Below are 88,766 nucleotides of genomic sequence, written 5' to 3'. Positions count from 1 at the left end.
GGTGGCGCCGGCGAGGAGGCCGCGGACGAAGAACCTCTGGAGGGAGAAGAACACGATGAGCGGCACGATGATCGAGATGAACGCGCCGGCCGTGAGCAGGATGGGTGACGTCGCGGCAGGCGGCGGGATGCGCGGAGGGGCGCGCGGCGGGAGGATCTCGAGCAGCGATCCGGACAGCCAGCGGGAGATCAACGCGGCGGCTCCGAAGGTCGACGACCTGCTCCGGCGCATCGCGGGACTCTTCCGCGACCACCGCCCCAAGCTCACGCTCACCGTGATCCTCGTGCTCGTCGGCGCCGCCCTCACGGTGGTGCCCCCGCTCCTCACTCAGCTGGCCTTCGACCGTGGGCTCTTCCCGCCAGGCGGACGCCCGAACCTCCCGGTGCTGCTCGAGCTGGTCGGCGTCATGGTGCTGGTCTGGGCGTTCTCGGCGATCCTCGGCGTCTGGCAGACCTACCTCACCGCGACCGTCGGCAACACGGTCATGGGGGAGCTGCGCATCCGCCTCTTCCGCCACCTGCAGGCGATGGAGCTCGGCTTCTTCACCCGCACCCGCACCGGCGTCATCCAGTCGCGCCTCGCCAACGACGTGGGCGGCGTGGCCAACGTGCTCACGAACACCGTCTCGAGCGTCCTCGGCAACACCGTCACCGTGATCGCGGCCGTCGTCGCGATGCTCCTGCTCTCGTGGCAGATGACGATCGTCGCCCTCGTCCTCACTCCGGTGCTCGTCGTGGCCCAGCGCCGCGTCGGCCAGGTGAGGGCGCGCATCGCGACGAAGACGCAGGAGTCGCTGTCCGAGATGACCGCGATCACCCAGGAGACCCTGAGCGTATCGGGCATCCTCCTGGCCAAGAGCTTCGGCCGCCAGGAGTCGGAGGTGACGCGCTACGCCGACGAGAACGGCCGGCAGATCGAGCTCCAGGTGCGGCAGCAGATGTCCGGCCAGTGGTTCTTCGCGATGGTGCAGATCTTCCTCTCCGTCATCCCCGTGATCGTGTACCTCGTGGCCGCCTGGCTGATCCTCGGCGGCACCACCGTCACCGCCGGGACCGTCGTGGCCTTCACCACCGTGCAGGCGCGCCTGATGTGGCCGCTCCTGGGCCTGATGCGCGTCGCGCTCGACCTGCAGACGGCCGGAGCGCTGTTCGCCCGCATCTTCGAGTACCTGGACCTGCGCCCGGCGATCACGGACCGCGCCGATGCACGCGAGGTCTCGGGCGAGCTCGGCCGGGTCGAGCTCGACGACGTCGTGTTCCGCTACCCCGACCAGGCGGAGGACGCGCGCCCGACGCTCGACCACGTCTCGGTCGCGATCGAGCCGGGCCAGTTCGTCGCCTTCGTCGGTCCCTCCGGCGCGGGCAAGACCACCATCTCGTACCTCGTCCCGCGCCTCTACGACGTGGCCGGGGGAGCGGTGCGCTTCGCCGGCACCGACGTGCGCGAGCTGCGGCAGGAGTCGCTCGTCTCGCACATCGGCATCGTCAGCCAGGAGACCTACCTCTTCCACGCGACGATCGGCGACAACCTCCGCTACGCCCGCCCGGACGCGACGCAGGAGGAGCTGGAGGCGGCCGCCCGCGCCGCGAACATCCACGCGACGATCACGTCGTTCCCCGACGGCTACGACACACTGGTCGGCGAGCGCGGCTACCGGCTCTCCGGAGGCGAGAAGCAGCGGCTCGCGATCGCGCGCGTCCTGCTGAAGGACCCGGCGGTCCTCATCCTCGACGAGGCGACCAGCGCCCTCGACACCGTCTCGGAGCGGATCGTCCAGACCGCGCTCGACGACGCCGCCCGCGGCCGCACCACCATCGCGATCGCCCACCGGCTCTCGACCATCGTGTCGGCCGACGTCATCCACGTCGTCGAGGGCGGCCGGATCGTCGAATCGGGCACCCACCGCGAATTGCTCGGCCTCGGCGGCCTCTACGCCTCGCTCTACGCACAGCAGACGGAGTCGGCCCTCCAGGGCTGAGCCGCGGATCGGCGGCCGGACTCCGCGGGGCTACTCGCAGCCGACGCCGTCTGAGTCGCCGGGCCCCGTGCACGACGTCGGCGGAGAGCACGTGCCCCTCCCGGTGGGGGAGGCGCACCAGTCTCAGCCGCTGTCGTGCGCGCCGGAGGCGGTCACTCCGCCGGGCGGTCCTCGAGCATCTGCTCCATCAGCGAGATCTCGGCCTCCTGGGCCTTCACGACGGAGGAGGCGAAGTCGGTGGCGACCGTCACGCGGCTCCGGGCGAGCAGCGCCTCGGCCATGTCGATCGCGCCGCGGTGGTGGGCGATCATCAGCTCGAGGAACATCCGGTCGAAGTCGCGGCCCGACGCGCTGCTGAGGGCGGTGATCTGGTCCGGTGTCGCGAGACCGGGCATGCTCGCCGGCACGACTCCGTCCTCGGTCCCCATCCCCATCGACGAGTGCTCGTCGGCGGCTCCGGCCAGGGTCGGCCGGCCCATCCAGGTCATCGAGGGCTCCGGAGCAGCCTGCGGCAGGCCCCACGAGTTCAGCCAGCCGAAGAGCTGCCCGGCCTGCTGCTGCTGGGTGAGCAGGATGTCCTTCGAGACGGTGAGGACCTCGTCGTCGGCGCTGCGCTCGCGGGCGATCATCGCCAGCTCGGCGCCCTGCAGGTGGTGCACCTGCATGTCGCGCGCGAAGCCCGCTTCGGCGCTGGCGCTCGAGGGCGTCGCCGCGGAGGCGAACGGGGCGAGCGCGCCGAAGAGGTAGCCGCCGGCCGCCCCGAGGAGGAGCGCGACCACGGCGACCGCGGCGACGAGGATCCGGCCCCTACTGCTTGCCGGGCGCATCGATCCCTCCGGTGCAAGGGGCGCCGGGCTCCGGAGCGCTCGAGGACTGCCAGAAGCGCTCGACGAAGGCGTCGATGCGGGGGTCCTCGGGCGAGTCGATCGCGACCTGGGCGTCCCAGGCGCTCAGCACGATGGGCGACTCGAGGCCCTCGTAGGGCGAGACGACGGAGTAGGTGTCGGGCATCGCGGCGATCAGCGCGTCGACCTCGCTCTGCGGGAGCTCGGGGTCGTAGGTGGCCCAGACGGCGCCGTGCTCGAGGTCGTGCACCGCGTTCTCGTTCGGGACGGGCTCGTCGTAGACGCCGCAGTTCATCCACACGGCGTTGTGCGGGCCGCCCGCCGGCGGGGTCTGCGGGTAGTCGACGGCGCCGGCGACGTGGGTGGCGTCGTTGTCGAAGGTCTGCAGGCCGTCGATCTCGCGCGCCTCGACGATCTGCTGGTTCCCGAAGACGGTGACCGCGACGATCCCGCCGACAGCGAGGACGGCCAGGGCCGACAGCGACCAGATCCAGATGCGGGAGCCGCGCTTGCGGCGGTCCTGCTCGCGCTTGTAGGCCTCGAGCTTCTCCTGTCGGGCGCGGTTCTTGGCGGACATCGTGTCTTTGGGCACGGCGGCGTCTCTCGTTCTGAGGGCGGAAGGCGCCTGGGGCGGGCGCAGGCGCCTGAGAGGCGCTCTCAGAGGATAACGAGCGAGGCTTCGGATCGGATCAATGCGCGGTCAGGAGGGATCTCGGTACTCCCGAGGAGCGGGCTGCTCGATCAGCAGGATGCGCCGCCGCTCCCCGCTCAAGGAGCGAAGGTGAGCCAGAGCAGCAGGCCGTTCAGGACGATGAGGAAGACGGCGGCCAGGGCGGCGGCGAGGGTGGTGAACCAGCGGTTCGTCTGGTCGCCCATCAGGCGGCGGTCGCGGGTCAGGATCACGAGCGGCACGAGCGCGAAGGGGATGCCGAACGACAGGACCACCTGGCTGAGCACCAGCGCGCGCGTCGGGTCGAAGCCGATCGCGAGCACCAGGAGCGCCGGGATCAGCGTGACCAGACGACGGGCGACGAGCGGCACCCGCACCTGGAGCAGACCGTGCATGATCTCGGCCCCCGCGTACGCGCCGACCGAGGTCGAGGCGAGGCCGGAGGCGAGCAGGCCGACGGCGAACAGGGTCGCGACCACCGGTCCGAGCGCCGCCCCGATGGCCGCGTGGGCGCCCTCGAGGCTGTCGGTCCCGGCGACTCCCGCGAGGGAGTGCGCGGCGAGGAGCAGGATCGCGAGGTTCACGGTGCCGGCGATGGCGAGCGCGATCGTCACGTCGATCCGGGTGGCGACCAGGATCCTCCGGCGCGCGCCGACGCCCTCGACGTGGCCGAAGCGGTCGCGGGCGAGCGCGGAGTGGGCGTAGATCGCGTGGGGCATGACGGTCGCGCCGAGGATCGAGGCGGCGAGCAGCACCGACTCCGAGCCCTCGAAGCGCGGCACGAGACCGGCGACGGTCGCGCCCGCGTCCGGCGGATCGACGACCACGCCGACCGTGAAGCCGACGGCGATCAGCACCATCAGCGCCGTGATCACCCGCTCGAACGGCTGCGCCCCGCCCCGCGTCTGCACGAGCAGCAGCACCAGCGAGACCGCGCCGGTGACCACGCCGCCGGCCAGCAGCGGCAGTCCGAAGAGCAGGTTCAGCGCGATCGCGCCGCCGATCACCTCGGCCAGGTCGGTCGCCATCGCGACCGTCTCGGCCTGCAGCCAGTAGGCCCGGCGGCCCCAGCGGCCGCGCAGGCGGTCGCCGAGCAGCTCGGGGAGGCTGCGGCCGGTCATCAGGCCGAGCTTCGCCGAGAGGTACTGGATGAGCCAGGCCATCAGGTTGCCGAGCACCACCACCCAGACCAGGAGGTAGCCGAACCGGGCGCCGGCCGTCATGTTGCTGGCGACGTTGCCCGGGTCGAGGTAGGCGACTCCGGCGACCAGCGCCGGGCCGAGCAGGCGGAGGAGGTGGATGTCGGCCGGACGCCGCGGCGGTGCGGCGATCGGTGAGGTCATTCGGGGTCCGTTCCGGGTTGACCGCGGCGCTCGCGGACCCCCACGATAGGGCACCGGCGCGACCGGCGGCACTCCCCTCCCGAGACCGCTCCCTGTGCCTCCGCCCACCCCCGTCACACGCCCGCAGCCGGTTGCTACGCTGGCGGGATGAGCCTGGATCGCGCCCTTCCCGCACGCCCGGAGACCGGGATGGCCTACGCCGATTCGGTGCTCGACCTCATCGGCGACACCCCGCTGGTGAAGCTGGGTCCGGTCGCGGCGGGCGTGCAGGCGACCGTGCTGGTCAAGGTCGAGTACCTGAACCCCGGCGGCTCGTCGAAGGACCGCATCGCGACCCGCATCATCGACGCCGCCGAGCGCGACGGGCTGCTGAAGCCCGGCGGCACCATCGTGGAGCCGACCAGCGGCAACACCGGCATCGGCCTCGCCCTCGTCGCGCAGCAGCGCGGCTACCGCTGCGTGTTCGTGCTGCCGGACAAGGTGGGGGAGGACAAGCGCAACGTCCTCACCGCCTACGGGGCCGAGATCGTCGTGACGCCGACGGCCGTCGCTCCGGAGGACCCCGCCTCCTACTACTCCGTCTCGGACCGCCTCGCCCGCGAGATCCCCGGCGCCTTCAAGCCCAACCAGTACGCGAACCTCAACGGACCGCTCAGCCACTACGAGACCACGGGCCCCGAGATCTGGCGCGACACCGCCGGCCGGCTCACCCACTTCGTCGCGGGAGTCGGCACGGGCGGCACCATCAGCGGCGCCGGCCGCTACCTCAAGGAGGTGTCGGAGGGCCGCGTGCAGATCGTCGGCGCCGACCCCGAGGGTTCCGTCTACTCGGGCGGCGGCGGTCGCCCGTACCTGACCGAGGGCGTCGGCGAGGACTTCTGGCCGAGCGCGTACGACCCGAGCGTGGTCGACCGGATCATCGCCTCCAGCGACGCCGAGTCGTTCGCGATGACCCGCCGCCTCGCCCGCGAGGAGGGGCTGCTCGTCGGCGGATCGAGCGGGCTCGCCGTCTCCGTCGCGCTCAAGGCAGCCGCCGGTCTCGGGCCGGACGACGTGGTCGTCGTGCTCCTGCCGGACGGCGGGCGCGGCTACCTCGGCAAGATCTTCAACGACCGCTGGATGCGCTCCTACGGCTTCCTCGAGATGCGCGACGAGGGCACCGTCCGCGACGTGCTCCGCGCGAGGGCGGCGAGCGGGCAGGCCGACCTCCCGGCGCTCGTGCACGCGCACCCGACCGACACGATCCGCGACGCGATCGGCATCATGACCGAGTACGGCGTCTCGCAGCTCCCGGTGCTGACCGCCGAGCCGCCGGTCGTGATGGGCGAGGTCGTCGGAGCCGTCGACGAGCGCGAGCTGCTCGACCGCGTCTTCGCCGGATCCGCCTCGATGAACGACCCGCTCGGCGACTGCGTGGGCGATGCGCTCGCGCTGATCGGGCTCGGCGAGAGCATCACCGCCGCCCGCGCCGCGCTCACCGAGCACAGCGCCCTCCTCGTCACCGACGAGGGCAAGCCCGTCGCGGTGATCACCCGACAGGACCTCCTCACCTACGCCACGGCCTGACGGCCGCCGCCTCCGCACCTCCGACCCAGGGAGCCCGCACCATGCCCAAGAAGCAGCACTTCGACACCCGCGCCATCCACGCCGGCCAGGAGTTCGATCCGACCACCGGGGCGGTCGTGCCGCCCGTCTACATGACCTCCACGTTCGTCCAGGACGGCATCGGCGGTCTCCGGGGCGGCTACGAGTACGCCCGCTCGGCGAACCCGACGCGCGACTCGCTCCAGGAGCTCATCGCCTCGCTCGAGGGCGCGGACGTCGCCTACTCCTTCTCCTCCGGCCTCGCCGCCGAGGACACCCTGCTGCGCGCCGCCCTCGCGCCCGGCGACCACGTCGTCCTGGGCAACGACGCGTACGGCGGCAGCCACCGCCTGATCGACCGGGTGCACAGCGCCTGGGGCGTGCGCAACACGGCCGTCGACATGTCGAACCTCCGCGAGGTGCAGCGGGCGATCGTCCCCGGCGAGACGAAGATGCTCTGGGTCGAGACCCCGTCGAACCCGCTGATGACCATCAGCGACATCGCCGAGCTCGCCGACCTGGCCCACGCGCACGACCTGATCGTCGTCGTCGACAACACCTTCGCCTCCTCCGCCCTGCAGCAGCCGCTGGCCCTCGGTGCCGACGTGGTCGTGCACTCGACCACGAAGTACCTCGGCGGCCACTCGGACGTCGTCGGCGGCGCGCTCGCCCTGCGCTCGGGGCCGCTGGCCGAGAAGATCGCGTTCCTGCAGTTCGCGGTCGGAGCGATCTCGGGCCCGATGGACGCATGGCTCACGGTCCGCGGCATCAAGACCCTCGGGGTGCGGATGGAGCGCCACTCCGTCAACGCGCAGGCGGTCGCCGAGTTCCTCGTCGAGCACCCGGCTGTGACGGCCGTGCACTACCCGGGCCTGCCCTCGCACCCCGGCCACGAGCTGGCGAAGCGCCAGATGTCGCGGTTCGGCGGGATGCTCTCGCTCGAGCTCGCGACGCCGCGCGCCGCCCGGAAGTTCGCCGAGTCGACCGAGCTGTTCCAGCTCGCGGAGTCGCTGGGCGGCGTCGAGTCGCTGATCGGCTACCCGAGCGAGATGACGCACGCGTCGGTGAAGGGCACGCCGCTGGAGGTCTCGGAGTCGCTGGTGCGCCTCTCGGTGGGCCTCGAGGACTCGTCCGACCTGATCGCGGACCTGTCGGCGGCGCTGCCGAAGAAGTAGAGGCGGGAACGCCGCCCCGCGGGGCGGCATCTCGATGGTGCGCCCGATCCGGCCCCTGCCAGGATCGGGCGCATGACCTCCTCGCGCCGCTTCGTCGATCTCAGCCACACCGTCGCGGACGGGCTGGTGACCTACCCGGGCCTGCCCGCTCCGCGCATCCGGCCGCACCTCACCCGTGAGGCGTCCCGCGCCTCCTACGCACCCGGCACCGAGTTCGCGATGGACGTCATCGAGATGATCGGGAACACGGGCACCTACCTCGACAGCCCGTTCCACCGCTACGAAGGCGGAGCCGATCTCGCCGCTCTCCCGCTCGAGACGCTGGTCGACCTGCCGACCGTCGTGGTCGACGCGACCGGAGCCACCGAACGGGGCATCGGCTCGGACGCGGTCGCGGGACTCGACGTCCGCGGCGCCGCCGTCCTCCTCCGCACCGGCTGGGACGCGCACTTCGCCACGCCCGGGTTCGGCAGGGGCGCCCCCTTCCTCAGCGGCGAGGCGGCGGAGGCGCTCGTCGCCGCCGGCGCGGTGCTGGTCGGCATCGACTCGGTGAACATCGACGACACGGAGTCGGGCGGATCGCGGCCCGCGCACTCGGCCCTCCTCGCCGCGGGAGTGCACGTCGTCGAGCACCTCACCGGCCTCGGCGGGCTGCCGGCGACAGGGGCGCGCTTCACCGCTGTGCCGCCGAAGGTGCGGGGCTTCGGGACCTTCCCGGTGCGGGCCTTCGCGGTCGTCGACGAGCCCTGACCGGCGCAGGGCGCCCGGGCGCCTCCGGCTAACCTGGACCGATGCATCCCGCTCTCGCCGCCGTCGGCCGGCGCGTCCGGCCCCGCACGCGCCTCGCGGCGCTGGGCCGTCGTGTCCGTCCCCGCACGCGGCTGCGCTCCGCGGCCCGGGTCGTCCGCTCCGCCCCTCAGCGCCTCTCGGAGCGCCGCGCCGCCGTGATCGCCGCCCGGCCGATCGACCACCCCTCGCCCGCGCTCCGGCGCGAGCTGCTGCTGCTCGACCTGGCCAACCGCGTCTCCCGCCGCTCCGCGGTCGATCCGGCGGGCGAGGTCGTGGTGACGATGACCACGCACGGCGAGCGGCTGCAGCGGGTCCACGTGGCGCTCGAGTCCATCGCCCGCGGCGACGCCCGGCCCGCGCGCCTGGTGCTCTGGCTCGACGACCCGGCCCTGCACGCCGACCTGCCCGCGCCGCTGCGACGCCTCCGGCGCCGCGGCGTCGAGATCCGCCTGGTCGACGGCTACCGCGTGCACACGAAGTACTACCCGCACCTGCTCTCGGGCCGGGCGGGGGAGCGCGACCTCGTCACCTCCGACGACGACATCGTGTACCCGCGCACCTGGCTGAGGGGCCTGCTCGACGCCCGCTCGCGCTACCCCCGCGAGACCGTGCTCTGCTACCGCGCCCACCGGGTGGGGATCGTCGACGGCGCCGTGGCTCCGTACACGAGCTGGACGCCGGTCGCCGACACGCGCGCGTCGACCGATGTCTTCGGCACCTCCGTCTCCGGGCAGCTGCTGCCCGCCCCGCTCCTCGGCGAGATCGCCGCGCACGGGGAGGCGTTCCGCGAGATCGCCCCGGACGCCGACGACATCTGGCTGCACGTGCGCGCGGTCGACGCCGGCTACCGGATCGCGCAGATCGAGCCCCGCGCCCAGCTGTTCCCGTTCGTGCCGCGGACGCAGCAGTCCGGGCTCTACCTCGTCAACTACTGGGACGGCGGCAACGACCGCCAGGCCCGCGCGGCCTACACGCCCGAGGTGACGGCGCGGATCGCGGCGGACGCCTCCGCGAGAGGGGAGGTGCGGTGATGCGCCTGCTGTTCGTGAGCAACCTCTACCCGCCGCAGGTGCTCGGCGGATACGAGATGACCTGTGCGCGCGTCGCGGAGGCGATGGCGGTCCGCGGCCACACCGTGCGCGTGCTGACCACGCCGACCTACCTGCCGCCGGAGCCCTCGGGCGTCGAGGTGCACCGCACGCTGAGCCTGCGCACCTACTTCCCGCTGCCGCAGACGGGCGGCGAGATCGCTCAGCTGCTGCACCACGAGAGCGCCGTCTCGCGGTTCGAGAACACCCGCATCCTGCTCGAGGAGCTGCGCGACTTCGCGCCGACCCACGTGGTGGCCTTCAACCTGCTCGGGATCGGCGGCCTCGCGCTGATCGACCTGCTGCGGGCGGTGGAGGCCCCGTGGATGTGGAACCTCGGCGACCGCATCCCGAACGCCCTGGTCGACGGGCTGCCCGAGCGCGTGCTCCGCGTCTACGGCGCCCAGGCCCCCGACCACTTCGACCGCGGCGAGATCGTCGCGGTCAGCCGCTCCCTCGTCGACGCGATCGAGGCCGGCGGGCTGAGCCTGGGCGAGGTCGAGGTGATCGGGCGCGGAGTGTCCGTTCCCCCCGACACCGCGGAGCCGCGGCGCTACCGCGAGGGCGGGACCACCCGGTTCACGTTCGCCGCGTCGCTCGGCGAGCACAAGGGCGTCGGGCTGGTGCTGGAGGCGGCGGCGTCTCTCGCGGAGGAGACCCGCGACTTCCGCGTGGACCTCTACGGCGACGGAGACGTGGACGGCTGGCGCGCCCGGGCGGACGAGGCGGGCCTGGCCGGCCTGGTCGAGTTCCACGGAGCGACGCCGCACGCCGAGGTGCTCGCCGCGCACGGCCGCGCCGACGCGTTCCTCTTCCCGACCTGGGCCGGAGAGGCGTTCGGCGTCGCGCCGGTCGAGGCGGCCGCGGCGGGCGCCGTGCCGATCGTGACGGCGGCCAGCGGAGTAGCGGAGTTCCTCATCGACGGCGTCGACTGCATCAAGATCACCCGCTCCGCCCCGGCGCTCCTCGAGGCGATGCGGGACGTGGCGAGCGGGGCGGTGGACCTCGAGGCGCTCGGTCGGCGGGGCCGGGCCGCGGCGCGCGGACCGCTCTCGTTCGAGCGCTCCGTCGAGCTGATCGAGGCCTCGCTCGAGCGCCGCTCCCGGCCGGGCCTCGCCGACCGCCTCGCCGACACCACCCTCGAGGCCGACATCATGGACAAGGATCTGCGGGCGATGGACGTGCTCCACCGCCGCTTCTCCGGACGGGACCACGACGATGACCACTGACCACGACTTCCTCCAGGACCCCGGCTCGGCGCCCACCCGGCTCGGCCGCGGCGGCGTCGTGCTCCGCGACGCCGTGCACCGGCTGGTCGCCCCCTGGTTCGAGCAGGCGCGGCTGCGCACGGAGGAGCTGCGCGCCGAGACGGCGGCCCTGCGCGACGAGGTGGCCGGGCTCCGCGGCGAGCTGAGCGCGGTGCAGGGCGACGTCTCCGTGCTGCGCGACGAGTCGGCGGGCCTCCGGGCGGCGCTGGACGAGCTCAGCGCGTCGGTCGCGGCCGACCGCGCCTCGTCCGAGGCGGCGGGTGCGACGGCCGCCGAGCAGGCCGCCGACACCGCGGCGGCTCTCGACGAGCGCGTCCGCGGGGTCGAGCTCGAACTGCGGGCGGTCACCCGGCGCCTCGCGGAGGCGCTCGACCGCTGAGGCGGCGAGGCCCGGTCCTCGCGGCGATCAGGCGGGGACCGCCGTCCGCGCGAGCAGCTCGGCGATACGACCGGTGCAGCCGCCGCAGCCCGTGCCGGCGCGGGTCGCCCGCCCGACGCAGGCGACCGTCCCGTGTCCCGCCGCAGCCGCATCGGTGATCACCGCCGCCGTCACGCCGTTGCACCAGCAGACCGTGGCATCGGGGGCGAACGGATCGCCGGTCGCCGCGGCGCCCGCATCCGGGGCGTCCAGACGCAGGAGGCTCGACCGGTCCGCCGGCAGCTCCGAGCCCCGCTCGAAGAGGAGGCTGAGCTCGGCGCCGACCCGGGGCAGACCCACCGAGACGAACCCGCGCAGCACTCCTCCTGCGGTCACGAGCTTGGCGTAGCCGCCGCGGGCGGGGTCAGCCCACAGCGTCACCTCGAGGTGCTCCTCGCCCGGGCGGTGCGGGTCCCACGGCTCCGGGGCCACGTCGCCTCCTGCCACGAGGTCGACACCCTCGGCCTTCAGCATCACGACCGCCGGTCGGGCGTCGGGGACGCGCTCCTCGCCGCAGCGGCCCTCAGCCTCCGCCCGGATCCGCGCTGCGAGCCGGTCCGCCTGCTCCCATCCCGGACCGATCAGTCCGCTCGGTCCGCCGGGCACGCGGCCGTCGGGGAGGGCCGAGCCGCGGGGGGCGACGTGCGCGCAGTCGCCGATCGCGAAGACGTCCGGGTCGCTCCAGCTGCGCAGCTGCTCATCGACGAGGATCCCGGTCGAGACGGCGAGCTCCGCGCCCGCGGCCAGCTCGACCCGCGCACCGACACCGCACGAGAGCACCAGCAGATCCCCCTCGATCTGCTTGCCGTCAGCGCAGACGAGCGCCTGGAAGTGCGCACGGCCGCGGTCGTCGTGCGCGAGCAGGACGCTCTCGGACCGGGCGTGCGCCACCATCTCGACGCCGGCCGCGCGGGCGGCCGCGGCCAGCATCCGCCCCCCGCCCGTGTCGAGATTGCGGGCCATCGGGATGTCGCCGTGGAAGACGACCACCACCTGCGCGCCCTGCTCGGCGGCGGCGAGGGCGAACTCGATCCCGAGCACTCCCGCCCCGAGCACGACGAGGCGAGCGCCGGAGCGCACGGCCTCGCGGACCACCCGGGCGTCGGCCAGGTCTCGCAGCGCCACCACCCTCTCCGGGAGGGGCCGGGAGCCCGCGTCGAGCGACTCCGGATCGGCGGCGCGCACCGTCCGCTCACGTCGGGCCCGCTCCATCCCGGCGAGGGTCGGCACGTTCGCCCGGGCGCCGGTCGCCAGGACGAGGCGGTCGTAGGGGAGCCGCTCGCCGTCGTGCAGCCGCACGACGTTCCGCGCGCGGTCGATCCCCACGACGGCCGCTCCCAGGCGCAGGACGACGCCCGCCGCCTCCGCCGCCGTCCGGTCGCCGAGGTCGAGGCGCTCGCGGGTCGCCCGGCCGACGGCGTACTCCGCGAGCAGGACACGGTTGTAGGGGTCGTCGCCCTCGGCGCCGACGACCGTCAGCGCGACCAGACCGGCCCGCACGGCCGGCAGCAGCTCCTCGACGAAGCGCGAGCCGACGGGTCCGTAGCCGATCAGGACGATCCGCTCGGGAGGTGTCTCAGGCATGTGCCGTCCCTTCCGCGCGGACCCAGACCCGCGTGCGCTTGAACTCGGGCATCGACGACACCGGGTCCACGACGGCCTCGGTGAGGAGGTTCGCACACTGCTCACCCGCGTAGTGGAAGGGCAGGAACACCGTGTCGTGGCGGATGTCCGCGGTGACGCTCGCGCGGGCGCGGACCACGCCGCGCGCGTTCCCGATCGCCACAGGTGCTCCGTCGCTGACGCCGAGCCGGGAGGCGGTCGCCGGGTGGATCTCGAGTCGAGCCTCCGGGCGGGCCGCATCGAGCTCCGCGACCCGCCGGGTCTGGGTGCCCGACTGATACTGCTGGAGGTAGCGGCCGGTCACCAGGGTCAGCTCCTCGCCGCGGTCCACGACGTCAGGGACGGCGGGGATGACGGCGACCAGGCGCGCCCGGCCGTCGGGGTGCCCGAAGCGCTCAGCGAAGAGGCGCGGCGTCCCCGTGCCGCCCGCGGGGTAGGGCCAGTGGGCGGCGATCCCGGTGTCGAGCAGGGCGTGCGAGAGGCCGGAGTAGTCGGCCACGCCTCCCGCGGACGCGCGGGCCAGCTCGTCGAACACCTCCGCGGGGACGGTCGACCAGCTCGAGGGGGCGTCGAGACGGCGCGCCAGTTCGCTCATGATCCAGAGCTCGCTGCGCACTCCCGCCGGCGGGTCGATCGCCCGGCGGCGGCGGAGCACCCGGCCCTCGAGCGAGGTCATCGTGCCCTCCTCCTCCGCCCACTGCGGCACCGGGAGCACCACATCGGCCAGCGCGGCGGTCTCGGAGAGGAAGAAGTCGCAGACGACCAGCGTGTCCAGGGCCTCGAGCCCGGCGCGGACGGCGTCGGCGTCCGGAGCCGAGACGACCACGTTGGAGCCGTGCACCAGCAGGCAGTGCACGGAGCGTCCGAGCTCGGCGAGCAGGGCGGTGGCGGGCAGGCCCGGGCCGGGGATCGATTCGGGCGTCACGTCCCAGACGGCGGCGACGTGGCGCCGCGCCTCCGGATCGCGGATGGAGCGGTACCCCGGGAGCTGATCGGCCTTCTGGCCGTGCTCGCGTCCGCCCTGGCCGTTGCCCTGACCGGTGAGCGTGCCGTACCCCGACCCCTCGCGGCCCACCAGGCCGAGCACGAGAGCGAGGTTGATCGCGGCGGTCGCGGTGTCGGTGCCGTCGACGTGCTGCTCGACCCCGCGGCCGGTCAGGACGAACGACCGCCCCGCGGCGAGCCGGCGCGCGAGGGAGCGGAGGAGCGTGGTCGGCACGCCCGTGACCGCGGACGTGCGCTCCGGCCACCACGCCGAGACGCTGCGGCGCACCGCCTCGGCGCCGGTCGTGCGCGCGGCGAGGTAGGCGGTGTCGGCGAGGCCCTCGGCGAAGACCAGGTGGATCAGCCCGAGCAGGAGCGGCAGATCCGTCCCGGGAGCGGGCTGCAGATGCGTGCCGGCGCCGTCCTCCGTCAGCCGCGCGGTGGCCGAGCGGCGCGGGTCGACGACCACCAGGCCGCCCCGCGAGCGGGCACCGGCGAAGTGGGCGAGAAGCGGCGGCATCGTCGCGGCGACGTTCGAGCCCAGGAGCAGGATCGTGTCGGCGTCGTCGAGGTCGGACACCGGGAACGGCAGTCCGCGATCGACGCCGAAGGCGCGGTTGCCGGCCGCCGCGGCCGAGGACATGCAGAAGCGGCCGTTGTAGTCGATCCGGGAGGTGCCGAGAGCGATCCGAGCGAACTTCCCGAGCTGGTAGGCCTTCTCGTTGGTGAGGCCCCCGCCGCCGAAGACGGCCACCGCGTCGGCGCCGTGCCGCTCCCGGACGCCGCGCACCGCCCCGGCGACCGCGTCGAGCGCCTCCTCCCACGACGCCTCCGCGAGGACGCCGTCGGCGCCGCGCAGCAGCGGGGAGACCAGGCGCTGTCCGCTCGCCAGCAGCTCGGCGGAGGTCCAGCCCTTGGCGCAGAGCCCGCCCCGGTTCGTCGGGAACTCCCTCCCCTCGACCGCCACGGGTACGGGGCCCGCCGCGGGTGTCAGCGTCATCGCGCACTGCAGGGCGCAGTACGGGCAGTGGGAGTCGGTCGGGGCGGGGGCGCTCATCGTCAGATCCGGGTCCCCGTCTTCGCGGCGAGGCGGAGGTAGACGCCGGCCGTGATCGCGAGCATCACCGCGTAGGCGCCGACGAACCAGCCCAGCGCCGTGGTGTAGTCGCCGAACTCGGTCTTGGAGAAGCCGAGCAGCTGGGGGATCACGAAGCCGCCGTAGGCGCCGATCGCCGAGATCAGGCCGAGCGCCGCGGCGGACGTGCGCTGGGCGCCGATGCCGTCGTCGCCGCGCTGGCGGGCGCGGAGGGCGAACACCGTGGGGATCATGCGGTAGGTCGCGCCGTTGCCGATACCGGCCGCCGAGAAGAGCACGAGGAAGCAGGCGAGGAAGAGCCAGAAGCTGCCGAGCGGCAGTGTCGCGATCACGCCGAGGATCCCGGCGCCCATGGCGACGAAGGCGAGGACCGTGACAGGCGCTCCGCCGAAGCGGTCGGCCAGACGGCCGCCGGAGGGGCGGGACAGCGAGCCCACCAGGGAGCCGAGGAACGCGAGGCCGACCGTCGCCGAGCCGACGGCGAAGCCGGAGAACTCGGGGAAGGTGTCGGCGATGAGCTTCGGGAACACGCCGGCGAATCCGATGAAGGACCCGAAGGTGCCGATGTAGAGCACGGCCAGCAGCCAGAGGTGCGGCTCGCGGAGCGCGGCGAGGGAGGCGGCGACGTCGGACTTCGCGGTCGAGAGGTTGTCCATGCGCTTGGCGGCGCCGATCATCGCCACGACGATCAGGGGGACCCAGAGGAAGCCAGCGATCGGCAGGTTCAGCGTGGCCGCGGCGCCGACGGTGATCGCGATCGGCACGACGAGCTGCGCGACGGAGGCGCCCAGGTTGCCGCCCGCGGCGTTGAGCCCCAGAGCCCAGCCCTTCTGCGCGTGCGGGTAGAAGAAGGTGATGTTCGCCATCGAGCTGGCGAAGTTGCCGCCGCCGAAGCCGGCGAGCGCGGCCACCAGGAGCATGACGCCGAACGGGGTCTCCGGATTCGAGACCGCGATGCCGAGTCCGACGCTCGGGATCAGCAGGAGGCCCGCCGACACGATCGTCCAGTTGCGGCCGCCGAAGCGGGGGACCATGAACGTGTACGGGATCCGCAGGGTGGCGCCGACGAGGCTCGGCATCGAGATGAGCCAGAAGATCTGCCCGGTGTCGAAGGCGAACCCGGCCGCCGGCAGCGAGACGACGACGACCGACCAGAGCTGCCAGACGACGAAGCCGAGGAACTCGGCGAAGATCGACCACCTCAGATTGCGAGCGGCGACGGAGCGTCCCTCCGCCTCCCACTGGGCGGGGTCCTCGGGGTTCCAGCCGTCGATCCAGCGGCCCGGCCGTCGGATGATGCCGGTGGATGTGGCGGCGGTCGTGGGGACGGTGGTCGGGGGTGCAGCAGTCATCGTGGTCCTCCGGAGGGTGGGCGGCGCGCGCGAGGGCGCGCTCGGGACGGGGAGGTGGAGCGGTGGTGGTGCGGGGAGGAGGCGTCAGGCGTTGCGCCCGAACAGCTCCGAGACGATGTCGACCAGCTCGCGGGCGGGCGGATCGACGGCGGTGAGGAGGGGAGCGGAGGCGAGGTCGGCCCCCGCGGAGGCGGCCAGGCCGGCGAAGTAGCCGGGCGCGAGCAGGTAGGTGGCGACCACGACGCGCGCGCCGGGGTGGGCGGCGCGCTCGGCGGCGACCGCCTCCGCGATCCGCGGCTCGGCGGCCGAGATGAACGAGGTGCTCACCTCGCGGCCGAGCTCGGCGGCGAGGAGGCGGCCGGTGGTCCAGCAGTCCGCGACGGCACCGGCGTCGCTCGAGCCGGCAGCGGCGAGCACGACGCGGTCGCCGTCGTCGAGCCCTGCCTCGTGGAGCCGGCGGGCGAGCACGCGCGCCAGGCGGGGATCGGGTCCGAGCGCGCCCGAGACCCGCACCGGCCGCTCCGCCTCCGCCGCGGCCTCGGCCAGGTCGACGTGCACGTGGTAGCCGGCCGAGAGCAGCAGCGGCACGACCACCGCCGGCCGGCCCGGCTCGAGAGAGCCCAGGGTCGCAGGGACGTCGGGCTGCTGCACGTCGACGAAGGAGTCGAGCACGTCCAGCGCCGGGTTGGCCCGGCGGACCGCCTCGACCAGCGCGGCGACGGCACGTCTCCCGTCGTCGTCGGAGGTCCCGTGGGACGCGGCGACCACAGCGGTCCGCTGGGCGACCTCGATCGTGCCGTCGCTCTCGCGCACCTGCCAGGTGGCGAGGTGCAGCTCCGCTCGTGTGAAGCAGGCGCCGGTCTCGAGGTCGAAGACGTCCTTGTGCAGGGGCGAGGCGATCGTGGGCCGCTGCACCCCGTCGACCAGACGCGAGCCGACGATGCCGCGTGAGAGCACGGCGGCGCCGGTCGCGGGGTCGAGGTTCGAGACGGCCCGCACCCGCCCGTCGGGCAGGAGGAACAGGGCGAGCTGCACACCGCCGACCAGGGCGGCCTCGCCCCAGAGCGGCTCGAGGTCGCCGACGGCGCAGACCGGCACCCAGGTGGTGGCGGTCGCGGGGGCGAGCCGATCGAGGAGGGTCATCGCTGCGCCTTCTTCCTGCGGGTGGGCCACCGCATCCGGTCGGACGCGATGAGGCAACGGTAGGGATCGCGCGTTTCGTGCGAGCACGCCTCCGGTGTCACGGGCGTAACGAAGCCCTCACGGCCTGCGGCGCTCGCCGAGAGGCGCGCGTCACACGCTGTTACACAGGGGCAACGGCGGGGAAACGGGCCGTCCCTACGGTGGACGTCATGACTCCTGGAGCGAACCCCGCCGCCCGGCCCCGACGCGTGCTCGTCGTCGGAGCGGGACCCGCCGCGCACCGCCTGGTCGACGCGCTCGTCGCCCGGGCCGGCGACCAGGCGCTGGAGATCACCGTCCTCGGCGAGGAGGTGCACCGTCCCTACGACCGCGTCGCACTCTCGAAGCGCCTCGACGGCGAGCACGACCTGACTCTGGGCGACGGCGCTCTGTGGGAGTCGGCGCGGCTGATCACCTCCTCCCGTGTCGTCGCGATCGATCCCGACCGCCTGCGCGTCGAGCTCGCGGACGGCCGCTCCCTCGAGGGCGACGAGATCGTCCTGGCGACGGGCTCCTCCGCCACGGTCCCGCCGATCGAGGGCGCCGAGCACGGCCGCGTCTACCGCACGCTCGAGGACGTGGACGGGCTCGTCGCCGAGCTCGCCGCGTTCCGCGCCCGGCGCGGACGCCCCGCGATCGTGGTCGTGGTCGGCGGCGGTCTGCTCGGCCTCGAGGCGGCGGGAGGCGCGCACCGGCTCGGTGCGCGCACCGCCCTCGTCCACTCCGGCCGCTGGCTGATGAGCGCGCAGCTCGACGAGGGCGCCGGGCAGGCCCTCGGCCGCATCATCTCGGCGCAGGGGATCGCGCTGCACCTCGGCAACCGGCCCACCGCGATCCTCACCTCGCCGACGGGGACGGTGCTCGGCGTCGCGCTGACCGACGGCAGCAGCATCAGCGCCGATCTCGTGGTCTTCTCCATCGGGATCACGGCGCGCGACGAGCTCGCCCGAGCGGTCGGGATCGAGGTCGCACCGCGCGGAGGCGTGGTCGTCGACGAGGCCTGCCGCACCAGCAGGGCGGGAGTCTGGGCCATCGGCGAGGTCGCCGCGATCGCCGGCCGCACGGTCGGGCTCGTCGCACCCGCCAACGCGATGGCGGAGGTGGTCGCCGACCGGATCCTCGGCGGCGACGCGACCTTCCCGGGGGTCGACGACGCCACCAAGCTCAAGCTCTCGGGCGTGGAGGTCGCCAGCTTCGGCGACGCCCTCGGCACCACGGAGGGAGCGCTCGAGGTCGTCTACGCCGATCCGGCCCGCGGTCTCTACCAGAAGGTCGTCGTCTCGGACGATGCGCGCACGCTGCTCGGCGGGATGTTCGTCGGCGACGCGGGCCCCTACTCCTCCCTCCGCCCGCTGCTGGGGCGCGAGCTGCCGGCCGAGCCCGGCGCCTACCTCGCGGCGGCGGGGGCGGAGGCGCCCTCGGGCGACCTTCCGGACGACGCCCAGGTCTGCTCGTGCAACAACGTCTCGGTCGGCGAGGTCCGCCACGCGATCGGCGAGGGGTGCACCGAGCTGGGGCCGCTCAAGGCCTGCACCCGCGCGGGCACCCAGTGCGGATCGTGCGTGCCCCTGGTGAAGAAGCTGCTCGACACGGAGCTGATCCGTGCGGGCGTCGAGGTCTCCCGCGCCCTCTGCGAGCACGTGGCGCTCAGCCGCAGCGAGCTGTTCGAGTCGGTCCGCATCCTCGGGCTGCACTCGGCCGAGCAGGTGATGGAGCGCTTCGGCTCCGGGCTGGGCTGCGACGTCTGCAAGCCGGTGATCGCCTCCGTCCTCGCCACCCAGACGAACGCCTACATCCTCGACGGCGGCCAGGCGCCGCTGCAGGACACCAACGACCGCGCCCTGGCCAACATGCAGAAGGACGGCACCTACTCCGTCGTCCCGCGGATCCCCGGGGGCGAGATCACGCCGGCGAAGCTCAAGGTGATCGCCGAGGTCGCCGAGCAGTACGGCCTCTACACGAAGATCACCGGCGGGCAGCGGATCGACATGTTCGGCGCCCGCCTCGAGCAGCTGCCCGAGATCTGGCGCCTCCTCGTCGACGCCGGCTTCGAGTCGGGTCAGGCGTACGGCAAGTCGCTGCGCACGGTCAAGTCGTGCGTCGGATCGACCTGGTGCCGCTTCGGAGTCCAGGACGCGGTCGGGATGGCGGTCTTCCTCGAGGAGCGGTACCGGGGTCTCCGCTCGCCGCACAAGTTCAAGCTCGGGGTCAGCGGCTGCGCCCGCGAGTGCGCCGAGGCGCGGGGGAAGGACATCGGCGTCATCGCGAGCGACCTCGGCTGGAACCTCTACGTCGGCGGCAACGGCGGCTACCAGCCGGCGCACGCCCAGCTGCTCGCGCAGGACCTCGACGACGAGACCCTGGTGCGCTACATCGACCGCTACGTCATGTACTACGTGCGCACGGCCGAGCGGCTCCAGCGCACCGCCCGCTGGCAGGAGGAGCTCCCCGGCGGACTCGACCACGTGCGCGAGGTGGTCTGCGAGGACTCGCTCGGCATCGCCGCCGAGCTGGAGGCCGCCATGGCCACGCACGTCGACACCTACGTCGACGAGTGGGCGGCGACCCTCGCCGATCCCGACCGGCTCCGCCGCTTCCGCTCCTTCGTGAACGCCCCGGACACCGCGGATCCGCGCGTCGCGACCGTGCGCGAGCGCGGGCAGGTCCGGCCCGCCGGCCGGGACGAGAGACCGGACGGACCCGTGCTGGTCGCGGGGCCGAGGATCCCCGTCGGTCCGGCCGGGATCGGATCGGACTCGTGATGCAGCTCTCCCTCGACCTCGCCGGACGCCGCGTGCTCGTGATCGGCACCGCCTCCGGGACCCGCCGCGTGCTCGCCCGCTACCGAGCCGCCGGCGCACTCGTCGAGCGGCACGAGGCGGAGGACGCGCTCACCCCGGCGCCCCCGGCCCTGATCGTGTGGGTGGAGGGGCCGGCGCCGCTCCGAGCAGCGGCGGCCGAGCTCTGCCCCTGGATCGTCGACGAGGCCCCCGCGCCGACCCGGCCGGTCGGGCACGTCAGCATCGTCGGCGGCGGCCCCGGCGATCCGGATCTGATGACCCTCGCCGCCCGCCGCGCCCTCCGCGACGCGGACGTGGTGCTCTTCGACCGGCTCGGTCCGCACGAGGGCCTGGCCGAGTGGGCGCCCGGCGCCGAGCTGATCGACGTCGGCAAGACGCCGGGTCATCATGCGGTGCCGCAGCACGAGATCGAGCGGCTGATGATCGAGCGGGCCCTCGCGGGTCTGGACGTCGTGCGCCTCAAGGGCGGCGATCCGTTCGTGTTCGGCCGCGGGTCGGAGGAGGTGCGCGCGTGCCGGCTCGCCGGCGTCGGCTCCACGGTCGTCCCCGGAGTGACCAGCGCGATCTCGGTGCCCGCCGCCGCCGGGATCCCGGTCACCCACCGCGAGGTCAGCAGGGCCTTCACCGTGGTCTCGGGCCATGCGCCGTTCAGCGAGCAGGAGCTCGGCCATCTGGCCGGGCTGGGCGGGACGATCGTGGTGCTGATGGGCGTGAACACCCTCCCGCACCTCGTCGCCGGGCTGCAGCGCGCCGGGATGCGCGCCGACACGCCCCTCGCGATCGTCGAGCGGGGCTGGTCGCGCGACCAGCGCACGACGGTCTCGTCGGTCGGCGCAGTGCTCGGCCTGCTCGCCGAGCTGGCACCGCGCTCGCCCGCCGTGATCGTCATCGGCGAGGTGGTCCGGCAGGCCGCGTGCCATGATGCGGGGGACCCCGAGAGCATCGCCCGAGCGGTCGATGCACTGACCGCGTGAGACCCCGAGGGGGCCGAGCATGACCGGCACCGATCCCGACGCCGCCGTGGGGTTCCGACCCGACCAGCTGGACGGCTTCCGCATCGGGGTCACCTCCGACCGCCGCTCCGAGGACCTGATCGCCGCGTTCGAGCGCCGCGGTGCCGCCGTCACGCACGCCCCCACCATCCGCATGCGCGGCGTCGACACCGAGGGCGCGCTCGAGGAGGAGACCCGCGCCATCGTCGCCGCCCGTCCCGACGTGCTCCTCGCCACCACCTCCTACGGCCTGCGGCGCTGGCTCGAGGCCGCGGACGCCGCGGGGATCGAGCTGGCCGACGCGCTGTCCTCCGCGCGGATCCTCGTCCGCGGACCCAAGGCGCGCGGAGCGATCCGTGCGGCGGGTCTCGACGACCACGGGATGAGCGAGCGCGAGACGACCACCTCCCTCGTCGACCTGGCCCTGCGCGAGGGCGTCGCCGGCCGCACGATCGCGGTGCAGCTGCACGGATTCACCGACCCGGCTCAGCTGCAGCGTCTCCGCGACGCCGGCGCCCGGGTGCTCACGGCCGCGCCCTACCGCTGGAGCGTGCACGAGGACTCCGCCCGGGTGCTGCGGCTGATCGACGCGGTCTGCGGAGGGGGCATCGACGCCGTCACCTTCACCAGCGCGCCGGCGGTGGAGGCGCTCTTCACGGTCGCGGAGGCCGCGGGCCGCCTCGACGACCTCCAGGCGGCCTTCCGCGAGACGGTGGTCGCCGCCGCCGTGGGCCCCGTGACCGCAGCACCCCTGGTCGAGGCAGGGATCCTCCCGGTCGTGCCGGACCGGTTCCGGATGGGCGCGCTCATCCGCCTGACCTGCGAGCACCTCGAGCAGGCGTCGCCCCGCATCGAGACGGCCTTCGGCACTCTCGAGCTCCGAGGCCGGCACGCCGTCCTGGCCGGGACCCGGGTGGCGCTGACCCCGGTCGCGCTCGCGCTGTTCCGGACTCTCGTCGCCGCCGAGGGCGCGACCGTCGCGCGTCACGTCCTCGCGGCCTCCGCGCCGGAGGCTCTCGACGACCACGCGGTCGACGTCGCTGTCAGCCGCCTCCGTCAGGCCCTCCCCGAACCGCGGCTCGTGGCGACGGTGATCAAGCGCGGCTACCGGCTCGCGACCCCGCTCTGAGTGGCAACGCGATGCGGCTGCGGCCCTCTCCGCGCCCGTTGGCGCGGCTCCAGGCGTCCATCGCAGGAGGCCGCGACTCCGCTCGTTCGGCACACGCCGCTCACCACGAGTGGACGCGCGACGGGGGCGACGCGACCGAGGTCGCGGACGGGCGACCGCTCGAGGCCGCGCCGGGCGCGGTGCCACACTGAGCGCGTGGGCAGGCTGAGGGTCGTCGTCGCGCCCGACTCCTTCAAGGGGTCGGCGAGCGCGGTCGAGGTCGCGCGGGCGATCGCCGAGGGCTGGAGCGCTGCGCGCGCGGGGGACGAGATCGTCCTCGCGCCGATGGCCGACGGGGGAGAGGGCACGGTCGAGGCCTTCGCGCTCGCGGTCCCGGGGTCGCAGCGGCTGCCGGTCGTCGTGCCCGGCCCGGACTCCCGGCCGATCCGCGCCTGGTGGCTGCTGCTCCCCGACGGGACAGCCGTCGTCGAGCTCGCCTCCACGAGCGGCATCACGCTGCTCGACCCGCTCCGACCGCTCACCGCGCACACGCGCGGCTTCGGCCGCGCGATCGCCGCCGCCCTCGACGCGGGGGCGCACGCCCTGCTGCTGGCGATCGGCGGCAGCGCCTCGACCGACGGCGGAGTCGGAGCGCTCCGCGAGCTCGGCGCACGCTTCTCCACCGCCTCCGGCCGCGACCTCGGCGAGGGAGGCGGTGCGCTGCCCGCGCTCGCCGCCGCCGACCTCCGCGCGCTGCGTCCTCTGCCGCCCGGAGGCGCGGTCGTGCTCAGCGACGTCGCGACCCCGCTGCTCGGCGACTCCGGGGCGGCCCGCGTCTTCGGACCGCAGAAGGGGGCCGGCCCCGAGGACGTCCTCCTCCTCGAGAGCGGCCTCCGCCGTCTCGCTGCGCACCTGGACGCGGATCCCGATGCGCCGGGCTCCGGGGCGGCGGGCGGGACGGGCTTCGGGCTGCTCGCCTGGGGCGCGCGCCCGACCTCCGGCGCCGACGCCGTCGGACGGGCGATCGGGCTCCCGGCGCTCCTCGCGGGCGCGGACGTCGTCATCACGGGGGAGGGGCGCTTCGACGCGCAGTCCGCCGCCGGCAAGGTCCCGGTGCACGTCCTCGCGCTCGCCGAGGCGGCCGGGGCGCGGACGCTCCTCGTCGCCGGGGCGATCGCGGCGCCGACTCCCGGCTTCACCGCTGCGGTGTCGCTGACGGAGGCGGCGGGCTCCTCGTCCGCGGCCCTCGCGGACCCGTTCCCGCACCTGCGCGCCGTCGCCCGGGAGTGGGCCGCGCAGCTCCTCTGACCGTTCGCGGTGTCGGTGGTCGGGCGTACCGTCCGGGCATGCCCCGAGATGCGATCCGACCACCACATCTTGTGGTCGAGCCGCCGCGCGGACCCCACCGGTCGGGCATGCCGACACGCCGTGGCGCGTTGTACACAGTGAACGGGATCCTTCTGTCCACACCTGTGGATGGTTCGTGCGGATCCGCGTCCTTCCGCGGTTCCACGGGCTCCGGCCTGTGGATGAACGGGGGAGGAACCGGTGGATAACTACACGGCTGTAACTACTACGTCTAGTGGGCTGACACCGGCCCGCCCCCTATATGTAGTATTGCTGAGCAGGTCGGAGCGAGAGCCCCACCGGCACCCAGAACTCACCCGGACCACCCTCCGACCCCGCCCGCATCGCGAGCCGCCGGTCGGGGAGCGGCACCGGGACACCCCCTCCGAAAGGCGACACCCATGGCTGTGACGGTCTACACCAAGCCCTCCTGCGTCCAGTGCACCGCGACGTACCGCGCCCTCGACAGCAAGGGCATCGACTACGAGGTGTTCGACCTCTCCGTGGACGAGAAGGCCCTCGAGGCCGTCAAGGCCCTCGGCTACCTCCAGGCGCCGGTCGTCATCACGGACGACGACCACTGGTCCGGCTTCCGCCCCGACAAGATCGCGACCCTCTGAGGCGCACGGACGGCGATCCGCGACGTCGTCGGCGGGCGCCGTAGCGCCGCTGCGGCTTCCTCCTCCGCCTTGCGGCTCACCGCGCAGCCGCCTCGGAGGCGGGACCGAGAACAGCAGCTGACGGGGAGAGGGGCCGAAGGATGAGCGGGCTCGTGTACTTCTCCAGCAGCTCGGGGAACACGCACCGGTTCATCGAGAAGCTCGGACGGCCGGCGCAGCGCATCCCGCTCCACGCCCGCCGCGACGGAGCCGCCCTCGACACGCTCCACGTCCACGAGCCGTACGTGCTCGTCCTCCCCACCTACGGCGGCGGCAACGGCGGAGGAGCGGTCCCCAAGCAGGTCATCCGGTTCCTCAACGATCCGTGCAACCGCTCCCTGATCCGCGGCGTCATCGGCGCCGGCAACACGAACTTCGGCGAGGCGTACTGCCTCGCCGGCGACATCATCGCCCGCAAGTGCGAGGTGCCGCACCTCTATCGATTCGAAGTATTCGGAACACCCGACGACGTCCGCGCCGTCGACGAAGGATTGGACACGTTTTGGACGCAGCAGTGATCGACGCTCCCCGCGACGCCGCACAGATGGACTACCACTCGCTCAACGCGATGCTGAACCTCTACGGCCCGAACGGAGAGATCCAGTTCGACAAGGACCGCGAGGCCGCTCGCGAGTTCTTCCTGCAGCACGTCAACCAGAACACGGTGTTCTTCCACACGCTCAAGGAGCGCCTCGACTACCTGGTCGAGAAGGAGTACTACGAGCAGGCCGTGCTCGACCAGTACTCGTTCGAGTTCATCCAGCAGCTCAACGACCTGGCGTACTCGAAGAAGTTCCGCTTCGCGACCTTCCTCGGCGCGTTCAAGTACTACACCTCGTACACGCTCAAGACGTTCGACGGGAAGCGCTACCTCGAGCGCTTCGAGGACCGCGTCGTGATGACTGCCCTCGGCCTCGCCCAGGGCGACGAGACGCTCGCGACCGCCCTCGTCGAGGAGATCGTCGCCGGCCGCTTCCAGCCCGCGACCCCGACCTTCCTCAACACAGGCAAGGCACAGCGCGGCGAGCTCGTCTCCTGCTTCCTGCTCCGCATCGAGGACAACATGGAGTCGATCGCCCGCGGCATCAACTCCGCGCTCCAGCTCTCCAAGCGCGGCGGCGGCGTCGCCCTCTCGCTCTCGAACATCCGCGAGGCCGGCGCCCCGATCAAGCAGATCGAGAACCAGTCCTCGGGCATCATCCCCGTGATGAAGCTCCTCGAGGACAGCTTCAGCTACGCCAACCAGCTCGGCGCGCGCCAGGGCGCGGGAGCGGTGTACCTCTCGGCGCACCACCCCGACATCCTCCGCTTCCTCGACACCAAGCGCGAGAACGCCGACGAGAAGATCCGCATCAAGACGCTCTCCCTCGGCGTCGTCGTGCCCGACATCACGTTCGAGCTCGCGAAGAACAACGAGGACATGTACCTCTTCTCGCCCTACGACGTCGAGCGCGTCTACGGCATCCCCTTCGGCGACATCTCCCTCTCGGAGAAGTACCGCGAGATGGTCGACGACCCGCGCATCAAGAAGACCAAGATCTCGGCGCGCGAGTTCTTCCAGACCATCGCCGAGATCCAGTTCGAGTCGGGCTACCCCTACATCGTGTTCGAGGACACGGTGAACCAGGCGAACCCGATCAAGGGCCGCATCAACATGTCCAACCTCTGCTCCGAGATCCTCCAGGTCAACACTCCGACGACCTACAACGAGGACCTCTCCTATGCGCAGATCGGCAAGGACATCTCCTGCAACCTCGGCTCGCTGAACATCGCGCTGACGATGGACTCGCCCGACTTCGGCCGCACCATCGAGACCGCGATCCGCGGCCTCACCTCGGTGTCCGACCAGTCGCACATCACCTCGGTCCGCTCGATCGAGGACGGCAACGACAAGTCGCACGCCATCGGCCTCGGCCAGATGAACCTGCACGGCTACCTCGCCCGCGAGCGGATCCACTACGGATCCGAGGAGGGCATCGACTTCACCAACATCTACTTCTACTCGGTGCTGTTCCACGCCCTGCGCGCCTCCAACAACCTCTCCATCGAGCGCGGCACCACCTTCGAGGGCTTCGCCGACTCGACGTACGCCTCGGGCGAGTTCTTCGACACCTACACCGAGAAGGAGTGGGCGCCGGCCACCGAGCGCGTCTCCCGCCTCTTCGCCGACTCGGGCATCGCGGTCCCCACCCGGGACGACTGGCGTGCGCTCAAGGCCTCGGTCATGGAGCACGGCATCTACAACCAGAACCTGCAGGCCGTCCCGCCGACCGGCTCGATCTCGTACATCAACAACTCGACGTCCTCGATCCACCCGATCGCGTCGAAGATCGAGATCCGCAAGGAGGGCAAGCTCGGCCGCGTCTACTACCCGGCGCCGTTCATGACGAACGACAACCTGGAGTACTACCAGGACGCGTACGAGATCGGCTACGAGAAGATCATCGACACCTACGCCGCGGCCACGCAGCACGTCGACCAGGGCCTCTCGCTCACGCTCTTCTTCAAGGACACGGCGACCACCCGCGACGTCAACCGCGCCCAGATCTACGCCTGGCGCAAGGGCATCAAGACGATCTACTACATCCGCATCCGTCAGCTGGCGCTCGAGGGCACCGAGCTCGACCAGTGCGTCTCGTGCATGCTCTAGAGCACGCAGCCCCACCCCCCTCCGCACGACCCATCCGCAGCAGCGAGAAGGAATCATGACTCCCCCCGAGAAGCTCAAGCTCGTCGACTCCGTCCAGGCGATCAACTGGAACCGGATCCAGGACGACAAGGACGTCGAGGTGTGGAACCGCCTCACGAGCAACTTCTGGCTGCCCGAGAAGGTCCCGCTGTCGAACGACATCCAGTCGTGGAACACGCTCACGCACCAGGAGCAGCAGCTCACCATGCGCGTGTTCACCGGGCTCACCCTGCTCGACACCGTGCAGGGCACCGTCGGCGCCGTCTCGCTCATCCCGGACGCGATCACGCCTCACGAGGAGGCCGTCTACACGAACATCGCGTTCATGGAGTCGGTCCACGCCAAGTCGTACTCCTCGGTGTTCTCGACCCTGTCGAACACCCAGGACATCGACGAGGCCTTCCGCTGGTCGATGGAGAACCCGAACCTGCAGAAGAAGGCGTCCATCGTGATGGACTACTACCGCGGCGACGACCCGCTGAAGCGGAAGGTCGCCTCCACGCTGCTGGAGTCGTTCCTCTTCTACTCGGGCTTCTACCTGCCGATGTACTGGTCCTCGCGCGCCAAGCTCACCAACACGGCCGACCTCGTGCGCCTGATCATCCGCGACGAGGCCGTGCACGGCTACTACATCGGCTACAAGTTCCAGAAGGGGCTCGAGCGGGTCGACCAGGCCAAGCGCGACGAGATCAAGGACTACACGTTCTCGCTGCTCTACGAGCTCTACGACAACGAGGCGCAGTACACGCAGGACCTCTACGACCAGCTCGGCCTGACCGAGGACGTCAAGAAGTTCCTGCACTACAACGCCAACAAGGCGCTGATGAACCTCGGCTACGAGCCGATGTTCCCCAAGCAGGTCACCGATGTGAACCCCGCGATCCTGTCGGCCCTCTCGCCCAACGCGGACGAGAACCACGACTTCTTCTCGGGCTCCGGCTCCTCCTACGTGATCGGCAAGGCCGTGAACACCGAGGACGAGGACTGGGACTTCTAGGCGTCGACACCACGTCCCGGCCTCCACGGCGAACGGCCCCTCCCCTCGCGGGTGAGGGGTCGTTCCCCGTCTCCGGGCGGCGGGCGGGCGCCGGGTCACCGCACCCGGCAAGGCGCCGCCCTGTCGCCGAGGCTCCGTCCTGCCGGCGGCGCCTCGGGCGGCACGTCGGTGTCTCGGCGGACGGGCCGGAGCGGCTGTCGTGGGCGCCGTCAAAGGGCCAGGCGCATCAGCACCCGGGGGAAGCCGCCGAGCACCGAGGTCGTGTCCGCGGCCTTCTCGAAGCCGGCGCGCTCGAACAGCGAGCGCGTGCCGACGTACGCCATCGTCAGGTCGACCTCCGTGCCGGCGTTGTCGACCGGGTAGCCCTCGATCGCCGGTGCCCCCTGCGATCGGGCGAACTCGACGGCGCCCTCGAGCAGCGGATGCGAGATCCCGCGCCCGCGGAAGCCGGGCCGCACGCGGAGGCACCACACGCTCCATGCGTCGAGGGCGTCCACGTGCGGGATGCGCCGGTTCGTCGCGTAGCTCGTGTCGGCCCGGGGGTGCACCGCCGCCCAGCCGACCACCTGGTCGCCGTCGTACGCGAGGACGCCGGGCGGAGGATCCTCCGCGACCAGCTCCCGCACCCGGGCGCCGCGAGCGGGACCGGCGAGAGCCCGGTTCTCGACGGAGGAGCGGAGCCGGTAGCTCAGGCACCAGCACACGCTCGCGTCGGGGCGCTTCGGGCCGACCATCGTCGCCAGGTCGTCGAAGACGGTGGCCGCGCGCACCTCGATCGTCATGGCGGCAGCCTTCCACCGTCGGGATACGCGGACAAGCCGTTCAGAACTCAGGACGAACGACGAAGGACTCCCTCCCCGCCGCGGAATCGGCGTCGCGGCACCACGTTCGTCCGGCATCCTCAACGCCCTCCGCCGATTCACCACTCCACCGGATGAATCGCACCAGCGCCCCCTGTTGGACGGCGCCCAGGCGGTGCGCCTACCGTGGACGAGGTATCCAACGAAGGAGCACTCCCTGTGAAGCACGTCCCCCTCGGCACCTCCGGTGTCGACTCCCCGAACGTCGTCCTCGGCCTCATGCGCATCCCCGAGATGAGCGACGAGGCGATCCGCGGCCTCGTCGGCGCCGCCCGCGACTCCGGCATCGACTTCTTCGACCACGCCGACGTGTACGGCGGCGAGCTGCACCGCTGCGAGGAGCGCTTCGCCGAGGCGATGGCGCTCACCCCGTCGGAGCGCGAGCAGGTCGTCCTGCAGACCAAGGCGGGCATCGTCCCGGACGGCCCCTACTTCGACTTCTCGTACGAGCATCTGATCGCCTCGGTCGAGGGCTCGCTGAAGGCGCTGCGCACCGACTACGTCGACGTGCTGCTCCTGCACCGGCCCGACGCGCTCGTCGAGCCCGATGAGGTGGCCCGCGCGTTCGACGAGCTGCACGCGTCCGGCAAGGTGAAGCACTTCGGCGTCTCGAACCAGACGCCGTACCAGATCGAGCTGCTGAAGAAGTCGCTGAACCAGCCGATCGTGGCGAACCAGCTGCAGCTCTCGATCACCCATGCGCCGCTGATCGCGCAGGGCGTCGCCTCCAACATGGTCGGCGAGGACCAGTCCGTCATGCGCGACGCCGGCATCCTCGACTACTGCCGCCTGAACGACATCACCGTGCAGGCCTGGTCGCCCTTCCAGGCGGGGTTCTTCACCGGCGTCTTCCTCGACAACCCGGCCTACCCCGAGCTGAACGCCGTCATCGACCGGCTCGCAGCGACGTACGGGGTCCCAGCGATCGCCGTGGCCACCGCCTGGATCACCCGCCACCCGGCGGGCATGCAGGTCGTGCTCGGCACGACCAACGAGCAGCGCGTGCGCGATGCGGCCCTCGGCTCCGATCTGCCGCTCACGCGGCCGGAGTGGTACGAGCTGTTCCGCGCGGCGGGCTACCTCGTCCCCTAGAGCTCCCACCCCGGAGGAAATGCGCGTCGGCGCAGAGAGGCACGGACTCCCCGGAGTCCGTGCCTCTTCCCGTCCCCGCGAGACGCCGGTCGTACGCCCGTCGCGGACCGAAGCGGCATCTCGCGGGGGAGGGGCGGGAATAGGAACGGCACCCCTGCGTTGAACTTGAGCGTAACCGACTCAACTTCCTCAGGAGGACAGGTGCCCGACAACTACAGCGAGGCCGGAGCGAGCTCGTTCGACGACTTCCTCGCCCGCTACCTCGACGGTGAGCGCGCCCGCGCGGCGCGGTCGATCGACCTCAGCCGATTCCTCACCGCCCGTACCCGCGACATCCTGCAGTCCGCAGGACGCTTCGCCCTCGAGCGCGGCCAGACCGAGCTCGACGCCCTGCACGTGCTCCGCGTGCTCATCGACGACGAGACCGTCTCGCAGGCCGTGCGCCGCATCGGCGTCGACCCCGCCGCCATCGCCACCGCCGCGGAGGCGCGCCTCCCGCAGGCCGACGAGGCCCACGCCTCGCAGAACGCGGCCACCATCACCCCCAGCGCGCAGCGCGCGCTGTTCCACGCCTACCAGGTCGCCCGCTCCAGCGGTTCGACCTACATCGAGCCCGAGCACCTCTTCTTCGCGCTCGTGCTCGGCCAGGACGCCCCCGCCGGGCAGGTCCTCGCCCACGCCGGCGTCACCGCCGAGGCCCTCACCCAGGGCATGCGCGAGACCGAGGCCCCGCAGCAGCAGGAGGCGGGACAGCCCGCCTCCGACACTCCGCTGCTCGACAAGTTCGGCACCGACCTCACCGCTCTCGCCCGCCAGGGCCGGCTCGACCCGGTCATCGGGCGCGCCGACGAGATCGAGCAGACCGTCGAGATCCTCAGCCGCCGCACCAAGAACAACCCGGTGCTCGTCGGCGAGGCCGGCGTCGGCAAGACCGCGATCGTCGAGGGCCTCGCCCGCGCGATCGTGGCGGAGGAGGTCCCCGAGCAGCTGCGCGGCAAGCGCGTGATCTCGCTCGACCTCCCCGGCATGCTGGCCGGCACCCGCTACCGCGGCGACTTCGAGGAGCGCCTCACCGGCACCATGGACGAGATCGCGGCGCACTCCGGCGAGCTGATCGTCTTCATCGACGAGGTCCACACCGTGGTCGGTGCGGGCGGCGGCGGCGAGGGCGGCATGGACGCGGGCAACATCCTCAAGCCGCGTCTGGCCCGGGGCGAGCTGCACCTCGTCGGCGCCACCACGCTCAAGGAGTACCGCACCATGGAGAAGGACCCGGCACTGGAGCGGCGCTTCCAGCCGGTCCGCGTCGGCGAGCCCGGCATCGAGGACGCGGTCGCCATCCTGCACGGCCTGCGCCCCGCCTACGAGGAGCACCACCGCGTGCGCTTCACGGACGAGGCACTCCGCGCCTCCGTCGAGCTCTCGGCCCGGTACCTCACCGACCGCGTGCTGCCCGACAAGGCGATCGACCTGATCGACCAGGCCGGCGCGCGCCTCCGCCTCCGCCTCGGATCCGGCGTCGACACCGGAGCTCTGCTCGAGCGTCTGGCGACCCTGGAGGCCGACAAGAACGCGGCCGTCTCGGCCGAGCACTACGAGGAGGCGTCCCGCGTCCGCGACGAGATCAGTGCCGTGCAGGCGGATCTCGACGCGGCCACCGGCAGCGCCCCCGCGGAGGCGGTCGTCGGCGAGACCGAGATCGCGGCCGTCATCGCCCGCGCCACCGGCATCCCGGTGTCGCGGCTCACGGAGGGGGAGCGTGAGCGCCTCGCGCACCTCGAGACCGAGCTGCACCAGCGGGTCATCGGCCAGGACGACGCGGTCACCGCTGTCGCCCGGGCCGTCCGCCGCAGCCGCACAGGCCTCGGCGACTCCTCGCGCCCGGTCGGCTCGTTCCTCTTCCTCGGCCCGACCGGTGTCGGCAAGACGGAGCTGGCGCGCACCCTCGCAGGCTCCCTCTTCGCCGACGAGCAGTCGGTCATCCGCTTCGACATGAGCGAGTTCGGCGAGCGTCACACGGTCTCGCGGCTGGTCGGCGCCCCTCCCGGGTACGTCGGCTACGACGAGGCCGGTCAGCTGACCGAGCGCGTGCGCCGGAACCCGTACTCGGTGGTCCTCTTCGACGAGATCGAGAAGGCGCACCCCGACGTGTTCAACCTGCTGCTGCAGGTGCTCGACGACGGGCGTCTGACCGACGGCCAGGGGCGGACGGTCGACTTCCGCAACACGGTGATCATCATGACCTCGAACCTCGGCTCGGAGTTCCTGGCCTCGCGGTCGGGTGCGCTCGGCTTCGTCGCTCAGAGCGATGCGTCGGCCGAGGGCTTCGCCTCGGACAAGGACCTGCGGGATCGCGTCATGGGCCGTCTCCGCGAGGCGATGCGCCCCGAGTTCCTCAACCGGATCGACGAGATCGTCCTGTTCCGCCGCCTCGGCCGCGAGCAGCTGCGGGAGATCGTCGGCATCGTCCTCGACACCACGCGCTCCCGCCTCGCTCCCCGCGAGGTGACGCTCGAGGTGACGGAGGCGGCCGTCGACTGGCTCGCCGAGAACGGCTACGAGCCGCAGTACGGCGCCCGGCCCCTGCGCCGCCTCGTCCAGCGCTCCATCGACGACCGGATCGCCGACCTGTTCGTCAGCGGCGAGGTCTCCGACGGAGGCGCTGTCCGCGTCGACGCCGTCGGCGGCGAGCTGCTGGTGACCTCGGCCGCCGCCCTCCCGCTGGCCGCGTAGCCGGTCCCGCTCCGACCCCCGTCCCTCATCCTCCCGCGAGAGACCGCTCGTGGCGACGGCACCGCCCGTCGTCGCGAGCGGCGCCCGCGGAGGGGGAGGGGCGGGGGTCTCCGCGTCCCCACGGCTTGCCACAGCGGTCCGGGCGGGATAGACACGAGAGCACGAGAACCGGAGGCACGATGTCGAACCCGCGCTACTACGACCCCGTGGGCAAGGCGGTCCGGGCGCTGCTCGTGCTGAGCCTCGTCTGCTTCGCCCTGGCGGTGGGCATGTTCGCCCTCGACATCGTCATGCCCGGCACCATGACGGACGAGCGACGGCCCTGGGCCGAGGCCAGCGGGGCGCTCGCCTCGTTCGGCGTGCTGGCCCTCATCGTCTACTTCGCGACCGTCGCGATCGTCGGCGCGATCCGGGGGCGCGGGCAGTAGCCCCGGCTCCGACGCCGTCGTCCGACAGGAACGCGTCCGGCCCGCGGGATCCGAGGATCCTCGCGGGCCGGACGCGTTCTCACGAGCCGTCAGGCGCCGGTCAGGGGCACTTCTTCGCGGTGATCGTCACCTTCAGCGTGGCGTCCGGAGCGACGGGGGAGCCGCCGGCCGGCTCCTGCCCGGTGACCTGGCCGGCGTCGGGCGCCTTCGGGTCCTCGGCGCAGGCGAGCGTGATCTTCGTGAAGCCGGCGGCGCCGAAGGCGTTCTTCGCGGCCTCCAGGTCCTGGCCCGTCACGTTCGGCACGGTCTTCTGGTTGCCGGAGCTGGTGAACACGGTGATCGCGGTGCCGCGCGGGGCCGAGCCCGACGGGTCGGCGCGGGTGACCGTCCCGACCGCGGCGTCGCTCGCCTCCGTGCCGCCCTGCACGACGCCGAAGCCGGCCGCCTCGAGCTTGGCCTCGGCGTCGGCGGAGGAGAGCCCGACGACATCCGGGATGTCGACCTTCGGGACGACCTGCAGCGAGCCGTCGGCCTCCGGGAACGCCGTCCCGCCGTACGTCGCGTCGGCGGCGCGCATGACGACCGGCCAGATGCGGTGGCGCGCGGTGGCGGCGGATCCGGAGTCGAAGGAGTAGCGGCCGAGGCGCAGGTTCGCGTCACCCTTCACGTTGAACACGCCGACGGCGGTCGCGACGCGGGTGCTCGCTCCGGTCATCCAGGTGGCCTTCGCGTCGTCGGTGGTGCCGGTCTTGCCGATCAGCGGAACGCCGTCGCCGGTGCGGGAGGCCACGGCCGTCCCTCCGCCGGTGAAGGTCGCCTGCAGCGCGACGGCCGCGGTGGCGGCGACGTTGCGGTCGATCGACTGGCGGCAGTTCGCCGGGGGCACCGGCTGGTCGGCTCCGGCGGAGTCGGTGATGCGGTCGATCGCGACGGGGTCGCAGGTCGTGCCGCCGGAGGCGATGGTGGCGAAGGCGCCGGCCATCGAGAGGGGCGAGACGTAGTTCGTGCCGAGCACCGACGACGGGTTGTGCTCGAGCTCCTCGCCGCTGCCCTGCTTCACGCCCATGTCGACCGCGGTGTCGCGGATGCCGCACAGGTCGAGCTCACGGGCCATGCCGACGAAGCCGGTGTTGAGGGAGGTCTTCGTGAAGGACACCGGGGTGCCGACCTCGCCGGTTCCGCCCTCGTCGTTCTTCGCGCTCGTCTCGTTGCTCGTGTCGGTGCCGCCGGAGACGCAGGAGTCCGTGAAGGTGCCCCAGGTGGACTTGCGCGTCCCGTCGACCGACTCGTTGATGCTGTGGCCCTCCTTCAGCCACTCCACCAGGGTGAAGAGCTTGTAGGTCGAGCCCGGCTGGATCCCGGAGGATCCGCCGTTGGCCCGATCGGTGCTGTAGTTCACGGCGCTGTAGGACGGGTCGGTCGTGAGGACGTCCGGATCCTGCGAGTACTTCTTGTTCTGCGTCATCGCGAGCACGCGCCCGGATCCGACCTCGACGCTGACGGAGACGGCTCCGACGTCGAAGTTCCAGGTCTGCGGGACCTGCGCGTCGACGGCGGCGACGGCCGCGTCCTGCAGGCCGACGTCGAGCGTCGTGTAGACGTCGAGGCCGCCGCGGCGGAAGTTGGTCCAGCGGGTGTCCTCGTCGGCGCCGAAGATCTCGTTGTTCTTCAGGACGTTGGTGACGTAGTCGCAGAAGAAGCCCGCGTTGCCCGCGGTCGAGCAGCCGGTGCTGGGCTGAGTGATGCGGGGCTCGATCGGAGCGGCGACGGCGGCGTCGTGGTCCTCCTGCGAGATCTTCCCCTCCTCGAGCATCTTGCCGATGATGTAGTCGCGGCGGTCCTTGTTGCGGGCGTAGCCGTTCGCGGCGCCGTTGTCCGGGTTGTCGGGCTGGTCGATCCGCAGGACGGCCGGGTTGTTGACGATCGCGATGAGGCTCGCGGCCTGGGCGATCGAGAGGTCCGCGGCCGAGGTCGCGTAGTAGTAGTTCGCGGCGGTCTCGAGGCCGTAGGTGGTGCCTCCGAAGAACGCGATGTTGAGGTAGCCCTGGAGGATCTGGTCCTTCGTGTACTGCTTCTCGAGCCCGATGGCGAGCTTCATCTCGCGGAGCTTGCGCTCGGGGGAGGTCCGGGTGGCCTCGTCGATCGCGGCCGCGCGCTCGGCGTCGTCCGAGATGTTGCGGACGGCCTTCTCGACGAGGACGTTCTTCACGTACTGCTGGGTGATCGAGGATCCGCCCTGCACGTCGTTGCCGAGCACGTAGGTCTGCGCGACGGCGCGGAGCGTGCCGGGGAGGTCGACTCCGCCGTGGTCGTAGAAGCGGGGGTCCTCACCCGAGACGGCGGCGTCCTTGGCGGCCTGGGCGATGCGGTCGAGCGGCACCTCGACGCGGTTCTCGACGTAGAAGGAGGCGAGCAGCTGCGGGCCGTCGGAGCCGGTCGCGTAGATGTTGCTCTTCTCGGAGAGCTTGTCGACCTCGAGGTAGTCGGGCAGGCCGTCGAAGACGCCGATCGACTGGTTCGCGGCGACTCCGGCGAGCGCCACAGCCGGGGTGACGGTGGCGGTCACGAGGACTCCGGCCACGACGCTCATGCCCAGGAAGCCCACGATCGCCTTGACCACACCACCGGTGGTCCTTCTGTCGGACGCCAAACCTTCTCCTTCGCGAATCCCCCCGGATGCTGCGACGACCGCGGCCGACGCCCTGCACGCTCCGTGCGGCAGGTCAACCTCGACAGACTAACCCGAGAGCCCCCGAAGACGAAGGCCCGGCCAGAGGCCTGAAAAGACCCTGACCGCGACCCGGGGGACGGTGTTCCCTAGGCTGTCGGCATGGCGAGCCCCTCCTCCGACCCCGGACCGGCCGACGCGACGACCCCGGAGGCCGCTCCGGTCGCCCCCCCGCAGGCCGTCCCCGCACCGCCCACGGGCGCCCTCTCGTACGCTCTCGGCTTCCTCGCGTTCATCGGGATCCCGTTCCTCAGCCTGATCGTGGGCGGCATCGTCATGGCGTCCGTGTACCCCTCCGCCCGGAGGAAGGGCGGGCTCGCCGCCGAGAACGCGCGGAACGCGGCGAACTGGGGTCTGACGGTGATCCTGATCGGGGTCGTGACGCTCGGCGCGCACGTCGTGCTGCTCTTCGCCGCCTCCGACACCCCGCTCGCGAAGGGCTTCTACCCGATCGGCATCCCGATCACGCTGTTCGCCGTGCTCTGGCTGGTGCACTTCGTGCTGATCATCTGCGGACTGGTGAAGGCGAACCAGCGCGAGGTGTTCCGTCCGCGCATCGCGATCCCGTTCCTCCGCCCGCCCGCGGCCTGAGCTCAGGCGCCGACGGGCCAGAGGTAGTCGAGCCCCGGCGGCGTGCCGGGGAACAGCGGGCCGTAGTGGTCCTCGTCCTTGGCCACGAGCTTCGAGCGGTGCGAGAGGTGCAGCCGCTCGTCGCCGAACCACGGCGGGAGCGGGTAGTCGCCGGTCAGGTAGGCGGCGAGATCCTCCGGGGCGGCGGCGAGGGCCTCCTCGGTCTTCACGAGGCACGTGTCGGCGAAGCCGCGCTCCGTCCACTCCGCGCAGGTCTCGCGCTGGTAGGTCATCAGCGCCGGCCGGTAGCCCCGCCACATCCGCGTGACGGGGTGGTTCTGCCAGCCGTACCCCGGGACGGTCAGCGCCCGCATGACCTGCAGCGTCTCGACGCGCTGCTTGCCGAGCCGCTTGCCGTCGAGGGCGCGGACGCTGCGATGGAAGTCGGGGTAGGGGAGGAAGGTCTGCACGCCTCCCAGTCAACAGCGGCCCGTCTCCCTCCGGCCACCCTCCCGTCACGCCGATGTCGCCTGGCGTGCGTAGCGTCCGGGGCATGACCGGACTCCCCCTCCTCGCCACCGACGACGTGCAGCTGCGCTGGGCGCGGCCCGAGGTCCTCGACTCCGCCCGCCACCGGATGCTGCGCCTGCTCACCCTCGCCGAGCGCCTGCGCTACGAGGCGACGAGTCGGCGCGAGGTCCGGGACGGCTTCCTCCTCGGCCGGGTCCTCGTGCGCGAGCTGGCCGCCGAGACGCTCGGGATCGATCCCCTCGAGGTCGCCGTGGACGCGCGCTGCGAGCGCTGCTCCGGACCGCACGGCCGCCCGGTGCTCCGCGGCGAGCACCCGGCGCTGGAGCGGATGCGGATCAGCATCGCGCACTGCGACGGCGCGGTGGTCGCGGCGCTGGCGACCGGACGCGACATCGGGATCGACGCGGTGCGCGCCCGCAGCGTCCGCGACCGCGTGGCGTCCGGGGCGACGACGGCGGAGCAGGTGCTCGCCGATCTGCGCTCGCAGGCGGTCGCGAAGGCCGACGGGCGCGGGACGTCGAGCGACGAGCCCGTCCGCTTCCGCACCAGGGAGGGCGCGACCGAGGCCTGGATCGAGGGCTCGAGCCGCTACTTCGCCGTCTCTGAGCCGACGGTCCACTCCGCGCTCGTCGTGGCGGTCGCGGTCGCTCAGGAGTGACCGCGGGGCGCGGTCCCCGGCCGTTGCGCTGGTCCGCGCCTAGGCGAACAGCGACAGCGTGATCGTCGAGCGGTAGGAGCCGGCCTCGACGTCCGGCTCGGCCAGCAGCCGCAGCTCGGCGTCGGCGCTCCAGGTGCCGGCCCCGCCGGCGGCTCCGAGCAGCAGCGCGTCCCGCAGGCCCGCGCCGCCCTCGAGGGAGGAGGCGACCGGATCGCCCGCGATGGCGCCGGTGCCGGTGATCAGGCGCGGGGTCCAGCCGAGGTGGTCGGCTCCGATCGAGGCGCTCGGGCCGGTGAGGGCGCTCGCCGAGGCGAGGACGTACCAGTCGTTCTGCGCGCCGACGCGCGAGTCGGTGACGGTGACCGTGGGCAGCCCGCCCGTGAACCGGCGCTGGAGGGCGGTGGAGCCCGACTCGGCGAGGTCGACGGCGTCGGCGGCGACGGAGAGCGAGAGGGAGCCGGGCTGCGCGGGAGGGGTGATGTCGACGTCGACGTCCACTCCGTCGAGGTCGTGGAGCAGGGGCGGCGTGCGGGCCGGGTCCTCGCCGGTGAGGGGATCGGCGGCATCGGGCGGGGTGGCGGAGGGGGAGTCGGCGGGACGGTCCGCGGCGGGCGGGTCTGTGGGGGGCCGGTCCGCGGGGGAGGAGCCGGTCGTCGGCTGCGCGGGCTCGACGGGGCCTGCGGAGGAGGAGCTCGAGGAGCGGCGGTCGGAGGCGCCGGATCCCACACCGGGAACGGAGGGGTCCGCAGTCGGCGCCGCATCCTCCGCGGGCGAGGCGGCGGTCGGCGTCGACACCGCTTCCGGGGCGGTCATCGCCTCGGGCGCGAGTGCGGCGGAGGCGAACACCACGGAGAGCACGAGGGTCGTCGTCGGGACGAACGCGGCGAGAGCGCGGGTGGTGCGGGTCACGGACGGTCCAGTTCTGCGGGCTCTGCGATGCGCCCGCCTGTGATTACTACCAGGAGCGCGAAGTGCTCTGCACCCCCGCTTCCGGGTGGAGTGCCGCGGAGCGCGCCAGCGGGCTCGGCCATGCTCGTGCGCCCACCTCCTCGACGAGGCGGCGCTGAGCCGGATCGATCAGACGACCGATCTCCTTCTCGGGGAGCGCCTGCGGGGGAGCGGCCGTTCCTTCTCGCCCGCGGAGATCGACGTGACGGCGCTCCCGCCCAGGCCCGGCACGTCCTTCGGCATCTGGTGCCCTGAGCCGCGCACATCGAGCCCGCACTCGCCCTGCGCGTCGGATGATGCGCCGCACACGCAGAGGAGGGAGCGCCCGCGGGCACCCCCTCCTCCGTCACGGCCGGTCGACCGGCCGCCGTGCGCTCAGCAGACGCGGGCCGGGTAGGCCACCGTCTGCGCGAGGGTCTCGGAGCCCGCCGTGGCGGTCACCGTCACCTGGCTGCCCGGCATGCTCGCGAGGCGGGTGGTGAACGCGGCCGATCCGCTCGCACCCGCGGCCACCGCGGTGACCGTCTTCGAGCCGTAGGCCGAGGCCATCGCGACGTCGATCGGAGCGGTGCCGCCGTTCTTGGCGAGGACAGTCAGCACCGCCTTCCCGGCGACGCAGCGCGACGTCACGGTCACCGGCACCGTCAGCGCCGGGGCGGCCGCCTCGGGGACGACGATCTCGCCGATCTTGAGGAACGAGCCCGGCGTGGAGAAGGTCAGCTTCAGGCCGGTGGCCGAGACCGCCGCGAACGGGATCGTGGTCAGCGTGCCGTTCGCCGCCGGAGCGACGTTCTGCGCGGTGGTCGGCTTCCAGGTGCCGTCCTCGGCGCGGTAGGCCACGCTCACCGACGCCAAGGTGCCCTCGGTGTTGGTGAAGGTGAGCCCGGCGACGCGGTGCGCCTCGGTGTTCGTCAGCGTGAACTCGGCGCTGCCGGCGAAGGTTCCGTCGGTCCAGGTCGACCAGGGGGTGCTCACGTTGCCGTCGCAGGCGTTCTTCGCGGGGAGGGTCGCGTACTTCGTCTGGCTGAACGACGCCGAGACCGCGGCTCCGGGAACGCGGCAGACGTTCGTCGGCGGCGCGGTGCCCCAGATCTGCACCTCCGAGACCGACTGCCACGTGTTCGCCGCACTGGTGAGGTGCAGGCGGAGGCCCGTGGTGTCGGGCAGGGAGGACAGGTCGAGGATCGCCGTCGGGGCGGATCCGGTCGCGGCCTGGCTGAGGGTGGTGGCGACCGAGGAGGTCGTCCATGCGCCGTTCACCTGGTACTCGACCTCGATCCTCGAGGGCCAGGTGGCGGTCGCACCGTCCTTGTAGGTGCTGACCGTCACCGAGTCGAGGTTCTGCGCCGCGCCCCAGGAGAAGGAGAGGCGGCTGTCGCGCGGGTAGCCGGCCGAGGACCAGTCGTCCCAGCCCTTGCCCTTGACGTCGCCGTCGATGAGCTTGCCGGCGAGGTCCGTGCGGCTCGAGACCGCGACGGACGCTCCGGGAGCGAGGTTCGCGATGCCCGGCTCCGCCACCTCGATCGTGCGGGTGAAGCGGCGGCCGGAGGAGAATCCGGCGTCGGCGGCGAGCGTGCCCGTCACCTGCACCGTGCCGAGCTCGGCGGGGCCGGGGGCCGCCCAGGTCACGGCGACGTCGCGGGTCGAGCCGTTGCTCGCGACCGAGACCGTCGAGGGGAGCGCGGCGGCGATGTCGGCGCCGCGGCGGACCTGCTTCGGCAGACGGGCGTCCACGACCGACCAGACGCCCTCGCCGACCCCCTTGTCGTCCCAGTAGGAGAGGTTCCAGCCGGATCCCCAGCGCGCCGGGTCCTCCTGAGCCGGATTCCGCATCTCGAGGCGGCCGTTCTCACCGACCGTCATCGGGAGCCAGACGTAGGTCGAGTCCGACTTGCCCTCGTTCCAGCGGTCGCCCATGTAGACGTACTTCCCGGGAGCGAGGGTGAGGACGTTCGTCGACTGCGAGCCGAAGGTGGTCTTGCGGGAGTCGCCGATCGAGAGCAGGCCGTCGCCGCCCTCCGGGATCGCGTTGTAGGCGACGTTCTCGTCGGCGTCGCCCTTCTCGACTCCGCGGGTCCACGCGCCGAGGATCGAGTCGGCGGTGTAGTAGGTCTGCGGGTTCGGCGCCCAGCCGGTCGCCCCGGAGGCGATCGTGTAGTACTTGCCGCCGTTGGCGAAGATCGCGGGCGCCTCGAGGTGTCCGCATTCCTTGACGATCTGGAAGTCGGTGCCGCGCACCGGTGCTCCGGCCGCACCGTCGGCGAAGACGTAGGGGTACGTCCCGTCGGCCGAGTACTGGTTCGCGTCGAGGGTGTCGGTCGTGGTGGTCCGCTCGACGTTGGTGTAGTCGGCGTCCAGCTTCGCCACGTAGAGCGAGTAGTTCTCCTCGGAGGAGTAGGAGATGTACGCGGTGCCGTCCTCATCCTGGAAGACGGTCATGTCCCGTGCCTGCCCGGGCACGGCGGAGGTGGTGCAGGCCTTGTAGTCCGTGCGGTTGTAGAGGCGGTAGACGCCCTGGAGCGTGAAGGGCCCGGTCGGGCTGTCCGAGACGGCGACTCCCGCCATCGAGCGCGCGTAGGTGCTGCCGCCCGGCGTGGTCCGGCCGTCGGAGTGCCACCACATGACCCACTTGCCGGTCTTCTCGTTGAAGAGGACCTTGGGGCGCTCGAAGATGGCGGTGTTCGGCGAGGCCTGCGTCGTGTCGAGGTGGTAGTCGAGCTCCGCGATGCGGTCGGCGCGAGGGGCTCCGGAGTCGTCGACGGTGTCGTAGAGCGCGTCGAAGTAGGGGGCCTCGAGGTCGGCCGGAGCCGAGACGCTGCGCAGCGCGGTGCCCTTGTTCTCCCAGTTGTGGCCGTCGGTGGAGCGGTAGACCGCGACTCCGGGGCTGTTCCAGTAGCCCTTCGTGCGGTCCTCGCCGTACCAGTACTGGACCTGCTGACCGCCCTCCTCGACGGTGACGATCTGGCCGCCGTGCGCCTGGATGTGGCGGCCGTCGGTGTCGTACCAGTAGGGCTGGAAGTAGCCGGCCGCGGTGCTGCCCGGGTCCTGGACCGCCGGGTAGTCGGTGTAGGTCACGGGCGTCGAGGTGCGCGGCACTCCGTCGTCGGGATCCGTGGCCACGGCGGCCGAGGCCGACTGCGCTCCTGTCCCCAGGAGTGCTGCGACGAGCAGCGCGGCCACCGCCGCGGCGGCCGTTCGTGGTCGAGACGTCATGCTGTGCTCCTTTGCACCGGGGACTTCGCGCATGTTCACGCAAACATCAGGCTTCCACGAGGCTCTGATGACGTCAACATCCAGGTCGATCCGATCGCCGGATCCCGACGGCTGCGCGGGCCCGGTCCTCGCTGCTCGACCTTCCGGCGCGAACGCTCCGCCCGGTTGGAGGGCGCGCTCCGCGAACCGTCGATCATCCGATGCCGCCCGAACCGCGACCGCCCCCGGGCCGGAGGGCTCGAGGGCGATCGGACGTGCGGTGCGGCCTAGCCGCCGACCGCCTGGCGAGCGCTGTCGAGCCCGCTCGAGAAGGCGTCGGCGGAGGAGGCGTTGCCCGACTCCAGCTCGACCAGCGCCCCCGAGAGAGCGGCGCCGATCGCTCCGGTGTCGGGGCCGTTCACGAACGAGGGGAAGTCCTCGACCGAGCTCGCGATCACCTCGCCGATCCTCGAGTCGCCGAAGAACGGATCGGTGTAGGCGCGGACGCTGTCGCTCTGCAGGGCGGCGGTGGCGGCGGGGAACGTGCCGGAGGTGGCGAAGTGGTCCTCCTGGCCCTCCGCCGACATCATCGTCTGGATGTACTGCCACGCGGCCTGCGGGTGCTCGGCCCGCGCCGGGATGGCGATGACGCTGCCTCCCCAGTTGCCGCCGACTCCGGGGACCGAGGTGACGCGCCGGTTCCCCGCGGTGTCGGGGGCGTCGGTCTTGATGCCCTGGAGGATCCAGGACGGAGCGACGGTCACGGCGAACGAGCCGTTCGCCCGGCCGGGCGCCCAGCCGGAGGAGAAGGCGGCGATGCCGGCGCTGATCCCCGCGTCGTGGGCCTTCACGGCGATGTCGAAGGCGTCCTCCACCTGCAGGTTCGTGTCGTAGACGAGCTCGCCGTCGGGGGAGTAGTACTTCTCGGTGACCTGGTTGATCGTCGAGTAGAAGACGCTGGTCTCCACGTTGTCGACGAAGGGCTGACCGGTCGCGGCCGTGTACTTCTCGCCGGTCGCGAGGAAGCCGTCCCAGTCGCTCCAGAGCGCGGCGACCTCGTCCGGATCGGTGGGGAGGCCTGCCTGCTCGAACAGGTCCGCACGGTAGGCGAAGCTGAGGCCGCCCACGTCGGTCGGCACGCCCACGACGGAGCCGTCCGCCGCGGTCGCCGCGTCCGCCGCCCAGGGCAGGTAGTCCGCTCCGACGTCGTCGCCGCCCAGCGTGCGCAGGTCGAGGAAGTTGGCGCTGTTCTGGACGAAGCGCGGGAGGTCTCAGGGCTGCGAGGATCTCGCGCGCTCAAGGATGGCCGCGATCACGGCGGACTTCGCCTCGGCGTAGTCGTTCCCGTCCTCCCAGCGCCGGAGGAGGAGAGACGCCTTCGTGCTGCGGTAGAGCTCGCGGTCGGACGGGTCGGTGCGCAGCCGGTCGCGCAGGAGGAGGTACGCGTCGATCGCGGGATGACCCTCCTCGTAGATGTGGACGTGGGCGTCCCGTCCGGGCGTGCGGACGAGCCGGTGCCCGGGCTCGCGGGTGCGCAGGACGTAGCCGGCCTCGAGCAGCGGCGCGACGTGGTCCTCCTCCGCCGTGACGTCGGGCACGACGACCAGCACGTCGACGATCGGCTTCGCGGGCAGGCCCGGGACGGAGGTCGAGCCGATGTGCTCGACACGCACGCCCGGGACGGCCTCGAGGATGCGCCGCCGGTGCTCCTCGAACAGGGCGGACCACTCGGGGTCGTACTCGTGCAGGGCGAGCTCGAGCGGCTCCGGTCCACCGACGAGCTCGACGGAGACGACGTCGGGGCGGCGGGGGGAGCGGTGCGGAGTCACCGGGTCATCCTGCCAGGGTGCCGCAGGGCGGGTGCGGTTCACTGGAGCGGTGAGCACCCTCCTCGTCACCGCGCACCCCGACCGCGACTCCCTCACCGCCGCCCTCGCCCGGCGGCTGCGGTACGAGCTCGGCCCCGACGGAGTGGAGACGGCCGACCTCGACGCCGAGGGCTTCGACCCGCGGTTCGGCGCGGCCGACCGGGACCGCTACCGCGGTGTCGGCCCGGTTCCCGACGACGTCCTCCGCGAGCAGCGCCGGCTCGACGGCGTGGACCACCTCGTGCTCGTCTTCCCCGTCTACTGGTGGTCGATGCCCGCGCTGCTGAAGGGCTGGATCGACCGCGTCTTCCTCGCGGGCTGGGCCTTCGACATCGACCCCGTCCACGGCACGCAGCGCAGGCTCGGCGCTCTGACCGTCCACCTCGTCCTCGTCGCGGGGGACTCCGCCGGGGCCTACGAGCGGCACGGCTACGAGCAGGCGCTGCTGACGCAGATCCAGCACGGGATCATCGACTACTGCGGAGCCCGGCGCGGCGGGGCCGTCTTCGTCCACGAGTCCGAGCGCGAGGACGACGCGAGCCGCAGGGCGGCGGTCGAGGACGCGGTCGAGCGGACCGTGGAGGCGATCAGGGCTGATCCGCCTGCAGCGCTCCGGTGACGAGGGCCTGCACGAGGGTGTCGGCGTCGTAGTCCGGATCGTGGGCGGCGCCGATGCAGAGGTTGCCGATGCCCTTGAGGAGCATGTAGCCGCTAAGACTCGACGCCGGGATCCGGGCGGGTCGTGCCGCCTCGAGCAGGTCGCCGCAGACGGGGACGAGCCGCTCCACGAAGTAGGAGTGCAGGGCGTCGGATCCGGCGCTGTCGCCCTGGAGCGCACCGGCGAGGCCGTGCTTGGTCACCAGGAGGTCGACGAAGTGGGCGACCCAGGCCCGGAGGGCGGCCTCCGGAGTCGCGCTGTCCGCGAGCAGCCGTGGGCCCGCCTCCGCGCAGGCCTCGACCTGGTGGCGGTAGACGGCGACCACGAGCTCCGAGCGGGTCGGGAAGTGCCGGTAGATCGTCCCCACGCCGACGCCGGCCTCCGCCGCGATCTCGCGGACCGGCGCGTCCACGCCGGAGGCCACGAACACCGTCGCCGCGGCGGCGAGCAGTGCGTCGCGACTCGTCCGCGGTCGGCCGGGCGTGCGGGGCACACGGTCGCTCATCGGTTCTCCTTGCTTTTCGGAGCGGCGCTCCGTAATTTCTCCGAACGCAGCTCCACCACATTCCGGAGCAGTGCTCCGCAATGTTCCGGAGCAGCGCTCCGACGATTGTGCCAGAGCGCCGCCACCCAGGAAGGACCCTCGTGCCCACTCCGCTCCTCGACTCGTCGACCCCCGGTGAGCACCGCCCGATGCGCGCGATCCGCACGGCCGAGCGCGACCCCTCTCGATCCGTCGCGAACGGCCCGTCGTCGAGGGGCGGACGGGCCGTTCGCGACGGATGAGCGGAGCGGGTCCTGCCGTCAGCGCGGGGCGCGCAGCCCGGCGAGCGGGCCGTCGTGCAGCGGCTCCGTCTCCCAGCGGACGCGGGCGGTGCGGTCGGGAGCGAGCTCGACGTGCAGGCGGTGCGGGGTCTCGAGGAACACGACGTCGACCAGGACGCCGTCGCCCGAGGGACCGGCGCTCGCCGCGAACGGCCCGTCGACGGTCCAGGCTCCTGCGCCGGGCGTCACGGCGAAGCGCTCGTCGCCCTCGGTCAGCGCGAGCGTCCAGCCGCCCTCGTCGGCCGTCACCTCGAGGGCGTCGGGCCACGATCCGACCGGCGTGTAGCTCCCGGTCGCGGGGGAGGCGCCCTCGAGCGGGGGAAGGGCGAGCTCCGACAGCCGGTCGGCCAGCCGGGCGTCGGCCTCCGCCGTGGACCCGCGGCCGACGGCGGGGAGCAGGTGCTCCCAGGCGAGCGCGAGCAGCGTCTGCGTGTCCGAGGTCTGGCCGGTCAGCGCGATCACGAGCTCGTGCTCGGGCACGATCAGGCTGAACTGCCCGTACGCGCCGTCCGCGCGGTAGCCGTGCAGCGACCGCCAGAACTGGAAGCCGTAGCCCTGCTGCCAGTCCGGTCCGCCGTCCTCGTGGGTCGGGACGTGCGCGCGGGACGCCTCGGCGATCCATTCCGGCGAGAGGATCCGCCGGTCGCCCCAGCGCCCCTCCTGCAGGTACAGCAGTCCGAGCGCAGCTGCCGCCTCGGTGGTGGCGTGCAGCCCGCTGTAGCCGAGCTCGCGCCCCGAGTCGTCCCGATGCCAGGCGACCTCGCCGATGCCGAGCGGATCGAGCAGGCGCGGGCGCAGGTAGTCGGTCAGCGACTGCCCGCTCACGCGCTGCACGATCGCGGCGGCGGCGAAGGTGCAGGGCTGGTTGTAGGCGAAGACGCTGCCCGGCTCCTGCTCCGGCGGGAGGAGGAGGAAGCCGCGCACCAGGTCGACCGGATCCGTCTCCTCGGCGCGGTCGATCGTCTCGGCGGAGTGGCCGCTCGCCATCGCGAGGACGTGGCGGACGCGGACCGCACGCGAGCGCGGGTCGGTGATCTCGTCGTCGAGCTCGGGGAAGTACGAGAGGACGGTGGCGTCCAGGTCGACCAGGCCCTCGGCGACCGCGAGGCCGACGGCGGTCGCGGTGAAGCTCTTGCTCAGCGAGTAGAAGAGGTGCGGCCGCTCGGCCGAGTACGGCGCCCACCAGCCCTCGGCGACCACGTCGCCGCCCTGCACGACCATCAGGCCGTGCAGCTCGACGCCGGAGGCGGCCTCGACCCCTTCGACGAAGGCCAGCACTCCCTCGGCGTCGACGGAGCGGGCGGACGGGGTGCTTCTCGGCAGTGAGCGCGTCATCCTCCGATGCTACGACCGGCGCGGCGCCGCCTCCGCCCGGGGGCAGGAGGCGGCGCCGCCTAGGCGGTCGGCTCGGCGGGGAAGGGCCCGAGGCCGAGCAGGAAGCGGAGGATCGCGTCGGCCGGCACGCGCAGGGCGGGGCCGGAGCCGAGCTCCCACTCCGCGTCGGTCGGAGCGAGGGTGCGACCGCGGACGGCGGCGCGGATCGCGAGCGGCGCGCGCTGCAGGCGGTCCAGGGCCACCCCGCCGGTGATGCGGGAGGAGAGGGCGAGCGGCTCGGGGGAGAGGGCGAGCTCGACGCGGACGACCTCGACCAGCTCGGCGACCGAGCGGGGACCGGCGCCGGCGCGGCGAGCGGAGGCGAGAGCGGCCAGGGCCGGGGCGATCTCGGCGGCAGGGGGAGGGGAGGAGGCCTCGCGGGCGCCCATCCGCGTCGCGAGGCGCTGGCCGGTGCTGCTCGAGAGCCGCACGACGAGCTCTCCGAGCAGGGCGTCCCGGGAGACGGCACTGGCCGCCTCGCCTTCCGTGGTGGAGGGCGAGGCGGCCAGGACGGCGAGGCGGTCGAGCCTCTCGGCGACGAGGGGGCGCCAGTCGTTGCTGACGCCCGTCTCGTCGACCGAGGGCCCGGTGCTCAGCGGCAGGAACCGCGACCAGTCGGGCACGACCGCAGGGCCTAGCGTCCGCCCGAGCGGCGCTTGTTGTAGACGTCGAAGGCGACCGCGAGCAGGAGCACGAGGCCCTTGACCGCCTGCTGCCACTCGATGCCGATGCCCATGATCGACATTCCGTTGTTCAGGACGCCGATGATGAGGCCACCGATGATCGCGCCGCCGATGGTGCCGACGCCGCCCTGGACCGCCGCGCCGCCGATGAACGCGGCCGAGATGGCCTCGAGCTCGAAGCCGTCGCCCGCCTTCGGGCCGGCGAGGTTGAGTCGCGCGGTGAAGACGAGGCCGGCCAGCGCCGCGAGGACGCCCATGTTGACGAACAGCCAGAAGGTGACGTTGCGGGTCTTGATGCCGGACAGCTCCGCGGCGTGCAGGTTGCCGCCGATCGCGTAGACGTGGCGACCGAAGACGGAGCGGTTCATGACCACGCCGTAGATCAGGACGAGCACGGCGAGCACGATCAGGGTGACCGGGATGCCCTTGAAGGTGGCCAGCGCGAAGGAGAAGGCCGCGATCACGACGGAGACGAGGACGAGCTTGGTGACGAACCAGGCGCCCGGCTCGACGCTCTGCGCGTACTTCTGGCGGCCGCGGCGGGTGCGCACGGACTGCACGGCGAAGGCGACGATCGCGAGCGCGCCGATGACGAGCGACAGCGGGTCGAGGTCGGTCTCGCCGAACAGGTCGGTGAGGAAGCCGTTGCCCAGCGCGCGGTACTCGGTCGGGAAGGAGCCGATGTTCGCGTTGCCGAGGACGACGAGCGCCAGGCCGCGGAAGATCAGCATGCCCGCCAGGGTCACGATGAACGCCGGGATTCCGACGTAGGCGATCCAGAAGCCCTGCCACGCTCCGACCAGGGCGCCGATGAGGAGGGAGAGGATGATCGACAGCCACCACGGGAGACCCATGTTGACCGCGAAGACGCCCGAGATCGCTCCGACGAACGCCGCGACCGAGCCGACCGAGAGGTCGATGTGCCCGGCCACGATGACCATCACCATGCCGATGGCGAGGATCAGGATGTAGCCGTTCTGGACGATCAGGTTCGAGATGTTCTGGGGGCGGAGGAGGATTCCGCCGGTCATCACCTCGAACAGCAGCACCACCACGATGAGGGCGATGAAGATGCCGTTCTTGCCGAGGTCGCCCAGCACGTGGCTGAGGCGCTTCGTGAAGGCGTTCTCGGTGGGCTTCACCTGCGCACCGGCCGCGGTGGACGGTTCGTTCTGCAGATCGGTCATCGTTGCTTCTCCTGGGTCATGAGGGTGAGGACCGCCTCGGGCGTCGCCTCGGCGATGGGCAGCTCGCCCGTGATCCGGCCCTCCGACAGCGCGTAGACGCGGTCGCAGATGCCGAGCAGCTCCGGCAGCTCGGAGGAGATGACGATGATCCCCTTACCCTGCGCCGCGAGCCGGTTGATGATGGTGTAGATCTCGTACTTCGCACCCACGTCGATGCCGCGGGTGGGCTCGTCGAGGATGAGGACGTCCGGGTCGGAGTAGATCCACTTCGACAGGACGACCTTCTGCTGGTTGCCGCCGGAGAGCTTCCCGGTCTTGGCGAGCACGGTCGGCGACTTGATGTTCATGCTGCCGCGGTACTCGTTGGCGACCTCGAACTCGCGGTTGTCGTCGACGAGTCCGCCGCGGGCGACCTTGTCGAGCGACGCGAGCGAGATGTTCCGCTTGATGTCGTCGATGAGGTTGAGGCCGTAGTGCTTGCGGTCCTCGGTCGCGTAGGCGAGCCCGTGGGCGATCGCCTCCGAGACGTTGCGGATCTTGATCTCCTTGCCGGCCTTGAAGACCTGGCCGGAGATTCGGCTGCCGTAGGAGCGGCCGAAGAGGCTCATCGCGAACTCGGTGCGCCCGGCGCCCATGAGTCCGGCGATGCCGACGATCTCGCCGCGGTGCACCGACAGGTTGACCTTGTCCACCATGACGCGGGTCGGGTCCTGGGGGTGGTGGGCCGTCCAGTCGACCACGCGCAGGATCTCCTCGCCGATGTGCGGCGTGTGGTCCGGGTAGCGGTGGTCGAGGTCGCGGCCGACCATGTCCTTGATGATGCGGTCCTCGGTGACGTCGTCGTGAGCGATCGTCTCGATGGTCTTGCCGTCGCGGATGACCGTGACGGTGTCCGCGATCTTCTTGATCTCGTTCAGCTTGTGGCTGATGATGATCGACGTGATGCCCTGCTCCTTGAGGTGCAGGATCAGGTCGAGCAGGTGGTCCGAGTCCTCGTCGTTCAGGGCCGCGGTGGGCTCGTCGAGGATGAGCAGCTTGACCCGCTTGGAGAGCGCCTTCGCGATCTCGACGAGCTGCTGCTTGCCGACTCCGATCTCCATGATCTTGGTGGTCGGGTTCTCGCGCAGACCCACGCGGGCCAGCAGCGCCGCGGCCTCCTGGTTGGTCTTGTTCCAGTCGATCAGGCCGCCGAAGCCGCGCACCTCGTTGCCGAGGAAGATGTTCTCCGCGATGGAGAGGTAGGGGCTGAGGGCCAGCTCCTGGTGGATGATGACGATGCCCTTCGCCTCCGAGTCGCGGATGCTGGAGAACTGCATCACCTCGTCCTCGAAGACGATGTCGCCCTCGTAGGTGCCGTGCGGGTAGACGCCCGACAGGACCTTCATCAGCGTCGACTTGCCGGCGCCGTTCTCCCCGCAGATCGCGTGGACTTCGCCGCGCTGTGCGTTGAGCGTGACGTCCTGGAGCGCCTTCACGCCCGGGAACGTCTTGGTGATGCCGCGCATCTCGAGGATGTTCGAGGTCACGCCGCCTCCCTTCCTTCGTAGTGGGGGAGGGCGCCCAGTGGGCGCCCTCCCGGGGTGTTCCTTCTCGGGTGAGGAGAGAGGACTAGCCGTTCACTTCCGCGTCGGTGTAGTAGCCGCCGTCGACGAGGACGGACTGGATCTGGTCCTTGGTGACGATGACCGGCTCGAGCAGGAAGGACGGGACGACCTTCTTGCCGTTGTCGTAGGTGTCGGTGTCGTTGACCTCGGGCTCGGTGCCCTCGAGCACGGCCTGGGCCATCTTCACGGCCTCCTTGGCGAGCTCGCGGGTGTCCTTGTAGATGGTCGCGTACTGCTCGCCGGCGATGATCGCCTTGACGGAGTCGAGCTCGGCGTCCTGACCGGTGATGATCGGGAAGTCGGAGCCGACGGTGTAGCCGGCGTCGGTCAGAGCCGAGATGATGCCGCGGCTGAGGCCGTCGTAGGGCGAGAGGACGCCCTGGACCTTGGAGCCGTCGGAGTACGTCTTGGTGAGGATGTCCTCCATGCGGCTCTGGGCGACCTCGCCGTCCCAGCGGAGCGTGGCGACGGTGTTGAAGTCGGTCTCGCCGGACTTCACGACGAGCGTCTTGTCGTCGATGTACGGCTGGAGGGTGTCCATCGCGCCGTTGAAGAAGAACGTGGCGTTGTTGTCGTCGGGGCTGCCGGCGAACAGCTCGACGTTGAAGGGGCCGGCGGGGGCGTCGGCGGCCTTCGCGCCGGTGAGGTCGGTGAGACCGAGGCCCGCGAGCAGCGAGGTGGCCTGCTGGACGCCCACCTTGTAGTTGTCGAACGTGGCGTAGTAGTCCACGTTCTCGGAGTCGCGGATGAGGCGGTCGTAGGCGATGACGGGGATGTCGTTGGCCTTGGCCTCCTCGAGCACGCTCGTGAGGGTGGTGCCGTCGATCGAGGCGACGATCAGGGCCTTGGCGCCCTTGGTGATCATGTTCTCGAGCTGCGAGACCTGGGTGGGGATGTCGTCCTCGGCGTACTGCAGGTCGACCTGGTAGCCGGCCTCCTCGAGCTGCGACTTGACGTTGTTGCCGTCAGCGATCCAGCGCTCGGACGACTTGGTCGGCATCGCGACGCCGACGAGGCCGCCGTCGCCGGATCCCGAGCCCGAGCCGCCACCGGTTCCGGAGGAGCAGGCGGCGAGGGAGAGGATCATCGCTCCGCCGGCGATGCCGGCGATGAGAGCGCGCTTCATTGTGGTCACTGTGATTCCTTCGTCATTGAATGCAGTGGATGCAGGGCCGCCCTCGGGATCGGGGCGGAGATGTGATGCCATGTGAGCGATCACATTGCGTCATGCTAGACCCGACGGCGCCATTCGTGTCAACGCGCACGTCTCGACTCGGTAACGGGACACCGGCGGCGCGTCGTCCGCTCTCGGAGCGGTGCTGTCAAGGGTCCCCGGCCCCGGAAGGGAGCCGGAGCCGTCGGCGTTGCGTCCAGCACTGTCGAAAGGACGCACACCATGACGAAGACCTGGTTCATCACCGGCGCCTCGAAGGGCTTCGGCCGCGAGTGGGCCGAGGCGGCGCTCGAGCGCGGCGACTCGGTCGCCGGGACCGCCCGCCGGATCGAGACCCTCGACGCCCTCGTCGAGGAGTACCCGGACACGTTCCTCCCGCTGACCCTCGACGTGACCGACCGCGAGGCCGGCTTCGCCGCCGTGCAGGCCGCGGCCGACCGGTTCGGCCGACTGGACGTCGTGATCAACAACGCCGGCTACGGGCACTTCGGCATGATCGAGGAGCTCACCGAGGAGGAGGTCCGCGCGCAGCTCGAGACCAACGCCTTCGGCGCCCTCTGGGTCACCCAGGCCGCGCTGCCGATCCTCCGCGAGCAGGGCTCGGGCCACATCGTCCAGGTGTCGAGCATCGGCGGCATCAGCGCGTTCCCCTCGATCGGCGCGTACCACGCGTCGAAGTGGGCGCTCGAGGGCTTCACCCAGTCGCTGGCCGCCGAGGTCGCCGGCTTCGGGATCCACGTGACCCTCGTCGAGCCCGGCGGGTACTCGACCGACTGGTCCGGTCCCTCCGCGTCGCGCAGCGAGCCGATCGACGCGTACGACGAGGTCCGGGAGGCAGCGAGCCGACGCCCCTCCGCCGCTCAGCAGGGCGACCCGCGGGCCTCGCGCCTCGGGATCCTCGCGGTCGTGGACGCGGACGAGCCGCCGCTGCGGATCTTCTTCGGGCGCGCGCCGCTGGGCATCGCGACGGCGGACTACGAGTCGCGCCTCGAGACCTGGAAGCGCTGGAACGACGTGTCGATCGCTGCTCACGGCGAGTGATCCCGGGCGGTCGCGGCGCGAGGGCGTCGCGGCCGCCGGTCAGCGCGAGGCGGTGACGCTCGCGCTCCGGGGGACGGCCGTGGATCCGCGGACGACCAGCTGCGGAGCGATCGGCGCCGCCTTCTCCGGCCGGTCGCCCTCGATCAGGCTGAGCAGCGCGGCCACGCACCGGCGTCCGAGCTCCACGAAGTCCTGGCGGACGCTGGTCAGCGGCGGCCAGTAGAACGCCGCCTCGGGGATGTCGTCGAAGCCGATGACGCTGACGTCCTCCGGCACGCGGACCCCGCGCTCGTGGAACGCGCTCATCAGTCCGAGTGCCATCTGGTCGTTCCCCGCGAACACCGCGGTGAAGTCGAGGAAGCGCGAGAGCTCGAGGCCCACGCGGTGGCCGCGCTCGGCGCTCCAGTCGCCGAGCAGCGGCGGGCGCAGCGGGATCGAGCGGTGGTCGAGCTCGGCGAGGTAGCCGCGCATCCGCGCCTCGGCCTCGATCCAGTCCTGCGGGCCGGCGAGGTGCACGATCTCGGTGTGCCCGAGGTCGATCAGGTGCCCGGTGGCGATGCGGGCGCCGGCCATCTGGTCGACGTAGAGCGCGTCGTCGCGGTCGTCCTCGCTCGTCTGCAGCGTCACGTGCGGGATGCGCAGCGCGACTCCGGAGAGGATGTCGAAGACGCGGATCTGCGGGGCGACGACAACGAGGCCCTCGACCGCCTGGTTGAGCAGATGCCGGATCCCGGCCTGGATCGACGCGCCGTCGGTGCCGTCGACGTTGGCCGTGACGACGAGGTAGCCCGCGTCGCGCGCCGCCACCTCGATGGCCTGGATGCTGGAGGCCGGACCGTACTGCAGGCTCTGCGAGGACAGCACGCCGACGGTGCGGGTGCGGCTGGTGACCAGTGCCCGCGCGGCGAGGTTGGGGCGGTAGTCGAGCTCGGCCATGACCTCGAGCACGCGCTTCTTCGTCTCGGCGCGGAGGCTCGGGTGGTCGTTCAGGACCCGGGAGACGGTCTGGTGCGAGACGCCGGCCGCGCGGGCGACGTCGTAGATGCTCGGCGCCCGCGACGCGGGCTTGTCTTCCGGCATCGGGCACCGCGGCTCTCTGTGATCGGCGCCTCCGACGCAGGACCGGGGCACCCTCACGGGCGGCTCGCCCGTCCGCGGGCGCGTGTGAGCACACTTTACGTCCCTCGGCGCGGGGGCCTGCACACCGACGGAACCTCGACGGCTCGGACGGGGTGCCGCTCCCGGATCGGCCGGACGTTCCGACGCCGCTGGTGCGGGCGCGCCGGAACGACGCGATCCGCGCCTCCGCCCCGCGTCGTCGCAGCGGGTGGTCGCCGCGGTCGGGTCAGCCGTCGAAGACCTCGGCCGAGGCGAAGGCCGCATCGGAGCGGAGCACGGCGACGAGGTCCGCGGGACAGTCCTCGAAGGCCGTCCTCTCCGGACCGGGAGGCGTGTGCGCTCGGAAGTCGACGACGAGTCCGTAGCAGGTGTAGACCTCGCTGGGACCGCTGAACCAGCCGCCCTCATCCTCCTCTCCGGGGATCGGACCGGACGCGAGGAAGAGCGAGAAGCGGGCCTCGCCGTCCGTGACGTCCTCGTCGTAGAGCACCACTCCGCCGTCCTCGAGCACCGAGGGATCGACCGACTCGGCCTCTCCGTTCCAGCGGGGGACGTCGATTCCCGAGAGATAGGCGGACGGGTCCTCGAGAGGCGGTGGATAAGCCTCCGGATTCAGGCCGTGGAGTATGCCGATCGTCTCGTCGAGCGACCGGTAGACACTCGTGCTGAGAGGATCCTCGACCGCGGCCATCTGCCGCCACAGCCTGCCGTCGATCCCGCTGTCATGGCCGTGGTACTCCGTCGCGCACGCCGAGAGCGACGTGATCGACGCCATCACCGCCGCTGCTCTCCACGTTCTGCTGATCGACACCCGGCTCATCCTGCCCGACGCTCCTCGTCAGCGGGCGCGGAGGACCCGCGGGGCCCGGAGGAGGGCGACCGCCGAGAGGCCGAGGGCCAGGAGCTGAGCCAGAGCGACGGGCGCCGAGAGGAGGAGGACCACGGCCGGGGCGGGCACGTTCCCTCCGCCGAGGGTGGCCACGGCCGCGACCGCGAGGAAGCAGGCGTGGAGGGCCGCGCAGGCGAGGGAGACGCGCCACCACGTCGTCCAGCGGACGAGGAGCGGCGGCAGCGCGATGAGTGCCCAGAGCGCGAGCCTCGGCAGGCCGAGGGCGGAGCCGTTCAGGAGGAGGTCGAGGAGCGCGATCGCGGCGAACGGGCCGGTGAGGACCGCCGCGCCCAGCTGCAGGAGCTTCGAGGGCAGCAGAAGGCTGGGGCGCATCGGACGGCCTGTGCGGGCGTCGTGCTGATCGAGTGCGGCGCGGGCGATCTCGACGGGATCGCCGAAGGAGCGCGCGAGCTCCGACTCGTCGCCCGCGGCGTGCTCCGAGGCGTCCTCGAGCAGCTCGCGTCGCGACCGCCGCGGAAGGACCGCCAGTTCGCGGCGCAGTCGGGCGGTGTAGCCGCGGCCGGTCGTGTCCGTGGTGTGCGTCGTCATCAGTGCGTCTCCAGGAGGTCGTCGACGGTGGATCGGAACGGCGCCCAGGCCGCCCGGAACTCCTCGAGCCGCGCGCGGCCTGCGGGAGCGAGGGTGTAGTAGCGCCGCTGTCGTCCGAGGCTCGGATCGGTGAGCTCCGTCGAGACGAGTCCGCTGTCGCGCAGGCGTGAGAGCAGGGGGTAGAGGGTGCCCTCGCCGGCGAGCAGGCCCTTCTCGCTCAGGGTGAGCGCGAGGTCGCGACCGTACTTCGGCTCGCCCGAGACCGCGGCCAGGACGCAGAACTCGACGACCCCCTTCCGGAGGTTCGTGAGGATCTTCTCCGCGTCCGTCGCCATGCGGACCACTATGCCTTGCGTTGCAAGGCCTGGCAATACCTAGTGTGCGGGAAGCGCGTCCTTCGGGGCGAGACGACCGCAGGGCGATCACAGGCGCTGCCCTGCGGTCCGGGGTACTTTCCCGCGTGTGAACGACAGCGACGAGAAGTCCGGGAGAGGCTGGCGCATCGATCTCGGCGAGCCGCCGGAGAGCGTGTCCGGCGATGTCGTCGACGCTCTCGATAAGGTGTCCGCGGAATTCGCGGCATTCCGGAGCGGGACTTCCGGCGAGGGCGGAGAAAGGGCCGCGGCCCTCCGCGGAGCCGCCCGACTCGGGGCCGGAGAGCACCGGCTCGCCGTCGCCTCGGGGCTGACGCGGGAAGGCGTCCGCGCCTTTCTCGCGGGGGGATGACAAGCCGTCGGAGAGGCGGTTCCCCCGTGCCTCGACAAGCCGGCGCCGAAAAAAGAGAAAGGCCTCGAGAAGGCGCGGCATCCAGAGAGATCGGAGACGACGAATGGACGACGAGGAGTGGGCTGGCTACCTTCTCGCGATGAAGCGCCGAGCACCGACGGATCAGGACGGCGCGACCGCGGAACGCCGTGACGCGATGGTGGCGGCCGTCCTGCGGGAGCTCGACGGGGTCGATCCGTACGGACTCGAGCCGGGTCGCGAGGACGGCGCTCCCCGCGACGAGTACGCGTCTGAGGCGGCCCCGATCGCGAGCATCCTCCTGCGCCGAGGACGGATCACCGGCGAGGAGCTCGACGCCGTCTGGCGGTTCTGGTTCGGCGAGCCGCTGAGCGCCCTGCTCGGCGACGGCTTCGCCCCGCTCCTGGCGCGGCTCGACCGGCTCGCTCCTCTCTCGGCGGAGGAGTGACGGGCGTCGGGTTCCGGCGGCGGACCGGCCGCGATCCCGGCGTCCCGTATCGCTCCGCCCAGCTCCGCCCAGCTCCGCCCAGCTCCGCCTAGCTCCGCTCGCGGAAGAAGCGGATGAGCTCGCGCAGGGCCGGGAGCGTCGCGCTCTCGGCCTCGGCGTCGTCGAGGTCGTCGAAGGAGGTGCGGAGCCCGGCGGCGTCGGCGTCGGCGGCGGACTCGAACGCCATCGACCACTCCGGGAACAGCCGCTCCCGGATCGGCTCCTCGAGGAGGGTGCGCAGCTGCGCGTGGCGCTCGTCGGCGGCGATGACGGCCATCCGCTCGCGCAGGACCGCGTCCGGCCCCTCGAGCACCTGGAGGAATCGGCCGTCGCGGTGCAGGAGCATGCCGGTCAGGCCGAGGCGCTCGTTGTTCGCGCGGCACTGGGCGAGCAGCGCGGGGAGGTCGGCGTCCGTGAAGCCGGCGGAGGTGCGGCTGGAGTAGACGAGGGAGAGCATGGCGTCCGTTCCGGGTGGGGGAGGCGGGCGCCTCCGCTCCCAGTGGACCACCGACAGCGCCTCCCGCACGGCCACTTCCGCCGGCGGCGGCAGGCTGCTAGAGCTAGCCGACCGTGATCGGAGCGGCGGACGGACGGGTGCCCTGCCGCATCCAGACGAAGAACCCGACCAGGGTGAACGCGCCGTAGAAGACGTACATCAGCCCCGACGCGTAGTAGCCGGCCGAGAACAGCAGCGGCACGCCGACCAGGTCGACGGCCACCCAGATGAGCCAGAACTCGGTCCAGCCCTTCGCCATGCCGTAGGTGGCGAGGACGGAGCCGACGAAGATCCACGCGTCGCTCCAGACGGGCTCGTAGGAGCCGAGCGCGCGGAACACGGGCGTCAGCACCGCGGTGCCGCCGACCATCCCGAGCACCAGCAGGCCGCGGGTGCGCCACGACGCCCAGCGCGGTTCGATCAGGGTGGCGGAGTCGTCGGGGCGGTGGGTCCACCGGTACCAGCCGTAGACGCTGACCAGGATGAACATCACCTGCCGCCCGGCCTGGCCGAGCAGGTTGACGGGGTTGGGAGTGCCGAACAGGGCGCCCATGAAGACCGTGAACAGCAGCACGTTGCCGATGAGGCCGACGGGCCAGGCCCAGACCTTCCGCCGCATCCCGCCGAGGGCGCTGAGGAGCCCGAAGACGTTGCCGATGACCTCCCGCCAGAGGACGGTCTGCTCGCCGATGACGATCTGCGCGTCGAACAGCCAGTGCACGAGGTCCACGAGGCCTTCTTCCTGAGTCGGGATGCCGGGTGGTGCAACCCTGCCCCATCCCGGGCCATTCCCGTCGCGGGCTGATGAGGGCGCCGCGCTCGAACCACGCTGGATCCCGCTCCGGGGCGGGGAGCGCGACCGGCGCCCCGCTGTGCCGCCGCGACCGTAGGCTGGCGGGATGACGTCCCGGGTGCGACTCCTGCTGGCCTCGTCGCACCCCGGGCCGACCGTGACGGTCACCGTGCTGGCGACCGTGATCGCGGCGGCGTCCGGGCATCCGCTCGGGCAGGTCGTGCTGGTGGCGCTCGCCGTGCTGCTCGGGCAGCTCTCGATCGGGCTCGCGAACGACTGGATCGACGCCGACCGCGACCGCGCGGTGGGGCGCACCGACAAGCCGGTCGCGCAGGGGCTGATCGGCGTGGGCGCCGTCCGCGCCGCCGCACTGGGGACGGCGGCGGCCGCCGTGGTGCTCTCGCTGCTGCTCGGACCGGTCGCCGCGGTCGCGCACCTGGTGCTGGTCGCCGCGGGCTGGGCCTACGACGCGGGGCTCAAGCGCACGGTCTGGTCGGTCGCTCCCTTCGTGGTCGCCTTCGGGCTGCTGCCGGTGGTGGCGGTCGCGGCGGGCGACGGCCGGCTCCCCGCCTGGTGGGCGATCGCGACCGGCGCCGTGTTCGGCATCGCGATCCACTGCACGAACGTGCTCCCCGACCTGGTCGACGACGAGGCCACCGGGGTCCGCGGCTTCCCCCACCGCCTCGGCCTGCGGCTCTCCGGAGTCGTCGCCTTCGGGTCGCTGATGGTCGCCGCGCTGCTCGTGCTCGTCGGACAGCTCGTCGGCGACCAGCCGGTGCGCGGGACGGGCGTGGTGCTCGCGGTGATCGGGACCCTCGCGGTGGTCGTGCTCGCCGCGGCGGGCATCCGCCTGGTGCTGACCGGCCCGCCCACGCGCACCCTGTTCCGGCTGGTGATCGCGGCCTCGCTCGTGCTGGTGGTCGAGCTCGGGCTGGCGGGCGCGCGGCTGGTCGGCTGACCGGCCGCCCGCGACCTCAGGACCAGCGCATCGCGTAGACGCGGGCGAGCAGGTCCGAGGTCGGCAGGGCGAGGGCGGTGCGGAGTAACGCCTCGCGGCCGCGGTGCGCGAGCGTGCCGAGCGGGCGTCCGAGCGCCATGTTCGCCTCCGCCTGCCGCGCCGCGCGCCGGGCCGCGGTGGTGCGCCGCCGGGCGAAGCCGGGCCAGGGGCCGGCCTCGCCGCGGCGCACGGCACCGGCCAGGAGCGGGGCGAGTTCGGCGGCGTCGAGCCAGCCGAGGTTCATGCCCTGCCCGCCGATCGGACTGATCTCGTGCGCGGCGTCGCCGATGAGCACGACGCGGCCGACGCCCATCCGCTCGGCCTCGCGGCGCCGCACCTGGAATCCGCTGAGCATCGTGCAGGTGTCCGGGTCGGCGTCGGCGCCCGTCCGGTCGCGGACAGCGGCGGCCAGGGCGCGCGCGGCCTCCTGGTCGGGGGCCTCCTCGGGCCGCCAGGCGGGGGCGCCGAGGGAGCGGTCCGGGCCGCTCAGGGCGACGTACCGGCGCCGACCGCCCGGGAGCGGGAAGGACTCCACCACTCCGGCCGGGCCGACGTCGACCAGCGCGGTGCCGGTGAGACCGCCGGGCTCGGGGTCGGCGAAGTCGCCCATCACGTAGCGGTCCGGGTAGTCGCGGCCGGTGGTGCGGATCCCGAGCAGATCGCGGACGGTGCTGCGTGCGCCGTCGGCTCCCACCACGAAGGCGGCGCGGACGGAGACCGGCTCGCCGCCCGGTCCGGTGCCGGTCGCCTCGACGGTGGAGTCGCGACGGAGCAGGCCGGTCAGCGCGACGCCGGGGCGCAGCGCGTCCGGGGCCGCCGCCTCGAGGCGCTCGCGGAGGATCGCCTCGGTGCGGTGCTGGTCGAGGGTGACGACGTAGGGGTGCGTCGCGGAGGCGCGCGCGAACGAGAGCGTGCCGAGCGTGCGGCCCCGGCTGCGCGCGACGCCGTCGCGGACCCGGGTGGCCTCGGCCAGCACGGGAGCATCGGCGCCGACCGCGGCGAACGCGTCGAGCGACGGCGGATGGATGCCGATCGCCCGCGAGCCGCGCGGCACCGAGGAGCGCCGCTCCCACACCTGCACGTCCACTCCGGCCCGCGCCAGGAGCGCGCCGAGCAGGAGTCCGACCGGACCGCCGCCGACCACGAGCACGTCCGTCTCCGCTGTCACGGGTCGAGCCTAGGGAGCGGCGGCGCGGCGGGCGAGGGGGTGCGCTCGACCGCCGCGCGTGCTCAGGGTGCGAGCGGAGGCGTCAGAGCGCGTCGACGGCGGCGAGGATCTCCTCGGTCTCCGTGCGCGTCGTGTAGTCGACGTGCACGTCCGCCGTGCGGACGATCCGGTCGACGTCGACGACCAGGACGGTCGGGTACGGGACGGCCGGGGTGTCGTCGGCGTTGCTGTCCTTCACGGCGAAGCCGAGCGCGGTGTGCGCCTCCTGCGCGTCGCCGCTGGGGGCGGTGACGATGCCGAGAGCGCTCGCGAGCGTGTTGCCGGGGTCGGAGACGACGGTGAAGCCCAGGTCGCCGTTCGCGACCGCCGCGCGCGACCCGTCGGGGGTCTGCGGGCTGATCGCGACGAGGGCGACTCCGCGCGACGCGAGCTCGGGGGCGAGGGTCTCGTTGTAGTGCTTGAGCGTGATGTTGCAGTACGGGCACCAGGCTCCGCGGTAGAAGACGAGGACGGCCGGGCCCGCGCCGAGGACGTCCGCGAGGTCGACGGTGTCGCCGTCGACGGTCACGACGGAGGCGGCGGGGAGCGCGTCGCCGGCGGTGACGGCTCCGCTCGGGGCGCCGGCGGCGACGAGGTCGTCGCGCTCGCCGGAGAAGACGGCGGCGAGCTCGGGGCCGACCGTCTCGTCGAAGCCGACGGTGAACTCGTCGAGCTGGGTGCGGACGGAGGTGCTGGTCATCGGAAGTCCTTCGGTCGTGACGGTCGTGTTCCCCCGTCCGGGAGCCTAGGCATGCGGGGGACCGGGCGCCGGGCGCCCGTCACGCGGCGTCACACGACGGCCGACGCGTGTCGGCCGGCGTGCGTGGGGCCCGGCCCCGTCGCTCCGTCATTCCGGGGCGACGACCAGCTCGCCGCCGGCGGAGCGCGAGACGCACGGCATGATCCAGCGGTCCTGCTCCTCGGGGGTCAGCACCAGGTCGCGGTGCTCCGCCGTCCCGCCGACGAGGCGCAGGCGGCAGGTGCCGCAGGTGCCCGACTCGCAGGAGGAGTCGACGTCGATCCCGGAGGAGCGGAGCGCGGTGAGGAGCGAGCGGTCGGCCGGGACCTCCACGACGGCTCCGGTCGGCTCCCAGACGGCGGCGAAGGGGACGGCCCGGTCGCCGACGGCGTCGACGCCCGCGAAGTCCTCGACGTGGATCCGGCTCGGGCGCCAGTGCATCGTGAGGGCGAGGACCTCGTCGATCAGCGCGGACGGACCGCAGCAGTAGATCCGGGCGTCGTCGTCGGGCTCGGCGACGAGCGGCCAGAGGTCGAGCCGGCCGTGGATCGCACTGTGGTGCACGAGGGAGCCGTCGGCGGAGAACTCGTCGAGCCACGCGGTGTCCTCGGGGGTGCGGCTGAGGTAGACGACCTGCACGGCCGAGCCCTGCGCCCGGAGCTCGGCGGCCATGGCGCGGATCGGGGTGACGCCGATCCCGCCGGCGATCAGGAGGTAGCGGGCGGCGGGCCGGAGGGCGAAGGTGTTCGCGGGCGGCGCGGAGGAGAGGACGTCGCCGACGCGGACGTCGTCGTGGAGGCTCCGCGATCCGCCCCGACCCCCGGGCTCGCGGCGCACCGCGATCGCGTAGTGCGACGGCTCCGCGGATCCCGGCTCGACGAGGCTGTAGCTGCGGCGCTCGCCGGAGGGGGTCGTGAGCGTGAGGTGCGCGCCGGCGGAGTAGCCGGGCAGCGGGGCGCCGTCCTCGCTCCGCAGCACGAAGCGGGTGACGGCCGGGGTGAGCGCCTCGCGCTCGGCCACCACGAGCCGCAGCTCAGCCACGGAGCACCAGCTCGTCGCCCACGCCGAGCGTGCCGCCGTCGAGGACCTCCGCGTAGACGCCGAGGAGCTCGTGGCCGTAGGTCTCGTGCAGCAGGCGCGGGACGGGCAGGTCGCGCCGACCGGTGCCCGGCTCGACCTCGGTCGCGGCGCACCGCTCGGTGGCCTTCGTGATCCGCAGCCGCAGCCCGCCCGCGCTGAGCTCGCACCCGAGCTGCTCGAGCTCGCTCCACGCCGGCAGCCCCTCGAGGTGGATGTTCCCGCGGAACCGCAGCGGATCGACGCTCCGGCCGGTGCGCTCGGCGAGGTCGCGGACACTCGCCAGGTTGATCAGCGAGACGTACTCCATCTCGACATCGGAGTTGTGGGCCGTGTCGGTGTAGCGGCGCCCCGCGTCCTGGGCGATCACGGGCTCGACGCCGGGCGGCAGGTCGAGCACGCGGGCGGCGAAGGAGCGCAGTGCGGCCCGGCCGTCCTCCGCGCCGAGGTCGGCGGAGAGGACCCGGTGGCCGCGGACGTCGACGGTGAGCACTCCGCTGTCGGGGTCGAGGTGCGTGGTCAGGCCGGCGAGGCGCGCCTCGGCGACGAGCACGAAGTACTCGCGCTTGGAGATGCCGTGCCGCATGCCGGGCCGGTAGGCGCCGCCGGGGCGGGCGAGGGCGATCGTGCGGTCGAAGGGGACGCCGCGGCCGGCGGTGAGCTCGACGCGGGGGAGCGGCTGCGGGGTCAAGCCCTTCACCGGGTAGACGAAGAGGCCGTCCACGCGTGTCGTCATGCCCCCATCCTGGCGCATCGCCGGGAAGCCGGCAGGGCCGTCGCGGCGCAGCGGAGCGCGAGGAACGGACGCGGCGCCGTGCGGATCCTGCGAGGGCGGGCGGAGGGATCCGCTCCGGCGGGCCTCGTCAGTACTGGAGGGAGAGGCCGACCAGGGGCGGGACGACGAGCGCGCCCAGCTCGACGATCGCGACGCTCGCGCCGACGCCGAGCGTGACGGCCGAGAGCAGCCGGGCGCGGTCCTTCCGCGCGACGCCGATGACGCCGACGATCGCGGTCGCCGTCGCGAGCACGAGCATCGTGACCCCGAGGGCGGCGAAGAGCGCCCCGATCTGCGTGGTGTCGAAGCCGCCCTGGAACGCGAGGACCGGGATGGCCGTGGTGAGCGCGGTCCGCCCGATCTGCGCGAGGACGAGGACGATCGCGAGGACGAGGCCGACGATGCCGACGACGTCGCGGGGCCGGGGCTGGGGGGCGGGGACGGAGGCGGTCACGCCGCCGCGCCCGCCCCTTGCCCGCGCGCCGCTCCGAGCGCACGCTGGAGCCATGACCGCATGGAGCCCTCTCGAGATCGTCGGCGCCGTGGTGCTCGCCCTCGCGCTGATCGGGCTCGCCGTCGCGGCCGTGGCGGTCGGAGCGGGCGACGAGATCGCGTTCATCGGCGTGCTGGTCGCCTTCGCGGTCGCCGTCACCGGGCTCGGCCTCCACATCGCCGGCCGCGAGGCGCGGTACCGCCGCGACAACCGGTGACGCCGAAGCGCTTCCGCCGCGACGACGGCTGAGGAGGCGCGCTCCCGCCGCGACGGCCGCTGAGTGGAGAGACTCCCGCCGCGACGGCACTCGGCCGGTCAGTGCCCGAGCTCCACCAGCAGCACGCCGGCGATGATCAGGCCGATCCCGCCGAGCATCGTCCAGGTCAGCGGGTCCTGGAACAGCCAGCGGCCGAGCACCGCGGTCAGCGCGACTCCGACCGCCGCCCAGATCCCGTAGGCCACCCCGATCGGCATGCCCTGCGCGAGCGCCCCGGCCAGCAGCGTGAACGCGACGACGTAGCCGACTCCGACCACGACGTACCAGCGCTTCCGGCCGTCCGTCGCGGGCTTGAGGCTCATCGTCGCGGCGACCTCGGTGAGGATCGCGCCCGAGAGCAGCAGCCAGGCCATCAGCGCACCGCCCGGCGCGCGGCCTGCGCTCGCTGCGAGCCGATCTCGACCATCAGCACGCCCGCGATGATCAGCACCAGCCCGATCGTCATCACGCCCGTCAGCGGCTGACCGAAGAGCACGGCCGCGAGGACCGCCGTCAGCGCGACGCCGCACGCGCCCCACACGCCGTACGCGACTCCGATCGGCATGCCGGCCTTGAGCACCCGGCTGAGGAGGACGAACGCCGCCAGGTAGCCCGCCACCACGAGGGCGTACCAGCCCGGCGACTCGATGGCGGCCTGGAGGGCGAGCGACGCCGTCACCTCGGTGAGGATCGCGCCGGTGAGGAGCACCCAGCTCATCGTGTGCCGTCGGATCGGGTCATCCGGCCAGCGTAGGGCGGGCGCGGAGGCGTGCGACCGCGGAACGAGGGCTCAGCGCGCGGGGAGGGTGGGAACGATCGTTCTCCGGGCAGTGGCGCGCTCACCGCGCGAAGTGCTCGCGCACCTCCGCCTGCCAGCGCTCGCGGTCCTCCTCCGTGATGAACGCCGCGTCGAAGGAGTTGAGCGCCAGCTGCTCGAGCTGCGCGTCGTCCATCCCCAGCTCCTCGACCAGGGCGCGGTAGTTCTCATCCACGTAGCCGCCGAAGTAGGGCGGATCGTCGCTCGAGACCGTCACGACGAGTCCCTCGCGGAGCATCGCGGGCAGCGGGTGGTCGGCCATCGTGTCCACCGCGCGCAGGGCGACGTTCGACAGCGGGCACACCGTCACCGGGATGCGGCGCTCGCGGAGCATCGCGACGACCTCCGGGTCCTCCATCGCGCGGATCCCGTGGTCGATCCGCTCGACCTTCAGCAGCTCGACGGTGGCCGCGACCGTCTCGGGCCCGCCCTCCTCGCCGGCATGCGCGACCAGGCGCAGTCCCTCCGCCGCGGCGCGCGCGTAGACGTCGACGAACAGCTCCGGGCCGAAGCCCACCTCGTTCGAGTCGAGCCCGACGCCGATGACGTGCTCGCGCCAGGGGAGGATCGCCGTCAGCATCTCGTCGGCCGCGTCGGCGCCCAGGTCGCGGAGGAAGCACATGATCAGGTCCGTCGAGATCCCGTGGGTCTCCTCGCTCCGACCGAGCGCACGGGTGATCCCGCTCATCACGGTGTCGAGCGCGACGCCGTTGCCGAGGTGCGTCTGCGGGTCGAAGAAGATCTCGGCGCGGCGGACGTTCGCCTTCTGCGCCCGGTCGAGGTAGCCGGTCGCGAGCTCGAAGAAGTCCCGCTCCGTCTTCAGCACGGTGAGGTTCGAGTAGTGCAGCTCCAGGAACGACGCGAGGTCGGTGAAGGAATACCGGGCGCGGAGGGCGTCGAGGTCCTCGGTGGGCAGGGCGACCCCGTTGCGGCGCGCCATCTCGACGATGTGCTCGGGCTCGATCGTGCCCTCGAGGTGGATGTGCAGCTCGGCGCTGGGCGGGGCGGGGAAGGCGGGGCGGGGCATGCGGATCCTCCAGGGAGCGGCTGGGGCGGCGGGGTCGCTCCCGACCGTAGGCCTCCGCTGTTTCGCGCGCGTTTCCGGCGGGAGGCGCGATCCGGATCCGGAGCGGCCCCGCCCCCGGGTGCTAGAGCTCGCCCTGCCGTGAGGTGCCGGCCGGGATCGGGACGAGCCGCGTCACGACGGGCGGGTGGGCGACGAGTCCGCGGATCGCCGCGTTGAGGCGGACGACCGGCTCGCCGGCGCCGTGCGCGTCGAGCAGGTCGCCGCTCGTCCACTTCTCCAGCATGACGATGGTGCCGTCGGGCGAGTCGTGGATCGCGTAGAGCTCGCAGCCCTCCTCCTCGTGCACCTCCGCGATGGCGGTGGAGAGGGCGGCGACGAGCGCGTCGCGCTGCCCCTCGGCGGGAGTGAAGATCGCGGTGACGACGACGGGATCGGACATGGCGTGCCTTTCGGAGGGGGAGAGGATCAGCGCCGCGGGGGTGCGGCGCAGCTGGAGCGGATGACGAGGTCGGCCTGCACCTCGATGTGCTGCGGGGCATCGGGGAGGCGGCCCTGCATGCGGGCGAGGACGAGCTCGACGCTGTGACGGGCGAGCATGTCGATCGGCTGGCGGACGACGCTGAGCGGCGGGGTGACCAGCTCGCTCCACGGGTTGTCGTCGAACACGACGACCGAGAGGGCCTCCGGGATCCGGATCCCGAGCTGGAAGAGCCGGTGCACGGCGCTGCGCACCTGCGCGCCGCTGCCCGCGGTCTGAGGAGGCCGCGGCTGCCGCGGCACCTCCGGCCGTCGGAGCAGCCGCAGGCCGGTCGCGAGCTGCCAGGCCGTGACGGCGTAGACGGAGGCGCGCTCCCAGACGCCGTCGGGCAGCAGGTCGACGCCGGGCACGCGGGTGTCGACCTGCAGCATCAGCAGCGCGAGCAGGCCGGCCGCGCCGAGCACGATCCCGACCGTCTCGAGCGCCCACGGGGCGCGGCCGCGCCGGGCCGCGGCACCGGCGACGATCGAGGCCGCGTTGCCGCCGACGATCGCCATCGCGGCGCCGACCACGTGCAGGCCGCCGATCCCGTTCTGCGCACTGGCGCTGCTCCCGTGCACGAGGCCCACCACGGCGATGCCCACGGCGTGGACCACGGCGAGGGAGAGGAACAGCCCCCGCGATCCACCCCGCGCCGCCCGCACGGTCGTGACGGCGGCGGCGAGGTAGAGCGCCCCCTGCAGGAGGAATCCGGCGTTCATCACCGCGTGCAGCGGCGAGTCGATCGCGCGCCCCTGGAACACGCCCACCTCGGGCACGCCGAGATCGCTGATGTAGTTCCGTGCGTAGCTGTAGCCCGGGAACGCGGACGCGGCGACCGCCTCCGCTCCGATGTAGGCGAGCGCGCTCACCACCCACAGCACTCCGGCCCCACGAGTTCCCATGCGCCCATCATCCCCGGGCCCGGCCGCGCCGGTCGTCGGCGCCGGACGGCTCCCCGGCTAGGCTCGCCGGATGCTGCAGGTGCGGGGTGAATCCGGGCAGGCCGTGCTCCTCCTGCCGGGCGGGGGCGAGGCCGTCGACGGTTTCTTCCCCGGGCTGGTCGAGGGCCTGATCGTCGATCCGGGCTGCCGGGTGGTCCTCTACGACAGACCGGGCACAGCGGGGTCGGAGGTCGCCGGCGGACTCACCGACGCCGCAGACGCCGTCCACGCCGTGCTGGCCGGCCTCGGGACAGGTCCCGTCGTCGTGATCGGCCAGAGCCTCGGCGGTGCCGTCGCGATGCTGCTCGCTCGCGATCATCCCGAGGACGTCGCGGGACTGGTGCTCCTCGACCCGACGCCCGTCAACGACACGGCACTGGCGCGTCAGGTGGAGCGGACGGCCCGGGCGACGGCGACGCTCTCGAGACTGCCGGGGCTCGGCCGAGCGCTGTCCGCGCTGCTGCGCACGAGCGCCGCCCGGTCGGCGAGGCGCCACGCGATGAGCCCGGCCGCGCGCGCGGCCGCTCTCGCGATGGCGGACGTCGACCTGCCGGGGCTCGCCTCCGCCGCCGCCGGTCTGGAGCAGGTGGCGCGGGGCTTCGACGAGTCTCAGCTGCCCGCGGTCCCCGCGGCCGTGGTGACCGCGGACCGCAGGCCCGGGTCCTCCCTGCATCGCGTGCATCGGCGCGTCGCCGCCGCCCTGGACGCGCCGCTGCTGTCCTGGCCCGGAGCGGTGCACGAGGTGCACCTGAGCCACGAGCGCGAGGTGCTCGAGGTCGCCCGCACCATCGTGCGGGCCGTCGCCTCCGACTAGGTCCGGAGCCGCTGCGCCGCCGCTCCGGTCACAGGCTGAACCCGCCGTCGGTCGTGAGCACCTGCCCGACGACCCAGCTGCCCGCCGACGTGGCTAGCCATGCGATCAGCTCCGCGGGCAGGCGCGGGGCCACCCGGTACGAGGACGCCGCTCCGGCTCCGCTGCGCGAGGGAGGCCGACCTGGACTACTCCTCGTCCGCCCGGTAGACCTTCCGGAACGCGTCCTTGCGGGCGATCCTCCCGCCGCGGAACTCGTATATGTCGCAGCCCCGCGTGACCTGGGGTCGGCCGTCGGGGCCGGTCCCGGTGAAGGACCAGGTGGCCGCGCCGCGCGTCCCGGAGATGAGGGGAGCCCCCTCCTCGTGCCGTTCCTGTCCGGTGTCGAAGGCGAGCATGAGCGCGAATCCCTCGCGGACCTGCTCCTTCCCCGTCCAGGTGCGGCCGGGCTCGGGGCCGACGGACGCGCCGTACACGCAGTCGTCGGTCATGTGGCTCATCAGCGCTTCGAGGTCGTGGCGGGTCCAGGCGTCGCTGAACGCGGCCAGCACCTCGGGCGTCATCTCGCTCGTGCTGGTCTCGGTCGAAGAGGAGTCGTCCATGTGCGGGCCTCGGTCCTTCTGATCGGTGGACCGTCGTCGGTCGCTCTGCGACCGTGGCAGGTGAGCGGCCGCAGTGGCAACGCCCTCTAGCGGTCATGTCCGGAAGCGGACGGCCGGCGGATCAGTGGTCCGGCGACCCGCCGACCAACGGGTGAGCGCGACGGCGGGGGGCGGTGCGCTGCGGGCGGCGGGAGCGGCCGCCGAGGAGACCCGCTCCACCGGGCACTGCCGCGTCCCGATGCTGAGCCCCTTCGTGAAGGCCGTGCCGAAGTCGGACGCGGGCCGGCCCTCCTCCGCCTCCTCGGTCGCGGCTCTCGGGTCGCCGGCGGCGGCCGGATGCTAGGCGCTCGCCGCCTCCTCCGCCACCTCCTCCCCGCCGACCGGCGCCGGCGCGCAGGATGAGGAGCACCGGTCGCGGCGGGCACCGACCCCGCACCCGACCGGCACCGAGACCGCCACGAGCCCGCGCCAGCGGGAGGACAGCGAGAGCACCATGGGATTCTGGGGACCGACCGACGAGACCCGCGGCACGCGCCCGGTCGACGAGCCGCTCGGCGAGCTGGAGCTCGTGCACGCCTTCACCAGCGGGCCGATGCCCACCGGCGTCAGCGTCTCGCACACCGGGCGGATCTTCGTGAACTTCCCGAAGTGGGGAGACGAGGTCCCGGCCACGGTCGTGGAGCTGGTCGACGGAGCGGCGGTGCCCTACCCGGACGAGGCCTGGAACACGCCGGCGGGGATCGACGACGCCGGCGCCCTCGTCTCGGTGCAGAGCATCGTCGTCGATCCGGCCGACCGGCTCTGGATCCTCGACACCGGCAGCCCGATGTTCGAGCCGACGAAGAAGGGCGGCCCCAAGCTCGTCCGCGTCGACCTGGCGACCGACACCGTCGAGCAGGTGATCCTCCTCGAGCCGGACGTCGCCCTGCCGACCACCTACCTCAACGACGTGCGCTTCGATCTGCGGCGCGGCATCGCCTACATCACCGACTCGGCCGACTCCGGCCCGAACGGGATCATCGTCGTCGACCTCGAGACGGGGACCGCCTGGCGCCGCCTGCACGACCACCCGAGCACGAAGGCGCTCACTCCTCCGGAGCTCGTGCCGATGGCCGAGGGCCGCGTGCTGATGAAGCGCCCGGCAGACGGCGACCCGCAGCCGGTGACGATGGGCGCCGACGGCATCGCGATCTCGGCCGACGGCGAGCGCCTCTGGTACTGCCCGCTCGCCTCCCGCCGCTGGTTCAGCGTGGCGACGGCGGCCCTGGTCGACCGGTCGGTGCCGGACGAGGCCGTCGCGGCGACCGTCGTCGACGAGGGCGACAAGGGCGGGGGAGCGGACGGCCTCGAGACGGATGCGCTGGGCCGCTTCTACGCCACGAGCTACGAGAACAACGCGATCGTCCGCCGTCGCACCGACGGCACGATGGAGACGATCGTGCACGACGAGCGGCTGCTCTGGCCCGACACGATGTCGATCGCGACGGACGAGCACCTGTACGTCACCGCGAACCAGCTGCACCGCCAGGCCGATTACCAGGGCGGCACGGATCTGCGGACGTACCCGTACTCGCTGTTCCGGGTGCGGATCGGCGCGGGGCCGGTTCTCCTGCGCTGAAGGCCCCCGCCCGGTCTCCTGCGCCGAGATCCGCAGCGCGGATCAGCGCCAGTGGACGAGCTCCGTGCGGAGGGTCGCGCGGGCGCGGGCGAGCAGCCCGCGGACGGTCGAGGTCGAGAGGCCCAGCTCGTGCGCGATCGCGTCGTAGCTGCACTGCTCCAGCTGGCGCAGCTCCCAGCAGCGGCGCTGGGCCGGTGGCATCGCGGCGAGCACCCGGTTGGCGTCGGCGGCGAGGGACCCGCAGTGCGCAGCGTGCTCCGGGTCGTCGGCGGCGGAGGCGGGGAACTCGTCGTCCAGCTCGGCTCGCAGCCGCGAGACGCTGGAGCGGAGCCGGTCGACGCTGCGGCGGCGGGCGGTCGTGACGAGCCAGCCGGCGATGGTCTCGCCGTCGATCACGCTGTCCACGTGGGTCCACGCCGCGAGGAACGTCTCCTGCACCACGTCGTCGACGTCGGCGCTGCTGCGGAGGGTGAGGGCGGCCGTCGCGCGGAGCAGCCCGGTGTAGCGGCGGACGATGGTGGCGAACGCGCGGTCGTCGCCCTCCGCGGCGCGGATGACGAGCATCCGGTCCGAGTCGGGTTCGAGCAGCGCGAGCGGCGGCGCGGCGAGGGTCGAGGGGCGGGCCCTCGGGAGGCGTGCGGGGGTGGTGGCGGTGAGCATGCGGACTCCGGTCGACTTGATGTGTAGGCATGATTCGGAGGCGCGCTCCCGCCCGGTTTCCCGGGGCGGGACCCCAGTGGGAGGGGCAGGTCTGTCCGGTTTCCGGGGACGTCAGCGCCGCCGCGACCACCAGCGGCGGGACCGCTCCGGCTCGGCGGCCGCCCGGGCCTCGGCCTCGGCGGCGCGATCGGCGCGCCGCTGCGACCAGGCGGCGACCTCCTCGTCGACGTCCCGGAGCGGGGTGACGACGGGCGGCCCGCCCAGCAGCTGGCGGCGCGCCTCGATCACCCGCGTGTTGAAGTCGGCGAGCTCGGCGCGCACCTCCTCCTCGCGGTGCAGGCGGTCGAGGCGCTCGTCGAGCGCGCGGTCCTCGGCGCGGAGGAGGAAGGCGGCCGGACCGATCCCGGTGAGGTTCTCGCGCTCGATCTTGCGGCGGATCCACCAGTCCGGGTCGTGGGCCGTGCCCAGGTCCGGGAGCGGCTTCCCCGATCCCGGCAGGTCGTCGAAGTCGCCGCGGAGGATCGCGAGCTGGATCGCCGTCTCGACGAACGCGGCCCGCTCGAGCGGATCCTCCGGCAGGGCGGGCTGCTCCGCCTCCTCCTCGCCCGCGGCGCCGGCCCGGTAACGGGCGGCGCGCTCCCTCGCATCCGACATTTCTCCACGCTAGATCGGGCTCCTCGCCCCGGGCAACCACCCCTCCCGCCGTCTCCGTGGTCGGCGGGGCGCCGCGGGTCGACATCGGCGGACCGGCGTGCGTAGTATCGATACTCGATAACATCGACGATCGATAAGGAGTACGTCATGACGAGTGTCATCCCCAGCGGACCGGTCCGGGAGCGTCCGCGCGTGTTCCGGGTGGCGAGAGCGGTCCTGCTCATCGTCGCGGTCTTCTCCGTGCTCACCGCGCTCCTGCAGACCTGGACGGTCACCACCGGGCGCACCCTGCTGGTCTTCGGGGGAGCGGACGGCCGCCTCCCGCTCCGGAGCCTCCCGCAGCTGCTGCAGGCCCAGCCGCGCGAGGGCACCGCGCCCACGCTCGCCGACGCCGCCCTCTCCCTCCGCCTGCTCGGTGCGCTGCCGAGCCTCCTCCAGGCGGTCACGATCGTCCTCGCCACGGTCTTCCTCCTGCGGGTCCTCCGCGGCATCGCGGCCGGACGCCCGTTCGACCCCTTCGTCCTCGCGAACTGGCGCCGTCTGAGCCTCGCCCTGCTGATCGGAGGAGTGGCGCAGGGCCTCGCCGACACCGCGGCGGGCCTGTACCTCAGCTCCGGCATCGGCCTGCTCTTCGCCGCCGGCCGGGTGACCGACGAGCAGCGCGACGCCTTCCTCGGCGGCGACTACCAGGCCATCGGGACGAACCTGCCGCAGTGGCCCGTCCCCGTCCTGCTCGCCGGAGTGGTGGCCCTCGCCCTGACGGCGGCGTTCCGCGCCGGCGCGAAGCTCGAACGGGACGTCGACGGCGTTGTCTGAGCCCGCCGACGACGAGAGGCACCGGATCGACTGCCACCTCGGAGCAGTGCTGGCCGAGCGCGGCGTGACCCTCACCGCCCTCTCTGCCCGCACCGGCATCACGATGGCGAACCTCTCCATCCTCAAGAACAACCGCGCCCGCGCGATCCGCTTCACGACGCTGACGCTCATCTGCGACGCGCTCGACTGCACCCCGCAGGAGCTGTTCTCGATCCGGGCCGTCGACGAGCGGGGGTAGCGGCGGGCGGATCGGCCAGGGGATCTCTGCGGGGCCGATGGTGCGGACGCCGTCCGATCCGACCGTCGATCGAGCAGGCCTCAGTCGCGCTCCACGTCCGCCCCTCCAGGGATCGGCCGGAGCTCCCCGGAGCTCGCTCTCGTCCCGACCCATGGATGAGCCTCACCAGCGCGGTCGGCGGCCTCGGCCATCGACCGTCCACAGGGGAGCGAGCTCGTCAGCGGGACCGTCGAATACGCCTCCGGTGGATGCCGGCGGCTGCTCGCGGTCGTCCCTCCCGACGCGAATCACTCCCGAGCAGTTGTCGAGCGAGCTCGAAAGGACCCCGCAGACACGCATCGCGGGAACCCTCCGGGACCCTCGCTCCATCTCGGTGGCTTCCACTGTCGAAGGGCCCCTCCTGAAGATCCGGGCCGACTACTGGTCCCAGGAGTACATCCCCTGGGGACGTGTGCGAAGCGTCCTCGTGGGTGCTTCCGCGAACCCGTCCCGTCGCGCTGTGCGATCTCCCTGAGACGGCGGCGGTGTACCCGTCGACGAGGCCGCCGGTCATCGTCCCCGCGAGGAGCGCCCGCTTCAGACCCGCACCGACGACGAACACGTCGATCGACCCGGGGTTCCCGAACGGGGGACGGACCGTGATGCACGTCTGGTCGTGCTGAGCGGCGGTCAGCGGTCGAGGACTTGACGAATGACGAGGACTCGGTTCTCCGTCGGCTCCCGCCCGACCGGGTCGAACCCGCTCGCCGTCGTCACTGAGACCCTGCTCGAGCCGGTCGGCGTGCTCGTGCGCGCCGCGCTGCGGCCGCTTCCCGCTTGCTCAGTCCAGCGGGTAGCCCGGCAGCCCGTCGATGCTGACCGCGTTCCGCGTGGCGCGGTACTCGGCCATGCCGTCGGGGCCCTTCTTCTCGGCCTGGAGGAGGAGCAGGTCGCGCTCGCCGACCGGCTCCATCACGGGCACGCCCCAGCCGCACGCGTCGCTGATGCGGGTGAGCTCGACGGTGACGACCGCGCGGGTGCTCGGGTGCTCGGGGTGCTGCTCCGCGACCTCGGTGAATGCCTCCGAACCGGGCAGGTGCACGGAGCCGGTGCCGTGCAGGCGGACGATGCGCGGACGCGATCCGAACGACGCGAACATCAGGCACACGCGCCCGTTCTCGCGCAGGTGCGCGATCGTCTCGACTCCGCTGCCCGTGTAGTCGACCCAGCCGACGCGCCGCGGGCCCAGGATCGAGAACGAGTCGTGGCCGCGCGGCGACATGTTGACGTGCCCGTCCGCGGCGAGGGGCGCGGTGGCGACGAACCACATCGGCTGCTCGTGGATCCAGGAGGAGAGGCTCTCGTCGATCTCGTCGTAGACGTGCGCCACGGGGTCAGGCCCCGGCCGCGCGGCGGACCAGCTCGGCGACTGCGGCGCGCGTCTCGGCGTCGGCGGAGACGAGCGCGTAGGCGGTCGGCCAGATCGTGCCGTCGTCGAGCTGCGCGCCGTCCTGGAAGCCGAGGGTCGAGTAGCGCGTGCCGAACTTCGCGCCGGGCTGGAAGAAGACGATCGCCTTGCCGTCGGAGCGCGCGTAGGCGGGGAAGCCGTACCAGGTCTTCGGGAGGAGGTCGGGAGCGGTCTCGCCGACGACGTCGTGCAGCATCTGGGCGATCGGCCGCTCCTCGTCGGTCATCGCGGCGATCGCGGCCTCCGCGTCCCTGCGGTCGGCGTCGGCCTTGTCGGCGCTCTTCTGCCGCTTCGCCTCCGCCCGCAGCTCGGCCGCGCGCTGCTTCATCGCCGCGCGCTCGTCCTTCGAGAAACCGTCTTCGGAAGCCATGTCCGCCCGTCCCGTCCGTCTGCGGCTCCCGGTCCGGGAGCGTCCCCGCACATCGTGACAGCGCCGCACTCGCCGCACAACGGCGGGAGCGAGCGCGACCGCGCGCCCCGGAAGCCCAGCCTCCGCGGTTAGCGTGGGCGGATGCGCCTCCTCCTGATCCGCCACGGCCAGACCCCCTCCAACGTCGCCGGGCTCCTCGACACCCGCATCCCCGGACCCGGGCTCACCGACCTCGGCCGCACCCAGGCCGCGGCGCTGCCCGGTCGGCTCGCCGGCGAGGGGATCGGCGCGCTGCTCGTCTCGACGATGGTCCGCACCCACGAGACGGCCGCCCCTCTCGCCGCGGCGCTCGGGCTCGAGCCGATCGAGCGCGACGGCATCCGCGAGGTCGCGGCCGCGGGGCTCGAGATGCGCGGCGACGACGCGGCGGTCGAGGAGTACATGGGCACGGTCTTCCGCTGGGCCGGCGGCGAGACGTCGATCCGGCTGGCGGGCGGCGAGACGGGCGACGAGTTCGCGGCGCGCTACGACGCGGTGGTGGCGGAGGCGGAGGCGCTTGGGCACGAGGTCGTCGCGCTGGTCAGCCACGGCGCGGCCATCCGCTGCTGGGCGGGTCTGCGCTCCCTCGACCTCGATGCGCGCTTCATCGCCGACCACCTGCTCGACAACACCGGCGTCGTCGTCCTCGAGGGCTCGGGCGACGCGTGGACGCTCGTGTCCTGGCAGGGCGAGCCCGTCAGTGGAGTCGGCGCGGCGGCCCCCTCGGGCCCGGCGGGCGAGACCACCGTCTGAGCTGCGGGGCCTCCTCGCCGGTCGAGCAGCGGCGGATGGAGACCGGCCGGAACGAGCGCCGCCGGCCGCGCCATCACGGTAACGATCGCGCAACACTCCGGAAACCAGCTCCGACCAGTACATTCGCTCGCGCCGATCGGCTCATCACCACCCCTGGACCCGCCCCCGCAATTGTCCGACGTTTGCCCCTCGGCGGCTCCGCGGCTACCGTGGTCGGCGGTCCTCATGGGCCCCGATGAACCGGTCCGCGCTCGCACGGCGTCCCCCAGGACGCGCCGCGATCGTACGGTCAACGGGAGTGGAGGCGGCCCCGAGGCCGCCTCGGACGCTCTCGCCTCCACCCCCTGCCGCGCTGAGCGGCGGGATGCACGCGGAGGCTCGACGCACGGCTGTCCCACGCTCCCGACCCGGCACCACGAGATGAGCGCAGGGCGTCGTCCCTGCGCGCCGACGGAGTGTACGTGCACCAGAACCAGCAGATCATCAGCGAGCTTCGGAGCGAGGCGGGCGCCGATCCCGCGACCCCCGCTCTCGAGGCCCGCCACCTCTTCAAGGTGTTCGGCCGGAAGCCCGACGAGGTCGTCCGCCGACTGGGCGAGGGCGCCGACCGCGGCGAGCTCGCCGGACTCGGCACGGCCGCGGTGATCGACGCGTCCTTCACCGTGCGCCGCGGCGAGATCTTCGTCGTGATGGGCCTCTCCGGCTCCGGGAAGTCCACCCTGATCCGCATGCTGAACGGGCTCCAGGAGCCCTCCGCGGGCGAGGTCCTGATCGAGGGCTCCACCATCACCGGCGTCTCCGAGGCGGAGCTGCGCCGCGTGCGCCGCTCGTCGGTGTCGATGGTGTTCCAGCACTTCGCGCTCCTCCCGCACCGCACCGTGCTCGACAACGTCGCGTACCCGCTCGAGATCCAGGGCGTCCCCGCGGCCGAGCGCCGCGAGCGGGCCCTGCTCGCGGTCGAGCGCGCCGGTCTCGCCGGCTGGCACGAGAAGATGCCCGACGAGCTCTCCGGCGGCATGCGCCAGCGCGTCGGCCTCGCCCGGGCGCTCGCCGCCGACACCGACATCGTGCTGATGGACGAGGCGTTCTCGGCACTCGACCCGCTGATCCGCCGCGAGATGCAGGAGCAGCTGATCGAGCTGCAGCACGAGCTCGGCAAGACCATCGTCTTCATCACGCACGACCTCAACGAGGCCATGTTCCTCGGCGACCGCATCGCGGTGATGCGCGACGGCCGCATCGTCCAGATCGGCACCCCGGAGGAGATCCTCACCGACCCGGCGAACGACTACGTCGCCCAGTTCGTGCAGGACGTCGACCGCGCCCGTGTGCTCACCGCCTCCGCCGTGATGGAGCCCGCCCGCTCCGTGGTCACCCTGGCGGCCGGTCCTCGCGCCGCGCTGCGGAGCATGCGCGACCTGCAGACCTCGGCCGCGTTCGTGGTCGGCGGCGGACGCCGCCTGCTGGGCACGGTCCGCGACCGCGACGTGATCGAGCAGGTGCGCCGGAGCGCCGGCGACCTCTCGGCGGTCCTCACCTCCGACGTCGTCACCGTCGGTCCGGACACCGCCCTCAGCGAGGTCATCGAGCCCGCCGTCGAGTCGGCGCTGCCGGTCGCCGTGGTCGACGCCTACGGGCGTCTGCTCGGAGCGATCCCGCGGGTGACCCTGCTCGCGGCGCTCGGCAACGTGCCCGCCCGCACCGGCGAGCACCCGGTGATCGAGCCGCCCGCCACCGTCTCGACCGAGGTCGTCACCGCGACCCTGCACGCGACCGGAGGCCCCGTCGAGGACGCCGTCCTCGCGGCGGACGGAGGTGCACGATGACCGATCTCGGCTTCCGCCTCCCGCTCGGCGCCCTCGCCGAGGGTGCCGTCGACGTCCTCACGCAGACCTTCCAGCCGGTCTTCGACCTGCTGCGCACCGTCTTCGGCGCCCTCTACTCCGGCGTCGACCTCGTCCTCGCGACGCCGCCCTTCTGGGTGATCGTCGCCTTCCTCGCCGTACTGGCCTACGCCGTCCGCGGCTGGGTCTTCGCGGCCGGCACCGCCGTGGGGCTCCTGCTGATCGTGGGGGTCGACCAGTGGGAGAACGCGATGGACTCCCTCGCGCTGGTGCTCGTCGCCTCCGTGATCGCCATCGCGCTGAGCGTGCCGCTGGGCGTGCTCGCCGCGCGCAACCGCACGGCCTCCGCGGTCATCCGGCCCGTGCTCGACCTGATGCAGACGATGCCGGCCTTCGTCTACCTGATCCCCGCGCTGATCCTGTTCCGGGTCGGAGTGGTGCCGGGCATCGTCGCGACCATCGTGTTCGCCATGGCGCCGGGCGTCCGGCTCACCGAGCTGGGCATCCGCGGCGTCGACCCGGAGCTCGTCGAGGCGGGGGAGTCGTTCGGCTCCTCGAAGTGGCGGATCCTCCGCCAGATCCAGCTGCCGCTCGCGCTGCCCTCGATCCTGGCGGGCCTCAACCAGGTCATCATGCTCTCGCTCTCGATGGTCGTCATCGCGGGCATGGTCGGCGCCGGAGGGCTGGGCGGCGACGTCGTCGCGAGCCTCAACCGGATCGATGTCGCGCTCGGCTTCGAGGCGGGCGTCTCCGTCGTGATCCTCGCGGTCGTCCTCGACCGGATGACCGGCGCGCTGGGCTCGCCCTCGCCGGCGAGGGTCGCCCGGGCGAAGAACCGCCGCGCCGTCATGGCGACCCGCTCGGCCGTCGGCGTCGTCTCGATCGGCCTGGTCGCGTCCCTCGGGGCCGCGACCCTCGCCGCTCCCGCCACCGCCGCCTCCGTCGACAACGGCGACCGCACCGACGTGACCGTCGCCGTGTTCCAGGGCTGGGACGAGGGGATCGCCGTCTCCGCTCTGTGGGAGGCGGTGCTCGAGGAGCAGGGCTACGACGTGACCCTGCAGAACGCCGACGTCGCCCCCGGCTTCCAGGGCCTCTCGACCGGCGACTACGACCTCGCCCTCGACACCTGGCTGCCGCTCACCCACGCCCGGTACGTCGAGCAGTACGGCGACTCGATCGTCGACCTGGGCGCATGGAACGACGAGGCGAAGCTGACCATCGCGGTCAACGAGGACGCCCCGATCGACTCCCTCGAGGAGCTCGCCGCCGACCCGGGCGTCGTCGGGAACCGCCTGATCGGCATCGAGCCCGGCTCCGGTCTCAACAAGACGACGACCGAGGACGTCATCCCCGGCTACGGCCTGGAGGGGATGGACTACCTCACCTCGTCGACGCCGGCCATGCTCCAGGAGCTCTCGAGCGCGACCGCCGCGGGCGAGAACATCGCCGTCACGCTCTGGCGCCCGCACTGGGCCTACGACGCCTTCCCGGTCAAGGACCTCGCGGACCCGAAGGGCCTGCTCGGGCAGGCGGAGGGGATCCACTCCTTCGGCTCGGCCGCGTTCGACGCGGACTACCCGACGATGAGCCGCTGGATCCGCGACTTCCGGATGGACTCGAAGACGCTCTACTCGCTCGAGAACGCGCTGTTCAACGACGGGGCCGACGACCGCTCCGCCGCCCTCGCCGCGTGGATGGACGAGAACCGGGAGTACGTCGACACGCTGATCACCTGATCCGCCACCACGACGAAGGCCGAGAGGCCGGGCGGCCCCGGACCAGGGCTGTCCCGGCCTCTCGGCCTTCGTCGCGCAGGGGTCAGGCGGCGCTGACCCGGCGTCCCGCGGTGGCGCGGACGAGGAGGGTGACCACCAGCACCACGGCGGCGGCGACCAGCGCGGCGATCCCGGCGGGGACCGAGACGAGCTCGCCGGCGAAGCGGCCGACGGCGACCCAGGAGAGTCCCCAGACGAGCGAGAGCATCGGGGCGATGCGGCCGCGGCCGGTGACCGCGATCAGGAGTCCGACGAGCGCGGCGACGGCGAGGACGACGACCGCCCAGACCGCGGCGCCCGGACCGTCCGCGCTGCCGACTCCGGCGCCGACGAGCCCGGCGGTGACGTTCGCGGCCGTGGCCACGCACACCCAGCCGAGGTAGAGCCCGAAGGTGCCGTCCGTCACGATCGCGTCGACCACTCCGGCCGAGCGGGTGGTCCGCAGGATCACGAAGATGCGCGCGAGCACGGCGAGCAGCAGGGCGATCACGACGACGCTGAGCGTCAGGAAGCCGGCCTGGACGACCAGGATCCACGCGGCGTTCAGGAGGAGGCTCGCGGCGGCCCAGTAGCCCAGCCGGCGGTGGCGGGTGCGGGCGGTCTGCGAGGGCAGGAACTGCCAGATCGCGTAGGCGATGAGGCCGGTGTAGATGACGCTCCAGATCGCGAAGGCGGGGCCGTCGGGAGCGATGGGGGTCGAGGACGCGGTCAGGGCGCCGCCGGCCGCGTTCTGGATCTGCGTGCCGCCCGCGGCGCCCGAGCCGATGAAGGAGCCGATGAGGGCGAGCACCGCGCTCACGGCGACGACGACCTGGCGGATCCGGTCGGCGCGGTCGGGGGTTCGTGTGGCGGTCATGTCGCTCCTCCATTAGTCAGCTGGCTGAGTAATGAGAGTAGCGCGGTTCCGCTCCCCGTCCACTGGGGCTTGCGGCAAGGCCCCGACCCTGGAGAGGGCCGGGGCCGGACTCTCAGGCGCGGGCGGCCGCGTACTGCTCGCGGATCACGGGGCGGTGGTCCGGCGCGGGCTCGGCCACCGAGGTGACGGTCCACGTCGGACGCGATCCGGTCAGCGCCCAGGCGGCCTGCACGGCGGCACCGTCGGCCACGTACTCGCCGGGCGTCGGCACCTGCACGGGCACGTCGAACACCTGCGATGCAGCGAGCTGCACGGCGCGGTTCTGCGCGGCTCCGCCGATGAGGAGGATGCGCCGCGCCTCCACTCCCTGCGCGCGAACGGCGTCGAGCCCGTCGGCCAGTCCGCAGAGCATGCCCTCGATCGCCGCGCGGGCGAGGTTCGGTCGCGTGGTCGAGGCGATGGTCATCCCGTGCAGGCTCGCGGTCGCGTCCGGCAGGTTCGGCGTGCGCTCGCCCTCGAAGTAGGGGACCAGCACGAGGCCGTCGGCACCCGGCTCCGCCTCGAGCGCCAGTGCGGCGAACTCGTCGAAGTCGCTGCCGAGCAGGGTCGCGGTCGAGGCCAGCACGCGCGCGGCGTTGAGCGTCGCGACCAGCGGCAGGAAGCGCCCGCTCGCATCGGCGAAGCCGGCGACGGTCCCGGAGGCGTCGCGCACCGGGTCGTCCGTGACGGCGAAGACGGTGCCGCTCGTGCCGATGCTGACGACCACGTCGCCGGGGCCGGCGCCGAGGCCGAGCGCGGCGCCCGCGTTGTCGCCCGCGCCGGGGCCGACGACGAGTCCGCTCTCGGTGCGGCCCGCCTCCTCCGAGGGGCCGAGCACGCGGGGGAGCAGCGGGCGGTGGCCGAGGGCGCGCTCGAGCAGGTCGAGGTCGTAGCCGTCCGCTCCCCAGTACGAGGTGCCGGACGCGTCGGACCGGTCGGTCGTGAGGGCGTCGAGCTGCGGACCGCGGGCGGAGTCGGGGCCGTAGCCGAGCAGGCGCCAGGTCAGCCAGTCGTGGGGGAGCGCGACGGCGGCGACACGGGCGGCGTTCTCGGGCTCGGCGTCGCGCAGCCAGCGGAGCTTGGTGGCGGTGAAGGAGGCGACCGGCACCGATCCGGTCCGCTCCGCCCAGGCCCCGGCTCCGAGCTCCTCGACGAGCGCGGCGGCGGCGGGCGCGCTGCGGGTGTCGTTCCAGAGCAGAGCGGGGCGGATGACGGCGCCGCTCTCGTCGAGGACGACCATGCCGTGCTGCTGGCCGCCGACCGAGATCGCGGCGACGTCGTCGAGCCCGCCGGCGTCGGCGAGGGCGAGCTGCAGCGCCTCCCACCACGCGGCCGGATCGACCTCGGTGCCGTCCGGGTGGCTCGCCCGGCCGGTGCGCACCACGGCGCCGGTGTCGAGGTCGCGGACGACCACCTTGCAGCTCTGGGTCGACGAGTCGATCCCTGCGACGAGCGTCATCGCTGTCCTCTTTCGTTGGGGGGTGCGGGTTCGGGCGTCCGGTGCGGAACCGGGCCGGATGCAGGAGAACGGACGAGACCCCGTGCCGGTGCCGGGGATCTCGTCCGTCTCAGGTCGTCCCGCGGCGGACCGCGGGCTCAGAGGGTGCGGGTCAGCCGCGGGCGCCGAGCAGGTGCTCGGTGGCCAGCTGCTGCAGGCGCACGAAGCCGAAGCCCTTGCCGCCGAGGTAGGCGTCGGCGTCGAACGACTCGTACGAGGCGGTGTCCGCGAGCAGGTCGTCGTACGACTCGCCCTCGTTCAGCGTCGGGGTGGAGAGCTCGGCGACCTTCGCGGCTGCCAGCGCCTCCTGCACCTCGGGGTCGGCGCGGAAGGCCGCGGCGCGCTCCTTGAGCAGCAGGTAGGTGCGCATGTTCGCGGCGGCCGAGTCCCAGACTCCGGTCTCGTCCTCGGTGCGCGAGGGCTTGTAGTCGAAGTGGCGCGGGCCGTCGTAGGCCGGGACGCCGCCGGGGCCGCCGTTCTCGAGGAGGTCGACGAGCGAGAACGCGTTGTGCAGGTCGCCGTGGCCGAAGACCAGGTCCTGGTCGTACTTGATGCCGCGCTGGCCGTTGAGGTCGATGTGGAAGAGCTTGCCGTGGTACAGCGCCTGGGCGATGCCGGCGGTGAAGTTCAGGCCCGCCATCTGCTCGTGGCCGACCTCGGGGTTCACGCCGACGAGCTCGGGGCGCTCGAGGGAGTCGATGAACGCGATCGCGTGGCCGAGCGTCGGAAGCAGGATGTCGCCGCGGGGCTCGTTCGGCTTGGGCTCGATGGCGAAGCGGATGTCGTAGCCCTTGTCGGTGACGTAGTCGCCGAGCAGGTTGACGGCCTCGCGGTAGCGCTCGAGCGCGGCGCGGATGTCCTTGGCGGAGTCGTACTCGGCGCCCTCGCGGCCGCCCCACATGACGAACGTCTTCGCGCCCAGCTCGGCGGCGAGGTCGATGTTGCGGAGGACCTTGCGCAGCGCGAAGCGGCGGACGTCGCGGTCGTTCGAGGTGAAGCCGCCGTCCTTGAAGACCGGGGCGCTGAAGAGGTTCGTGGTGACCATCGGCACGATGAGGCCGGTGGACTCCAGCGCGCCCTTGAGGCGATCGATCTGGGTCTGGCGCTCGGCGTCGGTGGAGCCGAAGGCGAACAGGTCGTCGTCGTGGAAGGTGAGGCCGTACGCGCCGAGCTCGTCGAGCTTCTCGACCGCGTGGACGACGTCGAGCGGCTCGCGGGTCGGGCCGCCGAACGGGTCCGTCCCGTTGTAGCCGATGGTCCAGAGGCCGAACGAGAACTTGTCGGCGCGGGTGGGGGTCAGGGACATGGGATCCGAATCCTTTCCGGCGACGTCGCCGAATTGTTGTTGAGCCCAACATATCTCCTGAGGATCGAGAGGCGCAACGAGCGGAAGGCCCGGCGCGTCGCCCTCCGGCCCCATCGCGGGTGCCGCCCGCTCGTGCCGCGGAACCGCTCGCGGAGCGGGCCGGTGCCCGGGGAGGACGTCGCGAGGATCGCTTGCGCAAGCGCTTCGACTGTGCGTACAGTCGCTCCAGCACGACCGGTCGAAGCGCTTCGAAGCTCGACCGCGACCGACGACGACGTCCGGCAGGAGGAGCCATGGCGACCATCCACGACGTGGCCCGCGCTGCCGGAGTCTCGATCAGCACCGTCTCCTACGCCCTCTCCGGCAAGCGCTCGATCGCCGCCTCCACACGGCAGCGCGTCGACGACGCGGTGCGCCAGCTCGGCTACCGGCCCCACGCGGGAGCCCGGATGCTCGCCGGGGCGCGGACCCACATCCTCGCCCTCTCCGCCCCGATGCGCGGCGAGCTGCACCTGCCGACCCACATGCGCTTCGTCACCGAGGTGCTCGAGCGCGCCCGGGAGTCGGACTACGACGTCCTGCTGCTCGTCACCGACGAGGCCTCCAGCGGCATCGGGCGCGTCTCCTCCTCCTCGCTCGTCGACGGCATCGTCCTGATGGGCGTCGACGACGACGACGACCGCGCCGAGCTGATCCGCGCGGCCGGGGTCCCCGCCACCTTCATCGGCGTGCCCGCCGACTCCCACGATCTCGCCTGCGTCGACCTCGACTTCGCCGAGGCCGCCCGCCAGAGCGTCCGCCGGCTCGCCGAGCTGGGCCACCGCTCGCTCGGCCTGCTCGAGCACCCGCAGTCCTACACCGACCGCAACGCAGGCTTCGTCCGCCGCTTCGACGAGGCGTTCCGCGCCGAGGCCGCAGCGCTCGGAGTCGAGATCGCGGTCGAGCGCCCGCACATCGGCCGCCCGAGCGCATCGGCCGCGATCGACGCGATCCTCGCCGCACCCGTCCCGCCCACCGCGCTCGTGCTGCACTGCAACGAGCCCGTGGCGGAGGCGGCGATCGAGCGCGTCCTCGAGCGCGGCCTCTCCGTCCCCGGCGACCTGTCGATCCTGGCGGCCTGCGCCAGCTATGACGGCGGCGCCCTCCCGGTCCCCACCAGCAGTCTTCCCCTCCCGTTCGACGCGATGTGCCGAGCGGCCGTCGCGCGGACCCTCCAGCAGATCGACTCCGGCCGCACCGTCGGCGTCGAGCTGCTCCCGCCCTCCTACGTCGACCGCGGATCCCTCGCGGTCGCTCCGACCGGCGCTCCGGTGCCGGCGGTCCCGTCCGGCGCTCCCGCGCCAGCCTCCCTCTAGTCCTCCACCCTCTTCCTGCCCGCTCCGGCTCTGCGCACTGTCGAAACGCTTCGACACCACGCCCCCGCGAGAGAGCGCTCCCTGCACCACCTCCGCAGCACCACCGCACCGTTCGAAGGAGAACCACCGCAATGTCGCTCCGATCCCGCTCCGCCTTCCACCGCCCGACCGCCGGTCTCAGCCGGCGCAACCTCCTCGCCGGCGGAGTCGGCCTCAGCGCGATGTTCGCGCTGGCCGCCTGCTCCGGTGGCGGCTCCGACGCCGGCTCCGACGCGCTCTCGACCACGGTCGACGGCGCCGGCCGCACCCTCACGCTCTGGGACTTCGAGACGCCCGACAGCGACCGCGGCATCGCGTGGCTCGCCGCCCGCGACATCTTCACCCAGGAGACGGGGGCCGAGATCGCGTACGAGTTCAAGGCCTTCGAGCAGCTGCGCACCGGCGCCAGCCAGATCTTCAACTCCAACTCGGCACCCGACGTCGTCGAGTACAACAAGGGCAACGCGACCAGCGGACTCCTCTCGAGCCAGGGCCTGCTCACCAACCTCGACGAGGCGGTCGCGTTCTACGGCTGGGACTCGCTGATCCCCGGCGCGCTCCAGACCACCGCGAAGTACGACGAGAACGGGATCATGGGCTCCGGCTCCTGGTACGGCATCCCCAACTACGGCGAGTTCACCTTCGTCTACTACAACAAGGACGCCTTCGCCGCGAACGGCCTCGAGGTCCCCACCACCTACGAGGAGTTCACGGCCGTCCTCGACGCCTTCGTGGCCAAGGGGATCACCCCGCTGGCCGAGGCCGGCGCCGAGTACCCGTTGCAGCAGCTCTTCTACCAGCTAGCGCTGCTGAAGGCCGACCGCTCCTGGATCACCGACTACCAGACCTACACGGGCGAGGTCGACTTCGAGGACGCGGCCTGGAGCTACGCGGCCGACCAGCTGAAGACCTACGTCGACAAGGGCTACTTCTCGGCCGACGCCTCCGGGCTGAAGGCGGAGGACGCGGGCACGGCGTTCATCTCGGGCGAGTACCCGATCTTCTTCTCGGGCTCCTGGTGGTTCGGCCGCTTCAAGACCGAGATCACCGCATTCGAGTGGGACACGTTCCTCTTCCCGGGCGCCGAGTTCACGATGGGCTCCGCCGGCAACCACTGGGTGATCCCGGAGACGGCGACGAACAAGGACCTCGCCTACAAGTGGATCGACATCACGATGCGACCCGAGATCCAGAACCTCATCGGCAACAACGGAGGCATCCCGCTGGTCGTCGACGAGAGCGCCATCACGGACGAGAAGAGCAAGGCGCTGCTTGCGCAGTGGAAGACGGTCATCGACGGCGACCAGCTCTCCTTCTACCCCGACTGGCCCACCGCGACCTTCTACGACGACCTGGTCGCCGCCACGCAGGAGCTCATCAACGGCTCCTCCGACGAGTCCGCCATGCTCTCCGACCTCCAGGCCAAGTACGACGACGGAGTCGCCGACATCACGTGACGCGGAAGCGTCACGTGATGTCGGCCACGGCGGCCGGCCCCGCGCCTGCAGGCGCGGAACGGCCGTGGAAGACCTGAGGACGTGACGGCGACCCCTCGAGGGGGTCGCACGAACACCGCCGAGCCTCCACCCCCCCCGCTGGATGCCGCTCCGGTACGCGACACGCCGTCGCCTCCGTACCGGAGCGACATCCCGCGGCAGCACACCCACGACCCCGTCCGACCTAGGAGTACCCATGACGACGACAGCACCTCGTCGCGCGGAGAGCGCGCCGCCTCCCACGACGCCGCCCCGCGAGAAGCGCTCCGGCGGCTACTGGCTCTACCTGATCCCCGGGTTCGTGCTCTTCACGTTCATCGTGCTGATCCCGCTGATCTGGAACGTCTACATCAGCTTCACGTCCTGGCGCGGCATAAAGCCGCCGATCTTCATCGGCCTCGACAACTGGATCGAGCTGATGGGCGACGACCAGTTCTGGACCTCGTTCCTCAACTCGGTCTACATGATCATCGCGATGGTGATCGTCCCCACGATCCTCGGACTCCTGCTCGCGGCGATCCTCTTCGATCTCGTCGGCAAGAAGTTCGGCGGGCGCCTGGCGAGCTTCCTCCGTGCCACCTACTACCTCCCGCAGATCCTGCCGACCGTCATCGCCGCGATCGTCATCGGCTGGATCCTCCGCCCCGACAACGGCGCGCTGAACTCGATCCTCGAGGCCGTCGGGCTCGGCTCCCTCTCGCACGACTGGCTCGGCAAGCCGGACACCGCGATGCTCTCGATCATGGTCGTGATGATCTGGGTTCAGCTGGGCTACCCGGTCGTCATCTTCATGGCGGCACTGCAGCGCGTGGACCCCGAGCTCTACGAGGCGGCGGAGCTCGACGGGGCGAACTGGTTCCAGCGCTTCCGCTGGATCACGGTCTCGATCATCCGGCCCGAGATCTTCGTGGTCACCCTCACCTGCACCATCGCCGCGCTGAAGGTCTTCGGCCCGATCTACGCCCTGACCCGCGGCGGCCCCGGCGACTCCACGATCGTCCCCTCCTACTACTCGTACACCGAGTTCTTCCAGAAGCAGCAGGTGGGCTACGGCGCCACCATCGCGACCGCGCTCACGATCGTCATCGTGATCCTCGCCGTGCTGTTCATCCGCGCCCAGGAGCGCGTCGAGCGCAGCGAAGGAGCCCGCTGATGTCGGCCATCGAGACCCTGCCCCTCACCCAGGCCGGCACGCAGGACGCGGACCTCTCGTCCTCCCGTCCCGCCAAGCCCGCGAAGGGCACGACGAAGCGCACCCTCGGCGACTGGGTGATCCTCGCCGTCGCCGTGGTGATCGGGCTCGTGATCATCAGCCCGGTGCTGCTGATCCTGCTCAACTCCTTCAAGACCCCCGCGGAGTACTCGGCGAACGGCCCGCTCGCCTTCCCGACCGGCCTCTCCTTCGACGGCCTCTCGACCTTCTGGAGCCGCGTCGACTTCCCCGAGAAGCTCGGCAACTCGATCCTCATCTCGGGGTCGGTCGCGATCCTCGCCGTCGCCCTCTCGGTGCTGAACGCCTACGCGATCGGCATCGGCCGGGTCCGCGGCCGGAGCTGGATCATCGTCCTGTTCCTGCTGGCGAACATGCTCCCGCAGGAGGCCCTGCTCTACCCGCTGTACTACATGTTCAAAGCGGTCGGGATCTACGACACCCAGCTGTCGGTCATCGTCATCTTCACCGTCATCCAGTCGGCGTTCGGCACCTATCTGCTCTCGAGCGTCTACGGCACCTTCCCGAAGGAGATCCTCGAGGCCGCGGCTCTCGACGGCGCCTCGAAGTGGCAGGTCCTCACCCGGGTGATCGTCCCGATCTCGCGGCCCACCCTCTCGGTGCTGATGATCTTCTTCTTCATCTGGACCTGGAACGAGTTCCTCATCCCGCTGGTCTTCCTGGTGAGCGACGCGACGCAGACCGTCCCGATCGCGATCTCGAGCCTCCAGGGCGACAAGATCATGGACGTCACCACGACCAGCGCGAGCGCCCTCCTGGGCCTTCTCCCGACGCTGATCTTCTTCCTGATCTTCCAGCGCACCCTCACCCGCGGCATCACCGCCGGCGCGGTCAAGTAGCCCTCTCTCCCTCCGTCGGCGCCTCCCTCACGGGATCCGCCGGCGCGCCATCGAAAGGCACCCCCATGAAGTTCACCGACGGGTTCTGGCAGACGCGGGCCGGATTCACGCCCCTGTTCGCGCAGGAGGCGTACGACATCCGCACCGACGGCACCTCGCTCGAGGTGATCGCCCCGACCCGGGTCATCCAGGGCCGCGGCGACGTCCTCAACCGGCCGGCGCTCACGGTCACGGTGTCCTCGCCGGCCGAGGGGGTCGCGCGGGTGCGGATCGAGCACTGGCGCGGGACGGCCTCCCGCCCCGGCTTCGAGCTGGCCGGGGGCGACGTCGGAGCGGCGGAGGTGACGGAGTACGGCGGCGTGCTGCGCACCGGCGACCTCGAGGTCCGGATCAGGCAGGGCGCTCCGTGGTCGCTGGAGTTCTGGGACACCTCGACCGGCACGCGCCTCACCGGCTCCGGGCACAAGGCGCAGGGCTACCTGACCGGACCGGACGGAGCCGCCTACCTGCACGAGCAGCTCGACCTCGGCGTCGGCGAGCTGGTCTACGGGCTCGGCGAGCGCTTCGGCCCCTTCGTGAAGAACGGCCAGACCGTGGATGTGTGGAACGCCGACGGCGGCACCTCCTCGGAGCAGGCCTACAAGAACGTCCCGTTCTACCTCTCCAGCCGCGGCTACGGCGTGCTCGTGAACGATCCCGGCCTCGTGTCGTTCGAGATCGGCTCCGAGGCGGTCGAGCGCGTGCAGTTCTCGGTCGGCGGCGAGGCGCTGGAGTACCTGGTGATCCAGGGCCCGACGAAGAAGGACGTGCTGCGGCGCTACACCGGTCTCGCGGGCCGCCCCTCCGTCGTGCCCGCCTGGAGCTACGGGCTCTGGCTGACGACCAGCTTCACCACGAGCTACGACGAGGAGACGGTGAACTCCTTCATCGACGGCTTCGCGGAGCGGGAGCTGCCGCTGTCGGCGTTCCACTTCGACTGCTTCTGGATGCGCGAGTTCCAGTGGACCGACCTCGAGTGGGACCCGCGCACCTTCCCGGACCCGGAGGGGATCCTCGCCCGCCTGCACGAGCGCGGGCTGCATACCTGCGTCTGGATCAATCCGTACATCGCGCAGGCGTCGCCGCTGTTCGCCGAGGGGCGCGAGAAGGGCTACCTGCTCAGAACGGCCTCCGGCGACGTCTGGCAGTGGGACATGTGGGTCGCCGGCATGGCGCTGATCGACTTCACGAATCCGGAGGCGACCTCCTGGTTCCAGGAGAAGCTCCGCGTCCTCGTGCGCCAGGGCGTCGACTCCTTCAAGACCGACTTCGGCGAGCGGATCCCGTCGGAGGGCGTCGTCTGGGCCGACGGGACCGACCCCGAGGCCATGCACAACTGGTACACCCAGCTCTACAACCGAGCGGTGCACGAGGTGCTCGAGCAGGAGCTCGGCGAGGGCCGCGCGGTCCTCTTCGCCCGCAGCGCCACGGTCGGCGGGCAGGCGCTGCCGGTGCACTGGGGCGGGGACAACACCTCCTCCTACGTGTCGATGGCCGAGACCCTGCGCGGAGGCCTCTCGCTCGCGCTGGGCGGGTTCGGCTTCTGGGCGCACGACATCGGCGGCTTCGAGGGAACGCCCGATCCCGGAGTGTTCAAGCGCTGGCTCGCGTTCGGCCTGCTCTCCTCGCACTCGCGGCTGCACGGATCCTCCTCGGTGCGCGTGCCGTGGGCGTTCGACGAGGAGGCCGTGGAGGTCACCCGGCTCTTCACCCGGCTGAAGCTCTCGCTGATGCCCTACCTCTTCGCGGCGGGGGCGGAGGCGGCGAGCACCGGCGTCCCGATCATGCGGCCGATGGCGCTCGAGTTCGAGGACGACCGCAGCGCCGCCCACCTCGACACGCAGTACCTGCTCGGGCACGACCTGCTCGTCGCTCCGGTGTTCACCGAGGACGGCACGGTCGAGTTCTACCTCCCGCGCGGGACGTGGACGAGCTGGTGGACGGGCGAGCGGACCGTCTCGACGGGGGAGTGGCGACGCGAGGTCCACGGCTTCGACTCGCTGCCGCTGTACGTGCGCGAGGGCGCGGTGATCCCGGTGGGGGCCCGCCAGGACTCGGCCGAGTACGACTACCTCGACGGGCTCGAGCTGAGGGTGTTCCCGGGGCCGGACGGAGCGACGCCGGTCCGGGTCGTCGCGCACGACACGGGGGAGGAGACGGCGTTCACCGTGACGCGCTCCGGCGGCGACGTCTCGGTCGACGGCCCGGCCGGCACCTGGACCTGGGTCGAGGCCTGAGCGGCGCCCGCCTGCTGATCGAGCAGCGGGCGCAGCCCGCCCCTCGAGCACGTACAGCGGCAGCGAGTCGAAGCCGTGGACCTCGCGTCGCCACTCCCCCGTCGAGACGGTCCGCTCGCCCGTCCACCAGCTC

83 protein-coding genes and 1 pseudogene are annotated in these 88,766 nt (G+C 72.4%); 39 read left to right on the top strand and 45 right to left on the bottom strand.

Annotation, left to right across the window (positions count from 1 at the left end; translation table 11 throughout):
- Positions 1–99 (bottom strand): annotated as a pseudogene (locus tag C5C36_RS18075) (carbohydrate ABC transporter permease); the annotation flags it as partial.
- Position 100: 1 nt separating this feature from the next.
- On the opposite strand from C5C36_RS18075, the gene C5C36_RS10685 reads away from it, so the two are divergent.
- On the top strand, positions 101–1,978 hold the full coding sequence (locus C5C36_RS10685; protein WP_104247708.1) for an ABC transporter ATP-binding protein: 1,878 nt from the start codon (positions 101–103) through the stop codon (positions 1,976–1,978).
- Positions 1,979–2,130: 152 nt separating this feature from the next.
- Here C5C36_RS10685 and C5C36_RS10680 read toward each other — a convergent pair whose 3' ends face one another.
- The 3 genes from C5C36_RS10680 to C5C36_RS10670 form a co-directional block, all read right to left on the bottom strand.
- On the bottom strand, positions 2,131–2,805 hold the full coding sequence (locus tag C5C36_RS10680; protein ID WP_104224341.1) for a DUF305 domain-containing protein: 675 nt from the start codon (positions 2,803–2,805) through the stop codon (positions 2,131–2,133).
- Positions 2,786–3,415 (bottom strand): DUF3105 domain-containing protein, encoded by a 630-nt coding sequence (locus C5C36_RS10675; RefSeq protein WP_244230507.1) that lies wholly within the window; start codon positions 3,413–3,415, stop codon positions 2,786–2,788. The genes C5C36_RS10680 and C5C36_RS10675 overlap by 20 nt, the downstream gene beginning before the upstream one ends.
- A gap of 176 nt (positions 3,416–3,591) precedes the next feature.
- On the bottom strand, positions 3,592–4,836 hold the full coding sequence (locus C5C36_RS10670) for an Nramp family divalent metal transporter (protein WP_104227179.1): 1,245 nt from the start codon (positions 4,834–4,836) through the stop codon (positions 3,592–3,594).
- 189 nt (positions 4,837–5,025) lie between these two features.
- Between C5C36_RS10670 and C5C36_RS10665 the strand changes: the two genes are divergently transcribed.
- The 6 genes from C5C36_RS10665 to C5C36_RS10640 all read left to right on the top strand — a co-directional run bounded on the left by C5C36_RS10665 (position 5,026) and on the right by C5C36_RS10640 (position 11,119).
- Positions 5,026–6,402, top strand: a complete 1,377-nt coding sequence (locus C5C36_RS10665) for a cystathionine beta-synthase (RefSeq protein ID WP_104224344.1) — start codon at positions 5,026–5,028, stop codon at positions 6,400–6,402.
- Between the two features lie 41 nt (positions 6,403–6,443).
- On the top strand, positions 6,444–7,595 hold the full coding sequence (locus C5C36_RS10660; protein ID WP_104224345.1) for a cystathionine gamma-synthase: 1,152 nt from the start codon (positions 6,444–6,446) through the stop codon (positions 7,593–7,595).
- Between the two features lie 72 nt (positions 7,596–7,667).
- Entirely contained in the window at positions 7,668–8,345 is a 678-nt protein-coding gene (locus tag C5C36_RS10655; protein WP_104309722.1) for a cyclase family protein, read from the top strand.
- A 41-nt stretch (positions 8,346–8,386) separates the two neighbouring features.
- Positions 8,387–9,415 (top strand): glycosyltransferase, encoded by a 1,029-nt coding sequence (locus tag C5C36_RS10650; RefSeq protein ID WP_104309721.1) that lies wholly within the window; start codon positions 8,387–8,389, stop codon positions 9,413–9,415.
- Positions 9,415–10,701, top strand: coding sequence for a glycosyltransferase (locus tag C5C36_RS10645; RefSeq protein ID WP_104309720.1), 1,287 nt, complete (start codon positions 9,415–9,417; stop codon positions 10,699–10,701). The genes C5C36_RS10650 and C5C36_RS10645 overlap by 1 nt, the downstream gene beginning before the upstream one ends.
- Positions 10,691–11,119: a hypothetical protein gene (locus C5C36_RS10640; RefSeq protein WP_104224349.1), complete on the top strand. Its 429-nt coding sequence runs from the start codon at positions 10,691–10,693 to the stop codon at positions 11,117–11,119. The genes C5C36_RS10645 and C5C36_RS10640 overlap by 11 nt, the downstream gene beginning before the upstream one ends.
- A 27-nt stretch (positions 11,120–11,146) precedes the next feature.
- Here C5C36_RS10640 and C5C36_RS10635 read toward each other — a convergent pair whose 3' ends face one another.
- The 4 genes from C5C36_RS10635 to nirD form a co-directional block, all read right to left on the bottom strand.
- A complete protein-coding gene (locus C5C36_RS10635; protein ID WP_104224350.1) occupies positions 11,147–12,742 on the bottom strand; it encodes an NAD(P)/FAD-dependent oxidoreductase in 1,596 nt (531 codons plus the stop codon).
- Entirely contained in the window at positions 12,735–14,822 is a 2,088-nt protein-coding gene (locus C5C36_RS10630) for a molybdopterin oxidoreductase family protein (RefSeq protein WP_104224351.1), read from the bottom strand. The genes C5C36_RS10635 and C5C36_RS10630 overlap by 8 nt, the downstream gene beginning before the upstream one ends.
- Positions 14,823–14,824: 2 nt before the next feature.
- Positions 14,825–16,213, bottom strand: coding sequence for an MFS transporter (locus C5C36_RS10625; protein ID WP_104224352.1), 1,389 nt, complete (start codon positions 16,211–16,213; stop codon positions 14,825–14,827).
- An 84-nt stretch (positions 16,214–16,297) separates the two neighbouring features.
- Positions 16,298–17,356, bottom strand: coding sequence for a nitrite reductase small subunit NirD (gene nirD, locus C5C36_RS18185; RefSeq protein ID WP_104263466.1), 1,059 nt, complete (start codon positions 17,354–17,356; stop codon positions 16,298–16,300).
- A 209-nt stretch (positions 17,357–17,565) separates the two neighbouring features.
- On the opposite strand from nirD, the gene nirB reads away from it, so the two are divergent.
- From nirB to nrdF, 8 genes are all read left to right on the top strand, one after another.
- Entirely contained in the window at positions 17,566–20,157 is a 2,592-nt protein-coding gene (nirB, locus tag C5C36_RS10615) for a nitrite reductase large subunit NirB (protein ID WP_104309728.1), read from the top strand.
- Positions 20,157–21,170 (top strand): uroporphyrinogen-III C-methyltransferase, encoded by a 1,014-nt coding sequence (gene cobA / locus C5C36_RS10610; RefSeq protein WP_104309727.1) that lies wholly within the window; start codon positions 20,157–20,159, stop codon positions 21,168–21,170. The genes nirB and cobA overlap by 1 nt, the downstream gene beginning before the upstream one ends.
- A gap of 19 nt (positions 21,171–21,189) precedes the next feature.
- A complete protein-coding gene (locus tag C5C36_RS10605; protein ID WP_104238252.1) occupies positions 21,190–22,317 on the top strand; it encodes a uroporphyrinogen-III synthase in 1,128 nt (375 codons plus the stop codon).
- A gap of 204 nt (positions 22,318–22,521) precedes the next feature.
- Positions 22,522–23,604: a glycerate kinase gene (locus C5C36_RS10600; RefSeq protein WP_219812666.1), complete on the top strand. Its 1,083-nt coding sequence runs from the start codon at positions 22,522–22,524 to the stop codon at positions 23,602–23,604.
- A 440-nt stretch (positions 23,605–24,044) separates the two neighbouring features.
- Complete coding sequence (gene nrdH / locus C5C36_RS10595; protein ID WP_068255139.1) at positions 24,045–24,263, top strand: glutaredoxin-like protein NrdH; 219 nt, start codon at positions 24,045–24,047, stop codon at positions 24,261–24,263.
- A gap of 140 nt (positions 24,264–24,403) precedes the next feature.
- A complete protein-coding gene (gene nrdI, locus C5C36_RS10590; protein WP_104224357.1) occupies positions 24,404–24,820 on the top strand; it encodes a class Ib ribonucleoside-diphosphate reductase assembly flavoprotein NrdI in 417 nt (138 codons plus the stop codon).
- Between the two features lie 26 nt (positions 24,821–24,846).
- Complete coding sequence (gene nrdE / locus C5C36_RS10585) at positions 24,847–26,952, top strand: class 1b ribonucleoside-diphosphate reductase subunit alpha (RefSeq protein ID WP_104309726.1); 2,106 nt, start codon at positions 24,847–24,849, stop codon at positions 26,950–26,952.
- Positions 26,953–27,007: 55 nt separating this feature from the next.
- Positions 27,008–27,988, top strand: a complete 981-nt coding sequence (gene nrdF, locus C5C36_RS10580) for a class 1b ribonucleoside-diphosphate reductase subunit beta (protein ID WP_104224358.1) — start codon at positions 27,008–27,010, stop codon at positions 27,986–27,988.
- A 209-nt stretch (positions 27,989–28,197) separates the two neighbouring features.
- Here nrdF and C5C36_RS10575 read toward each other — a convergent pair whose 3' ends face one another.
- Positions 28,198–28,770 carry a GNAT family N-acetyltransferase gene (locus C5C36_RS10575; protein ID WP_104309718.1) on the bottom strand — a complete coding sequence of 191 codons (573 nt, stop codon included), beginning with the start codon at positions 28,768–28,770 and terminating at the stop codon, positions 28,198–28,200.
- A gap of 237 nt (positions 28,771–29,007) precedes the next feature.
- Between C5C36_RS10575 and C5C36_RS10570 the strand changes: the two genes are divergently transcribed.
- From C5C36_RS10570 to C5C36_RS10560, 3 genes are all read left to right on the top strand, one after another.
- Positions 29,008–29,940 carry an aldo/keto reductase family oxidoreductase gene (locus tag C5C36_RS10570; RefSeq protein WP_258059515.1) on the top strand — a complete coding sequence of 311 codons (933 nt, stop codon included), beginning with the start codon at positions 29,008–29,010 and terminating at the stop codon, positions 29,938–29,940.
- A 201-nt stretch (positions 29,941–30,141) separates the two neighbouring features.
- The gene (locus tag C5C36_RS10565; RefSeq protein ID WP_104309717.1) at positions 30,142–32,673 is read left to right on the top strand and encodes an ATP-dependent Clp protease ATP-binding subunit; all 2,532 of its coding nucleotides are present in this window, start codon (positions 30,142–30,144) and stop codon (positions 32,671–32,673) included.
- A 179-nt stretch (positions 32,674–32,852) separates the two neighbouring features.
- The gene (locus C5C36_RS10560; protein ID WP_104224361.1) at positions 32,853–33,101 is read left to right on the top strand and encodes a hypothetical protein; all 249 of its coding nucleotides are present in this window, start codon (positions 32,853–32,855) and stop codon (positions 33,099–33,101) included.
- 100 nt (positions 33,102–33,201) lie between these two features.
- Here C5C36_RS10560 and C5C36_RS10555 read toward each other — a convergent pair whose 3' ends face one another.
- The gene (locus tag C5C36_RS10555) at positions 33,202–35,751 is read right to left on the bottom strand and encodes a transglycosylase domain-containing protein (RefSeq protein ID WP_258063707.1); all 2,550 of its coding nucleotides are present in this window, start codon (positions 35,749–35,751) and stop codon (positions 33,202–33,204) included.
- A gap of 180 nt (positions 35,752–35,931) precedes the next feature.
- Here C5C36_RS10555 and C5C36_RS10550 point away from each other — a divergent pair, with 180 nt between their 5' ends.
- Entirely contained in the window at positions 35,932–36,420 is a 489-nt protein-coding gene (locus C5C36_RS10550) for a DUF4870 domain-containing protein (RefSeq protein WP_104247716.1), read from the top strand.
- Positions 36,421–36,422: 2 nt separating this feature from the next.
- Here the strand turns inward: C5C36_RS10550 and C5C36_RS10545 are convergent, their stop codons facing one another.
- Positions 36,423–36,869, bottom strand: a complete 447-nt coding sequence (locus tag C5C36_RS10545) for an MSMEG_6728 family protein (protein ID WP_104224363.1) — start codon at positions 36,867–36,869, stop codon at positions 36,423–36,425.
- An 83-nt stretch (positions 36,870–36,952) separates the two neighbouring features.
- Here C5C36_RS10545 and C5C36_RS10540 point away from each other — a divergent pair, with 83 nt between their 5' ends.
- Complete coding sequence (locus tag C5C36_RS10540) at positions 36,953–37,588, top strand: 4'-phosphopantetheinyl transferase superfamily protein (protein ID WP_104309716.1); 636 nt, start codon at positions 36,953–36,955, stop codon at positions 37,586–37,588.
- Positions 37,589–37,627: 39 nt separating this feature from the next.
- Here C5C36_RS10540 and C5C36_RS17620 read toward each other — a convergent pair whose 3' ends face one another.
- The 4 genes from C5C36_RS17620 to C5C36_RS10520 form a co-directional block, all read right to left on the bottom strand.
- The gene (locus tag C5C36_RS17620) at positions 37,628–38,497 is read right to left on the bottom strand and encodes a hypothetical protein (RefSeq protein ID WP_104309715.1); all 870 of its coding nucleotides are present in this window, start codon (positions 38,495–38,497) and stop codon (positions 37,628–37,630) included.
- A 414-nt stretch (positions 38,498–38,911) separates the two neighbouring features.
- Positions 38,912–41,749 (bottom strand): discoidin domain-containing protein, encoded by a 2,838-nt coding sequence (locus tag C5C36_RS10530; RefSeq protein WP_104319904.1) that lies wholly within the window; start codon positions 41,747–41,749, stop codon positions 38,912–38,914.
- Positions 41,750–42,015: 266 nt separating this feature from the next.
- Positions 42,016–42,948 (bottom strand): ABC transporter substrate-binding protein, encoded by a 933-nt coding sequence (locus tag C5C36_RS10525; protein WP_258072266.1) that lies wholly within the window; start codon positions 42,946–42,948, stop codon positions 42,016–42,018.
- A gap of 51 nt (positions 42,949–42,999) precedes the next feature.
- A complete protein-coding gene (locus C5C36_RS10520) occupies positions 43,000–43,557 on the bottom strand; it encodes a GrpB family protein (protein ID WP_104309712.1) in 558 nt (185 codons plus the stop codon).
- Positions 43,558–43,606: 49 nt separating this feature from the next.
- On the opposite strand from C5C36_RS10520, the gene C5C36_RS10515 reads away from it, so the two are divergent.
- Positions 43,607–44,215: an NAD(P)H-dependent oxidoreductase gene (locus C5C36_RS10515; RefSeq protein ID WP_104309711.1), complete on the top strand. Its 609-nt coding sequence runs from the start codon at positions 43,607–43,609 to the stop codon at positions 44,213–44,215.
- Here C5C36_RS10515 and C5C36_RS10510 read toward each other — a convergent pair.
- The 6 genes from C5C36_RS10510 to chvE form a co-directional block, all read right to left on the bottom strand.
- Positions 44,184–44,759 carry a TetR/AcrR family transcriptional regulator gene (locus C5C36_RS10510; protein ID WP_104309710.1) on the bottom strand — a complete coding sequence of 192 codons (576 nt, stop codon included), beginning with the start codon at positions 44,757–44,759 and terminating at the stop codon, positions 44,184–44,186. The genes C5C36_RS10515 and C5C36_RS10510 overlap by 32 nt on opposite strands.
- A 299-nt stretch (positions 44,760–45,058) precedes the next feature.
- On the bottom strand, positions 45,059–46,414 hold the full coding sequence (locus C5C36_RS10505; protein WP_104309709.1) for a serine hydrolase: 1,356 nt from the start codon (positions 46,412–46,414) through the stop codon (positions 45,059–45,061).
- Positions 46,415–46,473: 59 nt separating this feature from the next.
- Positions 46,474–47,076 (bottom strand): hypothetical protein, encoded by a 603-nt coding sequence (locus C5C36_RS10500; protein WP_104234507.1) that lies wholly within the window; start codon positions 47,074–47,076, stop codon positions 46,474–46,476.
- Positions 47,077–47,087: 11 nt separating this feature from the next.
- Entirely contained in the window at positions 47,088–48,323 is a 1,236-nt protein-coding gene (gene mmsB, locus C5C36_RS10495; protein WP_104227395.1) for a multiple monosaccharide ABC transporter permease, read from the bottom strand.
- Entirely contained in the window at positions 48,320–49,849 is a 1,530-nt protein-coding gene (gene mmsA, locus C5C36_RS10490) for a multiple monosaccharide ABC transporter ATP-binding protein (RefSeq protein ID WP_104256398.1), read from the bottom strand. The genes mmsB and mmsA overlap by 4 nt, the downstream gene beginning before the upstream one ends.
- Positions 49,850–49,931: 82 nt before the next feature.
- A complete protein-coding gene (chvE, locus tag C5C36_RS10485; protein WP_104224984.1) occupies positions 49,932–51,053 on the bottom strand; it encodes a multiple monosaccharide ABC transporter substrate-binding protein in 1,122 nt (373 codons plus the stop codon).
- 270 nt (positions 51,054–51,323) lie between these two features.
- On the opposite strand from chvE, the gene C5C36_RS10480 reads away from it, so the two are divergent.
- Positions 51,324–52,142, top strand: coding sequence for an SDR family oxidoreductase (locus C5C36_RS10480; RefSeq protein WP_104309708.1), 819 nt, complete (start codon positions 51,324–51,326; stop codon positions 52,140–52,142).
- A 39-nt stretch (positions 52,143–52,181) separates the two neighbouring features.
- Here the strand turns inward: C5C36_RS10480 and C5C36_RS10475 are convergent, their stop codons facing one another.
- From C5C36_RS10475 to C5C36_RS10460, 4 genes are all read right to left on the bottom strand, one after another.
- Complete coding sequence (locus C5C36_RS10475; RefSeq protein WP_104234510.1) at positions 52,182–53,222, bottom strand: LacI family DNA-binding transcriptional regulator; 1,041 nt, start codon at positions 53,220–53,222, stop codon at positions 52,182–52,184.
- Positions 53,223–53,487: 265 nt separating this feature from the next.
- Positions 53,488–54,072, bottom strand: coding sequence for a hypothetical protein (locus C5C36_RS10470; protein WP_146085325.1), 585 nt, complete (start codon positions 54,070–54,072; stop codon positions 53,488–53,490).
- A gap of 27 nt (positions 54,073–54,099) precedes the next feature.
- Positions 54,100–54,699: a hypothetical protein gene (locus C5C36_RS10465; RefSeq protein ID WP_104309706.1), complete on the bottom strand. Its 600-nt coding sequence runs from the start codon at positions 54,697–54,699 to the stop codon at positions 54,100–54,102.
- Positions 54,699–55,034: a PadR family transcriptional regulator gene (locus C5C36_RS10460; protein ID WP_104309725.1), complete on the bottom strand. Its 336-nt coding sequence runs from the start codon at positions 55,032–55,034 to the stop codon at positions 54,699–54,701. Before C5C36_RS10460 ends, C5C36_RS10465 begins: the two co-directional genes overlap by 1 nt.
- A gap of 127 nt (positions 55,035–55,161) precedes the next feature.
- On the opposite strand from C5C36_RS10460, the gene C5C36_RS10455 reads away from it, so the two are divergent.
- Positions 55,162–55,425: a hypothetical protein gene (locus C5C36_RS10455; protein ID WP_104227400.1), complete on the top strand. Its 264-nt coding sequence runs from the start codon at positions 55,162–55,164 to the stop codon at positions 55,423–55,425.
- Positions 55,426–55,564: 139 nt separating this feature from the next.
- Positions 55,565–55,891 carry a hypothetical protein gene (locus C5C36_RS10450; protein ID WP_146078887.1) on the top strand — a complete coding sequence of 109 codons (327 nt, stop codon included), beginning with the start codon at positions 55,565–55,567 and terminating at the stop codon, positions 55,889–55,891.
- Between the two features lie 88 nt (positions 55,892–55,979).
- Here C5C36_RS10450 and C5C36_RS10445 read toward each other — a convergent pair whose 3' ends face one another.
- Entirely contained in the window at positions 55,980–56,387 is a 408-nt protein-coding gene (locus C5C36_RS10445; protein WP_104227402.1) for a BLUF domain-containing protein, read from the bottom strand.
- Positions 56,388–56,490: 103 nt separating this feature from the next.
- Entirely contained in the window at positions 56,491–57,156 is a 666-nt protein-coding gene (gene pnuC / locus C5C36_RS10440) for a nicotinamide riboside transporter PnuC (protein WP_104296222.1), read from the bottom strand.
- Positions 57,157–57,325: 169 nt separating this feature from the next.
- On the opposite strand from pnuC, the gene C5C36_RS10435 reads away from it, so the two are divergent.
- The gene (locus tag C5C36_RS10435) at positions 57,326–58,177 is read left to right on the top strand and encodes a UbiA family prenyltransferase (protein ID WP_104309704.1); all 852 of its coding nucleotides are present in this window, start codon (positions 57,326–57,328) and stop codon (positions 58,175–58,177) included.
- Between the two features lie 16 nt (positions 58,178–58,193).
- On the opposite strand, the gene C5C36_RS10430 is transcribed toward C5C36_RS10435, so the two are convergent.
- The 5 genes from C5C36_RS10430 to C5C36_RS10410 all read right to left on the bottom strand — a co-directional run bounded on the left by C5C36_RS10430 (position 58,194) and on the right by C5C36_RS10410 (position 62,468).
- A complete protein-coding gene (locus C5C36_RS10430) occupies positions 58,194–59,384 on the bottom strand; it encodes an NAD(P)/FAD-dependent oxidoreductase (protein ID WP_104309703.1) in 1,191 nt (396 codons plus the stop codon).
- A gap of 82 nt (positions 59,385–59,466) precedes the next feature.
- Positions 59,467–60,123: a peroxiredoxin-like family protein gene (locus C5C36_RS10425; protein ID WP_104309702.1), complete on the bottom strand. Its 657-nt coding sequence runs from the start codon at positions 60,121–60,123 to the stop codon at positions 59,467–59,469.
- Positions 60,124–60,270: 147 nt separating this feature from the next.
- The gene (locus C5C36_RS10420) at positions 60,271–61,203 is read right to left on the bottom strand and encodes a PDR/VanB family oxidoreductase (RefSeq protein WP_104227407.1); all 933 of its coding nucleotides are present in this window, start codon (positions 61,201–61,203) and stop codon (positions 60,271–60,273) included.
- Positions 61,196–61,975: an MOSC domain-containing protein gene (locus tag C5C36_RS10415; protein ID WP_181065567.1), complete on the bottom strand. Its 780-nt coding sequence runs from the start codon at positions 61,973–61,975 to the stop codon at positions 61,196–61,198. The genes C5C36_RS10420 and C5C36_RS10415 overlap by 8 nt, the downstream gene beginning before the upstream one ends.
- Before the next feature lie 127 nt (positions 61,976–62,102).
- Positions 62,103–62,468: a hypothetical protein gene (locus tag C5C36_RS10410; protein WP_104269709.1), complete on the bottom strand. Its 366-nt coding sequence runs from the start codon at positions 62,466–62,468 to the stop codon at positions 62,103–62,105.
- 52 nt (positions 62,469–62,520) lie between these two features.
- Between C5C36_RS10410 and C5C36_RS10405 the strand changes: the two genes are divergently transcribed.
- Positions 62,521–62,724, top strand: a complete 204-nt coding sequence (locus C5C36_RS10405) for a hypothetical protein (RefSeq protein ID WP_104284036.1) — start codon at positions 62,521–62,523, stop codon at positions 62,722–62,724.
- A gap of 98 nt (positions 62,725–62,822) precedes the next feature.
- Here the strand turns inward: C5C36_RS10405 and C5C36_RS10400 are convergent, their stop codons facing one another.
- From C5C36_RS10400 to C5C36_RS10380, 5 genes are all read right to left on the bottom strand, one after another.
- Positions 62,823–63,137, bottom strand: a complete 315-nt coding sequence (locus tag C5C36_RS10400; RefSeq protein ID WP_104224891.1) for a multidrug efflux SMR transporter — start codon at positions 63,135–63,137, stop codon at positions 62,823–62,825.
- Positions 63,137–63,481, bottom strand: coding sequence for a multidrug efflux SMR transporter (locus tag C5C36_RS10395; RefSeq protein ID WP_104269826.1), 345 nt, complete (start codon positions 63,479–63,481; stop codon positions 63,137–63,139). Before C5C36_RS10395 ends, C5C36_RS10400 begins: the two co-directional genes overlap by 1 nt.
- Positions 63,482–63,602: 121 nt before the next feature.
- Positions 63,603–64,607, bottom strand: a complete 1,005-nt coding sequence (locus C5C36_RS10390) for an adenosine deaminase (RefSeq protein ID WP_104309701.1) — start codon at positions 64,605–64,607, stop codon at positions 63,603–63,605.
- Between the two features lie 121 nt (positions 64,608–64,728).
- Positions 64,729–65,046 (bottom strand): putative quinol monooxygenase, encoded by a 318-nt coding sequence (locus C5C36_RS10385; protein ID WP_104308557.1) that lies wholly within the window; start codon positions 65,044–65,046, stop codon positions 64,729–64,731.
- Between the two features lie 26 nt (positions 65,047–65,072).
- Positions 65,073–66,029 (bottom strand): DUF998 domain-containing protein, encoded by a 957-nt coding sequence (locus C5C36_RS10380; protein WP_258072261.1) that lies wholly within the window; start codon positions 66,027–66,029, stop codon positions 65,073–65,075.
- A 70-nt stretch (positions 66,030–66,099) separates the two neighbouring features.
- Between C5C36_RS10380 and C5C36_RS10375 the strand changes: the two genes are divergently transcribed.
- Entirely contained in the window at positions 66,100–66,882 is a 783-nt protein-coding gene (locus tag C5C36_RS10375; protein ID WP_104309700.1) for an alpha/beta fold hydrolase, read from the top strand.
- A 185-nt stretch (positions 66,883–67,067) separates the two neighbouring features.
- Here the strand turns inward: C5C36_RS10375 and C5C36_RS10365 are convergent, their stop codons facing one another.
- Positions 67,068–67,481 carry a nuclear transport factor 2 family protein gene (locus C5C36_RS10365; protein WP_219812389.1) on the bottom strand — a complete coding sequence of 138 codons (414 nt, stop codon included), beginning with the start codon at positions 67,479–67,481 and terminating at the stop codon, positions 67,068–67,070.
- 151 nt (positions 67,482–67,632) lie between these two features.
- Between C5C36_RS10365 and C5C36_RS10360 the strand changes: the two genes are divergently transcribed.
- A complete protein-coding gene (locus C5C36_RS10360) occupies positions 67,633–67,824 on the top strand; it encodes a hypothetical protein (RefSeq protein ID WP_104227368.1) in 192 nt (63 codons plus the stop codon).
- 150 nt (positions 67,825–67,974) lie between these two features.
- Positions 67,975–69,099 carry an L-dopachrome tautomerase-related protein gene (locus C5C36_RS10355; RefSeq protein ID WP_104309699.1) on the top strand — a complete coding sequence of 375 codons (1,125 nt, stop codon included), beginning with the start codon at positions 67,975–67,977 and terminating at the stop codon, positions 69,097–69,099.
- Between the two features lie 42 nt (positions 69,100–69,141).
- Here the strand turns inward: C5C36_RS10355 and C5C36_RS10350 are convergent, their stop codons facing one another.
- Together C5C36_RS10350 and C5C36_RS10345 are read right to left on the bottom strand one after the other, a co-directional pair.
- Positions 69,142–69,759, bottom strand: coding sequence for an RNA polymerase sigma factor (locus tag C5C36_RS10350; RefSeq protein WP_104309698.1), 618 nt, complete (start codon positions 69,757–69,759; stop codon positions 69,142–69,144).
- Between the two features lie 111 nt (positions 69,760–69,870).
- A complete protein-coding gene (locus C5C36_RS10345) occupies positions 69,871–70,413 on the bottom strand; it encodes a DUF1992 domain-containing protein (RefSeq protein WP_104309697.1) in 543 nt (180 codons plus the stop codon).
- A 147-nt stretch (positions 70,414–70,560) separates the two neighbouring features.
- Here C5C36_RS10345 and C5C36_RS10340 point away from each other — a divergent pair, with 147 nt between their 5' ends.
- Both C5C36_RS10340 and C5C36_RS10335 read left to right on the top strand, forming a co-directional pair.
- Complete coding sequence (locus C5C36_RS10340) at positions 70,561–71,229, top strand: hypothetical protein (RefSeq protein WP_104273496.1); 669 nt, start codon at positions 70,561–70,563, stop codon at positions 71,227–71,229.
- Positions 71,222–71,467: a helix-turn-helix transcriptional regulator gene (locus C5C36_RS10335; RefSeq protein WP_104224883.1), complete on the top strand. Its 246-nt coding sequence runs from the start codon at positions 71,222–71,224 to the stop codon at positions 71,465–71,467. Before C5C36_RS10340 ends, C5C36_RS10335 begins: the two co-directional genes overlap by 8 nt.
- An 820-nt stretch (positions 71,468–72,287) precedes the next feature.
- Here the strand turns inward: C5C36_RS10335 and C5C36_RS10330 are convergent.
- Both C5C36_RS10330 and C5C36_RS10325 read right to left on the bottom strand, forming a co-directional pair.
- Entirely contained in the window at positions 72,288–72,836 is a 549-nt protein-coding gene (locus C5C36_RS10330) for a pyridoxamine 5'-phosphate oxidase family protein (RefSeq protein WP_104234560.1), read from the bottom strand.
- Between the two features lie 4 nt (positions 72,837–72,840).
- Positions 72,841–73,284, bottom strand: a complete 444-nt coding sequence (locus tag C5C36_RS10325) for a hypothetical protein (protein WP_104288783.1) — start codon at positions 73,282–73,284, stop codon at positions 72,841–72,843.
- Positions 73,285–73,425: 141 nt separating this feature from the next.
- Here C5C36_RS10325 and C5C36_RS10320 point away from each other — a divergent pair, with 141 nt between their 5' ends.
- The 3 genes from C5C36_RS10320 (at position 73,426) to C5C36_RS18180 (ending at position 77,659) form a co-directional block, all read left to right on the top strand.
- Positions 73,426–74,076 (top strand): histidine phosphatase family protein, encoded by a 651-nt coding sequence (locus C5C36_RS10320; protein WP_104224880.1) that lies wholly within the window; start codon positions 73,426–73,428, stop codon positions 74,074–74,076.
- A 461-nt stretch (positions 74,077–74,537) separates the two neighbouring features.
- Positions 74,538–75,902, top strand: coding sequence for a glycine betaine/L-proline ABC transporter ATP-binding protein (locus C5C36_RS10315; RefSeq protein WP_258072258.1), 1,365 nt, complete (start codon positions 74,538–74,540; stop codon positions 75,900–75,902).
- The gene (locus C5C36_RS18180; RefSeq protein WP_104288782.1) at positions 75,899–77,659 is read left to right on the top strand and encodes an ABC transporter permease/substrate binding protein; all 1,761 of its coding nucleotides are present in this window, start codon (positions 75,899–75,901) and stop codon (positions 77,657–77,659) included. Before C5C36_RS10315 ends, C5C36_RS18180 begins: the two co-directional genes overlap by 4 nt.
- Before the next feature lie 82 nt (positions 77,660–77,741).
- Here the strand turns inward: C5C36_RS18180 and C5C36_RS10305 are convergent, their stop codons facing one another.
- The 3 genes from C5C36_RS10305 to xylA all read right to left on the bottom strand — a co-directional run bounded on the left by C5C36_RS10305 (position 77,742) and on the right by xylA (position 81,397).
- Positions 77,742–78,554 carry a tryptophan-rich sensory protein gene (locus tag C5C36_RS10305; RefSeq protein WP_104224878.1) on the bottom strand — a complete coding sequence of 271 codons (813 nt, stop codon included), beginning with the start codon at positions 78,552–78,554 and terminating at the stop codon, positions 77,742–77,744.
- A gap of 112 nt (positions 78,555–78,666) precedes the next feature.
- Positions 78,667–80,052 carry a xylulokinase gene (gene xylB, locus C5C36_RS10300; RefSeq protein WP_104269666.1) on the bottom strand — a complete coding sequence of 462 codons (1,386 nt, stop codon included), beginning with the start codon at positions 80,050–80,052 and terminating at the stop codon, positions 78,667–78,669.
- Positions 80,053–80,203: 151 nt separating this feature from the next.
- Positions 80,204–81,397 carry a xylose isomerase gene (gene xylA, locus C5C36_RS10295; RefSeq protein WP_104224876.1) on the bottom strand — a complete coding sequence of 398 codons (1,194 nt, stop codon included), beginning with the start codon at positions 81,395–81,397 and terminating at the stop codon, positions 80,204–80,206.
- A 293-nt stretch (positions 81,398–81,690) separates the two neighbouring features.
- On the opposite strand from xylA, the gene C5C36_RS10290 reads away from it, so the two are divergent.
- The 5 genes from C5C36_RS10290 to yicI all read left to right on the top strand — a co-directional run bounded on the left by C5C36_RS10290 (position 81,691) and on the right by yicI (position 88,633).
- The gene (locus C5C36_RS10290) at positions 81,691–82,752 is read left to right on the top strand and encodes a LacI family DNA-binding transcriptional regulator (RefSeq protein ID WP_104309696.1); all 1,062 of its coding nucleotides are present in this window, start codon (positions 81,691–81,693) and stop codon (positions 82,750–82,752) included.
- A gap of 131 nt (positions 82,753–82,883) precedes the next feature.
- Positions 82,884–84,248: an ABC transporter substrate-binding protein gene (locus C5C36_RS10285; protein WP_258072256.1), complete on the top strand. Its 1,365-nt coding sequence runs from the start codon at positions 82,884–82,886 to the stop codon at positions 84,246–84,248.
- A 235-nt stretch (positions 84,249–84,483) separates the two neighbouring features.
- On the top strand, positions 84,484–85,440 hold the full coding sequence (locus C5C36_RS10280; RefSeq protein ID WP_104224874.1) for a carbohydrate ABC transporter permease: 957 nt from the start codon (positions 84,484–84,486) through the stop codon (positions 85,438–85,440).
- On the top strand, positions 85,440–86,357 hold the full coding sequence (locus C5C36_RS10275; protein ID WP_104256489.1) for a carbohydrate ABC transporter permease: 918 nt from the start codon (positions 85,440–85,442) through the stop codon (positions 86,355–86,357). The genes C5C36_RS10280 and C5C36_RS10275 overlap by 1 nt, the downstream gene beginning before the upstream one ends.
- Before the next feature lie 65 nt (positions 86,358–86,422).
- Positions 86,423–88,633: an alpha-xylosidase gene (gene yicI / locus C5C36_RS10270; RefSeq protein WP_104309695.1), complete on the top strand. Its 2,211-nt coding sequence runs from the start codon at positions 86,423–86,425 to the stop codon at positions 88,631–88,633.
- Positions 88,634–88,766 lie beyond the last annotated feature (133 nt).

This window comes from Rathayibacter sp. AY1G1, from assembly GCF_002932095.1.
Taxonomy (GTDB): domain Bacteria; phylum Actinomycetota; class Actinomycetes; order Actinomycetales; family Microbacteriaceae; genus Rathayibacter.
This window is presented reverse-complemented; position numbering and strand designations above follow the sequence as displayed.

Coding starts and splice junctions, on each gene's coding strand:
- C5C36_RS10530 (WP_104319904.1), bottom strand. CDS start 41,749: ATGACGTCTCGACCACGAACGGCCGCCGCGGCGGTGGCCGCGCTGCTC.
- C5C36_RS10425 (WP_104309702.1), bottom strand. CDS start 60,123: ATGACCAGCACCTCCGTCCGCACCCAGCTCGACGAGTTCACCGTCGGC.
- C5C36_RS10435 (WP_104309704.1), top strand. CDS start 57,326: ATGACGTCCCGGGTGCGACTCCTGCTGGCCTCGTCGCACCCCGGGCCG.
- C5C36_RS10505 (WP_104309709.1), bottom strand. CDS start 46,414: ATGACGCGCTCACTGCCGAGAAGCACCCCGTCCGCCCGCTCCGTCGAC.
- chvE (WP_104224984.1), bottom strand. CDS start 51,053: ATGAAGCGCGCTCTCATCGCCGGCATCGCCGGCGGAGCGATGATCCTC.
- C5C36_RS10630 (WP_104224351.1), bottom strand. CDS start 14,822: ATGAGCGCCCCCGCCCCGACCGACTCCCACTGCCCGTACTGCGCCCTG.
- C5C36_RS10480 (WP_104309708.1), top strand. CDS start 51,324: ATGACGAAGACCTGGTTCATCACCGGCGCCTCGAAGGGCTTCGGCCGC.
- C5C36_RS10305 (WP_104224878.1), bottom strand. CDS start 78,554: ATGACCGCCACACGAACCCCCGACCGCGCCGACCGGATCCGCCAGGTC.
- C5C36_RS10670 (WP_104227179.1), bottom strand. CDS start 4,836: ATGACCTCACCGATCGCCGCACCGCCGCGGCGTCCGGCCGACATCCAC.
- xylA (WP_104224876.1), bottom strand. CDS start 81,397: ATGTCCCTGACCCCCACCCGCGCCGACAAGTTCTCGTTCGGCCTCTGG.
- C5C36_RS10475 (WP_104234510.1), bottom strand. CDS start 53,222: ATGCCGGAAGACAAGCCCGCGTCGCGGGCGCCGAGCATCTACGACGTC.
- C5C36_RS10540 (WP_104309716.1), top strand. CDS start 36,953: ATGACCGGACTCCCCCTCCTCGCCACCGACGACGTGCAGCTGCGCTGG.
- C5C36_RS10355 (WP_104309699.1), top strand. CDS start 67,975: ATGGGATTCTGGGGACCGACCGACGAGACCCGCGGCACGCGCCCGGTC.
- C5C36_RS10640 (WP_104224349.1), top strand. CDS start 10,691: ATGACCACTGACCACGACTTCCTCCAGGACCCCGGCTCGGCGCCCACC.
- nrdF (WP_104224358.1), top strand. CDS start 27,008: ATGACTCCCCCCGAGAAGCTCAAGCTCGTCGACTCCGTCCAGGCGATC.
- C5C36_RS10550 (WP_104247716.1), top strand. CDS start 35,932: ATGGCGAGCCCCTCCTCCGACCCCGGACCGGCCGACGCGACGACCCCG.
- C5C36_RS10405 (WP_104284036.1), top strand. CDS start 62,521: ATGACCGCATGGAGCCCTCTCGAGATCGTCGGCGCCGTGGTGCTCGCC.
- C5C36_RS10290 (WP_104309696.1), top strand. CDS start 81,691: ATGGCGACCATCCACGACGTGGCCCGCGCTGCCGGAGTCTCGATCAGC.
- cobA (WP_104309727.1), top strand. CDS start 20,157: ATGCAGCTCTCCCTCGACCTCGCCGGACGCCGCGTGCTCGTGATCGGC.
- C5C36_RS10625 (WP_104224352.1), bottom strand. CDS start 16,213: ATGACTGCTGCACCCCCGACCACCGTCCCCACGACCGCCGCCACATCC.
- nrdE (WP_104309726.1), top strand. CDS start 24,847: ATGGACTACCACTCGCTCAACGCGATGCTGAACCTCTACGGCCCGAAC.
- C5C36_RS10680 (WP_104224341.1), bottom strand. CDS start 2,805: ATGCGCCCGGCAAGCAGTAGGGGCCGGATCCTCGTCGCCGCGGTCGCC.
- nrdH (WP_068255139.1), top strand. CDS start 24,045: ATGGCTGTGACGGTCTACACCAAGCCCTCCTGCGTCCAGTGCACCGCG.
- C5C36_RS10285 (WP_258072256.1), top strand. CDS start 82,884: ATGTCGCTCCGATCCCGCTCCGCCTTCCACCGCCCGACCGCCGGTCTC.
- C5C36_RS10665 (WP_104224344.1), top strand. CDS start 5,026: ATGGCCTACGCCGATTCGGTGCTCGACCTCATCGGCGACACCCCGCTG.
- C5C36_RS10605 (WP_104238252.1), top strand. CDS start 21,190: ATGACCGGCACCGATCCCGACGCCGCCGTGGGGTTCCGACCCGACCAG.
- C5C36_RS10650 (WP_104309721.1), top strand. CDS start 8,387: ATGCATCCCGCTCTCGCCGCCGTCGGCCGGCGCGTCCGGCCCCGCACG.
- C5C36_RS10645 (WP_104309720.1), top strand. CDS start 9,415: ATGCGCCTGCTGTTCGTGAGCAACCTCTACCCGCCGCAGGTGCTCGGC.
- C5C36_RS10385 (WP_104308557.1), bottom strand. CDS start 65,046: ATGTCCGATCCCGTCGTCGTCACCGCGATCTTCACTCCCGCCGAGGGG.
- C5C36_RS10380 (WP_258072261.1), bottom strand. CDS start 66,029: ATGGGAACTCGTGGGGCCGGAGTGCTGTGGGTGGTGAGCGCGCTCGCC.
- nrdI (WP_104224357.1), top strand. CDS start 24,404: ATGAGCGGGCTCGTGTACTTCTCCAGCAGCTCGGGGAACACGCACCGG.
- C5C36_RS10450 (WP_146078887.1), top strand. CDS start 55,565: ATGAAGCGCCGAGCACCGACGGATCAGGACGGCGCGACCGCGGAACGC.
- nirB (WP_104309728.1), top strand. CDS start 17,566: ATGACTCCTGGAGCGAACCCCGCCGCCCGGCCCCGACGCGTGCTCGTC.
- C5C36_RS10365 (WP_219812389.1), bottom strand. CDS start 67,481: ATGGACGACTCCTCTTCGACCGAGACCAGCACGAGCGAGATGACGCCC.
- C5C36_RS10390 (WP_104309701.1), bottom strand. CDS start 64,607: ATGCCCCGCCCCGCCTTCCCCGCCCCGCCCAGCGCCGAGCTGCACATC.
- C5C36_RS10460 (WP_104309725.1), bottom strand. CDS start 55,034: ATGGCGACGGACGCGGAGAAGATCCTCACGAACCTCCGGAAGGGGGTC.
- C5C36_RS10575 (WP_104309718.1), bottom strand. CDS start 28,770: ATGACGATCGAGGTGCGCGCGGCCACCGTCTTCGACGACCTGGCGACG.
- C5C36_RS10340 (WP_104273496.1), top strand. CDS start 70,561: ATGACGAGTGTCATCCCCAGCGGACCGGTCCGGGAGCGTCCGCGCGTG.
- C5C36_RS10465 (WP_104309706.1), bottom strand. CDS start 54,699: ATGACGACGCACACCACGGACACGACCGGCCGCGGCTACACCGCCCGA.
- nirD (WP_104263466.1), bottom strand. CDS start 17,356: ATGACCCTCCTCGATCGGCTCGCCCCCGCGACCGCCACCACCTGGGTG.
- C5C36_RS10375 (WP_104309700.1), top strand. CDS start 66,100: ATGCTGCAGGTGCGGGGTGAATCCGGGCAGGCCGTGCTCCTCCTGCCG.
- C5C36_RS10350 (WP_104309698.1), bottom strand. CDS start 69,759: ATGCTCACCGCCACCACCCCCGCACGCCTCCCGAGGGCCCGCCCCTCG.
- C5C36_RS10655 (WP_104309722.1), top strand. CDS start 7,668: ATGACCTCCTCGCGCCGCTTCGTCGATCTCAGCCACACCGTCGCGGAC.
- C5C36_RS10345 (WP_104309697.1), bottom strand. CDS start 70,413: ATGTCGGATGCGAGGGAGCGCGCCGCCCGTTACCGGGCCGGCGCCGCG.
- mmsB (WP_104227395.1), bottom strand. CDS start 48,323: ATGACCGATCTGCAGAACGAACCGTCCACCGCGGCCGGTGCGCAGGTG.
- C5C36_RS10510 (WP_104309710.1), bottom strand. CDS start 44,759: ATGAGCGACCGTGTGCCCCGCACGCCCGGCCGACCGCGGACGAGTCGC.
- C5C36_RS10395 (WP_104269826.1), bottom strand. CDS start 63,481: ATGAGCTGGGTGCTCCTCACCGGCGCGATCCTCACCGAGGTGACGGCG.
- yicI (WP_104309695.1), top strand. CDS start 86,423: ATGAAGTTCACCGACGGGTTCTGGCAGACGCGGGCCGGATTCACGCCC.
- C5C36_RS10275 (WP_104256489.1), top strand. CDS start 85,440: ATGTCGGCCATCGAGACCCTGCCCCTCACCCAGGCCGGCACGCAGGAC.
- C5C36_RS10685 (WP_104247708.1), top strand. CDS start 101: ATGGGTGACGTCGCGGCAGGCGGCGGGATGCGCGGAGGGGCGCGCGGC.
- C5C36_RS10325 (WP_104288783.1), bottom strand. CDS start 73,284: ATGGCTTCCGAAGACGGTTTCTCGAAGGACGAGCGCGCGGCGATGAAG.
- C5C36_RS10280 (WP_104224874.1), top strand. CDS start 84,484: ATGACGACGACAGCACCTCGTCGCGCGGAGAGCGCGCCGCCTCCCACG.
- C5C36_RS10320 (WP_104224880.1), top strand. CDS start 73,426: ATGCGCCTCCTCCTGATCCGCCACGGCCAGACCCCCTCCAACGTCGCC.
- C5C36_RS10660 (WP_104224345.1), top strand. CDS start 6,444: ATGCCCAAGAAGCAGCACTTCGACACCCGCGCCATCCACGCCGGCCAG.
- C5C36_RS10560 (WP_104224361.1), top strand. CDS start 32,853: ATGTCGAACCCGCGCTACTACGACCCCGTGGGCAAGGCGGTCCGGGCG.
- C5C36_RS18180 (WP_104288782.1), top strand. CDS start 75,899: ATGACCGATCTCGGCTTCCGCCTCCCGCTCGGCGCCCTCGCCGAGGGT.
- C5C36_RS10415 (WP_181065567.1), bottom strand. CDS start 61,975: ATGACGACACGCGTGGACGGCCTCTTCGTCTACCCGGTGAAGGGCTTG.
- C5C36_RS10635 (WP_104224350.1), bottom strand. CDS start 12,742: ATGCCTGAGACACCTCCCGAGCGGATCGTCCTGATCGGCTACGGACCC.
- C5C36_RS10400 (WP_104224891.1), bottom strand. CDS start 63,137: ATGGCCTGGCTGCTGCTCTCGGGCGCGATCCTCACCGAGGTCGCCGCG.
- xylB (WP_104269666.1), bottom strand. CDS start 80,052: ATGACGCTCGTCGCAGGGATCGACTCGTCGACCCAGAGCTGCAAGGTG.
- C5C36_RS10445 (WP_104227402.1), bottom strand. CDS start 56,387: ATGCTCTCCCTCGTCTACTCCAGCCGCACCTCCGCCGGCTTCACGGAC.